The sequence below is a fragment of the Streptomyces sp. NPDC044003 genome, from assembly GCF_056435185.1.
The window spans coordinates 1-115343 of sequence record NZ_JBWKFA010000001.1; the positions used below are offsets into that span (position 1 = coordinate 1).

Annotated in this window: 100 protein-coding genes, 1 rRNA gene and 1 pseudogene (1 of these 102 running past the window's edge); 34 read left to right on the plus strand and 68 right to left on the minus strand. The window is 72.0% G+C overall.

Annotation, left to right across the window (positions count from 1 at the left end; all coding sequences use genetic code 11):
* The 3 genes from AC07AW_RS00005 to dapA form a co-directional block, all read right to left on the minus strand.
* Positions 1–87: ribosomal RNA gene (locus tag AC07AW_RS00005) — 16S ribosomal RNA — on the minus strand; the annotation flags it as partial.
* Between the two features lie 505 nt (positions 88–592).
* The gene (locus AC07AW_RS00010; RefSeq protein WP_392157043.1) at positions 593–2278 is read right to left on the minus strand and encodes a ribonuclease J; all 1686 of its coding nucleotides are present in this window, start codon (positions 2276–2278) and stop codon (positions 593–595) included.
* 100 nt (positions 2279–2378) lie between these two features.
* Positions 2379–3278 (minus strand): 4-hydroxy-tetrahydrodipicolinate synthase, encoded by a 900-nt coding sequence (gene dapA, locus AC07AW_RS00015; RefSeq protein WP_478813274.1) that lies wholly within the window; start codon positions 3276–3278, stop codon positions 2379–2381.
* Positions 3279–3615: 337 nt separating this feature from the next.
* Here dapA and AC07AW_RS00020 point away from each other — a divergent pair, with 337 nt between their 5' ends.
* Positions 3616–3855, plus strand: coding sequence for a hypothetical protein (locus AC07AW_RS00020; protein WP_478813275.1), 240 nt, complete (start codon positions 3616–3618; stop codon positions 3853–3855).
* A 54-nt stretch (positions 3856–3909) separates the two neighbouring features.
* Positions 3910–4470, plus strand: coding sequence for a hypothetical protein (locus AC07AW_RS00025; protein WP_478813276.1), 561 nt, complete (start codon positions 3910–3912; stop codon positions 4468–4470).
* On the opposite strand, the gene AC07AW_RS00030 is transcribed toward AC07AW_RS00025, so the two are convergent.
* From AC07AW_RS00030 to eccD, 6 genes are all read right to left on the minus strand, one after another.
* A complete protein-coding gene (locus AC07AW_RS00030; RefSeq protein WP_369146850.1) occupies positions 4460–4912 on the minus strand; it encodes a hypothetical protein in 453 nt (150 codons plus the stop codon). The two genes, AC07AW_RS00025 and AC07AW_RS00030, sit on opposite strands and share 11 nt — an antisense overlap.
* Before the next feature lie 5 nt (positions 4913–4917).
* A complete protein-coding gene (gene dapB, locus AC07AW_RS00035) occupies positions 4918–5670 on the minus strand; it encodes a 4-hydroxy-tetrahydrodipicolinate reductase (protein WP_478813277.1) in 753 nt (250 codons plus the stop codon).
* 25 nt (positions 5671–5695) lie between these two features.
* Positions 5696–7075 carry a M16 family metallopeptidase gene (locus AC07AW_RS00040; RefSeq protein ID WP_478813278.1) on the minus strand — a complete coding sequence of 460 codons (1380 nt, stop codon included), beginning with the start codon at positions 7073–7075 and terminating at the stop codon, positions 5696–5698.
* Complete coding sequence (locus tag AC07AW_RS00045; protein ID WP_478813279.1) at positions 7072–9288, minus strand: polyribonucleotide nucleotidyltransferase; 2217 nt, start codon at positions 9286–9288, stop codon at positions 7072–7074. The genes AC07AW_RS00040 and AC07AW_RS00045 overlap by 4 nt, the downstream gene beginning before the upstream one ends.
* 283 nt (positions 9289–9571) lie before the next feature.
* Positions 9572–9862 (minus strand): 30S ribosomal protein S15, encoded by a 291-nt coding sequence (gene rpsO, locus AC07AW_RS00050; protein ID WP_189806146.1) that lies wholly within the window; start codon positions 9860–9862, stop codon positions 9572–9574.
* A 203-nt stretch (positions 9863–10065) separates the two neighbouring features.
* A complete protein-coding gene (eccD, locus tag AC07AW_RS00055) occupies positions 10066–11538 on the minus strand; it encodes a type VII secretion integral membrane protein EccD (protein ID WP_478813280.1) in 1473 nt (490 codons plus the stop codon).
* Between the two features lie 227 nt (positions 11539–11765).
* Here eccD and eccCa point away from each other — a divergent pair, with 227 nt between their 5' ends.
* Together eccCa and AC07AW_RS00065 are read left to right on the plus strand one after the other, a co-directional pair.
* Positions 11766–15719 (plus strand): type VII secretion protein EccCa, encoded by a 3954-nt coding sequence (eccCa, locus tag AC07AW_RS00060; protein WP_478813281.1) that lies wholly within the window; start codon positions 11766–11768, stop codon positions 15717–15719.
* A gap of 120 nt (positions 15720–15839) precedes the next feature.
* Positions 15840–16124, plus strand: a complete 285-nt coding sequence (locus AC07AW_RS00065) for a DUF397 domain-containing protein (protein ID WP_478813282.1) — start codon at positions 15840–15842, stop codon at positions 16122–16124.
* Between the two features lie 63 nt (positions 16125–16187).
* Here AC07AW_RS00065 and AC07AW_RS00070 read toward each other — a convergent pair whose 3' ends face one another.
* The 4 genes from AC07AW_RS00070 to eccB all read right to left on the minus strand — a co-directional run bounded on the left by AC07AW_RS00070 (position 16188) and on the right by eccB (position 19892).
* Entirely contained in the window at positions 16188–16478 is a 291-nt protein-coding gene (locus AC07AW_RS00070; protein WP_017235850.1) for a WXG100 family type VII secretion target, read from the minus strand.
* 53 nt (positions 16479–16531) lie between these two features.
* Positions 16532–16882 carry a WXG100 family type VII secretion target gene (locus tag AC07AW_RS00075; protein ID WP_478813283.1) on the minus strand — a complete coding sequence of 117 codons (351 nt, stop codon included), beginning with the start codon at positions 16880–16882 and terminating at the stop codon, positions 16532–16534.
* Between the two features lie 190 nt (positions 16883–17072).
* A complete protein-coding gene (gene mycP / locus AC07AW_RS00080; protein WP_478813284.1) occupies positions 17073–18335 on the minus strand; it encodes a type VII secretion-associated serine protease mycosin in 1263 nt (420 codons plus the stop codon).
* Positions 18336–18347: 12 nt separating this feature from the next.
* Complete coding sequence (eccB, locus tag AC07AW_RS00085; RefSeq protein ID WP_478813285.1) at positions 18348–19892, minus strand: type VII secretion protein EccB; 1545 nt, start codon at positions 19890–19892, stop codon at positions 18348–18350.
* 190 nt (positions 19893–20082) lie between these two features.
* Here eccB and eccE point away from each other — a divergent pair, with 190 nt between their 5' ends.
* The 8 genes from eccE to AC07AW_RS00125 all read left to right on the plus strand — a co-directional run bounded on the left by eccE (position 20083) and on the right by AC07AW_RS00125 (position 31534).
* Positions 20083–21387: a type VII secretion protein EccE gene (gene eccE, locus AC07AW_RS00090; RefSeq protein WP_478813286.1), complete on the plus strand. Its 1305-nt coding sequence runs from the start codon at positions 20083–20085 to the stop codon at positions 21385–21387.
* Positions 21387–22160 (plus strand): hypothetical protein, encoded by a 774-nt coding sequence (locus AC07AW_RS00095; protein WP_478813287.1) that lies wholly within the window; start codon positions 21387–21389, stop codon positions 22158–22160. Before eccE ends, AC07AW_RS00095 begins: the two co-directional genes overlap by 1 nt.
* A gap of 218 nt (positions 22161–22378) precedes the next feature.
* Positions 22379–25630 (plus strand): SCO5717 family growth-regulating ATPase, encoded by a 3252-nt coding sequence (locus AC07AW_RS00100; RefSeq protein WP_478813288.1) that lies wholly within the window; start codon positions 22379–22381, stop codon positions 25628–25630.
* Between the two features lie 192 nt (positions 25631–25822).
* Positions 25823–27655 carry an ABC transporter substrate-binding protein gene (locus tag AC07AW_RS00105; protein ID WP_478814352.1) on the plus strand — a complete coding sequence of 611 codons (1833 nt, stop codon included), beginning with the start codon at positions 25823–25825 and terminating at the stop codon, positions 27653–27655.
* Positions 27656–27658: 3 nt separating this feature from the next.
* Positions 27659–28720, plus strand: coding sequence for an ABC transporter permease (locus AC07AW_RS00110; protein WP_478813289.1), 1062 nt, complete (start codon positions 27659–27661; stop codon positions 28718–28720).
* A complete protein-coding gene (locus tag AC07AW_RS00115; RefSeq protein ID WP_478813290.1) occupies positions 28717–29613 on the plus strand; it encodes an ABC transporter permease in 897 nt (298 codons plus the stop codon). Before AC07AW_RS00110 ends, AC07AW_RS00115 begins: the two co-directional genes overlap by 4 nt.
* Positions 29610–30575, plus strand: coding sequence for an ABC transporter ATP-binding protein (locus tag AC07AW_RS00120; RefSeq protein ID WP_478813291.1), 966 nt, complete (start codon positions 29610–29612; stop codon positions 30573–30575). Before AC07AW_RS00115 ends, AC07AW_RS00120 begins: the two co-directional genes overlap by 4 nt.
* Complete coding sequence (locus tag AC07AW_RS00125; RefSeq protein WP_478813292.1) at positions 30572–31534, plus strand: ABC transporter ATP-binding protein; 963 nt, start codon at positions 30572–30574, stop codon at positions 31532–31534. Before AC07AW_RS00120 ends, AC07AW_RS00125 begins: the two co-directional genes overlap by 4 nt.
* A gap of 385 nt (positions 31535–31919) precedes the next feature.
* On the opposite strand, the gene AC07AW_RS00130 is transcribed toward AC07AW_RS00125, so the two are convergent.
* From AC07AW_RS00130 to rimP, 9 genes are all read right to left on the minus strand, one after another.
* Positions 31920–32873 (minus strand): bifunctional riboflavin kinase/FAD synthetase, encoded by a 954-nt coding sequence (locus tag AC07AW_RS00130; RefSeq protein ID WP_478813293.1) that lies wholly within the window; start codon positions 32871–32873, stop codon positions 31920–31922.
* Between the two features lie 39 nt (positions 32874–32912).
* A complete protein-coding gene (locus AC07AW_RS00135; RefSeq protein WP_478813294.1) occupies positions 32913–36536 on the minus strand; it encodes a trypsin-like peptidase domain-containing protein in 3624 nt (1207 codons plus the stop codon).
* Between the two features lie 205 nt (positions 36537–36741).
* Entirely contained in the window at positions 36742–37641 is a 900-nt protein-coding gene (truB, locus tag AC07AW_RS00140) for a tRNA pseudouridine(55) synthase TruB (protein ID WP_478813295.1), read from the minus strand.
* The gene (gene rbfA, locus AC07AW_RS00145) at positions 37638–38078 is read right to left on the minus strand and encodes a 30S ribosome-binding factor RbfA (RefSeq protein WP_189806164.1); all 441 of its coding nucleotides are present in this window, start codon (positions 38076–38078) and stop codon (positions 37638–37640) included. The genes truB and rbfA overlap by 4 nt, the downstream gene beginning before the upstream one ends.
* Before the next feature lie 30 nt (positions 38079–38108).
* Positions 38109–38402 carry a DUF503 domain-containing protein gene (locus tag AC07AW_RS00150; protein WP_478813296.1) on the minus strand — a complete coding sequence of 98 codons (294 nt, stop codon included), beginning with the start codon at positions 38400–38402 and terminating at the stop codon, positions 38109–38111.
* 143 nt (positions 38403–38545) lie between these two features.
* Positions 38546–41638: a translation initiation factor IF-2 gene (infB, locus tag AC07AW_RS00155; protein WP_478813297.1), complete on the minus strand. Its 3093-nt coding sequence runs from the start codon at positions 41636–41638 to the stop codon at positions 38546–38548.
* A 149-nt stretch (positions 41639–41787) separates the two neighbouring features.
* A complete protein-coding gene (locus AC07AW_RS00160) occupies positions 41788–42069 on the minus strand; it encodes a YlxR family protein (RefSeq protein ID WP_359515628.1) in 282 nt (93 codons plus the stop codon).
* A gap of 74 nt (positions 42070–42143) precedes the next feature.
* Positions 42144–43139: a transcription termination factor NusA gene (gene nusA, locus AC07AW_RS00165; RefSeq protein WP_478813298.1), complete on the minus strand. Its 996-nt coding sequence runs from the start codon at positions 43137–43139 to the stop codon at positions 42144–42146.
* A gap of 2 nt (positions 43140–43141) precedes the next feature.
* Positions 43142–43639 carry a ribosome maturation factor RimP gene (gene rimP / locus AC07AW_RS00170; RefSeq protein ID WP_478813299.1) on the minus strand — a complete coding sequence of 166 codons (498 nt, stop codon included), beginning with the start codon at positions 43637–43639 and terminating at the stop codon, positions 43142–43144.
* Between the two features lie 168 nt (positions 43640–43807).
* Here rimP and AC07AW_RS00175 point away from each other — a divergent pair, with 168 nt between their 5' ends.
* From AC07AW_RS00175 to AC07AW_RS00190, 4 genes are read left to right on the plus strand one after another with little or no spacing between them, the layout of a single operon-like run.
* Positions 43808–44359 carry a hypothetical protein gene (locus AC07AW_RS00175; protein WP_478813300.1) on the plus strand — a complete coding sequence of 184 codons (552 nt, stop codon included), beginning with the start codon at positions 43808–43810 and terminating at the stop codon, positions 44357–44359.
* Positions 44356–44772: a ferritin-like domain-containing protein gene (locus tag AC07AW_RS00180; protein WP_478813301.1), complete on the plus strand. Its 417-nt coding sequence runs from the start codon at positions 44356–44358 to the stop codon at positions 44770–44772. The genes AC07AW_RS00175 and AC07AW_RS00180 overlap by 4 nt, the downstream gene beginning before the upstream one ends.
* Positions 44773–44818: 46 nt before the next feature.
* Positions 44819–45718 carry an aminoglycoside phosphotransferase family protein gene (locus tag AC07AW_RS00185; RefSeq protein WP_478813302.1) on the plus strand — a complete coding sequence of 300 codons (900 nt, stop codon included), beginning with the start codon at positions 44819–44821 and terminating at the stop codon, positions 45716–45718.
* A 45-nt stretch (positions 45719–45763) separates the two neighbouring features.
* Positions 45764–46675, plus strand: a complete 912-nt coding sequence (locus AC07AW_RS00190) for a slipin family protein (RefSeq protein ID WP_478813303.1) — start codon at positions 45764–45766, stop codon at positions 46673–46675.
* Positions 46676–46740: 65 nt separating this feature from the next.
* Here the strand turns inward: AC07AW_RS00190 and AC07AW_RS00195 are convergent, their stop codons facing one another.
* The 8 genes from AC07AW_RS00195 to AC07AW_RS00230 form a co-directional block, all read right to left on the minus strand.
* Positions 46741–48444: a proline--tRNA ligase gene (locus AC07AW_RS00195; protein ID WP_478813304.1), complete on the minus strand. Its 1704-nt coding sequence runs from the start codon at positions 48442–48444 to the stop codon at positions 46741–46743.
* 109 nt (positions 48445–48553) lie between these two features.
* Positions 48554–49099 carry a GNAT family N-acetyltransferase gene (locus tag AC07AW_RS00200; RefSeq protein WP_478813305.1) on the minus strand — a complete coding sequence of 182 codons (546 nt, stop codon included), beginning with the start codon at positions 49097–49099 and terminating at the stop codon, positions 48554–48556.
* Positions 49100–49141: 42 nt separating this feature from the next.
* Positions 49142–49987 carry a GNAT family N-acetyltransferase gene (locus AC07AW_RS00205; protein ID WP_478813306.1) on the minus strand — a complete coding sequence of 282 codons (846 nt, stop codon included), beginning with the start codon at positions 49985–49987 and terminating at the stop codon, positions 49142–49144.
* Positions 49988–50126: 139 nt separating this feature from the next.
* Positions 50127–51284 carry a flavodoxin-dependent (E)-4-hydroxy-3-methylbut-2-enyl-diphosphate synthase gene (gene ispG / locus AC07AW_RS00210; protein ID WP_041131513.1) on the minus strand — a complete coding sequence of 386 codons (1158 nt, stop codon included), beginning with the start codon at positions 51282–51284 and terminating at the stop codon, positions 50127–50129.
* Between the two features lie 103 nt (positions 51285–51387).
* Positions 51388–52698: a M50 family metallopeptidase gene (locus AC07AW_RS00215; RefSeq protein WP_478813307.1), complete on the minus strand. Its 1311-nt coding sequence runs from the start codon at positions 52696–52698 to the stop codon at positions 51388–51390.
* Positions 52695–53945, minus strand: a complete 1251-nt coding sequence (gene dxr, locus AC07AW_RS00220) for a 1-deoxy-D-xylulose-5-phosphate reductoisomerase (RefSeq protein ID WP_478813308.1) — start codon at positions 53943–53945, stop codon at positions 52695–52697. Before dxr ends, AC07AW_RS00215 begins: the two co-directional genes overlap by 4 nt.
* Positions 53946–53979: 34 nt before the next feature.
* Positions 53980–55215: a 3-phosphoshikimate 1-carboxyvinyltransferase gene (aroA, locus tag AC07AW_RS00225; RefSeq protein WP_478813309.1), complete on the minus strand. Its 1236-nt coding sequence runs from the start codon at positions 55213–55215 to the stop codon at positions 53980–53982.
* A gap of 74 nt (positions 55216–55289) precedes the next feature.
* A complete protein-coding gene (locus AC07AW_RS00230) occupies positions 55290–57212 on the minus strand; it encodes an acyl-CoA dehydrogenase family protein (protein WP_478813310.1) in 1923 nt (640 codons plus the stop codon).
* Between the two features lie 155 nt (positions 57213–57367).
* Here AC07AW_RS00230 and AC07AW_RS00235 point away from each other — a divergent pair, with 155 nt between their 5' ends.
* Entirely contained in the window at positions 57368–57670 is a 303-nt protein-coding gene (locus tag AC07AW_RS00235; RefSeq protein WP_478813311.1) for a putative quinol monooxygenase, read from the plus strand.
* Positions 57671–57731: 61 nt separating this feature from the next.
* Here the strand turns inward: AC07AW_RS00235 and AC07AW_RS00240 are convergent, their stop codons facing one another.
* Positions 57732–59177, minus strand: a complete 1446-nt coding sequence (locus tag AC07AW_RS00240; protein WP_478813312.1) for an aldehyde dehydrogenase family protein — start codon at positions 59175–59177, stop codon at positions 57732–57734.
* Between the two features lie 163 nt (positions 59178–59340).
* The gene (locus tag AC07AW_RS00245; protein WP_478813313.1) at positions 59341–60327 is read right to left on the minus strand and encodes an EamA family transporter; all 987 of its coding nucleotides are present in this window, start codon (positions 60325–60327) and stop codon (positions 59341–59343) included.
* Positions 60328–60479: 152 nt separating this feature from the next.
* Here AC07AW_RS00245 and AC07AW_RS00250 point away from each other — a divergent pair, with 152 nt between their 5' ends.
* Complete coding sequence (locus AC07AW_RS00250; protein ID WP_478813314.1) at positions 60480–60692, plus strand: hypothetical protein; 213 nt, start codon at positions 60480–60482, stop codon at positions 60690–60692.
* A gap of 114 nt (positions 60693–60806) precedes the next feature.
* On the opposite strand, the gene AC07AW_RS00255 is transcribed toward AC07AW_RS00250, so the two are convergent.
* Positions 60807–62363 (minus strand): PucR family transcriptional regulator, encoded by a 1557-nt coding sequence (locus tag AC07AW_RS00255; RefSeq protein ID WP_478813315.1) that lies wholly within the window; start codon positions 62361–62363, stop codon positions 60807–60809.
* Between the two features lie 193 nt (positions 62364–62556).
* On the minus strand, positions 62557–64854 hold the full coding sequence (locus tag AC07AW_RS00260; protein WP_478813316.1) for an ATP/GTP-binding protein: 2298 nt from the start codon (positions 64852–64854) through the stop codon (positions 62557–62559).
* 805 nt (positions 64855–65659) lie between these two features.
* Here AC07AW_RS00260 and gabT point away from each other — a divergent pair.
* Complete coding sequence (gene gabT / locus AC07AW_RS00265) at positions 65660–66994, plus strand: 4-aminobutyrate--2-oxoglutarate transaminase (protein ID WP_478813317.1); 1335 nt, start codon at positions 65660–65662, stop codon at positions 66992–66994.
* Between the two features lie 100 nt (positions 66995–67094).
* Positions 67095–67859 carry a phosphatase PAP2 family protein gene (locus AC07AW_RS00270; protein WP_478813318.1) on the plus strand — a complete coding sequence of 255 codons (765 nt, stop codon included), beginning with the start codon at positions 67095–67097 and terminating at the stop codon, positions 67857–67859.
* On the opposite strand, the gene AC07AW_RS00275 is transcribed toward AC07AW_RS00270, so the two are convergent.
* From AC07AW_RS00275 to AC07AW_RS00310, 8 genes are all read right to left on the minus strand, one after another.
* Positions 67795–69597, minus strand: a complete 1803-nt coding sequence (locus AC07AW_RS00275; RefSeq protein WP_478813319.1) for a chitinase — start codon at positions 69595–69597, stop codon at positions 67795–67797. The genes AC07AW_RS00270 and AC07AW_RS00275 overlap by 65 nt on opposite strands.
* A gap of 125 nt (positions 69598–69722) precedes the next feature.
* Positions 69723–70196, minus strand: a complete 474-nt coding sequence (locus AC07AW_RS00280; protein ID WP_478813320.1) for a hypothetical protein — start codon at positions 70194–70196, stop codon at positions 69723–69725.
* A gap of 114 nt (positions 70197–70310) precedes the next feature.
* Positions 70311–71729: an NAD(P)/FAD-dependent oxidoreductase gene (locus AC07AW_RS00285; protein ID WP_478813321.1), complete on the minus strand. Its 1419-nt coding sequence runs from the start codon at positions 71727–71729 to the stop codon at positions 70311–70313.
* A 37-nt stretch (positions 71730–71766) separates the two neighbouring features.
* The gene (locus tag AC07AW_RS00290) at positions 71767–72561 is read right to left on the minus strand and encodes an ABC transporter permease (RefSeq protein ID WP_478813322.1); all 795 of its coding nucleotides are present in this window, start codon (positions 72559–72561) and stop codon (positions 71767–71769) included.
* Positions 72561–73490: an ABC transporter permease gene (locus AC07AW_RS00295; protein ID WP_478813323.1), complete on the minus strand. Its 930-nt coding sequence runs from the start codon at positions 73488–73490 to the stop codon at positions 72561–72563. The genes AC07AW_RS00290 and AC07AW_RS00295 overlap by 1 nt, the downstream gene beginning before the upstream one ends.
* On the minus strand, positions 73487–74656 hold the full coding sequence (locus tag AC07AW_RS00300) for an ABC transporter ATP-binding protein (RefSeq protein WP_478813324.1): 1170 nt from the start codon (positions 74654–74656) through the stop codon (positions 73487–73489). Before AC07AW_RS00300 ends, AC07AW_RS00295 begins: the two co-directional genes overlap by 4 nt.
* 43 nt (positions 74657–74699) lie before the next feature.
* A complete protein-coding gene (locus tag AC07AW_RS00305; RefSeq protein ID WP_478813325.1) occupies positions 74700–75947 on the minus strand; it encodes an ABC transporter substrate-binding protein in 1248 nt (415 codons plus the stop codon).
* A gap of 49 nt (positions 75948–75996) precedes the next feature.
* Complete coding sequence (locus tag AC07AW_RS00310) at positions 75997–77511, minus strand: gamma-aminobutyraldehyde dehydrogenase (RefSeq protein WP_478813326.1); 1515 nt, start codon at positions 77509–77511, stop codon at positions 75997–75999.
* 175 nt (positions 77512–77686) lie between these two features.
* Here AC07AW_RS00310 and AC07AW_RS00315 point away from each other — a divergent pair, with 175 nt between their 5' ends.
* Positions 77687–78235, plus strand: a complete 549-nt coding sequence (locus tag AC07AW_RS00315) for an NADAR family protein (RefSeq protein ID WP_478813327.1) — start codon at positions 77687–77689, stop codon at positions 78233–78235.
* A 55-nt stretch (positions 78236–78290) separates the two neighbouring features.
* On the opposite strand, the gene AC07AW_RS00320 is transcribed toward AC07AW_RS00315, so the two are convergent.
* Complete coding sequence (locus AC07AW_RS00320) at positions 78291–78968, minus strand: DUF4190 domain-containing protein (protein ID WP_478813328.1); 678 nt, start codon at positions 78966–78968, stop codon at positions 78291–78293.
* Positions 78969–79043: 75 nt separating this feature from the next.
* On the opposite strand from AC07AW_RS00320, the gene AC07AW_RS00325 reads away from it, so the two are divergent.
* The 6 genes and pseudogenes from AC07AW_RS00325 (at position 79044) to AC07AW_RS00350 (ending at position 84659) form a co-directional block, all read left to right on the plus strand.
* Positions 79044–80075: an adenosine deaminase gene (locus AC07AW_RS00325; RefSeq protein WP_478813329.1), complete on the plus strand. Its 1032-nt coding sequence runs from the start codon at positions 79044–79046 to the stop codon at positions 80073–80075.
* A gap of 19 nt (positions 80076–80094) precedes the next feature.
* The gene (locus AC07AW_RS00330) at positions 80095–80784 is read left to right on the plus strand and encodes a glycerophosphodiester phosphodiesterase (RefSeq protein WP_478813330.1); all 690 of its coding nucleotides are present in this window, start codon (positions 80095–80097) and stop codon (positions 80782–80784) included.
* A complete protein-coding gene (locus AC07AW_RS00335) occupies positions 80781–81560 on the plus strand; it encodes an SAM-dependent methyltransferase (RefSeq protein WP_478813331.1) in 780 nt (259 codons plus the stop codon). Before AC07AW_RS00330 ends, AC07AW_RS00335 begins: the two co-directional genes overlap by 4 nt.
* 14 nt (positions 81561–81574) lie before the next feature.
* Positions 81575–82693, plus strand: coding sequence for a sensor histidine kinase (locus AC07AW_RS00340; protein WP_478813332.1), 1119 nt, complete (start codon positions 81575–81577; stop codon positions 82691–82693).
* A pseudogene (locus AC07AW_RS00345) lies at positions 82690–83387 on the plus strand (response regulator); the annotation flags it as partial. The gene AC07AW_RS00340 and the pseudogene AC07AW_RS00345, both read left to right, overlap by 4 nt.
* Positions 83388–83489: 102 nt before the next feature.
* Complete coding sequence (locus AC07AW_RS00350; RefSeq protein ID WP_478814353.1) at positions 83490–84659, plus strand: serine hydrolase domain-containing protein; 1170 nt, start codon at positions 83490–83492, stop codon at positions 84657–84659.
* Here the strand turns inward: AC07AW_RS00350 and AC07AW_RS00355 are convergent.
* The 4 genes from AC07AW_RS00355 to AC07AW_RS00370 form a co-directional block, all read right to left on the minus strand.
* On the minus strand, positions 84625–85161 hold the full coding sequence (locus AC07AW_RS00355) for a hypothetical protein (RefSeq protein WP_478813333.1): 537 nt from the start codon (positions 85159–85161) through the stop codon (positions 84625–84627). The two genes, AC07AW_RS00350 and AC07AW_RS00355, sit on opposite strands and share 35 nt — an antisense overlap.
* 63 nt (positions 85162–85224) lie before the next feature.
* Positions 85225–85755: an HXXEE domain-containing protein gene (locus AC07AW_RS00360; protein ID WP_478813334.1), complete on the minus strand. Its 531-nt coding sequence runs from the start codon at positions 85753–85755 to the stop codon at positions 85225–85227.
* Positions 85756–85766: 11 nt separating this feature from the next.
* Positions 85767–86930, minus strand: a complete 1164-nt coding sequence (locus AC07AW_RS00365) for an ABC transporter substrate-binding protein (protein ID WP_478813335.1) — start codon at positions 86928–86930, stop codon at positions 85767–85769.
* A gap of 143 nt (positions 86931–87073) precedes the next feature.
* A complete protein-coding gene (locus AC07AW_RS00370; protein ID WP_478813336.1) occupies positions 87074–88510 on the minus strand; it encodes a gamma-aminobutyraldehyde dehydrogenase in 1437 nt (478 codons plus the stop codon).
* 205 nt (positions 88511–88715) lie between these two features.
* Between AC07AW_RS00370 and AC07AW_RS00375 the strand changes: the two genes are divergently transcribed.
* The 6 genes from AC07AW_RS00375 (at position 88716) to AC07AW_RS00400 (ending at position 94915) form a co-directional block, all read left to right on the plus strand.
* A complete protein-coding gene (locus AC07AW_RS00375) occupies positions 88716–89207 on the plus strand; it encodes an Lrp/AsnC family transcriptional regulator (RefSeq protein ID WP_329850608.1) in 492 nt (163 codons plus the stop codon).
* Positions 89192–90571, plus strand: coding sequence for an aspartate aminotransferase family protein (locus AC07AW_RS00380; protein ID WP_478813337.1), 1380 nt, complete (start codon positions 89192–89194; stop codon positions 90569–90571). The genes AC07AW_RS00375 and AC07AW_RS00380 overlap by 16 nt, the downstream gene beginning before the upstream one ends.
* A gap of 206 nt (positions 90572–90777) precedes the next feature.
* The gene (locus AC07AW_RS00385) at positions 90778–91506 is read left to right on the plus strand and encodes an ABC transporter ATP-binding protein (protein ID WP_478813338.1); all 729 of its coding nucleotides are present in this window, start codon (positions 90778–90780) and stop codon (positions 91504–91506) included.
* Entirely contained in the window at positions 91488–92639 is a 1152-nt protein-coding gene (locus tag AC07AW_RS00390) for a hypothetical protein (protein WP_478813339.1), read from the plus strand. The genes AC07AW_RS00385 and AC07AW_RS00390 overlap by 19 nt, the downstream gene beginning before the upstream one ends.
* Before the next feature lie 49 nt (positions 92640–92688).
* Positions 92689–93825 (plus strand): LOG family protein, encoded by a 1137-nt coding sequence (locus tag AC07AW_RS00395; RefSeq protein ID WP_478813340.1) that lies wholly within the window; start codon positions 92689–92691, stop codon positions 93823–93825.
* Positions 93826–93904: 79 nt separating this feature from the next.
* On the plus strand, positions 93905–94915 hold the full coding sequence (locus tag AC07AW_RS00400) for a hypothetical protein (RefSeq protein ID WP_478813341.1): 1011 nt from the start codon (positions 93905–93907) through the stop codon (positions 94913–94915).
* Here AC07AW_RS00400 and AC07AW_RS00405 read toward each other — a convergent pair.
* The 11 genes from AC07AW_RS00405 to rpsB form a co-directional block, all read right to left on the minus strand.
* On the minus strand, positions 94887–95534 hold the full coding sequence (locus AC07AW_RS00405; protein ID WP_478813342.1) for a dihydrofolate reductase family protein: 648 nt from the start codon (positions 95532–95534) through the stop codon (positions 94887–94889). The two genes, AC07AW_RS00400 and AC07AW_RS00405, sit on opposite strands and share 29 nt — an antisense overlap.
* 102 nt (positions 95535–95636) lie before the next feature.
* Positions 95637–96659, minus strand: coding sequence for an ABC transporter ATP-binding protein (locus AC07AW_RS00410; protein WP_478813343.1), 1023 nt, complete (start codon positions 96657–96659; stop codon positions 95637–95639).
* Positions 96659–98275: an ABC transporter permease gene (locus AC07AW_RS00415; RefSeq protein WP_478814354.1), complete on the minus strand. Its 1617-nt coding sequence runs from the start codon at positions 98273–98275 to the stop codon at positions 96659–96661. The genes AC07AW_RS00410 and AC07AW_RS00415 overlap by 1 nt, the downstream gene beginning before the upstream one ends.
* Positions 98276–98313: 38 nt before the next feature.
* Entirely contained in the window at positions 98314–99408 is a 1095-nt protein-coding gene (locus AC07AW_RS00420; RefSeq protein WP_478813344.1) for a thiamine ABC transporter substrate-binding protein, read from the minus strand.
* Positions 99409–99627: 219 nt separating this feature from the next.
* Entirely contained in the window at positions 99628–100734 is a 1107-nt protein-coding gene (gene rlmN / locus AC07AW_RS00425; protein WP_478813345.1) for a dual-specificity RNA methyltransferase RlmN, read from the minus strand.
* A gap of 58 nt (positions 100735–100792) precedes the next feature.
* Positions 100793–102412, minus strand: a complete 1620-nt coding sequence (locus tag AC07AW_RS00430) for an MFS transporter (RefSeq protein WP_478813346.1) — start codon at positions 102410–102412, stop codon at positions 100793–100795.
* A 139-nt stretch (positions 102413–102551) separates the two neighbouring features.
* A complete protein-coding gene (locus tag AC07AW_RS00435; RefSeq protein WP_478813347.1) occupies positions 102552–103655 on the minus strand; it encodes a phosphatidate cytidylyltransferase in 1104 nt (367 codons plus the stop codon).
* On the minus strand, positions 103655–104212 hold the full coding sequence (gene frr, locus AC07AW_RS00440) for a ribosome recycling factor (RefSeq protein ID WP_026057589.1): 558 nt from the start codon (positions 104210–104212) through the stop codon (positions 103655–103657). The genes AC07AW_RS00435 and frr overlap by 1 nt, the downstream gene beginning before the upstream one ends.
* Positions 104213–104306: 94 nt before the next feature.
* Entirely contained in the window at positions 104307–105071 is a 765-nt protein-coding gene (pyrH, locus tag AC07AW_RS00445; RefSeq protein ID WP_478813348.1) for a UMP kinase, read from the minus strand.
* Positions 105072–105234: 163 nt separating this feature from the next.
* Positions 105235–106071 carry a translation elongation factor Ts gene (tsf, locus tag AC07AW_RS00450; RefSeq protein ID WP_017235922.1) on the minus strand — a complete coding sequence of 279 codons (837 nt, stop codon included), beginning with the start codon at positions 106069–106071 and terminating at the stop codon, positions 105235–105237.
* 111 nt (positions 106072–106182) lie between these two features.
* Positions 106183–107085: a 30S ribosomal protein S2 gene (gene rpsB, locus AC07AW_RS00455; RefSeq protein WP_478813349.1), complete on the minus strand. Its 903-nt coding sequence runs from the start codon at positions 107083–107085 to the stop codon at positions 106183–106185.
* A 253-nt stretch (positions 107086–107338) separates the two neighbouring features.
* On the opposite strand from rpsB, the gene AC07AW_RS00460 reads away from it, so the two are divergent.
* Positions 107339–107797 (plus strand): peptidoglycan DD-metalloendopeptidase family protein, encoded by a 459-nt coding sequence (locus AC07AW_RS00460; RefSeq protein ID WP_478813350.1) that lies wholly within the window; start codon positions 107339–107341, stop codon positions 107795–107797.
* Here the strand turns inward: AC07AW_RS00460 and AC07AW_RS00465 are convergent.
* The 10 genes from AC07AW_RS00465 to lepB (AC07AW_RS00510) all read right to left on the minus strand — a co-directional run.
* Positions 107794–108036 carry a DUF4253 domain-containing protein gene (locus AC07AW_RS00465; RefSeq protein ID WP_478813351.1) on the minus strand — a complete coding sequence of 81 codons (243 nt, stop codon included), beginning with the start codon at positions 108034–108036 and terminating at the stop codon, positions 107794–107796. The genes AC07AW_RS00460 and AC07AW_RS00465 overlap by 4 nt on opposite strands.
* A 182-nt stretch (positions 108037–108218) precedes the next feature.
* Positions 108219–108785, minus strand: a complete 567-nt coding sequence (locus AC07AW_RS00470; protein WP_478814355.1) for a TetR/AcrR family transcriptional regulator — start codon at positions 108783–108785, stop codon at positions 108219–108221.
* Between the two features lie 53 nt (positions 108786–108838).
* Positions 108839–109675 (minus strand): RNA polymerase sigma factor WhiG, encoded by an 837-nt coding sequence (gene whiG / locus AC07AW_RS00475; RefSeq protein ID WP_041131468.1) that lies wholly within the window; start codon positions 109673–109675, stop codon positions 108839–108841.
* A gap of 239 nt (positions 109676–109914) precedes the next feature.
* Positions 109915–111084: a DNA-processing protein DprA gene (dprA, locus tag AC07AW_RS00480; RefSeq protein ID WP_478813352.1), complete on the minus strand. Its 1170-nt coding sequence runs from the start codon at positions 111082–111084 to the stop codon at positions 109915–109917.
* Entirely contained in the window at positions 111081–112694 is a 1614-nt protein-coding gene (locus AC07AW_RS00485) for a YifB family Mg chelatase-like AAA ATPase (protein WP_478813353.1), read from the minus strand. The genes dprA and AC07AW_RS00485 overlap by 4 nt, the downstream gene beginning before the upstream one ends.
* Positions 112694–113059 (minus strand): YraN family protein, encoded by a 366-nt coding sequence (locus tag AC07AW_RS00490; protein ID WP_392156908.1) that lies wholly within the window; start codon positions 113057–113059, stop codon positions 112694–112696. The genes AC07AW_RS00485 and AC07AW_RS00490 overlap by 1 nt, the downstream gene beginning before the upstream one ends.
* Positions 113060–113190: 131 nt before the next feature.
* On the minus strand, positions 113191–113499 hold the full coding sequence (locus AC07AW_RS00495; RefSeq protein WP_005311352.1) for a DUF2469 domain-containing protein: 309 nt from the start codon (positions 113497–113499) through the stop codon (positions 113191–113193).
* A gap of 55 nt (positions 113500–113554) precedes the next feature.
* Entirely contained in the window at positions 113555–114103 is a 549-nt protein-coding gene (locus tag AC07AW_RS00500) for an NUDIX hydrolase (RefSeq protein WP_478813354.1), read from the minus strand.
* Positions 114100–114867, minus strand: coding sequence for a signal peptidase I (gene lepB / locus AC07AW_RS00505; protein ID WP_478813355.1), 768 nt, complete (start codon positions 114865–114867; stop codon positions 114100–114102). The genes AC07AW_RS00500 and lepB (AC07AW_RS00505) overlap by 4 nt, the downstream gene beginning before the upstream one ends.
* Positions 114868–114941: 74 nt before the next feature.
* On the minus strand, positions 114942–115343 hold the 3' end of the coding sequence (gene lepB / locus AC07AW_RS00510) for a signal peptidase I (protein WP_478814356.1). 537 nt of this gene lie beyond the right edge of the window; the window shows 402 of its 939 coding nt (coding positions 538–939); the start codon falls outside the window, past its right edge; its stop codon occupies positions 114942–114944.

A 115343-nucleotide genomic window follows, 5' to 3' on the forward strand; every position in this document is an offset into this window, starting at 1 on the left:
CCACCCCGAAGGGCTTCATCGTTCGACTTGCATGTGTTAAGCACGCCGCCAGCGTTCGTCCTGAGCCAGGATCAAACTCTCCGTGAATGTTTACCCGTAATCGGGTCAGACACTCGCGTTGAGCGGGACAGTCAGGCCGGAATATGGCCCGCTGTCCACAGCGTCCTCGCTGTAGTGTGCCACCCCGAGGGGTGGACTTTTTCAAAGGAACCTCGACCATCCGAAGATGGACGGGGTATCAACTAATCTGGCGTTGATTTTTGGCACGCTGTTGAGTTCTCAAGGTGCGGACGCTTCCTTCGTTCCTGTTTCCAGGCCCTCCGGGCGCTTCCTTCGTTTCCGACTCTATCAGATCTTTCCGATCCGATTTCCTCGGTGCTTTCCGGTCCCGAATTTGTTTTTCTTCGAGGCCTTCCGGCGTGTTCCGACTTTATCAGAAGTTCTGAGTCGGATTTCCCGCCTCCCGGTTCGTCCTCCGGGCGCACGTCGGCGCCGGGGACTTCCCGATCTGGCGGAGCCGTAAACGTACTGGAGCGGGGCGCCCCGATGCAAATCGAGGGGCCCCGCTCCGGTGTCGCGCTGGTCAGGCGGCTCAGACCTCCACGACGACCGGGAGGATCATCGGGCGCCGGCGGTAGGTGTCGGAGACCCACTTGCCGACGGTGCGGCGGATCAGCTGCTGGAGCTGGTGGGGTTCGACGACGCCGTCCTGGGCCGACTTGTTGAGGGCCTGGTCGATCTTCGGGATCACCGCGTCGAAGGCGGAGTCCTCGATGCCGGAGCCGCGGGCGTGGATGTTCGGGCCGCCCACGATCTTGCCGGTGGAGGAGTCGACCACCAGGAAGACCGAGATGATGCCTTCCTCGCCGAGGATGCGGCGGTCCTTGAGGGAGGTCTCGGTGACGTCGCCGACCGAGAGGCCGTCCACGTACACATAGCCCGCCTGGACCTTGCCGGTGATGCGGGCGCGGCCGTCGACCAGGTCGACGACGACGCCGTCCTCGGCGATGACGATGTGGTCCTTGGGGATCCCCGTCATCGCGCCGAGCTCGGCGTTGGCGCGCAGGTGGCGCCATTCGCCGTGGACCGGCATGAGGTTCTTCGGCTTGCAGATGTTGTAGAAGTACAGCAGCTCGCCGGCCGAGGCGTGGCCCGAGACGTGGACCTTGGCGTTGCCCTTGTGGACCACGTTCGCGCCCCAGCGGGTCAGGCCGTTGATCACGCGGTAGACCGCGTTCTCGTTGCCCGGGATGAGGGAGGACGCGAGGATCACCGTGTCGCCGGGGACGATACGGATCTGGTGGTCGCGGTTGGCCATGCGGGACAGGGCCGCCATGGGCTCGCCCTGGGAACCCGTGCAGACCAGCACGACCTCGTCGTCCGGCAGGTCGTCGAGGGTCTTCACGTCCACGACGAGGCCGGCCGGGACCCGGAGGTAGCCCAGGTCGCGGGCGATGCCCATGTTCCGGACCATCGAGCGGCCGACGAAGGCGACCCGGCGGCCGTACTCGTGGGCGGCGTCGATGATCTGCTGGATGCGGTGCACGTGGCTGGCGAAGCTGGCCACGATGATGCGCTTCGGGGCGTTCGCGAAGACGTTCCGCAGGACGTTCGAGATGTCCCGCTCCGGCGGGACGAAGCCCGGGACCTCGGCGTTCGTCGAGTCGGACAGGAGGAGGTCGATGCCCTCCTCGCTGAGCCGCGCGAACGCGTGGAGGTCGGTCAGGCGACCGTCCATCGGGAGCTGGTCCATCTTGAAGTCGCCGGTGGCGACGGCCATGCCCGCAGGGGTGCGGATGGCGACGGCCAGGGCGTCCGGGATGGAGTGGTTGACCGCGACGAACTCGCAGTCGAAGGGGCCCAGGTTCTCGCGGTCGCCTTCCTTCACCTCGAGGGTGTAGGGGCGGATGCGGTGCTCCTGGAGCTTCGCCTCGATCAGGGCGAGGGTCAGCTTGGAGCCGATGAGCGGGATGTCCGGCTTCAGCCGGAGCAGGTAGGGGACGGCACCGATGTGGTCCTCGTGGCCGTGCGTGAGCACGATGCCCTCGATGTCGTCGAGGCGGTCCCGGATGATGGTGAAGTCCGGCAGGATCAGGTCGATGCCGGGCTGCTCCTCCTCGGGGAAGAGGACGCCGCAGTCGACGATCAGCAGACGGCCGTCGAACTCGAAGACCGTCATGTTGCGGCCGATCTCACCGAGGCCACCGAGCGGGATGACGCGCAGGCCGCCCTTGGGCAGCTTCGGCGGGGCGCCGAGTTCAGGATGCGGATGACTCAAAAGACTCTCCTCACCATGCGCGCCACGTACCGGTCGGGCACGTGGCGCGCATGACAATCGTGCACTTGCTGTTGTCAGTGTTCAGTTGTGAAGTCTGTTGTCAGAGTTCTACCCCGCCGGCGGCCAGGTCGACCTTGAGCTGGTCCGTCTCCTCCGGGGAGAGCTCGACGAGCGGCGGGCGCAGCGGGCCGGCCGGGAGGCCCTGGAGGGCGAGGGCGGCCTTGGTGGTCATGACGCCCTGGGTGCGGAACATGCCGGTGTAGACCGGGAGCAGCTTCTGGTGGATCTCGGTGGCCTTCTGGACCTCGCCGCCGAGGTGGGCGTCGAGGAGGGCGCGGAGCTCCGGGGTGACGAGGTGGCCGACGACGGAGACGAAGCCGCAGGCGCCGACGGAGAGCAGCGGCAGGTTGAGCATGTCGTCGCCGGAGTACCAGGCGAGGCCGGAGCGGGCGATGGCCCAGCTGGCGCGGCCGAGGTCGCCCTTGGCGTCCTTGTTGGCGACGATGCGCGGGTGCTCGGCGAGGCGGACGATCGTCTCGGTGTCGATCGGGACGCCGCTGCGGCCGGGGATGTCGTACAGCATGACCGGGAGGCCGGTGGCGTCGGCGATGGCCGAGAAGTGGCGGTACAGGCCCTCCTGCGGGGGCTTGTTGTAGTACGGCGTCACGGCGAGCAGGCCGTGGGCGCCGTCGCGCTCGGCGGTGCGGGCCAGTTCGATGGAGTGGTGGGTGTCGTTGGTGCCGATGCCGGCCACGACGTGGGCGCGGTCGCCGACCGCCTCCAGTACCGCTCGTACGAGCTCCGATTTCTCCGCGTCGCTGGTGGTCGGGGACTCGCCGGTGGTCCCGTTGATGACGAGGCCGTCGTTGCCCGCGTCCACCAGGTGGGTGGCGAGTCGCTGGGCGCCGTCGAGGTCGAGTGCGCCGTCCGCCGTGAAGGGCGTGACCATGGCGGTGAGGACCCGCCCGAAGGGGGTCTGCGGAGTGGAGATCGGAGCCATGGGTAACACGCTACTCGCTGCTCAGCGCCTGGTGTCCCTTAGGGGGACAGGAGAAAGGGAGCCCGGCGCTGCCTGCTCGGGGGTTCAGGCAGCGCCGGGTCCGTTTGATCAGCCTAGATGAACTTCGTGAAACGTCGCAATACGGACACTTCGCATCGTGTGTTCGGACATGTGTGCCGTACCGGAGTGCACAGTCGTCCAAACGCCTGCGACCTCGCCCACGACCGCGTCCTCCTGGAGGATGAGATACGGCCGCTTTGATGAAAAAGGGCACCAAAACGTCGGTTCCGTCGTCTGTACCTGTGACGCATGACGACAAATGAGGAGAGTGGCTCTGATGTTCCGCCGGCGAGAGGCCGTACCGTTCGCGTTCGTCGCGGAGACCGACCACTTCCGCAGTAACGTCACTCCACCGCCCAGGGAGCGCCTCAGCGCCTCGCAGATCGTGGGTCGCAGCCTGCTCGGGCTGACCGTCGTGGCCGGGCTCGTCGGGTCCCTGATCTTCGGGATGCCCTCGCTCCAGTCGGGTGACTCGGCCACTCGTCAGCAGCAGTCCGAGGCGTCCGACAACCGCTGAGGTAGCCTCACCGGGCACTGCCCCTTCGAGCGTGCTTGTGAGTGAGGACCTGTCGTGCCCCTGCCCTTTCTGACGGCCGACCGTGCTTTTGACACGACCGACCAAGTCGCCCTGCCGTTCGACGACCACGATCAGTGGCGCCGTCCGTACCGGCCGGGCTCGTGGCGGGTGGGGGCGGCGGCGCTCGCGCTGCTGCTCGCCTCGTTCGTCCTGCTCGCCGCCGTGATCATCGCGTTCGCCGGTGCCTTCGACGGCGCGGGCGTCACGTTCGGCATCGCCGCGCTCGTCATCGTGGCCGCCCTGCGGATGCTCCGCATGGGCACCTGGGTGAGCCGCGCCGGCGTGCGGCGCGTGGGCTTCCTCTCGACCGTCACCGTGCCCTGGGCGAAGGTGACCTCCGTACGCACCACCCAGCAGCCGGTCCGCTGGCTGGGACTCCCCCGTACCGTCCAGGGCCAGGCCCTGGTGCTCGACCGGCAGGGTGGTGAGCAGCTGATGCTGCTCACCGACCACAACGCCGACTTCCTCTCCCGTGTCGAGGCCTTCGACCGGGCGGCCGACACGGTCGAGGCCTGGAACGCCGAGTACGGCACGGCCCCGGCCGCTACGCGCTGACCGGACGCCCCTCGTGGAGCGCGATGGCCCGCTGCATCGCCTTGCGGGCCCGGGGGGTGTCCCGGGCGTCGTGGTAGGCCACCGCGAGCCGGAACCAGCAGCGCCAGTCCTCGGGTGAGTCCTCCGTCTCGGCCTTGCGCCGGGCGAAGACCTCGTCGGCCGAGTCCCGGAGGATCCGGCCGCCCTCCGTGCGCTTCAGCTCGTCGACGGGCAGGCCGCCCTCGGCCTCCAGCTCCGCGGCCAGGCGGTTGGCCCGGCGCGCGAAGCTGGTGTTCTTCCAGAGGAACCAGCCGCCGACGGCGGGCAGCAGGAACGCCACGGCGCCCATGCCCATGGCGGCCGGCTCGCCCGTGAGGAGGAGCAGGACGCCCTCCATCGCCACCACGCCGAAGACGAGGACGAGCACGGTGGCCAGGAAGACGTACGTGATCTTTCCGCCCATGACCGTCAGCCCAGGTCCAGGAAGTGCTCCAGGCCGAAGGTGAGGCCCGGAGTGGTGGTCACGCGGCGGGCGCCCAGAAGGATGCCCGGCATGAAACTGGAGTGGTGCAGGGAGTCGTGCCGGACGGTGAGGGTCTCGCCCTCGCCGCCGAGCAGCACCTCCTGGTGGGCCAGCAGGCCCCGGAGGCGTACGGCGTGCACGGGGACGCCGTCGACGTTCGCCCCGCGCGCCCCGTCCAGGGCGGTGGTCGTGGCGTCGGGCTGCGGAGCGCAGCCTGCCTTCGACCGGGCCTCGGCGATCAGCTGGGCGGTGCGGGTGGCGGTGCCGGAGGGGGCGTCCACCTTGTTCGGGTGGTGCAGTTCGACGACCTCGACCGACTCGAAGTACGGGGCCGCGATCTGCGCGAACTTCATGGTGAGGACCGCGCCGATGGAGAAGTTCGGCGCGATGAGGACGCCGGTCGCCGGGGAGGCGGCGAGCCAGCCCTTCAGCTGCGCGAGGCGGTCCTCGGTCCAGCCGGTGGTGCCGACCACCGCGTGGATGCCGTGGCGCACGCAGAAGTCGAGGTTCTCCATCACGGAGTCCGGGGTGGTCAGCTCGACGACGACCTGGGCGCCCGCCTCGGTGAGCGCCTCCAGACCGTCGCCGCGGCCGAGGGCCGCGACCAGTTCCATGTCCTCGGCGGCCTCGACGGCCCTGACCGCCTCGGAGCCGATGCGGCCCTTGGCTCCGAGGACCGCCACGCGCAGCTTGCTCATTGCTCTTCCTTAGGGGACTTGTCGATCAGGAGACCGCTTGGTGGAGGCGGTCCGCCTGCTTGTCCTTCAGCGGGCCGATCACCGACAGCGAGGGCCGCTGCTCCAGTACATCGCGGGCGACCTCGCGGACCTCGTCCGGGGTGACCGCCGCGATCCGGGTCAGCATGTCGTCGACCGACATCTGGGTGCCCCAGCACAGCTCGCTCTTGCCGATGCGGTTCATCAGCGCGCCGGTGTCCTCGAGGCCGAGCACGGTCGAGCCGGAGAGCTGCCCGACGGCGCGGGTGATCTCCTCGTCCGTGAGGCCGTCGGAGGCGACCTTGTCGAGCTCGTCCCGGCAGATCTTCAGGACGTCGTGGACCTGGCTGGGCCGGCAGCCCGCGTACACCCCGAAGAGGCCGCAGTCGGCGAAGCCCGAGGTGTACGAGTACACGCTGTAGGCCAGGCCGCGCTTCTCGCGGACCTCCTGGAAGAGGCGCGAGGACATCCCGCCGCCGAGGGCGGTGTTCAGCACGCCGAGGGCCCAGCGGCGCTCGTCGTTGCGGGCCAGGCCCGGCATGCCGAGGACCACGTGGGCCTGCTCCGTCTTGCGGTTGAGGAGCTCGACACGGCCCGCCGTGCGGAGGGTGCGCGCGCCCTCGCGGGGGGCGACCGGCCGGGCGTCGGTACGGGTCAGGGCGCCGGCCTTCTCGAAGGCGCGGCGGACCTGGCGTACCACCGTGGCGTGGTCGACGTTGCCCGCGGCGGCGACGACCAGGTGGGTCGGGTCGTAGTGCTTCTTGTAGAAGCGGGCGATCTGGCCGCGGCTGAGCGCGTTGATCGTGTCGACGGTGCCGAGGACCGGGCGGCCCAGCGGGGTGTCGCCGAACATCGTCTGCGCGAACAGCTCGTGCACGACGTCACCGGGGTCGTCCTCGGTCATCGCGATCTCTTCGAGGATGACGCCGCGCTCGGCGTCCACGTCCGCGTCGAGGATGAGCGAGTCGGTCAGCATGTCGCAGACGACGTCGATCGCCAGCGGCAGGTCGGTGTCGAGGACCCGGGCGTAGTAGCAGGTGTACTCCTTCGCCGTGAAGGCGTTCATCTCGCCGCCGACCGCGTCGATCGCGGCGGAGATGTCGAGGGCGGACCGCTTGTGGGTGCCCTTGAAGAGGAGGTGCTCCAGGTAGTGGGTCGCGCCGTTGAGTGTCGGGGTCTCGTCGCGGGAGCCGACGTGCGCCCAGATGCCGAAGGTGGCGGAGCGCACGGAGGGGAGGGTCTCGGTGACGATCCGCAGGCCCCCGGGGAGGGTCGTACGGCGGACGGTGCCGATGCCGTCCTTGCCCGGGAGAAGCGTTTGGGTACGGGCGACGGCCCGCCCCTCCGAAGAGGGGCGGGCCGTCGCGCGGGAACTACGGGACGTCACTTGGCAGCGTCGTCCTTGTCACCCTCGGCGTCCTCGTCCGCGATCACGGGGATCAGGGAGAGCTTGCCGCGCTGGTCGATCTCGGCGATCTCGACCTGGACCTTGGAGCCGATCGCGAGCACGTCCTCGACGTTCTCCACGCGCTTGCCACCGGCGAGCTTGCGGATCTGCGAGATGTGCAGCAGGCCGTCCTTGCCCGGGAGCAGGGAGACGAAGGCACCGAAGGTGGTGGTCTTGACGACCGTACCCAGGTAGCGCTCGCCGACCTCCGGCATGGTCGGGTTGGCGATGCCGTTGATCGTGGCGCGGGCGGCCTCGGCGGCCGGGCCGTCGGCGGCACCGATGTAGATGGTGCCGTCGTCCTCGATCGTGATCTCGGCGCCGGTGTCCTCCTGGATCTGGTTGATCATCTTGCCCTTGGGGCCGATGACCTCACCGATCTTGTCCACGGGGATCTTGACGGTGATGATCCGCGGGGCGTTCGGGGACATCTCGTCCGGCGTGTCGATCGCTTCCATCATCACGTCGAGGATGTGGAGGCGGGCGTCGCGGGCCTGCTTGAGGGCCGCGGCCAGGACGGAGGCCGGGATGCCGTCCAGCTTGGTGTCGAGCTGGAGGGCGGTGACGAACTCCTTCGTACCGGCGACCTTGAAGTCCATGTCGCCGAAGGCGTCCTCCGCACCGAGGATGTCGGTGAGGGCGACGTAGTGCGTCTGGCCGTCGATCTCCTCGGAGATCAGACCCATGGCGATACCGGCGACGGGGGCCTTCAGCGGCACACCGGCGTTCAGCAGCGACATGGTGGAGGCGCAGACCGAGCCCATCGACGTCGAACCGTTGGAGCCGAGGGCCTCGGACACCTGACGGATCGCGTAGGGGAACTCCTCGCGGGTCGGGAGGACCGGCACGAGGGCGCGCTCGGCGAGGGCGCCGTGGCCGATCTCGCGGCGCTTGGGCGAGCCCACGCGGCCGGTCTCGCCGACGGAGTACGGCGGGAAGTTGTAGTTGTGCATGTAGCGCTTGCGGGTCACCGGGGAGAGGGTGTCCAGCTGCTGCTCCATACGGAGCATGTTGAGGGTGGTGACGCCCAGGATCTGGGTCTCGCCACGCTCGAACAGCGCCGAGCCGTGCACGCGCGGGATGGCCTCGACCTCGGCGGCGAGCGTACGGATGTCCGTGATGCCGCGGCCGTCGATGCGGACCTTGTCCTTGATGATGCGCTCGCGGACCAGCTTCTTGGTCAGCGCGCGGTACGCACCGGAGATCTCCTTCTCGCGGCCCTCGAAGGCCGGGAGGAGCTTCTCGGCGGCGAGCTCCTTGATGCGGTCGAGCTCGGCCTCGCGCTCCTGCTTGCCGGCGATGGTGAGCGCCTGGGCGAGCTCACCCTTGACGGCGGCGGAGAGCGCCTCCAGGACGTCGTCCTGGTAGTCGAGGTAGACCGGGAACTCGCCGGTGGGCTTGGCGGCCTTGGCGGCGAGGTCCGACTGGGCCTTGCAGAGGACCTTGATGAAGGGCTTCGCGGCCTCGAGACCGGCGGCGACGATCTCCTCGGTCGGCGCCTCGGCGCCGCCCTTGACGAGCTCGATCGTCTTGTCCGTGGCCTCGGCCTCGACCATCATGATCGCGACGTCGCCGTCCTCCAGGACGCGACCGGCGACGACCATGTCGAAGACGGCGTCCTCGAGCTCGGTGTGCGTCGGGAACGCGACCCACTGGCCCTTGATCAGGGCGACACGGGTGGCACCGATGGGGCCGGAGAAGGGCAGGCCCGCCAGGATCGTGGAAGCGGAGGCGGCGTTGATCGCGACCACGTCGTACAGGTGGTCGGGGTTGAGCGCCATGATCGTCTCGACGATCTGGATCTCGTTGCGCAGGCCCTTCTTGAAGGAGGGGCGCAGCGGCCGGTCGATCAGGCGACAGGTGAGGACGGCGTCCTCGGAGGGGCGGCCCTCCCGGCGGAAGAAGGAGCCGGGGATCTTGCCGGCCGCGTACTGCCGCTCCTCGACGTCCACCGTCAGGGGGAAGAAGTCGAGCTGGTCCTTGGGGCGCTTCGAGGCGGTGGTCGCGGAGAGGACCATCGTGTCGTCGTCCAGGTAGGCGACGGCGGAGCCGGCGGCCTGCTTGGCCAGACGGCCGGTCTCGAAGCGGATGGTGCGGGTACCGAAGGCGCCGTTGTCGATGACGGCCTCGGCGTAGTGGGTCTCGTTCTCCACTATGGGTTTCTCCTACGTGTTCGTCTTTGCGTCCTTCGGCCCGTGTGGCCGGGGACGGTGTGCGACGGGGGCGGAGAAGCTCGCCTAGGGTGCGGGCCGGTCTTCGATCGAAGCACCCGGGCATTCGTTTCCGGGGGCCACTACCGAGGACCGGCGGCTGGCCGGCGGCTTCACGCTCGTCGTATGGGGTTGTGCGACCAGACTAAGTGCCGATGCGCACTTTGTGCACGTACAGCAAAGGGAGCGGCCCCCTGAAAGTGGGAACCGCTCCCTCTACGGCGTCTTACTTGGCGCCGCCGGCCGCACCGCGGCGGATGCCGAGGCGGTCGACCAGCGTACGGAAGCGCTGGATGTCCTTCTTGGCCAGGTACTGCAGCAGGCGGCGGCGCTGGCCGACCAGGATCAGCAGACCACGACGGGAGTGGTGGTCGTGCTTGTGCTGCTTGAGGTGCTCGGTCAGGTCCGAGATGCGGCGGGACAGCATCGCGACCTGGACCTCGGGAGAGCCGGTGTCGCCCTCCTTGGTGCCGAACTCGGCAAAGATCTGCTTCTTGACAGCGGCGTCGAGAGCCACGCGGTTCTCCTCTAGGTGTTCGTGCGCCCGCGAGTGCCCCTGGTCTGGGTCTCAGGGGAAGCTTCCGTGACTTCACGGGCGAAGGTCCGATGGGCGCAGCTTCCAGAGGCTTCCGAGTGATCTCGGGGGCTTTCCGGGAGCGCGTACACAAACGGCCGTCACACAGCGTACCAGGGCGGCGGAGCGGTCCGTCGCCCGGTGCCTCACTTGCTGGTGAGGGAGCGGACCCGGGTGAAGACGTCGAGGACGGCGAGGGCGAGCGGGACGAGGGAGAGCAGGACGAAGCCCTCGGCCAGGTCGAGCAGCCGGCCCCAGAAGGGCGAGAGGCCCTTCCTCGGGATGATCAGGCCGATCGCGGTGATCAGCGCGGCGCCGGCGGCGACGGCGGCGGTCAGCCAGATCGTACGGATGTCGAGGCCGCCGCGGTCCCCGTACATGAGGAGGTCCTTGACCAGGTCGGCCGGCGGGTTGAGGGAGAGGCCGAGGACGAGCAGCGCGATGGCGGCGATGCCGGCGACGAGGACGCAGGCGACCTGCGAGGTGTACCGGAAGAGGCGGGCGCGCAGCAGCATCGCGAGGCCGGCGGCGAGGGCGAGGAGCTGGCCCCAGACGTTCCCGGCGAAGCCGAGGACGGCGGCGGTGCCGACGACGACGGCCGCGCAGCCGCCGACCAGGCCGAGGAGCATCTCGTGGCCGCGGCGGGCCTGGAGCGCGATGCGCTCGCCGTCGACGGGCTGCGCCTCCTCGCCGTGCTGCGGGTCGCCGAGGAACTCGTCGTCGGTGGCGCTGCGCGGGGCGGCGTAGCCGATGGGGAGGCGGGCGAAGCGGGCGGAGAGACCGGGCAGGAAGGCGACGAGGCCGATGGCGACGGGGGCGCAGGCGGCGGCCGCCTCGGTGGCGCTGGCCTCCGTGAGGATCATCAGGAAGGTGGCGAGGGTGCCGACGCCGGCGAGGAAGGTGGCGGCCACGAAGGGGGCGTCACCGCTGGGGGTGAGCGCGACGAGGGCCACGGAGGCGACGAGGACGGTGACGCAGCCGAGCAGGAACTGCAGGCGGCCGGGGCCGTGGCCGGCGTCGGCGGCGATGATGCCGGAGCCGGCGATGAGGAGCAGCGGCAGGGCGCCGAGGCCGAGGGCGACGGCGGTCGCCCGGTCCGCGTAGACGCGGGCGCGGACGCCGGCGAAGGCGGTGAGGAGGAGGCCGGCGGCGCCCGCGATGATCCCGGGGAGGCTGTGCATGTCGTGGCGGACCGGGTCGGCGAACCAGAGGACGAAGCCCATGAGGACGAGGAGCAGCACGCCGCCGAGGAGTCCGGCGCCGCGCAGCAGTTCGTCGCTCCACAGGTGCCGGTCGCGGGTGACGGCGGAGGCGACGGCGTCGGACACGTCGTCGTAGACGGCCGGCGGCAGCGACTGGGCGAAGGGGCGCAGGGAGAGCACCTCGCCGTCGAGGACCTGCTGGGCGGCGAGCGTACGGGCGCCGTCGAGGACCGAACCGTCGCGGCGGACCAGGTGGTAGCCGGTCGGGGTGCCGGCCGCCTGGGTCTGGCCGGTGAGGCGCAGGATCTCCGGGTAGACGTCGGCGACGGCGATGTCCTCGGGGAGCGCGACGTCGATGCGGCTGTCCGGCGCCACGACGGTGACGCGGCAGAAGCCGGTCGTTGCGGTCGTACTCACGTGTGTGGACCCCCTGGTTCGCGGTTGCGCCCGTCTGGATTCGCGGCCCCTCGCGATCTGATTCGCGGTTGCGCACGATGCGCGCGCCACCCTACCGGGGACGGCCGGTGGGGGCTGCAAGTAGGATCGCCGTCCCATGGGGGAAGTCCGCGCGCTCGGCTGCCGACAGGGGCGGCGTGCGGATGCTCCCGCCACGAGCCCGCCTCCAACGAGGGATTGATGCGCCGGTGAGCCAGATCGTCGTCAAACGCCCGCCGAGGTCTCTTCCTCCGGAAGTGCCCGGTGAGGAACTGGTCCTGGAGTCTCCGCCGGAACTTCCGCGGGGGCAGCAGGAGTCGGCGTTGATGCAGCTCCTGCCGATGCTCGGCATGGGTTCTTCGGTCGTCTTCTTCTTCATGACGCCGTCTCCGATCATGCGGATCATGGGCACGCTGATGCTGGCGTCGACGGTCGCGATGGCCGTCGCCCAGTTCGTGAGATTCCGTCGCGGTACGCAGGGGCAAATGGCCGATGTCCGCCGCGACTACCTCAAATACCTCGCGCAGACCCGGCGTACGGTCCGGCGCACGGCGCGCAGGCAGCGGGACGCGCAGCTGTATCTGCACCCCGCCCCGGAACAGCTGTGGTCGGTGGTGGCCGAGGGTTCCCGGGTGTGGGAACGGCGGGTCGGCGACCATGACTTCGGGCAGGCGCGGATCGGCCTCGGGGCCCAGCAGTTGGCGACGCCGCTCGTGGCGCCGGACACGGCTCCGGTGGACGAGCTGGAGCCGCTGTGTGCGGGTGCGATGCAGCAGTTCCTCGCGGTGCACGGCACGTTGGACGGGCTGCCGATGGCGGTCTCGATGCGGGCCTTCTACCACGTGACGGTGTCGGGCGAGCCGGAGTCGGCGCAGGCGGCGGCGCGGGCGCTCGTGGCGCAGCTGGTGACGCTGCACTCCCCCGACGACCTGATGCTCGCCGTGGTGGCGGCCCGGCCGGCGCAGGAGCGCTGGGACTGGACGAAGTGGCTGCCGCACACCCAGGTGCCGGGCCAGGTCGACGGGGCCGGCACGAAGCGTCTGTTCGGCGACGACCTCGGTGAGCTGGAGAACCTGGTCCGCTCGAAGCTGGACGGGCGGACCCGGTTCTCCCGGGAGAGCCAGCCGGTGCTCGACCAGCCGCACGTGGTGGTCGTGCTCGACGGCGGGATGGTGCCGCCGGACTCGATGCTCGCGGCCCCGGAGGGCCTGCAGGGCGTGACGATCGTCGAGGTCGTCTCCGGTGAGCTCGACGAGCCGCGCGGCGGCCTCTCGGTGGTGGTACGGCCGAGCCGGCTGCGCCTGGAGTCGGGCGGCGGTTTCGCGTACGAGGGGCTGCCGGACGGCATCTCGCTGCCGGCGGCCGAGGCGCTGGCCCGGCAGCTGGCGCCGCTCCGGATGGGCGGCGGGGACGACGACGAGCCGCTCCTCGCCAACCTGGACTTCACGGATCTGCTGAACCTGGGCGACGCGGCCTCGGTGGACGTGGCGCGGACCTGGCGGCCCCGATCGGTGGCCGAGCGGCTCCGGGTGCCGATCGGTGTCGGCGAGGACGGCCAGCCGGTCATGCTGGACCTGAAGGAGGCGGCGCAGGAGGGCATGGGCCCGCACGGTCTGTGCGTCGGCGCGACGGGTTCCGGAAAGTCGGAGCTGCTGCGCACGCTGGTGCTCGGTCTCGCGGTGACGCACTCCTCGGAGACGCTGAACTTCGTCCTCGCGGACTTCAAGGGCGGCGCGACCTTCGCGGGCATGTCGCAGATGCCGCACGTGGCGGCGGTCATCACCAACCTGGCCGACGACCTGACGCTCGTGGACCGCATGGGCGACGCGATCCGCGGCGAGCTCCAGCGGCGGCAGGAGCTGCTGCGCTCGGCGGGCAACTACGCCAACATCCACGACTACGAGAAGGCGCGGGCGGCGGGTGCTCCCCTGGAGCCGCTGGCCTCGCTGGTCCTGGTGATCGACGAGTTCTCCGAACTCCTCACCGCCAAGCCCGACTTCATCGACATGTTCATCCAGATCGGCCGCATCGGCCGTTCGCTCGGCGTGCATCTGCTGCTCGCCTCGCAGCGCCTGGAGGAGGGCAAGCTCCGCGGCCTGGACACGTACCTCTCGTACCGGATCGGTCTGCGGACCTTCTCGGCGGCGGAGTCGCGCACGGCGATCGGTGTGCCGGACGCCTACCACCTGCCGTCGGTGCCGGGTTCGGGCTATCTGAAGTTCGGCACGGACGAGATGACCCGCTTCAAGGCGGCGTACGTCTCGGGGACGTACCGGACGGGCGGGCCGCGTCTGGAGATCGGGCAGATGCCGGTGGAGCGGCGGCCCGCGGTGTTCACGGCGGCCCCGGTGCCGGTCGTGTACGCGGCGCCGGACCCGGCCTATCTGACGGCGCAGCGCAGCGAGGAGGACGACGCGCTCGCGGACACCGTCCTCGACGTGATCGTGCGGCGCCTGGAGGGCCAGGGGGTGCCGGCGCACCAGGTGTGGCTGCCGCCGCTCGACCAGGCGCCCTCGCTCGACCAGCTGCTTCCGGGGCTCGCGCAGACCGCGGACCGGGGGCTCACGGCGACGGAGTACACGCGTCAGGGCGCGCTCACCGTGCCGCTCGGGCTCATCGACAAGCCCTTCGAGCAGCGGCGCGAGGTGCTGTACCGGGACTTCTCCGGCGCGGCCGGTCACATGATGGTGGTCGGCGGTCCGCAGTCCGGCAAGTCGACGATCATGCGGACGCTCGTCTCCTCGTTCGCGCTCACCCACACGCCGGCCGAAGTGCAGTTCTACTGCCTGGACTTCGGTGGTGGCGGCATGGTGTCGCTGGCCGATCTGCCGCACGTCGGCGGGGTGGCGTCCCGGCTCGACCCCGAGCGGGTGCGCCGGACGGTCGCGGAGGTCATGGGCGTCCTGAACCGGCGGGAGGAGTTCTTCCGCGCCCACTCGATCGACTCGATCGCGACCTACCGGCGCAAGCGGGCGGCGGGCGAACTGCCCGGCGAGGCCTGGGGCGACGTCTTCCTGATCGTGGACGGCTGGGGCAGCTTCCGCAACGACTACGACATGCTGGAGCCGATCGTCTCCGACATCGCGGCGCGCGGTCTGGGCTACGGCATCCACGTGGTGATCACCGCCGCCCGGTACATGGAGGTGCGCGCGGCGCTCAAGGACCAGATGCTGGGCCGCCTCGAACTGCGGCTCGGTGACGTCATGGACTCCGAGTTCGACCGGAAGGTCGCGGCGAACGTGCCGACCGGTGTGCCGGGCCGTGGCCAGGTGCCGGAGAAGCTGCACTTCATGGGGGCGCTGCCGCGCATCGACGGGTCGGGCTCCTCGGCCGACCTGGCGGACGGCACGGCGGCGTTCGTCCAGGCCGTGAAGGCGAGCTGGACCGGGGCCCCGGCTCCGGCGGTGCGGCTGCTGCCGCGCAAGCTGCCGGCGGAGCAGCTGCCGAAGGGCTTCGAGTACCCGCAGCACGGCATCGCGATCGGCATCGACGAGACGAACCTGGAGCCGGTGTTCGTCGACTTCGAGTCGGATCCGTTCTTCCTGATCTTCGGCGAGAGCGAGTCCGGCAAGACGGCGCTGCTGCGGCTGATCGCCAAGCAGCTCTGCGAGCGGTACACGCCGGAGCAGGCGCGGATCGTGGTCGGCGACTACCGGCGGACGATGCTGGAGGCCGTGGCGCCCTCGCACCTCCTGGAGTACGCGCCGATGGCCTCGGCCATGCAGATGCACATGGACGCGGTCAACACGGTGATGACGAAGCGGGCGCCGAAGCCCGACATCACGCCGCAGCAGCTGCGCGACCGCAGCTGGTGGTCGGGTCCCCAACTGTTCGTCCTGGTCGACGACTTCGAGCTGGTGGCCACCAACTCGGGGAACCCGCTCGCGGTCCTGGTGGAGAACCTGCCGTTCGCGCGGGACGTCGGCATCCGGTTCATCGTGGCGCGCAGCCAGGCGGGCGCCTCACGCGCGATGTACGAGCCGTTCATGCAGCGGATGCGGGAGCTGGGCGCGCAGGGCGTGATCCTCTCCGGCGATCCGCAGGAGGGCGACATCCTCGGCAGCGTCCGGGCGCGGCCGATGCCTCCGGGCCGGGGCACGTTCGTGTCGCGCAAGCGGGGGACGCCGCTGGTGCAGCTGGGCTGGCTGCCCGAACAGCACTGAGCTCGCCGAACGGCGCGAAGCCGGCCGAACAGCGCGGAGCTCGCCGAACAGCCCGGAGCGGAGCGGTCCCTCCCACTAGTGTGGGAGGGACCGCTCGACCACCGCGAAGGGAAGGCGCCGATGACCGACGCCCACGAGACCACCACCGAGAGCGCGGACGCCGCTCTGGCCGCCGAGAAGGAGCGCCAGAAGGAGGAGCTGTACGCGCTCGACATCTCCGGCGTCGCGTGGGAGGGCGCCCCGGGGACGAGCCCGGACGAGGAGCGCGTGGAGATCGCCCGGCTGCCCGAGGGCGCGGTGGCGATGCGCTCGTCCCTCGACAAGGACACGGTGCTGCGCTACACGAAGGCCGAGTGGGACGCGTTCGTCCTGGGGGCCCGTGACGGCGAGTTCGATCTGCGCTAGCGGACATGCGTGAGGGGGTGGCCCGTCGGAACGGGCCACCCCCTCACGCGTGCTTGCAAGGACTCACATCATGCGGAAACGGGCCGCGTTGCCCTTGTCGGTGTCCTGGTAGCCGGCGACCGACTCGTCGAGGAGCTGGGCGATGCGCGCCAGGTCCTGGTTCATGCCGGCCATGTCGCGGGTCAGGCGGTCCTGGCTCTCGCGGTAGGCGATCTTCGCCTCGCCTTCCCAGTTGGAGGCGACGCGGTTGACCTCGGCCATGAGGTCGTCGAGCTTCTGCGTGAGCGTGCTGGAGGTGAGGCGGGTGTCGGCCGCCGCCTGCGTCACGGTGTCGTAATTGACCGCAGTGGTCATGGTGTTGACTCCTCGGGTGAGAGTGGCGCGGAGGACTGGTCGGGTCGGACGGCTCAGATGCCGAGGATGGCGCTCTGGCCACCCGAGGCGCCGGCACCGGAGCTGTTGTCCATCTGACGGAAGGACCGGAGACGGTCCTCCTCCTCCTGCGAGAACCCGTCGGCGCTCATGCGCATGATCTCCTCGAGCTTCGAGAGCTCGGCGCGCATGCTGCGCAGGCGCTGGTTCAGGTCGTTCTGGACCCGGTCGTACTCCTTGCTCGCAGCGCCCTGCCAGCCCGCCTGAACGCGGTCCACCACGCCGTTGAGGGAGGTGATGCGGGCCTGGAGCTCGTCGGAGAAGTCCTGGATCCGGCCGGCGAGCTTGACTTGTTCGGCACTGGTTACGTTCAGGTCTTTCGACATCTTGCCCCTTCTTCCTTCGGTGGCTGCGACGGACGGGCCGTCGGGCCTTCCGGTCTTGATGCGGACGGGAATCTTCTGATGCCGCCCCCGTGCTGGGTTCGCACTGCCGTGCCCCCAGCGGTCACTGTAGCCATTGACGGCGGCAGTTCCAACTGCAAAGGGAGCTCCCGATACTTGACCGATACGCGCGTCATCGGGCCTCCCTTCTGCGGCGGCTGTCGCGGATCACGGTGGCGGTCCCGGCGACCACGGCCACCAGGACACCTCCGATCCCCAACGCATAGGTGGCGAGCCGTTCGGAGCGCTCCTGGGGCGTCTCCGACAGCGCCAACCGGGCCGGCTCGGGAGCCGGCGGCTTGGGCGGGCCCGGGTCGGGCACGGGCGAGGAGGCGGGCGTCCCGGGCTGGTCGGCGAGTGCCCGTACCGGGTCGACCACTCCCCAACCGACGTGCTTGTCACGGCCGTTGACGGAGCGGACGGCGGTCTGCTCGATGCGGGTGACGATCTGGGCCGCGGTCCACTCCGGGTACTTGGCGCGGAGCAGGGTCGCGACGCCGGCGACGTACGGGGCGGAGAAGCTGGTGCCGTTGTCGACGCACTGTCCGCCGCCGGGGACGGTGGAGACGATGTCCACGCCGGGGGCGGCGACGCCCACGAAGTCGCCGGACTGGGAGAAGGCGGCGCGTTCGTTGTTGCGGTCGGAGGAGGCGACGGCGAGGACCCCGGGGAAGGCCGCGGGGTAGGTCTTCTTGGACTTTCCGTCCATGCCGTCGTTGCCCGCGGAGGCGACGACGACGACGTCCTTCGCGATCGCCTGGGCCACCGCCCTGCCCATGGGCGAGTCCGGGGTCAGCGGCTGGGTGGTGTCCTGCGAGATGTTGATGACCTTGGCGCCCTTGAGCACGGCGTAGTCGATCGCCTGGGCCATGGTGTCGGACTTGCCGCTGTTCTTCTCGTCGTTCTGCCGGATCGGGATGATCGTGGCCTCGGGGGCGAGGCCGACGAAGCCGGTGCCCTTGCCGGGGCGGGCGGCGATGATGCCCGCGACCTTGGTGCCGTGCCCGACCTCGTCGACGGTGCCGTCGGTCTTGCCGCGCTTCTCGTCGCCGTAGGAGGGGTTGTTCTTGTCGGGCTTGAGGTAGTCCTTGCCCGACTTGGCGTCGACGGCCTTGCGCAGCTGAGGGTTGACGTCGTCGACGCCGGTGTCGATGACGGCGACCCGGACGCCCTTGCCCTTGGTGTCCTGCCAGAGCTCGTCGAGGAGGACCCGCTGGAGCGGCCAGGGGGTGCCCTCGATCTGCTTCTTCATCGGGAAGGTGCACTCGCCGCTGCCGTCGAGTGCCGGGCCGTCCCGGCGCGGCCGGTCGGGTGCGGCGACCGCGGCGGGCGCGGCGAGGAGGGCCGTGAGGGTGCCCGCGGCGAGCAGGGCGACCGTGCGGTGCGTCGTCGTCACCGGTGCCACCCCCTAGGAACCCTGCGGCTGACGCGCGCTGTTGGTGTCCAGCCGTGGCCCCTTGGAGAGGAACTCCGACCATTCGATCGGGACGAGGACCGGCTGGACCTTCTCGTAGCCGAGACGCTTCTGGGCATCGCTGGGTTCCGGCCTGCCGTCGGTCGGCTTCTGTTCGCCCGCGCCGATCTCGGAGCGCGCGGAGTCGCTGTCGCCGTTGGCCTGGACGGCGTACCGCAGGCCGGTGTCGGTGACGAGGAAGAGGGAGCCGTCGGGCGTCTTCTGCTTGCCCTGGATCTGGGTGTAGAGGAGGCCGGTGCCGGGCGTGACGTACGTGCTGGTGCCGCCGGCCGTGATGTCGGCGGGGTACGCGGTGTCGGCCCAGGTGGTGAGCTTGGTGTCGCCCTTCTCGCTGACGTCGGTGAGGACGCTGCAGACGGTGTCGCGGGCGCCCTCGCCGGTGGAGGCGTTGACCGGCTTGGACCTCAGCGTGGGCCAGTGGACGCCGCCGTTGAAGAGGGTGGGGTCCGGGAGGAAGTTGGGGGCGTCGACCGTGGTGGCCTCGCCGTCCATGTCCAGGTCGCGGGTCTCCGGGGAGTTGATGAGCAGCCAGGCGGTGAAGGGCGTGACGGGCTGGATCCGGCCGGGGAGCACGACGTAGTACTGGGGGCCCGAGCCGGTCTGGGCGAGGAGGACCATGCCGATCCGGTTCTCGGTCCCGTCGAGGGTGCTGTCGGGGATGTCGGTGGGGGTGCCGACCTGACCGTCGATGTGCGGGAAGTCGATCTCGTCGCCGGTCTTCAGGGTGGCGAGCCAATCGTCCGTGACGGCCTGCGGTTCCTTGCCGAGACCGACGAGCGTGGTGAGGAGCCCGGGCCGGTCGGCCTTCACCGGGTACTTGGTGCCGGTGTGGTCGATGAGGAACTGGGCGCTCCCCTTCTGGCCCTTGACGTACAGGACCTCCCCGTTCTTCAGCTGGTTCGCGCCCTCGGTCCGCTTGGCGTCGCGCTCGGCGAAGAGGAAGGTCGCCTTCTGGACGCTGGCTCCCTTGCCGCCGCCGGGCTGCTCGCAGACGGCCCAGCGCTTCTTCGTGCCCGCGTCCTCCGCGACGGGCAGCCGGTCGGGGGCGTACGGGATGCCGAGGATCGGACCGCGCGGCGGCTTGCCCTCGTCGAGCTTCTTGTCGTCGACCTGGATGACCTGGAACTGGTCGGGATTGAGCAGCAGTCGGGCGGAGGCGAGGTTGAGGACGGGGTGGAGCAGGGTCTTCTTGTCCTTGCCCTTGCCGGTCTCCAGGACGACGTACCGGGTCGTCGACTGCTTGCCGACGATGACCCGGGTGCCGGGGGTGTCCCAGCCCTTGGGGGCGGTGGGGCTGAACATGCCCCAGGCGCCGAACCCGGCCACGACGAGCGCGGAGACGATCAGACCCGGGACGACCGCGCGCAGCGGCTTCGGCGCCCCCTCCTCCGTGCCGGACGGCGAGGGTTGGAGGAATGCCGCCACCGTGCGCTTCTTCGCAAAGGTGTACGCGTTGAGCTCGTCCCGCCGCGATGCCATGAGTCCCCATTCTCGTCAGGCGCGATCTTCGCGCGGGGCCCCGGGGTGGTGACACCCGGGCCCCGGCCTTCGGACCGGCCCCCTACTATGCCTGCTGTCCCGTGGGGTTCGTGGGGCGGGTAGGGTGATCCGGCCGCCAAAGCCCTGGCGGGCCAGGGTCATCGGGACGAATTGAGGGGGATTCTCCATCATGGCTTCCGCGAGGCGGAGGCGGCCCGCCGCGGCCGCTGCCTCCACACCCCCGTCCACGGGACCCGTCCCCTCGGTCTCACCGAGGCTCCAGGCACGTCCCGGACACTTCGGTTCGTTCCGATTGCAACAGCTCGTACTGGTCGAGGTGGCGGCGGCGCTGCTGCTCCTCGCCTGGGTCGTCGAGCCGATGCTGCTCGTGCCCGCGGGTGTGCTCGCCGTCGTACTGCTGCTGCTCGCCGTGGTGCGCCGCCACCGCCGCTCGCTGCCCGAGTGGCTGGGCACCTTCCTCGCGCTGCGCGCCCGCTCGCGCCGGGCCGCCTCGTTCACGGTGCCGGAGGGCACCGAGCCGGGGCTCGCGCCGCTCGTGGAGTGCGATCCGGCGCTGCGGACCTACGCGTACAGCGACCGCGACCGGCGTCCGGTCGGGATGGTCGGCGACGGCACCTTCCTGACGGCCGTCCTGCGGGTCGAGTCGGACGGCACGGCGCTGCGCCCGGACCGCGCGGCGAAGCCGCTGCCCGTCGGGCTCGTCCGGGACGTGCTGAGCGTGGACGGCATCCGCCTGGAGTCGGCGCAGATCGTGCAGCACACGCAGCCGGCGCCCGCGCCGCACCTGCCCGCGCAGTCGATGGCCGCCCGCAACTACGGGCCGCTGCAGGCGCAGACGGGTTCGCCCGCCGTGCGGATCACCTGGATCGCGCTCAAGCTCGACCCCGAGCTGTGCCCGGAGGCGGTCGCCGCGCGCGGTGGCGGCATGACCGGCGCCCAGAAGTGCGTGGTGCGGGCGGCGGACCAGCTGGCGAGCCGGCTCGCGGGCGCCGGGTTCCGGGCGAGCGTGCTGACGGAGCAGGAGCTGACCTCCGCGCTCGCCACGTCGAGTTGCGCCAGCCCGATGGCGATAGCGCAGGCGGGCCGGGGGCAGGCGCAGGGGCGCAGGACCCAGGAGACCGCGCGGACCTGGCGGGTGGACGACCGGCGGCACACGACGTACTGGGTGGGGCGCTGGCCCCAGTTGGGCGGCCGGAGCGGCGGCGCGGGCGCGTCGATGCCGCAGCTGGTGGCCCTGCTGACCTCGCTGCCCGCGCTCGCGACGACGTTCAGCCTGACGCTGAGCGGCGGAGACCGGCAGGAGGTGACGGTGACCGGACACGTGCGGATCACCGGACGCAGCGACGAGGAACTGGTGGCCGCGCGGCACGAGCTGGAGCGTGCGGCGCGCGGGGTGAGGACGGGTCTGGTGCGCCTCGACCGGGAACAGGTGCCCGGCATTCTGGCGACGCTGCCGCTGGGGGGTGCGCGCTGATGTCCACCGCCTCCTTCGGTACACAGCCTTCTTCTTCCGCCGGTCCGTCCCGGCGTACGGGGCGGGCCTCGCGGCCCCGGTTCGGTTTCGGTCTCGTCGGGCCGCGCCGCGACCGGCACTCCGTCCCCCTGGAACAGCTGGACGCGCTGGCCCTGCCGGTCGGCGACGACGGCATGGTGATCGGCGTGGACGCCGAGAGCCGCCCGGCCGTGCTCGGCATCAACCGGCCCGTCCCGTACGACGTCACCCTCATCGGCGGCCTGTGGACCGCACAGGTACTGGCCCTGCGGGCGGCCGCGACGGGCGCCCGGGTGGCGGTCGAGACCGGCCGCGCGCAGGCGTGGACGGCCCTCGCGCAGGCCGCGGGCGGCGGCCAGCCGTGCATCACGCTGCACGACGTGGGCCGGGTGCCGCCGCAGGGCGCCTCGGCGGGCAGTCCGGTGGTCGTGGTGCGCGACTGCGGCATGCGGCCGCCGCGCGGCCGGGTCGTGTCGGCGCCCTGGCAGTCGGTGGTGACGCTGCTGCCCTATCTGAGCCCGGTGGCGCCGCGACTCCTGGAGAAGTCTTCCCTGGTCGGGATCCAGCGGGTGTCCCCCGACGAGGCGGCCCAGATCGGCCGGATCATGAGCCTGCCGCAGCACGAGTACGAAGCGCTGTCCACGCTCGCCGACGGCGTGACCCTCTGGTGCACGCAGAACGACCGCCAGTTCGTGATGACGCAGGCGACGGACGCCGAGACCGGATTGTTGGGCGGCGCGCGCCGCATGGACTGACTTGGCGCGAAATCGCTTACGTACGTCCGTTTTTGCATCGTTTTGAACGGTGGGGGTTCTCACTCTGCGGCGCGACCGGGTCACTTGGGGCCCGGATCGGTTCGCGGAGGCGGGCGCGGAGGGGCCGTCGGCCCTGCCCGGGGGCGGCTCGCGGCGATTAGGGTGGAAGGGCCCCGCCCACAACGGCACAAGGGTGCTCGACCACACCAGGAGGCAAAGTGAACGGCGATCGCGACGAGATCCACGGGGGTTGGAATCCGCCCGCCGACGATCAGTCCGACGCGGATCCCGCCGAGATGACGGGTGAGTTCACCATCGACTACACCCCGCCCGCCTGGTACACGCAGAACGCGTCGGGCGGTACGGGGGCGGGCGGTGCCACTCCCCCGCCGCCGAGCGGAGCGCCGGTCGCCGTGCCGGGCCTCCCCGCCGGCAGCGGCTTCGAGCCCGGCTGGAACATCGCCCCGCCGGCCCCGCCGGTGGTGCCCGCCGCTCCTGCGCCCGCGCCTGTTCCGGTGGCCCCGCCGGTCGCGCCCGTGGCTCCCGCACCGGTGCCGCAGGCCGGGACGGTGCCTCCGGCGGGGGTTCCTCCCTTCGGTGCGCCGGGTGCGCCCGCGCCTGCCGCTCCTGGTCCCGTCACGCCTGCCGCGGGCGCTCCCGCGCCGGCGTTCCCGCCCGGTGCGCCGGTGCCCGGTGCGCCTGTGTCGGGTGTACCGGGTGGGTCCGTGCCGAGTGCGTCCGTGCCGGGTGTGCCGGCGGCCGATGCCTCGCTGCCGCACGTTTCCGCGCCGCCCGTCCCGGCGCCCGCTCCGGAGACGCCCGCGCCCGCGGCCTCCTTCGGGGGCGGGGACGTCGAGAGCGGCGCCACCATGCGCTTCTCCCCCGCCGCCCTCCAGCGCGAGATCGCCGAGCGCACGGCCGAGAAGGCGGAGGACGCGGAGGGCTCGGACGCCTCCGCCGGGTCCTCGACGCCCGACACCGCCGAAGCGGTGGAGACCGCACAGGACTCCCCTGCCGTTCCCGGCGAGTTCGCCGCCGACAGCGCGGACGGCATTCCCACGGACACCGACGACTCCGCGGCCGCCGAGGCGTCGAGCTCGTCGGACGGGTCGGACGCCTCGAACGGCTCGGACGGCTCGGACGGCTCGGACGGCGAGGGGACGGCCGAGGCCGCCGCCGACACCGCCGGCCCGGAGGACGAGCCGGCCGCGCCCGTCGCGGAGACGGAGACGGAGACGGGTGCCGAGACCGGCACCGAGGCGGAGGTCTCCGCCGCTCCCGCCACTCCCCTCCCCGCCGCGCAGCCGGTCGCCGACACGCCGCAGGGCTTCGGTCCCGGCACGGCTCCCGGTCCGTACGACACCGCCGCCGGCGCTCCGGGGGCCTTCCCCGGCGCCCCGGCCGCTCCCGGGCCGTACGCGGCCGCGGGCCCGCAGGCCGGGCTGCCCCCGCTGCCCCCCTCCTTCCAGCCGGCCGCCCCCGAGCCCGCGCAGCAGTGGCCCGCGCAGCCCACCCCGGGCGCCCAGCCGGTGCCGCCGGCCGCGCCGATGCCGCCCGCCGCCCCCTGGCCGGCCCCCGGGGCGGCCGTACCGCCGCAGGCCGAGCCCCAGGCGCCCGCCGGTTACGGATACCCGCAGCCCGCGCAGGAGCCCCAGGCCCCGCAGGCTCCCCAGCCCCCGGCCCCGCAGGGCGGTTACGGCTTCCCCCACCCCGGGACGCCTCCGCAGCAGGCCGGTTACGGCTACCCGCAGCAGCCCGGCGCGCCCGGCGGTGTCCCGCCGCAGGCGCAGGCGCCCGGCGGCTACGGCTACCCGCACCCCGGAGCCGTACCCCCGCAGGCCGCACAGGCCCCGCAGCCGCCGTACGACGGTCAGCCGCCGGTGGATCCGCGGACCGGTGCCGCCTGGCCGTCGCCGGTGACGCACGATCAGCGGGAGCGTTCCGTGCCGGGCGCCCCGCTCGGGTACAACGCGGCCGTCGAGCTCTCCTCCGACCGGCTCCTGCGCAACAACAAGCAGAAGCCCAAGTCCAGCCGGAACCCCGGGGCCGCCAACCGCTTCAAGCTCGGCGGCAAGAAGGAGGAGGCGGAGCGGCAGCGGAAGCTGGACCTGATCCGCACGCCGGTCCTCTCCTGCTACCGGATCGCGGTCATCTCGCTCAAGGGCGGTGTCGGCAAGACCACGACGACCACCGCGCTCGGCGCGACCCTCGCCACCGAGCGCCAGGACAAGATCCTGGCGATCGACGCCAACCCGGACGCCGGCACGCTCGGCCGCCGGGTGCGGCGCGAGACCGGGGCGACCATCCGCGACCTGGTGCAGGCGATCCCGTACCTGAACTCGTACATGGACATCCGCCGGTTCACCTCGCAGGCGCCGTCCGGCCTGGAGATCCTCGCCAACGACGTGGACCCGGCCGTCTCGACGACCTTCAACGACGAGGACTACCGGCGCGCGATCGACGTGCTCGGCAAGCAGTACCCGATCATCCTGACCGACTCGGGTACGGGTCTGCTGTACAGCGCGATGCGCGGGGTCCTCGACCTCGCCGATCAGCTGATCATCATCTCCACGCCCTCCGTGGACGGCGCCTCCAGCGCCTCGACGACGCTCGACTGGCTCTCGGCCCACGGCTACGCGGACCTGGTGCAGCGCTCCATCACGGTCATCTCCGGCGTCCGCGAGACCGGCAAGATGATCAAGGTCGAGGACATCGTGCAGCACTTCCAGACCCGCTGCCGCGGTGTCGTGGTCGTGCCCTTCGACGAGCACCTGTCCGCCGGCGCCGAGGTCGACCTCGACATGATGCGGCCGAAGACCCGGGAGGCGTACTTCCACCTGTCGGCGATGGTGGCCGAGGACTTCGTACGGGCGCAGCAGGCGCAGGGGCTGTGGACCGGTGACGGCCAGGGCGCGCTGCCGCCGCACATGGCCCCGCCGATGCCGGGTCAGCCGATGCCCGGCCAGCCCATGCCGGGACAGCCCATGCCGGGTCAGTTCGCTCCCGGACAGCCGGTCCCCGGACAGCCGATGCCCGGTCAGCCGATGCCCGGTCAGCCGATGCCGGGTCAGGTGCCCGGTCAGCCGCTGCCCGGCCAGTTCGCGCCGGGACAGCCGGTCCCCGGTCAGCCGTACGCTCCCCAGGCGCCGCAGCCCGGTCAGCCCTACCCGCCGCAGGCCTACCCGCAGCCGGGACAGCCCATGCCGGGGCAGCCGATGCCGGGGCAGGTGCCCGGTCAGGCCGGCCCGATGCCGGGTCAGTTCGCGCCCGGCCAGCCCGTCCCCGGACAGCCGTACGGCCCTCCGGCGGGTCAGCCGTACCCGCCGCAGCCGGGTCAGCCCGGACAGCCGGGCGTGCCGCAGGCCTGGCAGCAGCCGCAGGACGGAAGCGAGTCCCAGCCGGGGCAGCCGCTGCCCCCGCAGGCGGACCCGCAGGGCCCTCCGCAGGCGCCGCCAGCCCCTCAGCAGTAGGGCGTCACAGGATTAGACCAATGAGGCTCCGTATCGGCTCACCGATACGGAGCCTCTTGGCGTTCCCGCAGCCCACAAGGGGTTTGAGCGATCGTTGACGACGGCAGACCACCGCTGATACACCTTCGCTTCACCCATCGTCAGCCCAAGATCCACGACAGAAACTCCGACGCGAGGTCACGTCCCATGGTCATGGTCACGAAGGTTCCACCCCGCCGCACCCCTGCCCGAAGAGCCCTCCGACTGCTGCTCGCCACCGGTCTCGCCACCGGCTCCCTCGTCGTCGTCCCCGGCACCGCGCAGGCGGAGGACGAGAAGTCCGGCGGCACCACCCTCACGGTCGCCGTCTCGCAGAGCATCGACTCGCTGAGCCCGTTCCTCGCCCAGAAGCTCACCTCGACCAGCATCCACCGGCTGGCGTACGAGTACCTCACGAACTACGACCCGAAGGACGCCCACACCGTCCCGGGTCTGGCGACCGCGTGGACGTCCTCGCCCGACAAGCTGACGTGGACGTACACGATCCGCAAGGACTCGAACTGGTCCGACGGGCAGCAGGCCACCGCCGAGGACGCGGCCTGGACCTTCAACAAGATGATGACCGACCCGAACGCCGCCACCGCCAACGGCAGCTTCACGGCCAACTTCAAGAAGGTCACCGCACCCGACCCGCAGACCCTCGTCATCGAGCTCAAGAAGCCGCAGGCGACGATGACGGCCCTCGACGTGCCGATCGTGCCCAAGCACGTCTGGGAGAAGGTCACCGACTTCTCCAAGTTCAACAACGACAAGGCCTTCCCGATCGTCGGGAACGGCCCCTTCGTCATCACGGACTTCAAGGTCGACCAGTACATCAAGCTCAAGCCGAACAAGAAGTTCTGGCGGGGCGCACCCCAGTTCGACGAACTGGTCTTCAAGTACTACAAGGACGGGGACGCCGCCGTCGCCGCCCTGCAGAAGGGCGAGGTGTCCTTCGTACCGAACCTGACGCCCGCCCAGGCCGCCGCCCTGAAGACCCAGAAGAACATCAAGGTCAACGACGCCCCCGGCCGCCGCTTCTACGCCCTCGCCACCAACCCGGGCGCCAAGGCCCAGGACGGCAAGACCTTCGGCAACGGCAACAAGGCGCTGCTCGACCCGGAGGTCCGCAAGGCGCTCTTCCTCGCCGTCGACCGCACCACCCTCGTCGACAAGGTCTTCCAGGGCCACGCCGTCGAGGGCGAGGGGTACATCCCGCCGCGCTTCGGCTCGTACTTCTGGAAGCCGGAGACCGCGCAGAAGCGGGCCTACGACCCGGCCGCGGCGGAGAAGGTCCTCGACGCCGCCGGATACCGGAAGGACGCCGCCGGCAAGCGGCTCGGCAAGGACGGCAAGCCCCTGGACCTCCGGATCCTCTGTCACGCCACCGACCCGAACGACAAGGCCGTCGGCAAGTACCTCCAGGAGTGGTGGGGCAAGCTCGGCATCGGCCTGAAGGTCGAGTGTCTGGACAGCGTCTCCGACCCCTGGGTCAAGGGCGACTACGACCTCGCGTTCGACGGCTGGTCGGTCAACCCCGACCCGGACTACGTCCTCTCCATCCACACCTGCGGCACGCTCCCGGCGACCCCGAAGGACTCCGGCGCCACCGACAACTTCATCTGCGACCAGGAGTTCGACGGGCTCTACGCGCAGCAGGCGGTCGAGTACGACGCGGCCAAGCGGGCGGATCTGGTGAAGCGGATGCAGTCCCGGCTGTACGACACGGGGTACATGAACATCATGGCCTACCCGAACGCCCTGGAGGCGTACCGCACGGACCAGATCAAGTCCATCACCACCATGCCCGAGGCCGCCGGGAACCTGTGGGGCCAGGACGGCTACTGGAGCTGGTGGTCCGCCGTGCCCACGGCCGCGGCCGAGGACTCCGACAGCGGCTCGTCCACCGGAGTGATCATCGGCATCGCCGCGGCCGTGGTCGTCGTGGTCGGTCTCGGCGTCTTCCTCGGTCTGCGCCGCCGCTCCACCGCCGACGACCGCGAGTAGTACGTGACGACGGCAAGCACCCCCGCCGACGTGGCGCGGGCCGAGAAGGCCCGCGCCACGGACGGCGCACCCCGCACCGGTTCCTCCCTCGGCTATCTCCGCCACGCGGCGGGGAAGCTGGGCGGCGCGCTCGTCTCCCTCCTCGCCGTCCTGGTCACCAGCTTCTTCCTCTTCCGGATCATCCCCGGTGACCCGGTGAAGGCGATGACCCACGGCGTGCCCACCTCCGCCGAGCAACTCGCCACACTGCGCCGCCAGTTCGGTCTCGACCTGCCGCTGTGGCAGCAGTTCACCGACTACTGCGCCAAGGCGCTGAGCGGCGACCTCGGCACGTCGTTCCAGTTCCGCGCCCCCGTCGGGGACCTCATCGCGGAGAAGCTCCCGGCGACGCTGCTGCTCACCGGGGTCGCCGTGGTGATCTACTCGGCGCTCGGTCTGTGGCTGGGCACCCGCTCGGCCTGGCGGCACGGCGGCCTCGGCGACAAGCTGAACACCGGCATCGCGCTGACCCTGTGGTCGGTGCCCTCCTTCTGGCTCGGGCTGCTCCTCATCATCGTCTTCTCGGTGGGTATGGGGCCGATCCCGGGGCTCTTCCCGACCGGCGGCATGGAGTCGGGCACGGGCGAGACCGGTTTCGCGTACGTCCTGGACGTCGCCCATCACCTGGTCCTGCCCGTGGTCACGCTCGTCGCCGTCGGCTACGCGCAGACCCTGCTCGTGATGCGCTCCTCGCTCCTCGACGAGATGGGCGGCGACTATCTGACGACGGCGCGGGCGAAGGGGCTGCGGGACGACGCCGTGCGCCGCCGGCACGCCGTGCCGAACGCGCTGCTTCCGACCATCACCATGATCTTCATCAACCTGGGCCATGTCGCGGCCGGCTCGATCCTGGTGGAGACGGTGTTCTCCTGGCCGGGGCTCGGCGGGCTCTTCTACCAGGCGCTGAGCGTGCCCGATCTGCCGCTCGTGCAGGGCCTGTTCGTGGTCTTCGCCGGCGCGATGATCCTGATGAACCTGATCGCCGACCTGCTCTATCCGCTGCTCGACCCCCGGGTGGGCCGATGACCTCTCCGACACGTTCTCTCGCATGGGAGCGCCGCAAGGGTTCGGTCGCGCGCTTCTGGACGTCGTACCGGACCCGTCGCGCCGGGCTCTACGGCCTCGTCGGCCTCGCCCTGATCGCCCTCCTCGCGCTCACCGCCCCGTGGACCGTCGGCTCCGACGTACAGTCGGTGACCCAGGCGCCGGGCACGGCCCTGGAACCGCCGAGCGCCGAGTTCCCGCTCGGCACCGACCAGTTCGGGCGCTCGCTGCTCGGCCTGCTCATCTGGGGCGCCCGGATCTCGCTGCTCGTCGGCCTGCTCGCGGCGGCCCTCTCGGTCGCCATCGGGACCCTGGTGGGCATCATCGCCGGGCACTACGGCGGCTGGTTCTCGACCGTCGTCATGCGGATCACCGACTGGTTCCTGGTGATGCCGACGCTGGTGCTCGCGATCGTCCTCGCCACGGTCATGTCCCGGTCCATGTGGACGGTGGTCCTGGCGATCGGCGTGACCTCCTGGCCGACCACCGCCCGCCTGGTGCGGGCGCAGACCATCGCGGTGGAGTCCCGCCCGTACATCGAGCGGGCGACCGCCCTCGGCGGCGGCCACCGGCACGTCATGACCCGGCACGTGCTGCCGAACGTGATGCCGCTGGTCCTCGCGCAGACCACGCTCGGCATCTCGACCGCCATCCTCACCGAGGCGACCCTCGCCTTCCTCGGTCTGGGCGACCCGACGGTGGTCTCCTGGGGCGGGATGCTCCAGGACGCCCGGGAGGCGGGCGCCGTCTCCTCCGGGCACTGGTGGTACCTGGCGCCGCCCGGGATCGCGATCGCGCTGGTCGCGCTCGCGTTCACGCTCTGCGGCCGGGCCGTGGAGTCCGTGCTGAACCCGAAGCTGGGGGTGGGGCGATGAGCCTCCTGGAGGTACGGGACCTCAGAGTCACGTACGGGTCGGGCGCGGCCGCCGTGCCCGCCGTGCGCGGGGTCGACCTGACCCTGGAGTCGGGCACCAAGCTGGGCGTGGCCGGCGAGTCGGGCTGCGGCAAGTCCACGCTCGCGCTCGCGCTGCTCCGGCTCCTTCCGGCCTCGGCGCGGATCGAGGGCGAGATCCTGCTCGACGGCGACGACGTCCTCGCCATGTCGTGGGGACGTCTGCGGGCCGTGCGCTGGGCGGGCGCGTCGATCGTCTTCCAGGGCGCGATGCACTCGCTGAACGCGGTGCACCGGATCGGGGACCAGATCGCCGAGCCGCTGCTCGTGCACGGCCGGGCGACCCCGGCGGCGGCCCGCACCCGGGTCGGCGAGCTGCTCGAACACGTCGGGCTTCCGGCGGCCCGGGCCTCCGCCTATCCGCACGAGCTGTCCGGCGGGCAGCGGCAGCGCGTGATGATCGCGATGGCGCTCGCCTGCGACCCGCGCCTGATCGTCGCGGACGAACCGACGACCGCGCTCGACGTGATGATCCAGGCGCAGATCCTGCGGCTGATCGAGCGGCTCGTCGCCGAGCAGTCCATCAGCCTCCTGATGATCAGCCACGACCTGGCGGTCCTCGCCGACACCTGCGACCGGCTCGCCGTGATGTACGCGGGCCGGGTCGTGGAGGAGGGGCCGGCGCGGGCGGTGTACGAGGCGGCCGCGCACCCGTACGGGCGGGCGCTGTCCTCGGCGTTCCCCCGGATCGGCGACCTCGCGTCCCGGCGGGCGCCGCGCGGCCTGCCCGGCGACCCGCCGGACCCGGCGGACCTGCCCGCCGGCTGCACCTTCCATCCGCGCTGCCCGGTGGCGGTGGACGTCTGCGCGGAGCTCGATCAGGAACTGCGGGAGGCGGGCGCGGGGCGCCGGGCCGCCTGCGTACACGTGGGGAGCACGTCATGAGCCTGCTGTCGGCGCGCGGACTGCACGTGACCTTCCCCGGCCGGCGGGGCGCGTCGCCCGCGCGCGCGGTGGACGGCGTGGACCTGGACATCGGCGCCGGGGAGATCGTGGCCCTGGTCGGCGAGTCGGGCTGCGGCAAGACGACGCTGGCGCGCTCCCTGCTCGGCCTGGTCAGGCCCACGGCGGGGGCGGTCACCTTCGACGGGCAGCCGCTCGCGTACTCCTCGGGCGCTCTCAGGGCCTACCGGAAGCGGGCGCAGCTGGTCCTCCAGGACCCGAGCGGCTCGCTGAACCCCCGGCACACCGTGTACGACGCGGTGGCGGAGGGGCTGCGGATCCACGGCTACGAGGGGGACGAACGGACGGCCGTCGCCGAGGCCCTGTCCCGGGCCGGGCTCCGCCCCCCTGAGCGGTTCTTCCTCCGCTACCCGCACGAGCTGTCCGGCGGGCAGCGGCAGCGCGTGGTCATCGCGGGCGCGCTCGTCCTGGAGCCCGAACTGATCGTCGCCGACGAGCCGGTGGCCTCCCTCGACGCGTCCGTACGGGGCGAGATCCTGGCGCTGCTGCTGCGACTGCGCGACGAACTCGGCCTGTCCGCCCTGGTGGTGACCCACGACCTGGGGCTCGCGTGGAACATCGCGGACCGGGTGGCGGTGATGTACCTGGGCCGGGTCGTGGAGACGGGAACGGTGGAGTCGGTCCTGACGAACCCTCAGCACCCGTACACACGCGCCCTGTTGTCGGTGCTGCCGGAGTCGGAGGGCGCCCCGGTGGTGCTGACCGGCGAGCCGCCGGACCCGTCCCGCATCCCCTCCGGCTGCCGCTTCCACGCCCGCTGCCAGCTCCTCGCCTCGGGCGAGGCGACGGCGGTCGCGGACCGCTGCCGGGGCGAGGACCTGCCGGTCTTGGCGGGCGGGGGGGAGCGGGCGGTGGCGTGCCACTGGGTGACCGCGGGCTGAACGCCCCGCTCCGTCGTGGGCCACCGTTCCGCTGGGGCGGTGCCCACCCCGTTGTGGGCATACGTTCCGCTAGGGCGGAACGGGTGGGCACAACGGACCCGCGCCCTGCCGGCGCCCGAGGCTCCTGTGCCCTGACCCGCACCACGATGTGCGCCGCCGCTGGGGTGCGGGTCCAGGCTCGGAAGGCGGAGGCGCCCGCATGGGCGCCGTCCCGTGTGCCCACCCGTCCCGCCCCAGCGGGACGATTGCCCACACGGCGGTGGGGCGCCGCCCACGCGCGCGCGGGCTCACACGGGGGTGGGCCGGGGCGCCGCCCACGCGGGGCGCGGGGCCACACGGGGCGGGGGCGCCGCCCAGCCGGGCGCGGGCCCGTGCCGCGGCGCCGTCAGGCGCGGTCGTAGTCCTCCGTCAGCTCGCGGCAGCGCTTCACGTCGCCCGCCATCGCCTGCAGCAGATCGTCCAGCGTGTCGAACTTGAGCATGCCCCGCACGTACGCCAGGAAGTCCACGGCCACGTGCAGCCCGTACAGGTCGAGGCCCTCGCGGTCGATCGCGTACGCCTCGACCGTCCGCTCCGTGCCGTCGAACTGCGGGTTCGTGCCGACCGAGATCGCCGCCGGCATCCGCTCCCCCGCGGCCGTCAGCCAGCCCGCGTACACCCCGTCCGCCGGGATCGCGGTGTGCGGCAGGGTCTCGACGTTGGCCGTCGGGAAGCCGAGCTCGCGGCCGCGCTGCGCGCCGCGGACGACGATGCCCTCGACCCGGTGCGGGCGGCCGAGGATCTCGGCGGCGCCGGCCATGTCGCCCTCGGCGACGAGGCGGCGGGTGAGGGTGGAGGAGAAGGGCTCGCCGCCGCCGGCGGCCCCGCTGACGTACAGGTCGATGACCTCGACCTCGTAGTCGTAGGTGGCACCGAGCTCGGTGAGGAACGCGACGTTGCCCGCGGCCCGGTGCCCGAAGCGGAAGTTGGGGCCCTCGATGACGGCCTTCGCGTGCAGCTTGTCGACCAGCACCTTCACGATGAAGTCGGCCGCGGACAGCTGCGAGAACTCGGCGGTGAACGGCAGCACGAGCACCGCGTCCACGCCGAGCTCCGCGATCAGCTCGGCACGCCGGTGGTGCGGGGCGAGCAGCGGCGGGTGGCTGCCGGGGCGCACGACCTCGGAGGGGTGCGGGTCGAAGGTGACGACGACGGAGGGGACTCCCAGCTCTCGGGCGCGCTCGACGGCACGCCCGATGATCAGCTGGTGTCCGCGGTGCACCCCGTCGTAGGAGCCGATGGTGACGACGCTGCGTCCCCAGTCCTGGGGGATGTCCTCCAAGCCACGCCAGCGCTGCACTGTGACCGCTCCTCGTCCGCCTGTTCGCCCTGTTCGCCTTTACGCAGGTCTAAGACTGCCATGTCCACGGCCGTCGGTACGCATCGGCATGGCAGTGCCGGGACTCCGCAGCGCCTCAAGGGTCCCCGGACCGAACAGCGGGGCCCAGTCGCCGGGAGCGGCGACCGTCCAGGCGGCGAGGAGCAGGGCGAAGGCGGGCAGCTCACGGACGGCCGAGGCGAGGGCCCGGTCGAGCCGCCAGGCGCCCTCCGGGGTACGGACGCACAGCGCGCCGACCCGGAGGACGAGCTCCCTGGTGCGGGGAGCGCTGCGCTGCTCCGCGCCCTCCGCGGCGGCCCGCAGCAGGGCCTCCACGACGGTCAGCTCCCCGATCTCGGCCTCGTACCGCTCGTGCTCCAGGAGTACGTCGAGCAGCTCGGCCCGCAGATGGCGGGAGGCTCCGGTGCCGGGGGCGGCGAGGACGGGGGCGAGGGCGCGCCGGAGCGAGGCGGGGCGGCCCCGGATCAGGCCCGTGACCAGGGGGAAGAGGACCGCCCTTGCGGTCGGGCCGTCCTCGAAGCGGCGGTCGACGAAGGCGGCGACGAGTGGGGCGCCCTCGGGGTGGCGGGCGGCGTGGTCGCGGACGAGGGCGGCGATCCGGCGGGCCAGGGCGGGCGTGTCGACCTCGGCGAGGGCCCTCAGGGCTGCGGCCTGCGCCTCACCGGTGCCCTGCAGGCGGGTCCGGAAGGCGGCGAGGGCCTCCTCGGGGTGGGTCGCGAGGGCCTCGGCGAGCGCCGACGCGGGCACCCCTGGCTCGGCCAGGGCGCGCGGGAGGTGCCGGGCGCGGCTGTGCGGGTCGCGGACGAGGAGGCCGAGGGCGGCGCCGTGGAGGGTCTGGTCGCCGGGGCGGGCGAGCAGGGCGAGGGCGGCGTAGCGGAGGAGCTCGCGGTCGGCGGAGGTGGTGACGTGTCCGGCGACCAGCTGTCCGTACGCGGCGGCCGCGACGCGCCGCTCCGGGCGCCCGTCGTCGTGGGCCCAGCGGTCGACGGCCCGGCAGAGCGCGGAGGGCTCGTCCTGGGCGAGGGCGGCGAGGAGGCCGTCGGCGAGCGGATGGGCGGTGGCGACGAGCGCCTCGCAGAGGTCGTCGACGGCGAGCCCCCGGTGGGTGTGCAGGAGTGCCTGGGCGGCGGTGGCGACGCTGGGCCGGGGGTCGCCGAACCAGCGGCAGAGGAGCGGCTGGACACCCCGGGGGTCGGCGACGAGCATCGCGGCGACGGTGTCGAGAGCGCCGTCGCCGGCCGGGACGAGGCGCCGCAGCAGATCGATCCGCTCGTCCTCGCCGAGTGGCAGACCGGTCCAGAACGCGGTCCCGAAGGAGGCGAAGACCGGATGCGGCCCCGGGCGGGCGCCGATGAGGTCGGCGAGCAGCCGCAGGACGGGCAGATAGGGCCGCGGGTCCGGCATCCGCAGCACGCTCTCCCGCAGCAGCCGGGCGGCCCACCAGGCCCCGTCCCCGCCGTCCCCCTCCCCCGCGAACCGCCCGAGCGCCTCGGCGAGCCGGGCGAGCCGGGGCGCGAGCCCGGCGGGCCCCCGCTCCCGGTGCAGAAGCAACAGGGCCTGCAGCACGGGCCCGATCCGATGCCGGGGCACGGGCAGCGGCCCGCCCGGCGCCCGGGCCTCACCGGCCCGCTGCCGGGGAAGGCCGAGGGTGGGGTCCCCGCCGGTCGGAGCGCCCCCGGCACCCTCGCCGACGACGCCGGGGGCGGCCGGCGCTCGGCCGCCGACGACGCCGGGGGCGCCCGCCTCGGCGCCGCCGACGACGCCGGGTGTGCCCGTCTCGGGGCCGCCGACGATGCCGGGTGCGTCCGTCTCGGGGTCATCGGCGGCCTCCGGAGCCGTCACCAGCGCGGGTGGCGAGTCCCCGGGGCGCCCGTGCACCAGGCCGTCCAGTGCCGTGTCCAGGTCCAGGTGGGCCGCCTGGACCCAGTCGGCGAGTTCCTCGTGGGCGAAGCGGTAGCCGGAGCCCGCCGGGACGAGGAGGCCCTCGGTGAGGACGGCCGAGGCCCAGCCCTCGCGCCAGGGGAACAGTTCCTCGAAGGAGGCCCGGTCGAGGACGCCGTGCCCGGGGCCGAGGCACCGGCGGGCCGCCTCGTGCAGCCGGCCGGTCACCCGCGCGGCGAGCCGGCGGACGGCCGTCCCGCGGACGAGGGGCCCGTCGCCCGCGGCGATCCGGACGGCGGCCCGCAGGCACATCAGGTCGAGGTGGGCGGTGAAGATCTCCTCGCGCCCCGGTCGCCCCGGCACTTCTCCGGGCAGCGCCGCCCGCACCTCGGCGAGCAGCCGCAGGGCGAGCGGGTGCCGGGCGTCCGCCGGGGCGAGGTCGTTCTCCCTGATCCCGTACCCCTCGCGGACGGCACGGGCCTCCGTCGCGGAGTAGGGCCCGAGGGCGAGCGCGGCGGGCAGGCCGTCGTCGGCGCCCGTCGTCGGGCGGTGCAGGGCGCCCGGGGTGTAGAGCGTGCCGGCCTGTTCCCAGTGCTCGGGGCGGCAGGCGGTGACGAGGTGCACCTGGTGGGCGCGGAGCCAGCGCTCGGTGGCCGTCGTCCAGTCGGCGAGCCGGTGGGCGAGGAGCGGCGGCATCTCCTCGGGGCCGTCCAGGACGACGAGGAGCGGGCGGCCCGCGTCCCGGGCGAGGGCGGCGGCCCGCTCCGGGGTGGCGGTGGTGGTGTCGCCGAGGGCCCCGGAGGCGGCGACGATCCGGCCGGCCTGGTGCAGGGCGCGGCCGACGGCGTCGGCGAGCGAGTGGTCCTTGGCGCGCAGGTCCGCGCCGCGCAGCCGGACGGTGGGCGCGGGTGCGACGCCCCAGGCGCGGCGGGCGCAGAGCGCGGCGAGGGCGGTGGTGCGGCCGGTGCCGGGGGCGCCGACGAGGGCGAGGACGGGGGTGTGGCCGGCCGTGAAGCGGGCGAACTCGCGGACGCAGTCGGGCCGTTCGACGGGCTCGGGCCAGGGGTCGGGCTCGCGTACGGGCCCGGTGGAGGTGGCGGTGAGTTCGAGGATGGCGGCGAGGTTGAGGTCGGGGCCGTAGGCGGGGACGGTGGCCGCGTTGCGCCGCAGGAGGGCGGTGAGGGGTCCGGCGGACCGGAGCGGCACGGCGTATCCGGCGGCCTGGCGGTCGCCGTGCAGGGCGGTGCCGAGGACGGCGAGGACGGTGCCGGTGACGGTGTCGAGGACGGGGCCTCCGGCGGCCTGTCCGCCGCGGCGGAGCGCGTCGGCGCCTTCGGTGCCGATGGCGAGTTCGAGGGCGTCGGCGAGGGCGTGGAAGCGGTCGGCGGCGGTGTACGTGACGGAGGCGGGGCCGAGGACGCGGGCCTCGCGCCAGCCCTGGGCGGCGATCCGCACGTACGTGCCGGGTTCGATCTCGGGCCGGGTCGCGAGCGGCAGCGGCCGGCCGCCGAGTCCTTCGGTCCGTACGAGCGCGAGGCCGCTCTCGGGCAGCGGCGTGACAGCCTCGGCCTCGGCGAGCCAGGTCCGGTCGCCGGGGGCGTGCAGGACGACACGGCTGAGCCCGTCGACGGCTTCGTGGCTGGTGACGACCGTTCCGTGGTGGTCGGCGAGGAAACCGGTGCCGCGTGGCCGGCCCGCCGGATCGCAGATGCGCACCAGCGTCGCCAGGTCCCCGCTTCCCATGGTGTCGACGGTAGGCGGCCGGTGATCACCCCAAGGCGCCTGCGGGGAAACGCGCCCCCTGACACTCCCCCGTTCACTCCGAGCGCCTCCCCGATGGGGTGAATTTCGGCGGCTCCGCGGGACAGACACTTCCCGGGGGAAACGATGGGGGGAAAGGCGTGGGGCGGGCACGTGCGCGTGCCCGCCCCACGACAGAGGGATCGGCTCAGCCGAAGACGGCCAGGCTCTTCGCCTTGCCCCGCTGGTCCTCGACCAGCGCGAGCAGCTTCCCTTCCGGTCCGAAGACCGCGACGGGCCCCTTCGGGTACTCCGGCATCTCCAGGCGGACGCCGTTGAGCAGCAGCCTCGCCCGCTTCTCGTCGACGTCCCAGCGCGGGAACGCCGCCTCGGCCGCCTCGGCGACCGGCATGACCGTGAGGTCCTCCTGCAGCTGGTCCAGGGTCTTCGCCGAGTCCAGCTTGTAGGGGCCGACCCGGGTGCGGCGCAGCGCGGTCAGATGGCCGCCCACGCCGAGTCCGGCGCCGAGGTCCCGGGCGAGCGCCCGGATGTACGTACCGGAGGAACACACCACCGAGACGACGAGGTCGACGACGGGCGTGCCGTCCTCGGCGGTCGCCTCGCGGACGTCGTACACCCGGAAGGAGGAGACGGTGACCGGGCGGGCCGGGATCTCGAACTCCTCGCCGCCGCGCACGCGCGCGTAGGACCGCTTGCCGTCGATCTTGATCGCGGAGACCTTCGACGGCACCTGCATGATGGCGCCGGTCAGCTCGGCGACGCCCGCATCGATCTGCTCGCGGGTGACCTTCGAAGCGTCGACCGACGCCGTGATCTCGCCCTCGGCGTCGTCGGTGATCGTCGTCTGGCCCAGGCGGATGGTGCCCAGGTACTCCTTCTCGGTCAGCGCGAGGTGACCGAGGAGCTTGGTGGCCCGCTCCACGCCGAGGACGAGGACGCCCGTGGCCATGGGGTCGAGCGTGCCGGCGTGGCCGACGCGGCGGGTCCTGGCGATCCCGCGCATCTTGGCCACGACGTCGTGCGAAGTGAAGCCCGACGGCTTGTCGACGATGACAAGGCCGTCGGGCGTCTTGGTCGTGTTGCTCATTCGGCGGCTTCGTCCTCGCCCGGCTTCTTGTAGGGGTCGGCGTCACCCGCGAAGGTGGCGCCCGAGGAGGCCTGACGGACCTGCGCGTCGGAGGCGCGCGCCTTGTCGAGGAGGTCCTCGATGGTGCGGGCGTTCTCCGGGAGGGCGTCGGCCACGAAGGTCAGGGTCGGGGTGAACTTGGTCCCCGCCGCCCGGCCCACGGCCGAACGGAGGATGCCCTTGGCGCTCTCCAGGCCGGCCGCGGCGCTCGCGCGCTCCTCGTCGTCGCCGTAGACCGTGTAGAAGACCGTGGCCTCCCGCAGGTCACCGGTGACGCGGGTGTCCGTGATGGTCACGTGCGTACCCAGGCGGGGGTCCTTGATGCCGCGCTGCAGCTTCTCGGCGACCACCTCCCGGATGAGGTCTGCCAGCTTCTTCGCCCGCGCGTTGTCGGCCACTGGTCCTTCTCCTTCTTTGCCTTGCTCAAATCAGTCTTCATCAGTGTGGAGCCTGCGGCGTACCGACAGCAGCTCCACCTCCGGACGCGCGGCGACGAGCCGCTCACAGCGGTCGAGCACGTCCGATACGAACCCCGGGTCCCCGGACACCAGCGCGACGCCCAGCCGGGCCCTGCGGTGGAGGTCCTGTTCACCCACCTCGGCCGCGCTCACGGAGAACTTGCGCTGGAGCTCGGCGACGATGGGCCGGACGACGGAGCGTTTCTCCTTCAACGAATGGACGTCGCCGAGGAGCAGGTCGAAGGACAGAGTCCCCACGTACATGTGGTGCCGGATGTCCCGCCGGTTCGGGTTCGGTGGCCCGCCATGCCGTCGCTTGGCAGGAACACCAGAACCGTACACGCAACGGCCGGGGCCGATCGACGGAAATATCTTCCGCCGACCGGCCCCGGACGCAGCCTTACGCGTTACGCGCGCGGCTTCTCGCGCATCTCGTACGTCGCGATGACGTCGTCGATCTTGATGTCGTTGTAGTTTCCGAGGTTGATACCACCCTCGAAGCCTTCACGAATCTCGGTGACGTCGTCCTTGAAGCGGCGCAGACCGTGGATGGTGAGGTCCTCGGCGATGACCTTGCCGTCGCGGAGGAGTCGCGCCTTGGTGTTGCGCTTGACCTCGCCGGAGCGGATGAGAACACCGGCGATGTTGCCCAGCTTGGACGAGCGGAAGACCTCGCGGATCTCCGCCGTACCGAGCTCGACCTCTTCGTACTCCGGCTTGAGGAGGCCCTTGAGCGCCGCCTCGATCTCCTCGATCGCCTGGTAGATGACCGAGTAGTACCGGACGTCGACGCCCTCGCGCTCCGCCATCTGCGCGGCACGGCCGGCCGCACGGACGTTGTAGCCGATGACGATGGCGTCGGAGCCCATGGCCAGGTCGATGTCCGACTCGGTGACCGCACCCACACCGCGGTGCAGGACACGGATGTCGACCTCTTCGCCGACGTCGAGCTGGAGCAGCGAGGCTTCGAGGGCCTCGACCGCACCGGACGCGTCGCCCTTGATGATGAGGTTGAGTTCCTGGACGAGACCGGCCTTGAGCACCTTGTCGAGGTCCTCGAGGGACACCCGGCGGACGCGCTTGGCGAAGGCGGCGTTGCGCTCACGCGCAGCGCGCTTCTCGGCGATCTGGCGGGCCGTACGGTCCTCGTCGACGACCAGGAGGTTGTCGCCGGCACCCGGGACGTTGGTGAGACCCAGGACGAGGACGGGAGTCGACGGGGTCGCCTCCTCGACGTTGTTGCCCTTGTCGTCGAGCATCGCCCGGACGCGGCCGTACGCGTCGCCGACCACCACGGTGTCGCCGATGCGCAGCGTTCCGCGCTGGACCAGGACGGTCGAGACGGCACCACGACCACGGTCGAGGTGGGACTCGATCGCAATACCCTGCGCGTCCTGGTCCGGGTTGGCCCGGAGGTCGAGCGAGGCGTCGGCGGTGAGGACGACGGCCTCCAGCAGGGAGTCGATGTGCAGACCCTGCTTGGCGGAGATGTCGACGAACATCGTGTCGCCGCCGTACTCCTCGGCCACCAGACCGAACTCGGTCAGCTGACCGCGGACCTTGACCGGGTCCGCACCCTCGACGTCGATCTTGTTGACCGCGACGACGATCGGGACGCCGGCGGCCTTGGCGTGGTTGAGCGCCTCGATCGTCTGCGGCATGACGCCGTCGTTGGCCGCGACCACGAGGATCGCGATGTCGGTCGACTTCGCACCACGGGCACGCATGGCGGTGAACGCCTCGTGACCCGGGGTGTCGATGAAGGTGATGCGACGCTCTTCGCCGTTGACCTCGGTACCCACCTGGTAGGCACCGATGTGCTGGGTGATGCCACCGGCCTCGCCCGCGACGACGTTCGTCTTGCGGATCGCGTCGAGCAGTCGGGTCTTACCGTGGTCGACGTGACCCATGACGGTGACGACCGGCGGACGGGAGACCAGAGCCTCTTCGCCGCCCTCGTCCTCGCCGAACTCGATGTCGAAGGACTCGAGGAGCTCGCGGTCCTCTTCCTCCGGCGAGACGATCTGAACCGTGTAGTTCATCTCCTCGCCGAGCATCGTCAGCGTGTCGTCGGAGACGGACTGCGTGGCCGTGACCATCTCACCGAGGTTCATCATCACCGCGACGAGCGACGCCGGGTTGGCGCCGATCTTCTCGGCGAAGTCGGTGAGGGAGGCACCGCGCGACAGGCGAATGGTGTCGCCGTTGCCGCGAGGCAGCATCACGCCGCCCACGGACGGGGCCTGCATGGCCTCGTACTCCTGGCGCCTCTGACGCTTCGACTTGCGACCACGACGCGCGGGACCGCCGGGACGACCGAAGGCGCCCTGCGTGCCACCACGGCCACCCGGACCGCCGGGACGGCCACCGAAGCCACCGGGACGACCGCCGAAGCCGCCGCCACCGCCGCCGGGACCACCCGGACGACCGCCGCCGCCACCGGGACCACCGGGACGACCGGCGAAGCCGCCGCCGCCACCGCCGGGACCGGCCGGACGACCGGCGAAGCCGGGACGACCGCCGCCGCCACCGCCGGGACCACCCGGACGACCGCCGGGGCCACCGGGGCCACGACCGCCAGGACCGGGACGCGGGCCGGCAGCGGGACGCTGCGGCATCATGCCCGGGTTCGGACGGTTACCGCCGGGCGCGCCGCCCGGACGGGGAGCCTGCGGACGAGGCATGCCACCGGGGGTGGGACGGGCACCGCCCTGACCCTGCGGACGCGGGGCGCCACCGGGGCCACCCTGCGGACGCGGGGCGCCCGGAGCGGCACCGGGGCCGCCGGGACGGGGAGCGCCGCCACCCGGACGGGGCGCCTGCGGGCGCGCCATTCCGGTGGAGCCACCCGAGGTGAAGGGGTTGTTGCCCGGACGGGGACCGGCCGGACGGGCACCGCCCGGACGGGGGGCCTGCTGGCCGCCGGGGCGCGGAGCACCCTGGCCCTGCGGGCGGGGGGCACCCTGACCCGGGCGGGCGGGACGCTCGCCGGTGGGACGGGGGCCCGGGGTGGCGCCACCGGGACGCTGACCGGCGGCGGGAGCCGACGGGGGCGCGGTGAACTCCGGGGCGGCCGGAGCCGGCGTGACCGGCTTGGGCGCGGGCTTCGGGCCCGGGCGGGGGCCCGAGGCGGCCGGAGCCGGAGAGGGGGTGCTGCTCGCGGGCGCGGCCGGAGTGACCGGAGCCGGCGCCGCAGGCGCGGCGGGGGCCGGCTTGGGGGCCGGGGCGCCGGGCTTCGGAGCAGCGGGACGTGCCGCGGCGGCCGGAGACGGCGCCGCGGGGGAAGGCGCAGCCTTGCGGGGCGCGCCGGGCTTGGCAGCGGTCTTGCCGGCGTTGCCGCCGGAACCCTGCAAAGCGTCAGTCAACTTGCGCACGACCGGCGCCTCGATCGTCGAGGACGCCGAACGGACGAATTCACCGAGTTCTTGGAGCTTGGCCATGACGACCTTGCTCTCCACACCGAACTCCTTGGCGAGTTCGTATACCCGGACCTTAGCCACTTCGCTCCTTTATAGGTCCGGTTACCGCCGGACCGTCGCTACTTCATGGGCGTACTCATCGCGTACTCATCGAGTGCTCATCGCAATCTCGACCTACTTCCAACTCGCGAGGTACCTGACCGCACGGTGTTCCGTGCCGTACTTCTTGTTCACTGCGGTGCCGTCTGCTCGACGTGGTGGCGGAGTGCCTCCGTGTCGAGCGGTCCCTGGACCTTGAAGGCCCTCGGGAAGGCCCGGCGGCGGACCGCCAGGTCGAGACAGACCACGGCGGGGTGCAGGTACGCACCCCGGCCGGGCAGCGTACCGCGATGATCAGGGACGCACTCGTCCTTATTCACCACGATCCGCAGCAGATCGCTCTTGGCCGCTCGCTCCCGGCATCCCACACAGGTTCGCTCAGGGCACGCGCAGGCATGCGTCCGGCCAGACACTATTAAGTCTACCTCCCCGCACCGACCTCACCCGTTCGGGGCAAAAATCGAACAGCTGTTGGCCAAAAACGGTCTCAGTCCTGCGGACCGGCCGGCTCCGTGTCCGGACGGATGTCGATCCGCCAGCCGGTGAGACGCGCGGCGAGGCGGGCGTTCTGGCCCTCCTTGCCGATCGCGAGCGACAGCTGGTAGTCCGGCACCGTCACGCGCGCGGAGCGGGCGGCGAGGTCCACGATCTCGACCTTGGAGACCCGCGCCGGCGAGAGCGCGTTCGCCACCATCTCGGCCGGGTCGTCCGACCAGTCGACGATGTCGATCTTCTCGCCGAGCAGCTCCGCCATCACGTTGCGGACACGGCTGCCCATCGGGCCGATGCAGGCGCCCTTGGGGTTCAGGCCCGAACGGGTGGAACGCACGGCGATCTTGGTGCGGTGACCGGCCTCGCGGGCGATCGCCGCGATCTCGACGGAACCGTCGGCGATCTCCGGCACCTCCAGGGCGAAGAGCTTCTTCACCAGGTTCGGGTGGGTGCGCGAGAGGGTGACGGACGGACCGCGGACACCCTTCGCCACCCGGACGACGTACGTGCGCAGCCGCAGGCCGTGCGTGTAGTCCTCGCCCGGCACCTGCTCCTGCACCGGAAGGATGGCCTCCAGCTTGTCGTCCAGCTTGACGAGGACGTTCTTCGGGTCCTTGCCCTGCTGCACCACACCGGCGACGACATCGCCCTCGCGGCGGGCGTACTCGCCGAAGGTCACGTCGTTCTCGGCGTCACGCAGCCTCTGCTGGATGACCTGACGGGCGGTGCTCGCCGCGATCCGGCCGAAGTCCGACGGGGTGTCGTCGAAGTCCTTGGGCTCCTGGCCCTCCTCCAGGTCGGAGGGGTCCTCCTTCGCCCACACCGTCACGTGACCGGTGGCCCGGTTCAGCTCCACGCGCGCGTGGCGACGGGCGTCGGGGGTGCGGTGGTACGCGATGAGGAGGGCCGACTCGATCGCCTCGACCAGCATCTCGAAGGAGATTTCCTTCTCCTGTGCCAAGCCCTTCAGGAGCTTCACGTCGATGTCCACGGCTACGCCTCCTCTTCCTTCTTGTCCTTGCGGTTGAACTCGATCTCGACACGCGCCTTGGCGATCTCGGCGAACTCGACCCGTCGGGCGGTGGGCTTGCGCCCCTTCACGCCCGGCACCTCCATGTCGAGGCCGTCCTCGTCCACGGCGAGGATGCGCGCGACCAGGTCCCCGCCCTCGACCAGCTGGAGCTTGGCCAGGCGGCCGGTGGCGCGCACGTAGTGGCGGTGCTCGGAGAGAGGGCGCTCGGCGCCCGGGGAGCTGACTTCGAGGACGTACTCGCCCTCGCCCATCGCGTCCGTCTCGTCGAGCTTCTCGGAGATCTCGCGGCTCAGCTCGGCGCAGGCGTCCAGCTCCACGCCCTCGTCCGAGTCGACGACGATCCGCAGCAGTCCGCGGCGGCCGGCCCGGGACACCTCGATCTCTTCCAGATCCAGGTCCTTCGCGGCGACGAGCGGCTCCACGAGTCCGCGCAGCCTGTCGCTCTGGGTGGTGCTCATCCGGGTGACTCCTCGGCCGCGTGTGCTGTTGTGGGTTCGTCGCGTGTCAGCACAAAGGGTATCCGGTCCGGGAGGGTGTTGCCGTCCATCGCCCCGGGGCCCGCGGGTACGCTCGCCTGCGGTGATCTCGGCGATCTTCGACGGCGGACGGCAGACGGGGGAGAAGGCGTGACGACGACGGGCAGGCGCGCACTCCTGGTGGCGGGCGCGGCGGCGGGAGCGACGGCCCTCGCGGCCTGCACCTCCTCCTCGGACGGCGGGCCCCGGCGGCCGAGCGCCGCCGAACGGGAGGCCGAACGGGTGGCGCGCGCCGAGGCGGCCCTGCGGCTGCGGTCGGTGACCGCCGCGCGCGGCCTGCTGGAACGTTACGACGCGACGCTCGCCGCCCACCCCGTCCTGACGACCCGGCTGACCCCCCTGCGGAGCGCGGTGGCGGCGCACACGAAGGCGCTCGGGGAGGGCGGCACGACGGTGAAGCAGGCGACGGCCGGGGCCTCCGCCTCGCCCTCCCGGAAACCCACGGCCTCCCCCACGCCCGTACGGGTGGCGACCGACCCCCGGGCCGCTCTCCAGGAGCTCGCCGCCGCCGAGCGCACGGCCTCCGACGGCCACACCGCCGCGCTGCTCACCGCCCCGCCCGAGTACGCCCGGCTGCTCGCCTCCGTGGCGGCCTCCGGCGCCGCCCACGCCTATCTGCTGACCGAAGGAGCCCGGGCATGAGCGCCCTCGTCGCGACCCAGGCCGCGCTGGCCGCCGAGCACGCCGCGGTGTACGGGTACGGGGTCGTCGGCGGCCGGATCGGCACCGAGCGGCGGGCCGAGGCCACCTCCGCGTACGAGGCCCACCGGGCCCGGCGGGACGCCCTGCGCCGGACCGTGCGGGACCTCGGCGGGACGCCGGTGGCGGCGGAGGCCGCGTACGAGCTGCCGTTCCGGGTCGCGGACCCGGCCGGCGCGGTACGGCTCGCGGCGGTCCTGGAGGACCGGGTGGCCGGGGTCTACTCCGACCTCGTCCGCGCCACCGAGGGCCGCGCACGGGGCGAGGCGGCCGCCGCGCTCCGGGAGGCGGCTGTACGGGCCGTCCGCTGGCGCGGCAGCGACGTAACCTTTCCTGGGCTCGCCGAGCGGGTGTAGTCCCGCCCCGACCGAGTCCCGCACCGACCGAAGGAACAACGTACGCATGGGTTTCGAACCGCCGCAGCGACTGACCAGGACGCTCGGTGAGACGTACGGGGACGCCGCGGCGGCCGAGTGGCTCGGAAAGCTGCCCGACCTCGCCGAGCAGGCGCTCGCCCAGGCGTCCCTGGACACCGAACGGGTGATGGCCCCCGGCGGACGGAGCAGCCTGGTCGTGCTCGTCCGGCGCTCCGACGGCTCCCCCGCCGCGCTCAAGATCGCGCCGCCGTTCACCCGGCCGGACCTCGAACGGGACGCCCTGGCGCACTGGAACGGCTGGGGCGCGGTCCAGCTCCTCGACGCGGCCGGGGAGGGTGCGCTCGTCCTCGAAAGGCTGCACCCCGAGGTCTCGCTGCGCTCGCTGCCGGAGGCGAAGGCGCTCCTGGAGGCCGCGGGCACCGTACGGAAGCTCTGGGTCGAACCCCCGGCGGGGCACGGTTTCGAGACGGCTGCGGAGCGGACGGCCCGGCAGGCTCGGGCGATGGAGCCGTACCGCGCGGACCCGGCGACCGGGGAACTGACGGCGGCGGCGCTCGCGGCCCGCGAGGAGCTCGTGGCGGCCGAGACGGAGACGGTGCTGCTGCACGGGAACTTCCGGCAGGGCAAGGTGCTCGCCGGCGACCGGACGCCCTGGCTGGCGGTCGGGCCCGAGCCGCTGGTGGGCGAGCGGGCCTACGACCTCGCCCGGCTCGTACGGGACCGGGTCGAGGACCTGGTGGCCGCGTCCTCGGGCGCCTCGGCGGCCCGGCGGCGGGTCAACAAGCTGGCGGACTCCCTGGACCTGGAGCGGGAGCGGCTGCGCGGCTGGACCCTGTTCCGCGCGGTCGAGTCGGGGACGCGGGCGCTGACGGCGGGGCGGCGGCAGGACGCCGAGCTGCTTCTGGAGTTCGCGAGCTGGCTGTAGGGGAATACCCTTTTTGTACCGTTCGGCTCAATCCAGGGGGCCGTGATGATCCAAGAAGTGCTGATGGCGGCGGCCGGCGCGGCCGCGGTGATCGCCGTGTACGCGGGCGCGGCCGCGCGGGTGGTCAAGCAGTACGAGCGCGGCGTCGTCTTCCGCTTCGGTCGGCTGCGCAGCGACATCCGCTCCCCCGGCTTCACGATGATCGTTCCGATCGTCGACCGCCTGCACAAGGTGAACATGCAGATCGTCACGATGCCCGTGCCCGCGCAGGAGGGCATCACCCGTGACAACGTGACGGTACGCGTCGACGCGGTCGTCTACTTCAAGGTCATCGACGCCGCCGACGCGCTGGTCCGCGTCGAGGACTACAAGTTCGCGGTCTCCCAGATGGCGCAGACCTCGCTGCGGTCGATCATCGGCAAGAGCGACCTCGACGACCTGCTGTCCAACCGGGAGAAGCTCAACCAGGGTCTCGAGCTGATGCTCGACAGCCCGGCGATGGGCTGGGGCGTCGCGATCGACCGGGTCGAGATCAAGGACGTGTCTCTGCCGGAGACCATGAAGCGCTCGATGGCCCGGCAGGCGGAGGCGGACCGCGAGCGGCGCGCGCGGGTCATCAACGCGGACGCGGAACTCCAGGCCTCGAAGAAGCTCGCCGAGGCGGCGGGGGTGATGTCGGACCAGCCGGCCGCGCTTCAGCTCCGGCTGCTGCAGACCGTGATGGCGGTGTCCGCGGAGAAGAACTCGACGCTGGTCCTGCCGATCCCGGTGGAACTCCTGAGGTTCCTGGAACGCGCGACGCCGGCGGGTCCGGGGGAGGCGGAGGCGTCGACGACGACGGCGGCGCCGGCGCCGCTGAGCGAGGCGTATCTGAAGGGGCGGGCTGCGGCTGAGGAGGCGGTGGAGGACCTGACGGGCACGTCGGTGGAACCGACGCCCCACGAACCGAGCGCCTGACGCTCGCTGCGGGCCCGCACGGGCGTGGGACGGGGGCGCGTAGGTCCCGTCCCACGCCCGTTCCGTTACGCCGTCAGGCGGGTGAGGGCCTCTTCGACCGTGACTTCCTCGCGCTCGCCCGTCCGGCGGTCCTTCAGCTCCACCACACCCTCGCCCGAGCGACGCCCGGCGACGAGGATCTTCGGGACGCCCATGAGCTCCGCGTCGGTGAACTTGACGCCCGGGGAGACGCCCGCGCGGTCGTCGACCAGGACGCGGAGGCCGGCCGCGGAGAGCTTCTCCGAGACCTCCAGGGCCAGCTCGATCTGGAGCGCCTTGCCGGCGGCGACGACGTGGACGTCCGCGGGGGCGACCTCGGCCGGCCAGCACAGGCCCTTCTCGTCGGCGGTCTGCTCGGCGAGCGCCGCGACCGCGCGGGAGACGCCGATGCCGTACGAGCCCATGGTCACGCGGACCGGCTTGCCGTTCTGGCCGAGGACGTCGAGCTTGAGGGCGTCGGCGTACTTGCGGCCGAGCTGGAAGATGTGGCCGATCTCGATGGCGCGGTCCAGCTTGAGGCCGGTGCCGCACTTGGGGCACGGGTCGCCGTCCTGGACGACGACGACGTCGACGTACTCGGCGACCTCGAAGTCACGGCCCGCGACGACGTTCTTCGCGTGCATGCCCTCCTTGTTGGCACCCGTGATCCACGCGGTGCCGGGCGCCACGCGCGGGTCGGCGATGTAGGTGACCTTCTCCAGGCCCTGGGGGCCGACGTAGCCGCGGACGAGGTCGGCGCGCTGCACGAAGTCCTCCTCCGTCACCAGTTCGACGGTGGCGGTCGGGCCGAAGTGGTCCTCGACCTTGCCCATGTCGACCTCGCGGTCGCCGGGGACGCCGATCGCGACGATCTCGCCGTCGACCTTCACGAGGAGGTTCTTCAGGGTCGCGGAGGCCGGCACGCCGAGGGAGGCCGCGAGGGTCTCGATCGTCGGGGTGTCGGGGGTGGGGATCTCCTCGGCGGCGGCGACGGCCGAGCCGTCGACCGGCTTCACCGTCTGGTACACCGCTTCGGTGTTCGCGGCGAAGTCGCAGTTCGGGCAGTCGGCGAAGGTGTCCTCGCCGGCCTCGGCGGGGGCGAGGAACTCCTCGGACTTCGAGCCGCCCATGGCGCCGGCGGTGGCGGCGACGATGCGGTAGTCGAGGCCGAGGCGCTCGAAGACGCGCTGGTAGGCCTGGCGGTGCAGGGCGTAGGACTGGGCGAGGCCCTCGTCCTCCGTGTCGAAGGAGTACGAGTCCTTCATGAGGAACTCGCGGCCGCGCAGGATGCCGGCGCGGGGGCGGGCCTCGTCGCGGAACTTGTTCTGGATCTGGTAGAGGATCACGGGCAGGTCCTTGTAGGACGAGCACTGGTCCTTCACCAGGAGGGTGAAGATCTCCTCGTGGGTCGGGCCGAGGAGGTAGTCGCCGCCCTTGCGGTCCTGGAGGCGGAAGAGCTCGGCGCCGTACTCGTCCCAGCGGCCGGTCGCCTCGTAGGGCTCACGGGGCAGCAGCGCGGGCAGGGTGACCTCCTGCGCGCCGATGGCGTCCATCTCCTCGCGGACGATCCGCTCGATGTTGGAGAGGACCTTCTTGCCGAGGGGCAGCCAGCTCCAGATGCCGGCGGCGGTGCGGCGGACGTAGCCGGCGCGGACGAGGAGCTTGTGGCTGAGGACCTCGGCGTCCGCCGGGTCGTCGCGCAGCGTCTTCGCCATCAACTGGGACATGCGCTGGACCGGTGCGTTGGCCATGGTTCTCGTACTCCTGCCGGGACAAGGGGGTCCCCCCTGCTCGAGCGAAGCCGAGAGTTTGGGGGCGTGATGGGCCCGAGGTTAGCCGGGCCGCCCCTGGCAGGAGAAATCAGTTCCGGCGCTTGAGCGGCAGGAGGGCGCCCATCACCGCGTACGGGCGGGGGGCGCTGGGGAAGTGGACCTGCCGGGCGAGGTCGACGTAGCCGAGGGTGCGGTAGAGGCCGCGGGCGGGGCTGTCGGTGTCGATCGCGGAGAGGATCGAGCGCGGTTCGGCGGCGCTGTCGGTGATGGTGGTGATCAGCTCGCGGCCGACGCCCCGGCCCTGGAAGTCGGGGTGGACGTGGAGTTCGGTGATGACGAAGGAGTCGTCGAGCCAGTCGGCGGTGCCGGTGGCCCGCAGGTACGTCTCGACGACGGTGGACCACCAGTGGGTGCGGTCGTTGGGCATCCCGTACACGAAGCCGACGAGCCGTCCGTCGGGGGTGGTGGCCCCGTAGGCGCGGGCGCCGGGGCTGAGGAGGTGGCGCAGCACGATGTGGCGGCGTACGGCGACCTCGCCGGCGTCCAGGCCGAAGGCGACCGCCTGCACGGCGAGGGCCTCGTCCACCCGGGCGGCGAGATTGACCGGACCGATCATGACCTCTGCGTCATCCATGCGGCGCACCCTACAAGCGCCCGCCCGCCTCGAACAGCGGGTTCAGAACAGCACGCTCATGAAGGCGCCGGTCTCGCGGAAGCCCACGCGGCGGTACGCGGCCCTCGCCGGGGTGTTGAAGTCGTTGACGTACAGACTGACGACGGGGGCGACGTCGGCGAGGGCGTACTGGAGGACGGCGGCCATGCCCGTCTCGGAGAGGCCCTTGCCGCGGTGTTCGGGGGCGACCCAGACGCCCTGGATCTGGCAGGCCTGGCGGGTGGCGGCGCCGATCTCGGCCTTGAAGACGACCTTGCCGTCCTCGATGCGGGCGAAGGAGCGGCCGGCGCCGACGAGCTCGGCGACGCGGGCCTGGTAGAGCAGTCCGCCGTCGTTGGCGAGCGGGGAGACGCCGACCTCCTCGGTGAACATGGCCACGCAGGCGGGCATGATCACCTCCATCTCGTCCTTGCGGACGCGGCGCACCAGCGGATCGGGCGCGACGGTGACGGAGGGCTCCTCGGCGACCATCAGGGGCTGGCGGGCGCGGACGTCCCTCGCGGGGCCCCAGCTGGGCTCCAGGAGCCGCCACAGCTCGCCGGCGGTCTCGGCGGGGCCGACGATCGAGGAGCAGCGGCGGCCGATCCGGCGGGCCCGGTCGGCGAAGGCGCGGATCGCTTCGGGGGTGGCGCAGATGGGGACGAGGTTGGCGCCGGAGTAGCAGAGCGAGCGGAGCCTGCCCTCGGCGTACCAGCCCCACATCTCGCCGCCGAGGCGCCAGGGATCGAGCCCGGCGACCTGGACGCGGGCGGTCACGAAGGCGTTCTCGACGGGGGCGCTCTCCAGGACGGCGAGCGCGGCGCCGAGGTCGGCGGGTTCGAGGACCCGAGTGGTGGTCTCTGTCAGCACGAGGGGGCCTCACGGTACGGATCTGCTGGTCTCCGCACTGTACCCCCGTGCCCCGCGGCGGGGCCCGTCACGCACACGAAGCCCCTCCACCGGGTGGGGTGGAGGGGCTTCGCGCTTCAGGAATGTCGGGCCAGGAACGTCAGGCGCCGATGGCGACCGTCGGCTCGCCGCTGGCGACGCCGTCCTTCTCCATCTGCTCGGCGATCTTGAGCGCCTCTTCGATGAGGGTCTCGACGATCTTCGACTCGGGGACGGTCTTGATGACCTCGCCCTTGACGAAGATCTGGCCCTTGCCGTTGCCGGAGGCGACGCCGAGGTCGGCCTCGCGGGCCTCGCCGGGGCCGTTGACGACGCAGCCCATGACGGCGACGCGCAGCGGGACGGTCATGCCGTCGAGGCCGGCGGTGACCTCCTCGGCGAGCTTGTAGACGTCGACCTGGGCGCGGCCGCAGGACGGGCAGGAGACGATCTCCAGGCGGCGCTGGCGCAGGTTCAGCGACTCCAGGATCTGCATGCCGACCTTGATCTCCTCGGCCGGGGGCGCGGAGAGCGAGACGCGGATGGTGTCGCCGATGCCCTGGGAGAGCAGGGCGCCGAAGGCGACGGCCGACTTGATGGTGCCCTGGAAGGCCGGGCCCGCCTCGGTGACGCCGAGGTGCAGCGGGTAGTCGCACTGGGCGGCGAGCTGGCGGTAGGCCTCGACCATGACGACCGGGTCGTTGTGCTTGACCGAGATCTTGATGTCGCGGAAGCCGTGCTCCTCGAAGAGGGAGGCCTCCCAGAGGGCGGACTCGACGAGCGCCTCGGGGGTGGCCCGGCCGTACTTCTTCAGGAGGCGGGCGTCGAGCGAGCCGGCGTTGACGCCGATCCGGATCGGGGTGCCGGCGTCGGAGGCCGCCTTGGCGATCTCCTTGACCTTGTCGTCGAACTGCTTGATGTTGCCCGGGTTGACGCGGACGGCCGCGCAGCCGGCGTCGATCGCGGCGAAGACGTACTTCGGCTGGAAGTGGATGTCGGCGATGACCGGGATGGAGGACTTCCGGGCGATCGTGGCGAGCGCGTCGGCGTCGTCCTGGGTGGGGCAGGCCACGCGCACGATCTGGCAGCCGGAGGCGGTCAGCTCGGCGATCTGCTGGAGTGTGGCGCCGATGTCGGAGGTGCGGGTCGTCGTCATCGACTGGACGGAGACGGGCGCGTCACCGCCGACGGCCACGCTGCCGACCTGGATCTGGCGGCTCTTGCGCCGCTCGGCGAGCCGGGTCGGAACGGTCGGGATACCGAGAGAAATCGCGGTCATCTGAAGTGCAACCTCAAGGTTGTGCGTCGGCGGGCTCAGGGTTCCGAGGTTACCGCCCCGGGGGCGGGGGGCCGGACACCACCGGGTCCGGCCCCCCTGCGGGCTACGTCAGTTTCACCGGGTTGACGATGTCGGCGGCGAGGACGAGCAGCGTGAAGCAGACGAAGACACCGGCCACCACGTAGGCGGCGGGCATCAGCTTGGCCACGTCGAACGGGCCGGGGTCGGGGCGCTTGAAGATCCGGGCGGCGTGACGGCGCACGGACTCCCACAGGGCGCCCGCGATGTGTCCGCCGTCGAGCGGCAGCAGCGGGAGCATGTTGAACAGGAACAGCGAGACGTTGAACATCACCAGGATGTTCATGAAGTAGACGAGGATCCGCTCGGGCGGGGCCTCGACGGTCATGAGCTCGCCGGTGATCCGGGCGGCGCCGAGGACGCCGACCGGGGAGTCCTCCGCGCGCTGTCCGTCGCCGAAGGTGGCGTCCCACAGACCGGGGATCTTGCCCGGCAGGGCGATGACCGAGTGGAAGCCGGTCTCCAGGAGATCGGTCATGCGCTCGGTGGTCTCGCCGAAGGAGAGGGGCGCGACCTCCGCCCTGGGCTGGAAGCCGAGGTAGCCGGCGTCGATGTACTGGACCGGCCGCACGACGTTGCCGTGGGAGTCCTTCTTCTCGACCTTGTTGGTGACCAGGTTCGGGTGGAGGTCGATCCGCTGCCCGTTCCGCTCGACGGTGAGCGTGGCGGGACCGATGGCGGCGGAGCGGATGCGGTCGGAGAGGGCGTCCCAGTCGTTCACCGCCTGCCCGTTCAGGGCGAGGATCTTGTCCCCGTTCCTGAGACCGGCCGCGAAGGCCGGGGAGACCGGGTCTCCCGCCGTGCACTTCTCGCGCTTCTCGCTGAGCTTGATGACGCACTTCTGGACGCCCGCGACCTTGGTCGTCGGGCCCTCGATGCCGAGGGTCATCATCGAGCCGAAGAACAGCGCCGCCGCCAGGACCAGGTTCATGAACGGTCCGGCGAACATCACGATCACGCGCTTCCACGGCTTGCGCGTGTAGAACAGCCGCGTCTCGTCGCCGGGCTGGAGCTCCTCGTACGAGGCCTCGCGGGCGTCCTCGATCATGGAGCGCCAGGGTGAGGTGGAGCGGGCCTCGATCTTGCCGTCCTCGCCCGGCGGGAACATGCCGATCATGCGGATGTAGCCGCCGGCCGGGATGGCCTTGATGCCGTACTCGGTCTCGCCGCGCTTCCTCGACCAGATGGTCGGGCCGAAGCCGACCATGTACTGCGGCACGCGGATGCCGAAGAGCTTGGCCGTGGAGAGGTGGCCGAGCTCGTGCCACGCGATGGAGACGAGGAGGCCGAGGGCGAACAGCACGATGCCCAGGGCGTACAGGAGCATTTCGGTCATGCGCGGGCCTCCGCTGTTGCCTTCGCTGCGAGCTCTCGGGCCCGGGCGCGTGCCCAGGTCTCCGCTTCGAGGACGTCCGACACCGTGAGCGAGGTTCCCCTGCTGGGCTTTCCGTGCTCGGTGACGACCGCAGTGACCGTATCCATGATTCCGTTGAACGGCAGCCGTCCGGCGAGAAACGCCTCCACGCACTCCTCGTTCGCGGCGTTGAAGACGGCGGGGGCGGTGCCGCCCAGCTCGCCCACGTGCCGGGCCAGGCCGACGGACGGGAAGGCCTCGGTGTCGAGCGGGAAGAACTCCCAGGTGGAGGCCTTGGTCCAGTCGAAGGCGGGGGCCGCGTCCGGGACGCGCTCGGGCCAGCCGATGCCGATGGCGATCGGGCCGCGCATGTCCGGCGGGGTGGCCTGGGCGAGCGTGGAGCCGTCCGTGAACTCGACCATCGAGTGGACGTACGACTGGGGGTGGACGACGACCTCGATGCGGTCGAACGGGATGTCGTAGAGCAGGTGGGCCTCGATGACCTCCAGGCCCTTGTTCACCAGGGTCGCGCTGTTCACCGTGATCACCGGGCCCATGGCCCAGGTCGGGTGGGCGAGCGCGTCCTCGCGGGTGACATGGGCCAGCTGCTCGCGCGTACGGCCGCGGAAGGGGCCTCCGGAGGCCGTGACGACCAGCTTGCGGACGTCGGCGCGGGTGCCGGCGGCGAGCGCCTGGAAGAGGGCCGCGTGCTCGGAGTCGACCGGGATGATCTGGCCCGGCTTGGCGAGCGCCTTCACCAGGGGGCCGCCGACGATCAGCGACTCCTTGTTGGCGAGGGCGAGGGTGCGGCCCGCTTCGAGGGCGGCGAGGGTGGGCGTGAGGCCGATGGAGCCGGTGATGCCGTTGAGGACGGTGTGGCACGGGGAGGCGGCCAGCTGGGTCGCGGCGTCCGGCCCCGCCAGGAGCTCGGGCAGGGGCTCGGAGCCGTACAGCGCCTTCAGGGCCTCGCGCAGCTCGGGCAGCGCCTCCTCGCGGGCCACGGCGACTGCGGCGACCTGGAGCCGGTGCGCCTGCTCGGCGAGCAGTCCGACCCGGCCGCCGGAGGCGGCCAGGGCGGTGACCCGGAAGCGGTCGGGGTTGCGCAGCACCAGGTCGATGGCCTGGGTGCCGATGGACCCGGTCGAGCCGAGGACGACGATGTCCCGGCGTCCTTCGGAAACGTCGAAGGCGATGTGCGGGTCGGCGAGAGGAGAGGGGCGGTCGCTCATGCCCCCCATTCTTGCCGCAAAGACTGTGGAGTCTTCAGGGGGTGCCGACGAATGCCTCGAAGGCGCGATGGAAGTCGGGGAAGGTCTTCTTCACGCAGCCGGGGTCGTCGAAGGTGATCCCGGGGGTGCGGAGGGCCGTGACCGCGAAGGACATGACGATCCGGTGGTCGCCGTGGGTGGCGATCTCGACGGGCCCGGTCGGGGTGCCGGGGTGGATCTCGATCCAGTCGGGGCCGGTCTCGACGGTGATGCCGAGGCGCCGGAGGTTCTCGGCGCAGGCGTCGAGCCGGTCGCACTCCTTGACCCGGGTGTTGGCGACGTCCTCGATGCGGACCGGGCCGTCGGCGAACGGCGCGATCGCGGCGAGGGTCGGCATCGTGTCGGAGATGTCCCGCATGTTGACGGTGAGGCCACGGAGGGTGCCGGTGGAGCGGACGGTCGTCCCGGCGTCCGTGATCTCGACGTCGGCGCCCATCCGGCGCAGCACGTCGACGAAGCCCAGGTCGCCCTGGAGGGCGCCGGTCCCAAGGCCGGGGACGGTGACGGAGCGGCCCGGTTCGAGGGCCGCGGCGGCGAAGAAGTAGCTGGCGGTGGAGGCGTCGGGCTCGATGGCGTAGGTGGGCGCGCGGTAGCCGGTGGGGGCGACGCGGTACGTACGGTCCTCCCGGGTGACCTCGGCCCCGAAGGACCGCATCATCGCGAGCGTGATCTCGACGTACGGCTCCGACACCAGGTCCGTGACGGTGATGTCGAGGCCCTCGGCGGTGAGCGGGCCGAGCATGAGCAGCGCCGTCAGGTACTGGGAGGACTGCCCGGCGTCGAGGGTGAGCGCCCCGCCCTTCACGCCGGCGGCGTGCACGGAGAGCGGGTGGTGGCCGTCCTTCCCGCCGTGCCGGAGGTCGACCCCGAGCTCGCGCAGGGCGGTGCTGAGGGGGCCGAGGGGACGGCGGCGCATCTGCGGGGAGGCGTCGAAGTGGTACGTGCCGTGGCCGGCGGCGACGAGGGTGGGGAGGAAGCGGGCGGTGGTCGCTCCGTCGCGGCAGTAGACCTCGGCGGTGTCCGTTCCGGGCCCGGCGGGCCGGCCCTCGATGTGCCAGGCGCCGGGCTCGCGGCGGACGGCGTAGCCGAGGGCGGCGAGGCCCTCGGCGAAGCCCTCGGTGTCGTCGGAGACGAGCGGCCGCAGGAGGGTGGTGGTGCCCTCCGCGGCGGCCGCGAGGAAGAGCGCGCGGGCGGTGACGGACTTGGAGCCGGGGATGTCGATGACGGTCACGGGGGCATTGTGTCCGGCCTCGCCGTCCTTGTGGGCAGACGTTCCGCATGGCGGAACGCCTGCCCACGAGGGGGCTACGGGATCCGGCGGTGGACGTTCTCCTCCGTCGACGGGCCCGGTGTCGCGTCCGCGATCCAGGGGCCCTCGCCGCTCGGGTCCACGATGCCCGCCTCCAGCCAGGTGTAGCGGCCCGCGAGGACGCCGTCGGACACCCGGCGGTCGAGGTCGTCCGTGTTGGACCAGAGGCGGGTGAACAGTTCGTCGACGCGGAGACGGGCCTGGCGGCAGAAGGCGTCCGCAAGGCGGTGGGCCTCGGGGCCGTGGTCCGACGTCTTACGGAGGAGTTCGGCGCGGACGCAGGCGGCGCTCATCGCGAAGAGTTCCGCGCCGATGTCCACGATCCGGCCCAGGAACGCCTGCTTCAGTTCCATGCGGCCCTGCCAGCGGGACATCGCGTAGAAGGTGGACCGCGCGAGTTTGCGGGACGTCCGCTCCACGTACCGGAGGTGGCCCGCGAGGGCTCCGAACTCTCCGTACGCACCGGGGAGTTGTCCCGCGCCGGCGACGAGCCCGGGCAGCCAGCGGGCGTAGAAGCCACCCGCCCGCGCGCCCGCCTTCGCCTTGTCGGCGAGGGACTTCTCGGGGTCGATGAGGTCGCCGGCGACGGAGAGGTGGGCGTCGACGGCCTCGCGGGCGATCAGCAGGTGCATGATCTCGGTCGAGCCCTCGAAGATCCGGTTGATCCGCAGGTCGCGCAGGACCTGTTCGGCGGGGACGGCCCGCTCGCCGCGGGCGGCGAGCGAGCCGGCGGTCTCGTAGCCGCGGCCGCCCCGGATCTGGACGAGTTCGTCGGCGATCAGCCAGGCCTTCTCGGAGGCGTACAGCTTGGCGAGGGCGGCCTCGATGCGGATGTCGTTGCGGTCCTCGTCGGCCATCTGGGAGGCGAGGTCGACGACGGCCTCCAGGGCGAACGCGGTGGCCGCGATGAAGGAGATCTTGGTCGAGACGGCCTCGTGGCGGCCGATCGGCCTGCCCCACTGCTCGCGCTCCCCCGACCATTCGCGGGCGATCTTCAGACACCACTTGGCGGCGCCGGCGCAGGCGGCGGGCAGGGAGAGCCGGCCGGTGTTGAGCGTGGTGAGGGCGATCTTGAGGCCGGCGCCCTCGGGGCCGATGCGGTGGCCGGCGGGGACCCGTACGCCGTGGAAGCGGGTGACGCCGTTCTCCAGGCCGCGCAGGCCCATGAAGGCGTTGCGGTGTTCGACGGTGATGCCGGGCGCGTCGGCCTCGACGACGAAGGCGGTGATGCCGCCGTGGTGTCCCTCGGAGGCGGGGACGCGGGCCATGACGACGAGCAGGTCGGCGACGACGCCGTTGGTGGTCCACAGCTTCACGCCGTCGAGGACGTACGTGTCCCCGTCCGGTACGGCGGTGGTGGCGAGGCGCGCCGGGTCGGAGCCGACGTCGGGCTCGGTGAGGAGGAAGGCGGAGAGGTCGGTGCGGGCGAGCCGGGGCAGGAAGGCGTCCTTCTGCTCCTGGGTGCCGAAGAGTTTCAGCGGCTGCGGTACGCCGATCGACTGATGCGCGGAGAGGAGGGCGCCGACGGCGGGGCTGGCGGAGCCGACGAGGGCGAGGGCGCGGTTGTAGTACAGCTGGGTGAGGCCGAGCCCGCCGTACGCCGGGTCGATCTTCATCCCGAGGGCGCCGAGCTCCTTGAGTCCGGTGATCGTCTCGTCGGGGATGCGGGCCTCGCGTTCGATGCGGGCGCCGTCGATCCGGGTCTCGCAGAAGTCGCGGAGGACGGCGAGGAAGGCCTCGCCGCGGCGGACGTCCTCCGCGGCGGGCAGCGGGTGCGGGTGCACGAGGTCGAGGCGGAAGCGGCCGAGGAACAGCTCCTTGGCGAAGCTGGGTTTCCGCCAGTCCCGCTCGCGCGCGGCTTCGGCGACCTGCCGGGCCTCGCGCTCGGTGACCTTCGGCCGCCGGGTGGGTGCGGACATGGACACCTCCTTGGGCTTCCTGTCCGTCGTACCCGATTCCGGCGGGTCCGGAAAGAGGAAGGGAGGAGGAGGGGAAGAGGAGGGGGTCCCTCCGGGTTTGTCCTCCTGGTGAGACGCTCCGACCGTCCGCCGGGGCCGCGCGTAGGGTCCGCGGCATGTCTCAGCCGATCAAGCTCATCGTCCTCGTCGCCACGCTGCCCGGCCGCGGCGCGGAACAGCTCGCCGCCTTCGAGGCGCTCGCACCCCTGGTGCGCGCCGAGGAAGGCTGCCTGCAGTACGACCTCCACCGGGTGGCCGACGACCCCGACCGTTTCGCCCTGATCGAGCGCTGGGCCTCGGCCGAGGCCCTCGCCGCGCACGACGTCGCCCCGCACATGGTCGCGGCCGACGCCGCGAACAAGGCGTTCCGCGCGGGACCGGCCGAGGTCGTCCGCCTCGTGGACGCGCCCGTCGCATGAGGAAAGGCGGCCCGAGCCCCCGCACAGTGGGCTCGGACCGCCTGGTCTCGTGGCGTACGCCTTACATGGCGAGGCCCGTCAGGACGAGCACGCGCTCGTAGGTGTAGTCGTCCATCGCGAACTTGACGCCCTCGCGGCCGACGCCGGAGCGCTTGGCGCCGCCGTACGGCATCTGGTCGGCGCGGTAGGACGGGACGTCGCCGACGATCACGCCGCCGACCTCCAGCGCGCGGTGGGCGCGGAAGGCGGTCTGCAGGTCGTGGGTGAAGACACCGGCCTGGAGGCCGAAGTCCGAGTCGTTGACCGCGGCGAAGGCCTCGGCCTCGCCGTCGACCTTGGCGATGGTCAGGACCGGGCCGAAGACCTCGGCGCGGGCCAGGGTGACATCGGCCGGGAGGTCGGTGAGGACCGTCGGGGCGTAGGTGGCGCCCTCGCGCTTGCCGCCGGCGAGCAGCTTCGCGCCGGCCGCGACGGCCTCGTCGACCCAGGTCTCGACGCGCTTGGCGGCGTTCTCGTCGACGAGCGGGCCGACGTCGGTGGCGTCGGACGCCGGGTCGCCGGTGACCTGCGCCTCGACGGCGGCGACGATCTTCGGCACCAGGCGGTCGTAGACCGAGGCGTCGGCGATCACGCGCTGCACGGAGATGCAGGACTGGCCGCCCTGGTAGTTGGAGAAGGTCGCGATGCGGCTCGCGGCCCAGTCCAGGTCGGCCTCGGAGGACCAGTCGGGCAGGACGACGGCCGCGGCGTTGCCGCCGAGCTCCAGGGTGCAGTGCTTGTGCGGCACCGACTCCTGGATGGCGTAGCCGACCTTGTCGGAGCCCGTGAAGGAGATGACCGGGAGGCGCTCGTCCTGGACGAGGGCGGGCATGCGGTCGTTCGGCACGGTCAGGATCGACCAGGAGCCGGCCGGCAGGTCGGTCTCGGCCAGGATCTCGCCCAGGATCAGGGAGGAGATCGGGGTCGACGGGGCCGGCTTGAGGATGATCGGGGCGCCGACGGCGATGGCCGGGGCGACCTTGTGGGCGCTGAGGTTCAGCGGGAAGTTGAACGGCGCGATGCCGAGGACGACGCCCTTCGGGATGCGGCGGGTGAGGGCGAGGCGGCCCGCGCCGCCGGCCTCGGTGTCCAGGCGCTGGGCCTCGCCCGCGTTCCAGCGGCGGGCCTCCTCGGCGGCGAAACGGAAGACGGAGACGGCACGGCCGACCTCGCCGCGGGCCCACTTGATGGGCTTGCCGTTCTCGGCGGAGATCAGCTGGGCGATCTCCTCGGTGCGCTCGGCGAGCCGCTTCGACACGTGGTCGAGGGCGGCGGCGCGGACGTGCGCCGGGGTCGCGGCGAACTCGTCGACGACGGCGTGCGCGGCGGCGACGGCCTCCTCGACCTGGGCCTCGGTGGGCACGCTGACCTTGCCGACCAGACGTCCGTCGTACGAGTTCGTGACGTCGAAGGTGGCGTCGCCGGTGGCCTCACGGCCGGCGAGCCAGAAGGCGTGGGTGGTCGTCATTGCGTCCCGGCCCTTTCCGTTTCGGGGGTGCGAGCGATTGCTCTGGTGACACCGTAGGGCCGGGACGGCGGGCGCGGGCTTGTCCGGTATGGAGTAGTGGGGGTGGCGACTCTGTCCGCTTCGGCCGAAGCGGACGGCCGGCCCGCGTTCCCGCGCCGGACGGTCAGCCGCGCCGCTCGGTCGAGACGATGAGGCAGACGGCGCCGACGACGATCGCGCCGCCGAGGAGGATCGGCCAGGTCAGGGCCTCGTTCAGGACGAGGGCGCCGAGGAGGACGGCGACGACCGGGTTCACGTAGGCGTAGGTGGCGGCGAGGGAGACCGGGGCGGACTGGAGGAGCCAGGCGTACGCGGTGAAGGCGACGAGCGAGCCGAAGACGATCAGGTACGCGAGGGCGGCCCAGGAGCGGCCGGAGACGGCGCCCAGGTCGAGGCCGTGGTGTTCGCCGCGCACGAGGCCGAGGGTGAGCGCGGCGAGGCCGCCGGCCAGCATCTCGTACGCGCTCGCCGTGAACGGGTTGGCCGGCATGGGCAGCCGGGCGGAGGAGACGGAGCCGACGGACCACAGCAGGGCCGCGACGAGGACGAGCAGGACGCCGCCGATCTTCACCTCGCCGCTCAGGCCCGGGACGGTGAGGACGCCGAGGCCCGCGAAGCCGAGCAGGACGCCGCCGAAGGCGCCGAGGCCGGGGCGGTCGCCGAAGACCGCGCGGAGCAGGACGACCCAGACGGGGACGGCGGCGACGAGGAGTGCGGCGAGGCCGGAGGGTATGGAGGTCTCGGCGAGGACGACGAGGCCGTTGCCGCCGAGGATGAGGAGCAGGCCGACGAGGACGGCGGAGCCGAGCTCCCGGCGGGTGACCTTCAGGGCGGCGGGGCCCTGCCGCCAGGCGACGATCGCGGCGAGGAGCAGGCCGGCGGTGACGAAGCGGGCGCCGCCGGAGAGGAAGGGCGGGAGGGTCTCGACGACGATCCGGATGCCGAGGTACGTGGAGCCCCAGACGACGTACACGATGCCGAGCGCGGCCCAGACGGCGCCGGTGATCCGGCGGGCGGGGGCGGGGGTGCGGGCTTCGGTACGGGGTTCGGTACGGGCTTCGGGGGCGGCCGGGTGCGTCTCGGGGGCCGGGTCGACGGCGGGGCTTGTCATGAGCAGGAGGGTATGGAGTTCCGGCCTCGACGACCAAGAAAATTGCCCGGATTCGGGCAGGGGCAGCGGAAATCGGACGCCGGAGAGCCCCCTGGAGGTGCTGCGGAGGGGTGGGAGGATGACCGGGACCGCATGACCCCCGGGGGGAAAGCATGATCCTTTACGTACTGATCGGCGTCCTGGTCCTCGCCGTCGCCGGCTGCGGCTGCGTGGTGTGGGCAGCGCGCGGCGGCCCCCGCTGGGTGCGCGCGGTGGCCACCGTGACGCTGCTGGGCGGCGAGGTGGTCCGCTCGGAACAGCGCCGGAGCCTGCGCCGGAACGGCGGGGGCGACGACATGAGCGCAGGCGGCGGCTCGGACGCGTAGGCCGTCCTGGACGGGGAGCCGAACGGGGAGTCCTCCTGCTCCGCGTCCTGGACGGGGAGTCGAAAGGGGAGGCCTCCTGCTCCCCGTCCCGGACGGGGAGTCGAACGCGGAGTCCTACTGCTCCCCGTCCTCGCCCGTCGCCTTCAGGGCCAGCCACAGCTCCATCCGGACGTCCGGATCGTCCAGGGAACGGCCGAGGATCTCCTCCACCCGGCGCATCCGGTACCGCAGCGTGTGCCGGTGGACGCCCAGGTCCGCCGCCGCCGCGTCCCACTGGCCGTGCCGGGAGAGCCAGGCGCGCAGCGAGGCCACCAGGTCGCCGCGGCCGGTCGCGTCGTGCTCCCGCAGGGCGCGCAGCATCCCGTCGGCGAAGGCGCGGACGGCGTCGTCGGCGAGGAGCGGGAGGACCGAGCCCGCCGCCAGGTCCTCGTGCTCGACGAGCGCCCTGCCCCGCCGCCGGGCGACCGAGAGCGCCTGCTCGGCCTGCTTGTACGCGGCCGCCGCGCCGCTCGGGCCCGCCGGGGCCGAGAGGCCGACGACGACACCGGCCTCGTCCGCCTCGCGCTCCGCGTACCCCTCGCAGGCGGCGACCACCGCGCCGCCGTCCCCGGCGAGGACGGCGAGCCGCCGCCCGCTCTCGGCGACCGTCAGCACCGCCTCGCCCGCACGGGCGGCGGCGGCCTCCAGGGATTCGGCGAGCACCGGCAGCGGCGGCTCCGCGCCCTGCTCTCCGCCGGCGGGCTCGGCGAGGAGCAGCCGGTACGGGGCGTCGAGCAGCCCTCCGTACAGGTCCCCGGCCACCGCGCGGGCGGGCTCCGGCTGGCCGGCGAGCATCAGCCGCAGCACGGCCGCGCCGAGCCGCTGCTCCGCCGCCTGGAGCGAGCGGGAACGTTCCGTCGTGAGGGTGAGCAGGGCGATCGCCGAGTGCACCGCGTACCGCTCGGCCGTGCCGAGGGGCGCGCCCGTACCGACCGCGAGGGCGCCCCGCACCCGGCGCCCGGTGCCGAGCGACTGGAGCTCGACGCGGTCGTCCGTACCGCCGACGACCGCGCTGGCGGGCGCGGGCCGCTCACGCAGCCGCTCCACGTCGGGGGTGAGCCGGGCGGCCCGGCGCGCCGCCCATTCGGGCGAGACGGCGACGACGGTGCCGGAGGCGTCGTACAGCGCGGCCCAGCCGTCGACGTGCGCGGCGAGCCGGGCGACGACGGCCTCGGGCCCCTCGGCGAGCGCGGCGCGGGTCAGCTCGCGCTGCGCCTCGAAACCGGCCGTGACGGCCCGGTACTGGTCCGCGGAGATGGCCGCCGACACGGCCTTGCTGATGGCGAGGAACGGGGTCCGGCGCGGCACTTCGAGCAGGGGCAGATGCTCCTCGCGCGCGGCGTCGAGCAGAGCCGGCGGGATCTCCTCGTAGTTGACGCCCACGGCGAACCCGAGCCCGACGACACCGGCGCCGAGCAGCCGCCGCACATAGCGGCGCATCGCCTCCAGGTCCTCGGCGTCGAGCGTGAGCGCGGTGGTGAGGAGGAGTTCGCCGCCCTCCATGTACGGGACGGGGTCGGCGAGCTCGCTGACGTGCGCCCAGCGGACGGGGGTGTCCAGGCGGTCCTCACCGGCACGGACGATGAGCTTGAGGGCGGAGTGCTGCACGAGCGAGGCGAGGGTGGGCGGCATTGGGGACCGTCGGACCTTTGAGCGAGGACCGCGCGCGGGGGGAGCCGTGCACGGAAGCGGGGAGGCGCCGCTCAACTGAGCAGCGCCCCCGATTGTGCCAGGGCCACCCGGACCGCGCTCAGCCGCGCGAGGGGTGAGACGGGTCGGCCGTACGAGGGACCGAGGGGCGGCCCACCCCGCGCGGGACGACGGCTCAGCCGCGCAGGTCGACCAGGACCGGTGGCGTGTGCGCGCCCTGGGCCGTGGTCAGGGACACCACGGCGTGCCCCGGCGGCACCGCGTGGGCGAGCTCCGAGGCGGACCAGCGCTCGCGCTCGACCTTCCGGGTCGTGACCGCGTCCGTGGTGACGGCCACGCCCGTCACCTTCTTGCGCAGGAAGTGGATGAACCGGGTCATCGGCTGGTGGGCGAAGACCGTGTGCTGCGCCACCTCGGTGGTCTCCACCCACTCCTTGCCCCAGGTCTCGGCGAAGCCCCGGCCGTCCCAGGTGGTGATGCCGGAGAGCGCCACCCGGCAGCCGACGGCGCCGAGCAGCGGACCGTGCAGGGCCTCGGGCACCTCGCCGAGGGTACGGAGCCCCAGGACGACTCCGGCGTTGTGCGGGCGCAGCCGCTGGAGGGAGCGGACGGTGCCCGTGGTGAGCGCCCCGTGGGCGTCGTCGAGGACGAGGGACACGAAGTGCGGACGCTTGGTGCCCGTCCGGGCCGCCGCCAGGAACTGGGCGAGCAGCAGCCGGGCGAGAAGCCGCGAGGCCTCCTCGTGGCCGCGCTCGGGCAGCTTGATCCGGACCCGCAGCGGGTGGTGGACGACGGACTTCAGCGAGAAGGGCCGGACGTCGCTCCCGTCGGCGCCGAAGAACTCGGCGAAGGCCGGCCGGTCGAGGAGCGACAGGCGGTCCGCGAGGAGCGGCCCGGCGTCGGCGGCGGTGCCGGCCTGCCGGATCCGGGCCTCCAGCTCGCGGCGCATGGCCGCGGCGTCGGCCGGGAGCCGGCCGAGGAGCGCGGTCAGCGTCTCCGGGCCCGCTTCGAGGAGTTCGCGGAGCACCGGCACGGACGGGAAGCGGCCGTGCGCCGCCCGGTAGGGGCCGATGAGCTGGGCGAGGACGGTGGCGGCCCGCCGGACGTCGAGGCCGTCGACGTCGCCCGCCAGGCCCTCCGCGAGCAGCGCCGCCGCCTCGTCGGGGTCGGCGAGGCCGGCGTACAGGTCGAGGTCGTAGGGCGAGGCCGGGTCGCCGGGCCGGACCACGACGTCATAGGCGGCGTCCGGGCCGAGCGGCGCGTCCGCCGTGCCCACGGCGACGACCGCGCAGGCTCCGGTGAGGGCCTGCAGGGTGAGGGACTCGACGACGGGGCCGGTCAGGCGCGTGGTCTTCCCGGCGCCGGAGGGGCCGACGACCAGGAGGGAGGTGGCGAGGGCGGCCGGTTCGAGGGCGAGGCCGACGCCCCGGTAGGCGGCCGGGTTGCGTTCCTCGGCCGCGCAGCGGCCGATGCGGACCTGCCCGAGGAGGAGGTCGTGGGTGGCGGCGCGGCCCGGCAGGTCGCGGTCTCCCGAGGGGTGGACCCCGGCGGCGGCGCCCTGCCGGTACACGGTGTCGACGAAGGAGGCGAGGCCGGTCCGCGCATGGCCGCCCGGCTCCAGGCTCCGAAGGACCCGTGCGCAGTCCACGTCGTTCATGCGCCCCGCGAACAGTTCGGCGGCGAGCAGGTCCGCCGCCTGCTGGTGACCGGCCGCCCGCAGCTCGGGCCACTGCGAGAGCGGTACGGGCCCCGCGAGGTCGACGGGCGGCGGGGTGCCGTCCGTCGTGGCGGCGCGGGCCTTGAGCCACCCGCGGACCAGGCCGGGCCAGTCGCCGAGGCGGGCGAAGGGCCAGAGCACGGCGGCCGTGATCAGGCCGTACAGGGTGTAGACGAGGACGGGCGACGCCAGGACGTCGTACCCGCCGCCGAGGAGCACCACGAGGGAGAGCAGCGGCGCGACGACCGGCAGCGCGTCCCAGCCGACGCCGGGGAAGGCGTCCGGCCAGACGAACGTCAGGGCGATCAGCGCGGCGCCCGCCGTGAACGCGGCGCGCACGGGCGGGCGGCGGTCGGCGAGGAGGTGGCGGGCGAGTTCGGCCCAGGCGCCGAGGCGGGCCATCGCGTAGAGGAGGACGGCGAAGAAGACCCCGTCGTAGACGACGTGCGCCTCGGCGCCGTGCCAGTCGCGGGGGGAGGTGCCTCCGGCGTACCACCACTCGGAGGGCGTGAAGGTGGCGAGCGGGATCCACTCGTACGGGACGGCTCCGCGCCGCCAGGCCGACCAGAGCAGCAGCCCCAGGACGAGCGGGATCAGCAGCCCGGCCACGGTGACGGGCGCAAGCTTCCGCGCCTCCCGGGGCGGCGGCGGTGGCACATGCCGAAACCGCCAGATCCCGGGCGCGGCCTCGGGGCGCGGGGCGTCGATCCAGGCGACGACGGGCGGGGCGGCGGGGGTCCCGGGGGCACCGGACATCCCTGGAGCAACCGGCACCCCGGGAGCACCCGACGCCCCGGGAACACCTGGCGCCCCCGGAGCAACCAGCCCCCCGGGCGCACCCGACACCCCCGGAGCACCCGACGCCCCAGGAGCACCGAGCGCCCCGGACCCCTTCGGCTCCGCAGGAGCCGCAGGAGCCGCAGGAGCCCCGGGCGCCGTCACCGGCCGCGGCGGCGCGGGCGGCGGCGCGGGCACGGGCGCGCCTGCGGGCGGGCCGTCGGTCGGCGGGACCGGCGCGGGGACCGGCGCGCCCGCGGGCCGGCCGTCGGACGGCGGGACGGGCGCGTGCCCGGCCGCACCCGAGTGCGCGGGCCGGCCGTCGGTCGGCGGGACCGGCGCGGGGACCGCCGCACCCGAATGCGCCCCCGAGTGCGCCCCCGGTCTCGTCTCCGGGCGCGCCTGCGGCGGGGTCCCGGGGGCCCGGCCGTCGGTCGGCGGCGCCGTTGGGCGCGGGACCGCGCCTCCCCTGGTGTCGCGTGACTCGTACGTGCCGTCGGTCTCCATGAACCCCTGCCCCCTGACCAGCCAGGTCGCCGCGTCTGTGCCACCGTCAATCTAGTGGGCCCGGGGCCCCCGGGAGGGGATTCGACCACCCGTACGGCCGAGGGCCGCCCCGACGCGTCCGGACGTGGCCGGGGCGCGGAAGCGGAGCCGTCATGTCCATCCCGGACAACGACACACCCGCCACCACTCCCGATCGGCGCATGCCGCACCCCCTCCCCCGCGCCTAGCCTGCGGAGGAAACCCGCAAGTGCGTCCAGAACACCCCCAGGAGCCCCGCATGAACGCTGTCCCGCAGGAGCGGCGCGTCGTCACCGCCATCCCCGGTCCGAAGTCGCAGGAGCTTCAGGCCCGCCGTCTCGACACGGTCGCCGGTGGCGTCGGCTCCACGCTGCCCGTCTTCACCGCGCGGGCCGGCGGCGGCATCATCGAGGACGTCGACGGCAACCGCCTGATCGACTTCGGCTCCGGCATCGCCGTGACCTCGGTCGGCGCGTCCGCCGAGGCCGTCGTGCGCCGCGCCTCCGCGCAGCTCCAGGACTTCACCCACACCTGTTTCATGGTGACGCCGTACGAGGGTTACGTGGAGGTCTGCGAGGCGCTGGCCGAGCTGACCCCGGGCGACCACGCCAAGAAGTCCGCGCTGTTCAACTCGGGCGCCGAGGCCGTCGAGAACGCGGTGAAGATCGCCCGCTCGTACACCAAGCGCCAGGCCGTCGTCGTCTTCGACCACGGCTACCACGGCCGTACGAACCTCACCATGGGCATGACGGCGAAGAACATGCCGTACAAGCAGGGCTTCGGCCCGTTCGCGCCCGAGGTCTACCGCGTGCCGGTCGCCTACGGCTACCGCTGGCCCACGGGTGCCGAGAACTGCGGCCCCGAGGCCGCCGCCCAGGCGATCGACAACATCACCAAGCAGATCGGCGCCGACAACGTCGCCGCGATCGTCATCGAGCCGGTCCTCGGCGAGGGCGGCTTCATCGAGCCGGCCAAGGGCTTCCTGCCGGCGATCGTGAAGTTCGCCAACGACAACGGCATCGTCTTCGTCGCGGACGAGATCCAGGCCGGCTTCTGCCGTACCGGCCAGTGGTTCGCCTGCGAGGACGAGGGCATCGTCCCGGACCTCATCACCACCGCCAAGGGCATCGCGGGCGGTCTGCCGCTCGCCGCCGTCACCGGCCGCGCCGAGATCATGGACTCCGTCCACGGCGGCGGCCTGGGCGGCACCTACGGCGGCAACCCGGTGGCCTGCGCCGGTGCGCTCGGCTCCATCGAGACGATGAAGGAGCTCGACCTCAACGGCAAGGCCAAGCGCATCGAGGAGGTCATGAAGGGCCGCCTCACCGCCATGCAGGAGAAGTTCCCGGTCATCGGTGACATCCGCGGCCGCGGCGCCATGATCGCCATCGAGCTGGTGAAGGACCCGGTCACCAAGGAGCCGCACGCGGAGGCCGCCGCCGCGCTCGCCAAGTACTGCCACAACGAGGGCGTGCTCGTCCTGACCTGCGGCACCTACGGCAACGTGCTCCGCTTCCTGCCGCCGCTGGTCATCGGCGAGGACCTCCTCAACGAGGGCCTGGACGTCATCGAGGCCGCGCTCGCGACCGTCTGAGGACCGATCAGGCACACGGTGTGAAGACTCTGTGGGGGGCCGATGGCGGGACGCGTTTCCCGCTGTCGGCCCCCCGTTCCGTGACGTACGGTTTCTGCAGATGAGAGAAACACCCCGGGCGGAGCCTCCCCAGCCCCGTCCACACCGTGCCTTGGCGCACACCACCGGGGCCTCGTGCCCCGGAACTCCTCACCGATCGGATGGCCGCCCGCCCCACACCCCCCGGGGCGCGCGGCAGCCCGATCCCCTCGGCCGCCCTGGAACCACCCCCCCTGTTCCAGGGCGGCCGGCTCTCTTCTCGGCGCTCGTCGCCCTCGCCGTCGTGACCTGGCAGGTGCTCGTCCACGGCCCCTTGGCCAGGCTCGACGAGCGGGTGTCCCGGTCCTTGGTGGACACGGTCCCCCGGCCCCTGAGCGAACTCGCCTCCGACCTCGGCAACATGACGGTCGCTCTCCCGGTCCTCGCCTGCGCGATGGCGTACGCGGTGTGGCGGGGCCGCCGCGCGGCCGCCTTGTACGCGGGCCTCGCCATGGCCGCCGTACCCCTCCTGGTGATTCCGCTGAAGGAGTGGACGGCCCGCCCCGGCCCGCTGGAGCCCTGGGCCCACGGCTACTACCCCTCGGGCCACACGGCCACGGCCACGGTCGCCTACTTCGGCGCCGCCTTCCTCGTCTCGAACCGCCTGATCCCCGTCGCCGCCGTGCTGACGGCGGTGACGGGGACAGGGCTGATCCTGCGGGGCTTCCACTGGCCGCTGGACGTCTTCGCCAGTCTCTGCCTGTCGTTGCTCGTGCTGGGCGTCAGCTCCACGTATACGCGTCGAAGCTCTTCGAGAACTCCCACTGGTTGTACCGGTCCCAGTTGATCGACCAGGTCATCAGGCCGCGCAGGGCCGGCCAGGTGCCGTGGGTCTGGTAGGTGCCGCAGTTCGTCTTCTTCGTGAGGCAGTCGAGGGCCTTGTTCACCTCGGCCGGGGTCGTGTGGCCGTTGCCCGCCTGGGTGGAGGCGGGGAGGCCGATGGCGACCTGGTCGGGGCGGAGGGCCGGGAAGAAGCGGTCCGTGTTGCCGGCGACCGGGAAGCCGGTGAGGAGCATGTCGGTCATGGCGATGTGGAAGTCGGCGCCGCCCATCGAGTGGTACTGGTTGTCGAGGCCCATGATGGAGCCCGAGTTGTAGTCCTGGACGTGGAGCAGGGTCAGGTCGTCGCGCAGGGCGTGGATGACCGGCAGGTAGGCGCCGGCGCGCGGGTCCTGGCCGCCCCAGGGGCCGGAGCCGTAGTACTGGTAGCCGAGCTGGACGAAGAAGGTCTCGGGGGCCATCGTCAGGACGAACTTCGTGCCGTACCTGGCCTTGAGGGTCTTGACCGCCTGGATCAGGTTGACGACGACGGGGCTGGTCGGGTTGCGGAAGTCGGTGTCGCCGGTCTGGAGCGAGAGCGAGTGGCCCTCGAAGTCGATGTCGAGGCCGTCGAGGCCGTACTCGTCGATGATCTTCGAGACGGAGGAGACGAAGGTGTCGCGGGCCGCGGTGGTGGAGAGCTGGACCTGGCCGTTCTGGCCGCCGATGGAGATGAGGACCTTCTTGCCGGCGGCCTGCTTGGCCTTGATCGCCGCCTTGAAGTCGGCGAGGGACTCGACGTTCGGACACTCCGTGGCCGGGCAGAGGCTGAAGCGGATGTCGCCGGAGGTCACCGAGGTCGGTTCGCCGAAGGCGAGGTTGATGACGTCCCAGGAGTCGGGGACGTCGGCCATGCGGGTGTAGCCGGAGCCGTTGGCGAAGCTCGTGTGGAGGTAGCCGACGAGGGCGTGCGCGGGCAGGCCGCCGCCCCCGCCTCCGCCGCCGGAGGTCGTGGTCGCGGTCACGGCGGCCGACTTCGGGGACTCGCCGGCGCTGTTCACGGCGGTGACCTGGAAGGTGTACGGGGTGGAGGCCGTGAGTCCGGAGACGGTGGCCGAGGGGGCGGTGACCGTCTGGATCCTGGTCGTCCCCTGGTAGACGTTGTACGAGGTGGCGCCGGAGACCGCGGTCCAGCTCAGCGGTACGGAGGTGGAGGTCGGGGAGCCGGCGGTGAGGCCGGTGGGGGCTGTAGGGAGCTGGACGGGGCCGCCGCCGGGGCCGTACAGGGAGAGGTCGTCGGCCTGGTAGGCGGGGGTGCCGTACCAGCCGTGGGTGTAGATCGTGACCGAGGTGGTGGAGGCGCCCGTGGTGAACGAGGTGGTGAGCTTCTGCCAGTCGGGGGCGGAGGCCGTCCAGGTGGAGACGTCGGTGGTGCCGGTTCCGGAGGCGCCGAGGTAGACGTAGCTGCCGCGGACCCAGCCGCTCAGGGTGTAGGTGGAGTTGGGCTTCACCGTCACGGTCTGGGAGCACTTGGCGTTGTCGCTGCCGGCCGGGGTGGCCTGGAGCGCCTTCGTCCCGCCGTGCACGGGCGACGGGACGACGGCGCCGCTGCCCGCCGTGCAGCTCCAGCCGTCGAGGCCGGCTTCGAAGCCGCCGTTGCGGGCGAGTTCGGTGTCGGCGGCCTGGGCCGCGGGGGTGAGTGCGAGGAGCCCGCCGGCGGCGAGGGAGCCCGCCAACAGCAGGGTGAGGGGTCTGGTGCGGTCCACAACTGCCTCCGGGGGTGGGGGAATCGAGGTGGAGCGCGCCACAGCATGGTCCAGACCAATCAAGTGGTCAAGACCTCTGTGCGGGACGGGCGCCGCGGGTGCCGTGTGGGGCTGCCGCAACACCCCTAGTCGGATCCCCCCTCCCCTCGGGCCAGTTGACCCGCCGCCTCGTGCATCGCCAGCTCCAGGAGCGAGGCGTCGGTGAGGGTGCCCAGGCCGTCCGGCGCCACCAGCCAGCGCGCCGCACCGGTCACCCGCCCCGGGTACGGGACGACGATCCAGGTGCCGGAGCCCGCGCCGCGGACCCCGGTGCCGAGCCAGCGGGCGGCGGTTCCCGGTGGGACGAAGAAGCCCATCCGGGCCTCGCCGAAGTCGGCCAGGACCGGGCCGGGCCGGTCCACGAGCCGGGTCAGCACGTCGAGTGTGGGATAGCCGAGCTCCCCCGGCAGGATCAGCACGTCCCAGCGCCTGCCGGCGGGCAGCAGCGCGACCCCGTGGGGGTTCCGCTCCCACTCCCACCGGCAGGCCTCGGGATCCGGCGCGACCGAGGCGAGCCACTCCACCGCGGCCTTGGCGCCAGAAGCCCCCGTACCAGTCATCGCGACGTTCTCCTCTCCGTGTGGACTCGATGTCCACCCGGAGAGAGCGGGTACGGGGGCTTCTCTTACGCGGTTTCGACTACCGCCCAGATGTGACCTGCATCACAACAAGGCTCAGCTGTCGAAGCCGAGGCCGAGCCGGTCCATGGCCTTCAGCCACAGATTGCGCCGGCCGCCGTTCTCGTCGGCGCGGGCGAGCGACCACTTGGTGATGCCGATTCCGGCCCAGGCGACCGGCTCGGGCGGGAACGGCAGCGGCTTGGAGCGGACCATCTCCAGGTCGGTGCGCTCGGTGCGCTCCCCCGCGAGCAGGTCGAGCATCACGTCCCCGCCGAAGCGGGTGGCGCCGACGCCGAGCCCGGTGAACCCGGCCGCGTACGCCACCTTGCCCTGGTGGGCGGTGCCGAAGAAGGCCGAGAAGCGCGAGCAGGTGTCGATCGCGCCGCCCCAGGCGTGGCTGAAGCGGAGCCCCTCCAGCTGCGGGAAGCAGCGGAAGAAGTGCTCGGCGAGCTTGAGGTACGTCTCGGGGCGGTGGTCCATCTCGGCGCTGACCTTGCCGCCGTACGGGTACACCGCGTCGTAGCCGCCCCACAGGATGCGGTGGTCGGCGGTGATCCGGAAGTAGTGGAACTGGTTGGCGGAGTCGCCGAGTCCCTGCCGGTTCTTCCAGCCGACGGAGGCGAGCTGCTCAGGGCTGAGCGGCTCGGTCATCAGGGCGTAGTCGTAGACCGGGACGGTGTACGCCCGGACGCGCCTGACCAGCGACGGGAAGACGTTGGTGCCGAGCGCGACCCGGCGGGCGACGACCTTGCCGTACGGGGTGCGGACGCCCATCCCGGCGCCCACCGAGACCAGCTGGAGCCCGGGGGTGTTCTCGTAGATCCGGACGCCCAGGTCGAGGCAGGCCCGCTTGAGGCCCCAGGCCAGCTTGGCGGGGTGGAGCATGGCGACGCCGCGCTTGTCCCACATGCCGCCGAGGAAGGTCGGCGAGTCGACCTCGGCCCGTACGGCGTCCCGGTCCAGGAACTCCATGCCCTCGGCGAGACCGAGCCGGCCGGCCTCCTCGTACCACTCGTGGAGCTCTTCCACCTGGTACGGCTCGGTGGCGACGTCGATCTCACCGGTGCGCTCGAACTCGCAGTCCAGGGAGTAGCGGGCGACGGTCTCCTCGATGGCGTCGAGGTTGCGCTCGCCCATCCGCTCCAGCTTCGGCAGCTCGCCCGGCCAGCGGGCGAGCCCGTTGCCGAAGCCGTGGGTGAGGGAGGCCGCGCAGAAGCCTCCGTTGCGGCCCGAGGCGGCCCAGCCCACCTCGCGGCCTTCGATCAGTACGACATCCCGGGAGGGGTCGCGCTCCTTGGCGAGGAGCGCGGTCCACAGTCCGCTGTATCCGCCGCCGACCACGAGGAGATCGGTCTTCTCGGTGCCGGTGAGGGCGGGCAGGGCTCCGGGCTTGCCGGGGTCTTCCAGCCAGAAGGGGACGGGCTGGGCGTCGGAGAGAGATTGTGCAGCGAGACGCATGGCGACTGGGGCCATGGTTTCCAACTCCTTCGGTGCCTGAGACGTCTTTCGCTCAGGCCGTTGCTGTCTTCTTGCGCCGGTTCGTGATGATCTGCCCGGCCGCGACCATCAGTACCGCGAGGATGAACATCGCGGTGCCGATGACGTTGATCTGAACGGGGGTTCCGCGCTGCGCCGAGCCCCAGACGAACATGGGGAAGGTGACGGTGGAGCCCGCGTTGAAGTTGGTGATGATGAAGTCGTCGAACGAGAGCGCGAAGGCGAGCAGCGCACCGGCGGCGATGCCGGGCGCGGCGATCGGCAGGGTGACCCGCAGGAAGGTCTGCGTGGGCCCGGCGTAGAGGTCGCGCGCGGCCTCCTCCAGGCGCGGGTCCATGGACATGACCCGGGCCTTGACCGCCGTCACGACGAACGACAGACAGAACATGATGTGGGCGATCAGGACCGTCCAGAAGCCCAGCTCGATGCCCATGTTGAGGAAGAGCGTGAGCAGCGAGGCGGCCATGACGACCTCGGGCATCGCCATCGGCAGGAAGATCAGCGAGTTGATCGCGCCACGCGCCCGGAAGCGGTAGCGGACCAGCGCGAAGGCGATCATCGTGCCGAGGACGACCGCGCCGAGCGTCGCCCAGGCGGCGAGCTGGAGCGAGAGCGAGAGCGACTCGCACATGTCGGCGACGCCGCAGGGGTCCTTCCAGGCGTCGAGCGAGAACTCCTGCCAGGAGTAGTTGAAGCGTCCCTTCGGCTTGTTGAAGGAGAACGCCATCACCACGAGGTTCGGCAGGATCATGTACGCGAGCGTGAGCAGGCCCGCGATGACGACCAGGTTCTTGCGGATCCAGCGCATCAGACCAGGTCCTCCGTTCCCGCACGGCGGATGTAGACGGTGACCATGCCGAGCACGATCGCCATGAGGATGAAGGAGAGCGCGGCCGCCGTCGGGTAGTCGAGGACACGAAGGAACTGCGACTGGATCACGTTGCCGACCATCTTGGTGTCGGTCGAGCCGAGCAGTTCGGCGTTGACGTAGTCACCGCTCGCCGGGATGAAGGTGAGCAGGGTGCCGGAGACGACGCCGGGCATCGACAGCGGGAAGGTCACCTTGCGGAAGGTGGTCGCCGGGGAGGCGTACAGGTCCTGCGCGGCCTCGTGCAGCCGGCCGTCGATCCGCTCCAGGGAGGTGTAGAGGGGCAGGATCATGAAGGGCAGGAAGTTGTACGTGAGACCGCAGACCACCGCCATCGGGGTGGCGAGGACGCGGTCGCCCTCGGTCCAGCCGAGCCAGCTGGTGACGTCCAGGAAGTGCAGGGCCTTGAGCGCCTCCACCACCACGCTTTCGTCGGCCAGGATCGTCTTCCACGCGAGCGTGCGGATGAGGAAGCTGGTGAAGAACGGCGCGATGACGAGGACGAGGAGCAGGTTGCGCCAGCGGCCGGCCTTGAAGGCGATCAGATACGCCAGCGGGTAGCCGAGCAGCAGGCAGAGCAGGGTCGCGGTCCCGGCGTACAGCAGGGAGCGGACGAACTGCGGCACGTACTCCTGGAAGGCGTCCCAGTAGGTCTGGAAGTGCCAGGTGACCTCGAAGCCCTTCTCCAGGGAGCCGGTCTGCACCGAGGTGGAGGCCTGGTAGATCATCGGCAGCGCGAAGAAGACGAGCAGCCAGATGATGCCGGGCAGCAGCAGCCAGTACGGGACGAGCCGCTTGCGGGTGGAGGGCTTGCGCAGAACCGGTTCTTCGACCGGCCCCGGAGCCTCCTTCGTCAGGGTTGCGGTCACGACGCGTCCTCCACCGTCTCCACGCCCGCGTCGATGTCCTGCGCCGCGTCGAGCCCGAAGGTGTGGGCCGGGTTCCAGTGCAGGACGACCTCGGCACCGGGGCGGAGCCGCGCGTCCCTCTCGATGTTCTGCTCGTAGACCTGGAGCTCCGCGCCCGCCGGCGAGTTCACCACGTACTGGGTGGAGACGCCGATGAAGGAGGAGTCGACGATCCGGCCGGTCACCCGGTTGCGGCCGTCGGCGATCGAGCCCGCGTCGTCGGCGTGCGCGAGCGAGATCTTCTCCGGGCGGACGCCCACGAGGACCTTGCCGCCCTGGCGGACGGCCGAGGTACAGCGGTCGCCGGGGACCCTGAGCTTGCCGCCGCCGGCCGTGACGAGCACGTCGGAGCCCGTCTCCAGGACCTCGGCCTCGATCAGGTTCGAGGTGCCGAGGAAGTTGGCGACGAAGGTGGTCTGCGGGTTCTCGTACAGGTCGGCGGGGGCGCCGAGCTGCTCGACCCGGCCGCCGTTCATCACCGCGACCTGGTCGGCCATCGTCATGGCCTCCTCCTGGTCGTGGGTGACGTGCACGAAGGTGATGCCGACCTCGGTCTGGATCCGCTTGAGCTCCAGCTGCATCTGGCGGCGCAGCTTGAGGTCGAGGGCGCCGAGCGGCTCGTCGAGGAGCAGCACCTGCGGGTGGTTGATGAGCGCGCGGGCCACGGCGACGCGCTGCTGCTGGCCGCCGGAGAGCTGGTGCGGCTTCTTGTGGGCGTGCTCGCCGAGCTGGACGAGGTCGATCATCTCGTCGACCTGCTTCTTCACCGACTTGATGCCGCGGCGGCGCAGGCCGAAGGCGATGTTCTCGGAGATGTCCATGTGCGGGAAGAGCGCGTAGGACTGGAAGACGGTGTTGACCGGCCGCTTGTAGGGCGGGAGGTCGGTGACGTCCTGGTCGCCGAGGAAGACGGTGCCCGTCGTCGGGTCCTCCAGGCCGGCGATCATGCGCAGCGTGGTGGTCTTGCCGCAGCCGGAGGCGCCGAGCAGGGCGAAGAAGGAGCCCTGCGGGACGGTCAGGTCGAGCGGGTGGACGGCGTTGAACGAGCCGTACGACTTGCTGATCCCGGAGAGGCGGACGTCGCCGCCGCCCGTGTTCTTTCCAGTGTGAGCAGTCTTGTCAGTCATGGGTTGCGGTCCCAGGGAGTGAGAGAGGTGGACGAGGCCGGACTCAGGCGCCGATGAGCTTGGCGAACTTCTCCTCGTACGCCGTCTCCTCCGCGCTGCTGAGCGAGCGGAAGGCGTGGGACTTCTTGGCCATGGCCTTGTCCGGGAGGATCAGCGTGTTGTTCGCGAGCTCGGGGTCGATCTTGGCGAGCTCGTCCTTCACCCCGTCGACGGGGCAGACGTAGTTGATGTACGCGGCGAGCTGGGCGGCGACGGGAAGCTCGTAGTAGTAGTCGATGAGCTTCTCGGCGTTCGTCTTGTGCCGGGCCTGCGCGGGGACGAGCAGGTTGTCGCTGGAGGTGATGTAACCGGCGGACGGGATGGAGAACTTGATGTCCGGGTTGTCCGCCTGGAGCTGGATGATGTCGCCGGCCCAGGCGAGACAGGCCGCGATGTCGCCCTTGTCCAGGTCCGAGGTGTAGTCGTTGCCGGTGAAGCGACGGATCTGCTTCTTGTCGACGCCCTTCTGGAGGCGGCCGATCGCCGCGTCGTAGTCGGCGTCCGTGAAGTTCCCCGGGTCCTTGCCCATGTCGAGCAGGGTCATGCCGACGGAGTCGCGCATCTCGGTGAGGAAGCCGACCCGGCCCTTGAGCGAGGGGTCGTCGAGGAGCTGGGTGACCGAGTCGACCTTCTTGCCGCCGGTCGCCTTGGAGTTGTACGCGATGACGGTCGAGATGCCCGTCCACGGGTACGAGTAGGACCGGCCCGGGTCCCAGTCGGGGCGGCGGAACTGCGAGGACAGGTTCGCGTACGCGTTGGGCAGGTTGGCCGGGTCGAGCTTCTGGGCCCAGCCGAGCCGGATGATGCGGGCGGCGAGCCAGTCGGTGACGCAGATCAGGTCGCGGCCGGTGTCCTGGCCGGCCGCGAGCTGCGGCTTGATCTTGCCGAAGAACTCGACGTTGTCGTTGATGTCCTCGGTGTACTTGACCTTGATCCCGGTGCGTTTGGCGAACGCCTCCAGGGTCGGGCGGGACTTCTCGTCCTCGCTGACGTCCATGTACTCGGTCCAGTTGGAGAAGGCGACGCTCTTCTCCTTGGCCGAGGCGTCGGTGGAGGCGGGGCCGTTGCCCTCCCGCTTGGCCGGCGGGATGCCACAGGCGCTCAGGCCGGCGAGACCGCCGACCGTGAGGGCGCCGACGCCGCCCGCGCGCAGCATCGAACGGCGGCTGAGGGCGCCCCGGCCGCTCGTCATGCTCCGCCGTATCGCCGCCAGCTGCGCGGCGGACAGGCTGTCGGGCTCGTACTGCTCCATGCGCTGTGCCCTTTCGGGATGAGTGGGCCGCTGGTCGGGCGGCAGATTGCTATCGGTCCCCGAAGATCGTGCGGTGCCAGTCCTTCGCCGCCACCGCGGTGTTGTCGAACATCACGTGCTTGACCTGCGTGTACTCCTCGAAGGAGTAGGCCGACATGTCCTTTCCGTATCCGGAGGCCTTGGTGCCGCCGTGGGGCATCTCGCTGATGATCGGGATGTGGTCGTTGACCCACACACATCCCGCCTTGATCTCCCGCGTGGCACGGTTGGCCCGGTAGACGTCCCGGCTCCACGCGGAGGCCGCGAGGCCGTAGGGGGTGTCGTTGGCGAGCCGGATGCCCTCGTCGTCGCCGTCGAAGGGCAGGGCCACCAGGACCGGACCGAAGATCTCCGACTGCACGACCTCGCTGTCCTGCGCGGCGCCGATGATCAGGGTGGGACGGTAGTATGCGCCGTTCTTGAGCTCTCCACCAGGGGCTTCTCCGCCGGTGACGACCGTGGCATAGCCGCGGGCGCGCTCGACGAAGCCGGCGACGCTGTCGCGGTGACGGTGGCTGACGAGCGGTCCGAGGTCGGTGCCGGGCTCGAACGGGTCGCCGACGCGGACGGTCTCCATGAGCTCGGCGACCCGGGCGACGAAGGCGTCGAAGAGCGGGCGCTGGACGTACGCGCGCGTGGCGGCGGTGCAGTCCTGGCCGCTGTTGATGAGGGAGGCGGCGACCGCGCCCTGGGCGGCGGCCTCCAGGTCGGCGTCGTCGAAGACGAGGAACGGGGCCTTGCCGCCGAGTTCGAGGTGGAGCCGCTTCACGGTGGCGGTGGCGACCTCGGCGACCCGCTTGCCGACGGGGGTGGAGCCGGTGAAGGAGGTCATGACGACGTCGGGGTGGCCGACGAGGTGCTCGCCGACGACCCGCCCGGCGCCGCTGACGACGTTGATGACACCGTCGGGGATACCGGCCTCCTTCGCCGCCATCGCGAACATCAGCGAGGTCAGCGGGGTGAGCTCGGCGGGCTTCAGGACGATCGTGTTGCCGGCGGCGATCGCCGGGAGGATCTTCCAGGCGGCCATCTGGAGCGGGTAGTTCCAGGGGGCGATGGAGCCGACGACGCCGATCGCTTCGCGCCGGATGTACGAGGTGTGGTCGCCGGTGTACTCGGCGGCCGACTGGCCCTGGAGGTGGCGGGCGGCCCCCGCGAAGAAGGCCGTGTTGTCGATCGTGCCGGGCACGTCGAACTCGGTGGTGAGCTTGAGCGGCTTGCCGCACTGGAGGGACTCCACCTTGGCGATGTCCTCGGCCCAGTCGGCGAGGACCCCCGCGAGGCGGTGCAGCGCGTCGGAGCGCTCGCCCGGGGTGGCTCCCGCCCAGCCGGGGAAGGCGGCCTTGGCGGCAGCGACGGCCTCGTCCACGTCGGCCGTGGAGGCGAGGGCAAAGGTGTAGACGCTCTCTCCCGTCGCCGGGTCGATCACGCTGTGTTCCTGACCTGAGGTTCCGGCGCGGAGCCTTCCGCCGATGTACTGCGCGCCGTCCGCGAAGCGGTCCGTCACCTGGAAGCGGTTGGTCATGACGCTCTCCGTTGTCCCAGCTCGAATTGAGTGCCGATCCTGACAGAATGAGACCCATGCAACAAGGGATTCCGTTGTTGCCTTTTGGTTACGCGACGGAATCGGTCGACCATGTGTCGAGGGGGTCGGAAAATCTCCGTACGGAGTGTCCGTGGCGGATGCCAGACTCGCATGTATGAGCAAGATCGAAGAGCTGACGCAGCAGGTCAACAGGGGTGACCGAGTGAAGTGGCTGCACTTCTGGGGGCACCGTCCGCACCCGGACGGGCGGCTCTCGGCGAGCTGTCTGAGCCAGTGGTGGCCCGCGCCCTTCACGGTCGACGGCGTGGCCTACGCGACCGCCGAGCACTGGATGATGGCCGCCAAGGCCCGCCTCTTCCGGGACGCCGACGCCGAGCAGGCCGCGCTGACCGCCCGTACCCCCGCGGAGGCCAAGAAGGCCGGACGCCTCGTGCGGGGCTTCGACGACGCGGTCTGGGAGCGCGAGCGGTTCGGGATCGTCGTCGAGGGCAGCGTCCACAAGTTCTCCTCGGACGAGGCCCTGCGCACCTTCCTCGTGGGCACGGGCGAGCGCGTCCTCGTGGAGGCCAGCCCGCTGGACCGCGTCTGGGGCATCGGACTCGCCGCCGACGACCCCCGCGCCCACGACCCGGCCCGCTGGCGCGGACTCAATCTGCTGGGCTTCGCGCTGATGGAGGCGCGGGAGCGGCTGCGGGCCGCCTGACACGCGCAAGGGCCCCGCACCGGTGGGTGCGGGGCCCTTCACACGCGTACCGGCGTCAGTGGCCGCGCTCGATCTGCAGACTCGACGCGAACGGGTCCTCGTCGTTGGAGTCGAAGGACGTGGAGTCCTGGCTGATCGCCCAGATGATGAAGCCCAGGAAGACGGCGCTGACCAGCGTGCCGATCGAACCGAGGATGACACCGGCCAGCGCCATGCCCCGGTTCGTCGCCTCGCCCCGGCCGACCTTCTTCAGGCCGATGATGCCGAAGATCAGCGCCAGGATGCCGAGGATCACCCCCAGGCCGTACATACAGAATCCGGCCACCGCGATGATGCCGAGCACCATCGCGGTCGTCCCCATGCCGTTGGACGGGGACTGCTGCCAGCCGGGCTGGCCGGTCTGCCCGTATCCGGGGTATCCGTACCCCGAGGCGGCCGGGGGCGGCGTCGCCGCCGGGTAGCCGTACCCGCCCGCCGCCGGCGTGGCCGCCGGGTAGCCGTATCCGGGCGTGGCCGCCGGGCCGCCGGGTGCGACCGGCGGCGGCGGGACGTCCCCGCCCGGCGTGCCGGGACCTCCCGGCGCGGCCGGGAAGGACGTCATGGTCGGCTGGTCGTGCACCGGCGAGGGCGACGGCGTCGCCGGCTTGCTCAGTTCCACCCCGTCGCGGTTCGGCGGAGCCCACGGGTCCGTCGGGTCGTACCCGCCCCGCGACTGGTCTCGGTTGTCAGACATGGGCCTCCCCCATTGTGGTCACGTCATGTTACGACCTCACCCCTGCGAGGGAACCGCCCGGCCTACGATGATCGGATGACCGATCTCCACGCTTTCATCGCGGGACTTCCCAAAGCCGAACTGCACGTCCACCACGTCGGCTCCGCCTCGCCCCGGATCGTCTCCGAGCTCGCGGCCCGGCACCCGGACTCCAAGGTCCCCACGGACCCGGAGGCCCTCGCCGACTACTTCACGTTCACGGACTTCGCCCACTTCGTCGACGTCTACCTGTCGGTCGTCGACCTGGTCCGCACCCCCGAGGACGTCCGGCTGCTGACCTTCGAGATCGCCCGGGACATGTCCCGGCAGAACGTCCGCTACGCCGAGCTGACCATCACCCCGTACTCCTCCACCCGCCGCGGCATCGACGAGCGCGCCTTCATGGCGGCGATCGAGGACGCCCGCAAGGCCGCCGAGGCCGAGTTCGGCACGGTCCTGCGCTGGTGCTTCGACATCCCCGGCGAGGCCGGCCTGGTCTCCGCCGAGGAGACCGCGCGGCTCGCCACCACCGACGGGCTGCGCCCGGAGGGCCTGGTCTCCTTCGGCCTCGGCGGCCCGGAGATCGGTGTGCCGCGCCCGCAGTTCAAGCCGTACTTCGACCGGGCCCGCGCGGCCGGCCTGCACTCCGTCCCGCACGCGGGCGAGACGACCGGACCCCAGACCGTCTGGGACGCGATCCACGAGCTGGGCGCCGAGCGCATCGGTCACGGCACCAGCTCCGCCCAGGACCCGGAGCTCCTCGCGTACCTCGCCGAGCACCGGATCGCCCTGGAGGTCTGCCCGACCTCGAACATCGCGACCCGGGCCGTCGCCACCCTGGACGAGCACCCGATCCGGCAGTTCGTCGACGCCGGGGTCCTCGTCACGATCAACAGCGACGACCCGCCGATGTTCGGCACGGACCTCAACAACGAGTACGCCGTCGCCGCCCGTCTCCTCGGCCTCGACGAGCGCGGTGTCGCCGCCCTCGCCAAGAACGCGGTCGAGGCCTCCTTCCTCGACGCGGCCGGCAAGGCCGGGATCGCCGCCGAGATCGACACGTACACGAACGACTGGCTGGCGCGCTGACGGCGACGAGAATGGGGCCATGCGCCCTGTGACTGTCGTAGCCCATCGCGGCGACCCGTACCGCGTCCGCGAGAACACGCTCCCCTCGATCGCCTCGGCGATCGAGCGGGGGGCGGACGCGGTCGAGATCGACGTCCGGCTGACGAAGGACGGGGTGCCCGTCCTCCTCCACGACGACACCCTGAAGCGGCTGTGGGGCCACGACCGGCCGCTCTCCGACCTCTCGCACGAGCTGCTGCGCGAGCTCACCTTCGGCGAGGTGCCGACCCTGCGCGAGGCGCTGATCGCCGCCGGGGACCGCCGGCTGATGCTGGACCTGCCGGGCGGGAACGAGGAGTCGGTCCGCACGATCGTCCGGACGGTCCGCGAGTGCGGGGCCGGGGAGCGCGTCTACTACTGCGCGGGCGCGGTGGCCATGCTCCAGGTGCGGGCCGCCGACCCGGCCGCCGAGATCGCCCTGACGTGGACCTCGCTCGCCCCGCCCCGCCGCATACTGCTCGACGCCGTGCGGCCGAAGTGGCTCAACTACCGTTTCGGCCTGGTGAGTCGGGAGCTGACCGAGCGGGTCCACCGGCACGGCCTGCTGGTCTCGGCCTGGACGGCGGACACCAAGCACACCATGCGTAAGCTGATCAAGAACGGGGTCGACTCGGTCACCACGAACCGGGTCGACGCACTCGCCGCCGTGCTGCGAAAGGCTCGCGAATGAACGACCGGATCCGGACCGACATCGCCCACAACGCCCGGGTGTGGAACTACTGGCTGGGCGGCAAGGACAACTATCCGGTGGACCGCGCGGTCGGCGACCAGGTCACCGGCTTCTACCCGAGCATCGGCGAAGTGGCCCGCGCGGACCGGGCGTTCCTCGGCCGTGCGGTGACCCATCTGGCCGCCGAGGCGGGCGTCCGCCAGTTCCTGGACATCGGCACGGGCCTGCCGACCGCCGACAACACCCACGAGGTGGCGCAGCGGGTCGCCCCCGACGCCCGGATCGTCTACGTCGACAACGACCCGATCGTCCTCACGCACGCCCGCGCGCTCCTGACGAGCGCCCCGGAGGGGGTCACGGAGTACGTCGACGCCGACGCCCACGACCCGGAGCGGATCGTGGCGGCGGCCCTCGGCACGCTCGACCTGTCCCGCCCGGTCGCGGTGATGATGCTCGGCATCCTCAACTTCGTCCTGGACACCGACAAGGCCCGGTCGGTCGTGCGGACCCTGATGGCCGCCGTCCCCTCCGGCAGCCATCTGGTGCTGACCCATCCGACGCTGGAGCCGGAGCTCGGCGGCGAGGGCAACAAGGCGGCGATGGACTTCTGGAACAAGAACGCGACGCCGCCGATCACCGCCCGCACCCGCGAGGAGTTCACCTCCTTCTTCGAGGGCCTCGACCTCCTTGAGCCGGGCATCGTGTCCTGCTCCCGGTGGCGCTCCGACGAGGGTGCCGTGGTGGCGCAGTTCGGCGCGGTGGGCCGCAAGCCCTAATGGACATACGGGGGATGCGGGAGCTGCGCACCTGGGGGGCCGCCCATCCCCGGGCGGTGGACATCGGCCTGGCGCTCGTCGTGCAGGCGGCGATGACGATGCCGTTCGTGGTGCCGCGCGGGCCCGAGCTCGAACCGGCGACCTGGCCGGCGTACGGCCTGACGACACTCACCGTGGTGCCGCTGGTGTGGCGGCGCCGTGCGCCGATGGCGGTGCTGCTCGCGATCCTGGCGACGAGCGCGCTGTACAAGCTGGCCGTCGAGGGGCCGGGGCAGCCGCTGCCGTACACGGGTCTGGTGAGCGTCTACACGATCGCGGTGCTCGCGCCGCCGTGGCAGCGGCTGGTGACGGCGGCGCTCATGGTGGTCGCGGTGCCGGCCTCGGTGTGGCTCAACACCCAGTCGGTGCGCGAACTGACCTTCTCCCTCTTCGTGTTCGGCGCGGCCTATGTCTTCGGGCGGCTCACGGACGCCCGGCACCGGGCGCAGCGGGTGGAGGCCGAGCAGGCGGCCGCGCGTGAACGGGCCAGGATCGCCCGGGAGATGCACGACATCCTGTCGCACGCGGTGAGTCTGATGGTGGTGCAGGCGGAGGCGGGCCCGGTCGCGGTGCGGGCGGCGCCGGAGCGCGCCGAGGCGGCCTTCGAGGCGATCTCGGCGACGGGCCGGGAGGCGATGGTCCAGCTGCGGCAGATGCTGGGACTCCTTCGCGAGGGCGGTGAGACGGCGGCCCCGCGGGAGCCGCAGCCGGACCTCGCGGACCTCCCCGCGCTCCTGGAGCGGGTGCGGGCCGGCGGTCTGGCCGTCGGGTACGCGACGGAGGGCGGGGTACGGGCGCTGCCCGCGGCGACCGGCGCGAGCGTCTACCGGATCGTGCAGGAGGCGCTGACGAACGTGGTGAAGCATGCCCGGGCCCGTGCGGTCGACGTCCGGCTGGCCCACGCCGGCGGCGTCCTGCGGGTCACGGTGACCGACGACGGGCGCGGCCCGCAGGGCGGTCCGGGCGGGCACGGTCTGGTGGGCATCCGGGAGCGGGCCGCCGCACACGGCGGGACGGCGGAGACGGGCCCCGGCCCGGACGGCCGGGGGTTCGAGGTGCGGGTCCTGCTGCCCGTGGGGGAGGAGAGGGAATGACGATCCGGGTGGTGGTCGCGGACGACCAGGAACTGGTCCGCAGCGGCTTCGCGATGATCCTGGACGCGCAGCCGGACATCGAGGTGGTGGCGGAGGCCGGGGACGGGACGGAGGCCGTCGAGGCGGTGCGTCGGCTCGCGCCGGACGTGGCGCTGCTCGACATCCGGATGCCCCGGACGGACGGCATCGAGGCCTGCCGGGCGATCAGCGCGGAGTCCGGCTGCCGGACGGTGATGCTGACGACCTTCGACACCGACGCGTATGTGTACGAGGCGCTGCACGCGGGCGCGAGCGGTTTCCTCCTCAAGGACGTGCGGCGGGACGACCTGGTGCACGCGGTACGGGTGGTGGCGGCAGGCGACTCGCTGCTCGCGCCGTCCGTGGCGCGGCGGCTCGTGGAGCAGTACACGGCGGGCGGCCCGCGACGGACCGATCCGCGGCTCGACGTCCTCACCGGCCGGGAGCGCGAGACGCTGCTGCTGCTCGCGCGGGGCCTGTCGAACGCGGAGATCGCGGCGGAGCTGGTGGTCAGCGACCACACGGTGAAGACGCACGTGGGGAACGTGCTCGCCAAGCTGGGGCTGCGGGACCGCATCCAGGCGGTGATCTGCGCGTACGAGACGGGTCTGGTCGCGGCGGGCTCTCCCCCGCCCGGGGGATGAGCCGGCCCGGTTCCTCCCCCGCGCCGGGGAGGAACCGGCCCGCCGAAGACCGCCGGTGCGGGCGATCCGCCGATCGCCGCAGGTCAGCAGGATGGAGCCATCGAGAACAACGGCTCACACCACCGGAGTTGACCATGAGGAAGTCCACCCGCACCCTGCTCGCCGCCGCCCTGGTCCTGGGCGTGGCCGCCGGCCCCGCGCTCACCCCGGCCTTCGCGGACTCGCAGCCGGCGGTGTCCGCCGCGCAGGCCGCACCCGCCGATCTGTCGGCGGTCATCGCGGGACTCCCCCGGGCCGACGCCACGGCCGCGCTGGTCCGGGTCGGCGGCACCGAGGGCTCCTGGCAGGGCAGCGCGGGCGTCCACGACCTGGAGTCGAACGCCCCGGCGGACCCGGCCGCCCGCTTCCGGGCCGGTTCGGTGACGAAGGTGTTCACCGCCGCGACCGTCCTCCAGCTGGCCGCCGAGGGCCGGATCGATCTGGACCGGCCGGCCCGCGCGTACCTCCCGGACCTGATCCCCGGCCGCTACGCCACGGTGACCGTGCGCCAGCTCCTGAACCACACGCACGGCATCCCGGCCGCCGACATGCCCGGGGAGACCGTCGAGGAGTGGTACGCGAACCGCTTCGTCGTCCACACCCCGGAGGAGATGGTCCGCTCGGCGACGGCGCAGCCGCGCGAGTTCCGGCCGGGCACGAAGCAGCACTACCTGAACATCGGGTACACGATCGCCGGACTGATCGTGGAGCGGGTCACGGGCGACTCGTACGAGCACCAGGTGGAGCGACGGGTCCTGAAGCCGCTCGGGCTGCGGGACACGTACTTCCCGGGTGAGTCGCCCGAGATCACCGGCCCGTACAACCACGGCTACCAGACGATGAGGCTCGACGACGGCACGACGGGCCTGCGCGACGTCTCGGTGTGGGGGGTGACGGACGGCTGGGCCGCCGGGGATCTCATCTCGACCACGGCCGACCTGGAGCGCTTCACGAAGGCCCTGTTCGCGGGCGGTGTGGTGCGCGGCCCGATCCTGGAGGAGATGTTCACGCTTCCGAAGGTCCCGGACTTCACGTCCGGCGACCCGGCCGCGTACTCCGCGGGTCTGTCGATGAAGAAGCTCGGCGGCCGCGAGGTCTGGGGGAAGACCGGCGGCCGCTGGGGCTACAACTCGGCCATCGCGTCCACCCGCGACGGCTCCCGCACCCTCGTCTACAGCGTCAACGCGACCGACGCCAAGGGCCAGGACATGAACAAGACGGCGCTCCGCCTCATGCTGGCGACGTTCGGAATGCCGTCGGAGTGAGCGCCTCCAGGCGCTTGATCAGCCTGCGTACGTGGATGAGCGGCAGGATCCCGATCACGCCGAAGGACATGTCGATGACCGACCACCAGAAGGGGATGCCCCGGACGGGGCCGCAGATCAGGGCGAGGGGGATGATGCCGACGCAGGCGATCATGCCGAACTCGATCACCCAGATGTTGCGCACGGGGTCGCGGTAGGGGCCGTAGAAGGCGACCGCGATGACGAGGTGGGCGAAGGCGAGCCAGTCGGTGCCGTAGAGCAGGTACGGGGCTTCGGCGTCGGCCGCCTGGAGCCCGCCCCGCACCCGGTGGATCCACTCGGCGAGCCCGGGCAGGAGATCGGCGACGGGGGCGGCCCAGCCGGTCAACGCGGAGTCGAGGAGCCGGAGTTCGGTCACGAGCGGGAAGGCGGTGGCCCCGCTCAGGACCAGGCAGACGACGAAGAGGATCAGCCAGGCGCGGATGCGCGTGAGAAGGGCTCTCGGCCCGTTCGTGTCGCTCATGGGAACAACGTACACCCCTCTTGAACGTGTTCAGAAAAGAGGGGTGGTTGTTTTTGAGCGCGTTCAGAAGCGGGCGGCGATCCTGCGCCCCACGCCGTGCGAGACCACCGTCGCCCCCGCCGCCACCGCGAGCCCCGCCACCACTCCCCCGAGCGTGGTCGGGCGCAGCACCCCGGCCCGCCGCAGCCGGCCGCGGGCCCACAGGGCGAAGGGGATGACGACGAGCGGCGAGGTGGGCGCGCCGGGGGTCGCGTCCCGTACGACGGCGGCCTGCGCGAGGTGGACGAGCCCGTGCAGTCCGAAGCCCGTCACCGCGCCCTGGTAGAAGGCCGACCGGCCGCCGGAGCGGGCACCCGCCGCGGCGGCCGCGCCGACGATCACCGCCATCACCCCGACGGCGGCGGCGAATTCACGCTCGTCGACGGACTCGACGGCCTTCCACACCGGCTCCGGCACTCCGGGCCAGCGCTCGCGCAGCGCCGGCAGGTTCTCCCGGACCCAGCGCGGCCCGCGCGCGAGCTCCTCGGCGTCGTGCACGGCCCAGGCGAGGAACAGGCCATAGGTGACAAGGGGGTTGATGCGTTCGTCCGTCATGATCGTGCAACTCACAGCCCGACGATCGAGTTCCACCTCTTCGCGAACTCCTGGCGCTCCTCGGCGGTGATGTCGCGGGCGATGGCGAGCCGGCCGCGCATGTCGGCGTCCGGGAAGATCAGCGGGTCCTCGGCGAGGGCGACGAGCTCCTCGTCGCCGGAGTCCGCGAGGACGTTCTGGGCGGCCGGGACCGGGCAGACGTAGTTGACCCAGGCGGCGAGTTCGGCGGCGACCTCGGGCTCGTAGTAGTAGTCGACGAGCTTCTCGGCGTTGGACTTGTGCTGGGCGAGGTTGGGCACCATGAGGGACTCGGCCCACAGCTCGGCGCCCTCCTCGGGGACGACGAACTCGATGTCCGGGTTGTCGGCCTGGAGTTGGATGACGTCGCCGGAGTACGCCTGGCAGGCGAGGACGTCGCCGGTGGACAGGTCCTTGATGTAGTCGTTGCCGGTGAAGCGCCGGATGTGCCTGGCCCGGACGAGCCCCTCGATCTGCTCGCACAGGGCGTGGAAGTCGTCGCCGGTCCACCGGGACACGTCGACGCCGTTGCCCATCAGGAGCAGCGCCATGGACTCGTCGAGGCCGGAGAGCAGCGTGACCTTGCCGCGCAGGTCGTCGGCCCACAGCTCCTTGGTGGAGCGCAGTTCCCGGCCGAGCTTCTTCCGGTTGTACGCGATGCCGGTGATCCCGGACTGCCAGGGCACGCTGTGCCGCCGGCCGGGGTCGAAGGCGGGCTCGGACAGCTGGGGGTTGAGGTGCTGCGCGACGTTCGGCTGGGCGGCGCGGTCCATCTCCTGGACCCAGCCGAGGCGGACGAAGCGGGCGGCCATCCAGTCGCTGACGACGATCAGATCGCGCCCGGTCTCCTGGTGGTTCATCAGGGACGGGCTGATCTTGCCGAAGAACTCGTCGTTGTCGTTGATCTCCTCGGTGTACCGGACGGAGATGCCGGTCCGCTTCCGGAAGGCGTCCAGGGTGGGGCGCTTCGAGGTGTCGTCGTCATCGGTGTCGATGTACAGCGGCCAGTTGGCGAACTCGAGCGTCCGGTCGCGCGCCGAGAGGTCCCGGCCGCCCCGGGCGCCCTCCTCGACGTAGGCGGCGGGGACCCCGCATCCGGCGAGCAGGGTCGCGGCGCCGGCACCGCCGATGCCGCGAAGGAGGGACCGGCGGGACATGTCTTTCCTGGCTGTCGCTCTCACAGAGGCAGCATCCCGGCCCGCCGCGAGCTGCGGCAATGGACGGTCCGTCGAGCGACGGCACGCGGCCCCGACACCCTGTCGATCATGGGTGCCGGGGCCGCGTCGGGGTCCTGGGGGGATCAGCCCAGGGAGGTCATGACGTGCTTGATGCGCGTGTAGTCCTCGAAGCCGTAGGCGGAGAGGTCCTTGCCGTAGCCGGACTTCTTGTAGCCGCCGTGGGGCATCTCGGCGACGAGCGGGATGTGGGTGTTGATCCACACACAGCCGAAGTCGAGGGCCTTGGACATGCGCATCGCGCGCGCGTGGTCCTTGGTCCAGACGGAGGAGGCGAGGGCGTACTCGACGCCGTTCGCGAACTCCAGGGCCTGGGCCTCGTCCGTGAAGGACTGGACGGTGATGACCGGGCCGAAGACCTCGTTCTGGACGATCTCGTCGTCCTGCTTGAGGCCGGAGACGACGGTCGGGGCGTAGAAGTAGCCCTTGTCGCCGACGCGGTGACCGCCGGCCTCGACCTTGGCGTGGGCCGGGAGGCGCTCGATGAAGCCGGTGACCTGCTTCAGCTGGTTGGCGTTGTTGAGCGGGCCGTACAGCACGTCCTCGTCGTCCGGCTGGCCGGTCTTCGTCTCGGCGGCGGCCTTGGCGAGGGCGGCGACGAACTCGTCGTGGATGGACTCGTGCACGAGGACACGGGTCGCGGCCGTGCAGTCCTGGCCGGCGTTGAAGAAGCCCGCGACCGAGATGTCGCCGACGGCGGCCTCGATGTCGGTGTCCTCGAAGACGACGACCGGGGCCTTGCCGCCCAGCTCCAGGTGGACGCGCTTGACGTCCTTGGCCGCCGACTCGGCGACCTGCATGCCGGCGCGGACCGAACCGGTGATGGAGGCCATCGCCGGGGTCGGGTGCTCGACCATGGCCTTGCCGGTCTCACGGTCGCCGCAGACGACGTTGAAGACGCCCTTGGGGACGATCTGCCCGATGATCTCGGCCATCAGGACGGTCGACGCGGGGGTCGTGTCCGAGGGCTTGAGGACGACGGTGTTGCCCGCGGCGAGGGCCGGGGCGAACTTCCACACGGCCATCATCATCGGGTAGTTCCACGGCGCGACCTGCGCGCAGACGCCGACCGGCTCGCGGCGGACGATGGAGGTCATGCCCTCCATGTACTCGCCGGCCGAGCGGCCCTCGAGCAGCCGGGCGGCACCCGCGAAGAAGCGGATCTGGTCCACCATCGGCGGGATCTCCTCGCTCGCGGTGAGAGCGACCGGCTTGCCGGTGTTCTCGACCTCGGCGGCGATGAGCTCCTCGGCCCGCTCCTCGAAGGCGTCGGCGATCTTGAGGAGCACCTTCTGGCGCTCGGACGGCGTGCTGTCACGCCAGGCGGGGAAGGCGGCCGCGGCAGCCTCCATGGCGGCGTCGACGTCGGCCTGCCCGGAGAGCGGAGAGGTGGCGTACACCTCGCCGGTGGCCGGGTTGGTCACCTCGATGGTGCGGCCGTCGGCCGCGTCGCGGAACTCCCCGTTGATGTAGTTACGCAGCCGGCGCAGCTCGGTGGTCACTTGCCACCCCTCCTGTCACGTTCTGTCTTCGCACGTCCTTGTGCGGGGTCCCGGTGGGCGGGACACCTCAGCCTAATCGCTCGACAGACGCTTTCAACAGCCCCGACCCCCCGCAACTTCGGATTCGGTGAGATCAATAGCCGTTCGCAACGAATTTCATCGCTCCGGGCTTGCATGACTGCCCATCTCGGTGCACAGTGAAGTCGTGGCCAGTCGAAGCACAGACCCAAGAACCGGAACCGGTTCGTCCCCGACGATCGATGCCGTCTCCCTGGCAATCATCGAGCAGCTCCAGCAGGACGGGCGCCGCCCCTACGCGGCGATCGGAAAGGCCGTGGGCCTCTCCGAAGCAGCCGTGAGGCAGCGCGTCCAGAAGCTCCTCGACCAGGGCGTCATGCAGATCGTCGCCGTCACCGACCCGCTCACCGTGGGATTCCGGCGCCAGGCGATGGTCGGCATCAACGTCGAGGGTGACCTGGATCCGGTCGCGGAAGCCCTGACGGCCATGGCCGAGTGCGAGTACGTGGTGATGACCGCGGGCTCCTTCGACCTGATGGTGGAGATCGTCTGCGAGGACGACGACCACCTGCTGGATGTGATCAACAAGCGCATCCGCACACTCCCCGGAGTGCGTTCCACCGAGAGCTTCGTCTACCTCAAGCTCAAGAAGCAGACCTATATGTGGGGAACTCGATAACCGTGACCCAGGACCTGTCCAAGACCGCGTACGACCACCTGTGGATGCACTTCACCCGCATGTCGTCCTACGAGCACAACCCCGTCCCCACCATCGTGCGTGGTGAGGGCACCTACATCTTCGACGACAAGGGCAAGCGCTACCTCGACGGTCTCGCAGGTCTCTTCGTGGTGAACGCCGGACACGGCCGCCAGGAGCTGGCCGAGGTCGCGTACAAGCAGGCCCAGGAGCTCGCGTTCTTCCCCGTGTGGTCGTACGCGCACCCCAAGGCCGTGGAGCTCGCCGAGCGCCTCGCCGACTACGCCCCGGGCGACCTCAACAAGGTCTTCTTCACCACCGGTGGCGGCGAGGCCGTCGAGACCGCCTGGAAGCTCGCCAAGCAGTACTTCAAGCTGCAGGGCAAGCACACCAAGTACAAGGTCATCTCGCGTGCGGTCGCCTACCACGGCACCCCGCAGGGCGCCCTGTCCATCACCGGCCTGCCGGCCCTGAAGGCCCCCTTCGAGCCGCTGGTCCCCGGCGCGCACAAGGTGCCGAACACCAACATCTACCGCGCCCCGATCCACGGCGACGACCCCGAGGCCTTCGGCCGCTGGGCCGCCGACCAGATCGAGCAGCAGATCCTCTTCGAGGGCCCCGAGACCGTCGCGGCCGTCTTCCTGGAGCCGGTGCAGAACGCCGGTGGCTGCTTCCCGCCGCCGCCCGGCTACTTCCAGCGCGTCCGCGAGATCTGCGACCAGTACGACGTGCTGCTCGTCTCCGACGAGACGATCTGCGCCTTCGGCCGCCTCGGTACGATGTTCGCCTGTGACAAGTTCGGCTACGTGCCGGACATGATCACCTGCGCCAAGGGCATGACCTCGGGCTACTCCCCGATCGGCGCCTGCATCGTCTCGGACCGCATCGCCGAGCCGTTCTACAAGGGTGACAACACCTTCCTGCACGGCTACACCTTCGGTGGCCACCCGGTGTCCTCGGCGGTCGCGATCGCCAACCTCGACATCTTCGACAAGGAAGGCCTCAACCAGCACGTGCTGGACAACGAGGGCGCCTTCTACTCGACGCTGTCGAAGCTGCACGACCTCCCGATCGTCGGCGACGTCCGCGGCAACGGCTTCTTCTACGGCATCGAGCTCGTCAAGGACAAGGTCACCAAGGAGTCCTTCAACGACGAGGAGGTGGAGCGCGTCCTGTACGGCTACCTCTCCAAGGCGCTGTACGACAACGGCCTGTACTGCCGCGCCGACGACCGTGGCGACCCGGTCATCCAGCTGGCCCCGCCGCTGATCGCCGACCAGGGCACCTTCGACGAGATCGAGGGCATCCTGCGCAACGTGCTCACCGAGGCGTGGACCAAGCTCTAGAGGTCCCCCAGCATCACGCCGCCCTCACGGCGTGACCCCCGCGGCCCGGGTATGCGGCCATCCGAGTGGATGGCAGCTGCCCGGGCCGTGTGCTGTCCGTACAACCGGATCTGAATCCTTACGGTGCCGAGTGACCGAAAGGCCCGTCCCTTCGTTCCCCCGGACGGGGGAAGGCGAGTATCGGATCCGACATCGAGGTGTACGCGATGGCCCCACCGGACAACGACGTGCTCTGGGCGCGTTCCCTGCACTGCACCCTGGGCGGTTCGGACGCCCTCAGCGGCGTCTCCCTCGGCGTCCGCGAAGGCGAGATCCTCGCCGTCGTCGGCCCGCGCGGCAGCGGCAAGACCACCCTCCTGCGCTGCCTCTCCGGCCAGCTCGTCGCCCAGCAGGGCGAGGTCTGGTTCAACAGCGGCCCCGTCCACACCCTGGGCCCCGCCCAGCGCGAACGGCTCCGACGCGACCGCTTCGGCTGGATCGACCCCGAGCCCGGCCTCGTCCCCGAGCTCACCGGCTGGGAGAACACCGCCCTGCCCCTGCTGCTCCGCGGGACCTCCCACCGGGCCGCGAAGACCGCCGCCACCGAGTGGCTGGAGCGGCTCGACATCGGCGGCTGCGCCCGCAAACGGCCGCACGCCCTCACCCACTCCCAGCGCCAGCGCATCGCGATCGCCCGCGCCCTGGTCACCACCCCGTCGGTCCTCTTCGCCGACGAACCCACCGCCACCCTGCACCGGGCCGACGGCGCGCAGGTCCTGCGCACCCTCACGGCCGCGGCCCGCTCGCACAGCATCACCGTGCTCCTCGCCACCCACGACGGCGAGGTCGCCGCACTCGCCGACCGCACCCTCACCCTGCTCGACGGACGCCGGGTCGGCGCCGTACCCCCGGCGTCAGGGGCGGAGGGCGTCGCCGCGTGCTCGCTCTCCGTCTAGCCCGCGGGACCCACCCCCTCGTCCTGACGCGCCGGCTGCTCGTCGCCGCCGCCGCCGCGGGGGTGGGCTTCCTCCTGCTCTGCACCCTCGGATACGCCGTCGGTCACCCGGACCGGTCCTCGACCTCGGTGCTGCGGCTCCTCTGGTGCGCCCTGCCGCTCGCCGCCACCGTCCAGTTCGCCGTCGCGGTGGCCCGCACCGACCCCAGCACCCGGCCGCGCCCCGGGCTCTCCGCCGTCGGCCTCGGCCCCGCCCGGCTCACCGCGATCGCCGCCGCCTCGACCGCCGTCGCCTGCACGCTCGGCTCCGTGGTCGCGCTCCTGTTCTATCTGCACCTGCGCGGCGACATCACCGGCCTGCCCTTCGACGGGGCCGCCGCCCAGCTCCTCGCCGCCGACCAGCCGATCCCGCTCGCCGCCGCCCTCACCCTGCTCGCCGTCCTGCCCGTCGTCGCCGCCACGGCGGCAGGCCTCGCCCTGCGGCCCCGCACCGCGCCCGCGGCCCCCGAGGGAGCCGAGAGGACGATGCCGTCCGGGCTGCCCTGGGGAATCGCCCTGGTGGCGGTCGGCCTCGCGATCGAGACGTACGCGGCCCAGGGCGACTCCGGCAGCGGCCTCCCGCTGCCGGGCCGCTTCGACGGCAACCCGGCGGGCGTCCTCGCCGGCTGGGTCCTCACCGCCGTGGGCCTGGCCGTGGCGGGCCCCGGCCTCACGTTCGGCTGCGGCCGGCTCCTCCAGGCCGTCCGGCCGGGCGCCACCCGGCTGCTCGCGGGCCGCGTCCTGATGGACGAGTCCCGCCGTATCGGCCGCCCCCTCGGCGTGGTCAGCGCGGTGATCTCCGGCACCCTCGCAGCGGCCACGCTGTACGACGCGGACACGGGCCCCGACACCTTCGGCCCGCTCACCGGCCTCGGCGCGGCCCTGATCCTGGCCTGCACCACCGCCAGCCTCCTGACCGCCGCGCTGGAATCCCGGCAGGGCCGCGCCCACACCACCGAGGCCCTCCTCCGCATCGGCGCCCCGCCCACGGTCCTGCGCACGGCGGCCCTGCTGCGCGCCGGCGCCCTGTTCGCCGTCTTCGCACCGCTGACCTGGGCGGTGGCGGAACTGGCGGCCGTGCCCCTGACGGGCTGAGCCGCCGCCACGAGGGGCCGCCCAGGACGGCGGCCCCTATCGTGGGCCCATGGCGACGCTCCCCCCGGCACACCGCCCGCCCGGACCGCGCGGGCACGCACGCGAGATCCACACCCTCGCCGAGTTCGACGCGGCGCTCGCCCGCCCCGGCTCCCTCGCCGGACACCGGATCCAGTCGATCGACCTCACCGACCGGACCTTCGCCCTCCTCACCGCCGTCACCGCCGAGGCCGTCTTCCTCGGCTGCCCCATGGAGCCGGAAGCCGCCGCCAAGGTCCGCGCCGACGGCGCCCTCGTCTTCCCGCCCGTCCCCGAGCTGCCCTTCGACCCGTACCGGGCCAGGCTCTACACCCCTGAGGAACTCTTCACGGGGATCGCCGAGACCGGGTACGAGGCGACACCCGACTTCCTCGCGTACGCCTGGTTCGGCCGGACCAGGGCCGACGGCGACATCCTCTCCTCGATGCTCCGCTCCCTCCACGACGACGCCGTCTCCGACGCCCTCGACGAACACCTCGACGGGGCACGGGTCGTCGGCGTCATGGGCGGGCACGCGATGGGCCGGGGCACGGAGGCGTACGCGGGCGCGGCCCGGCTCGGCAGGACGCTGGCCCGCGCCGGGCTGACCGTGGCGACCGGCGGCGGGCCGGGCGCGATGGAGGCCGCGAACCTCGGCGCGTACCTCGCCCCGTATGAGGACGAGGCCCTCGCCTCCGCGCTCGACCTGCTCTCCCGGGCCCCGTCGTTCACGCCCTCGGTGACGGACTGGGCGCGCGCCGCCTTCGCGGTCCGTGCCCTGTGGCCGGACGGCGGGGACTCGGTCGGGATCCCCACCTGGTTCTACGGCCACGAGCCGCCGAACCCCTTCGCCGCGCACATCGCCAAGTACTTCGCGAACGCCACCCGGGAGGACGGCCTGCTCGCCCGCTCGACGGCGGGCATCGTCTTCCTGCCGGGCGCGGCGGGCACGGTCCAGGAGATCTTCGACAACGCAACCCCGAACTACTACGGCTCCCGGGGCACCCCGACCCCGATGGTCCTGGTGAACCGCGCTCACTGGACCACCCACCTCCCGGCCTGGCCCCTCCTGGAAACCCTCGCCACCGGCCGCCCGATGGCCACGCGCATCGCCCTGGTGGACTCGATCGACGAGGCCCCGGCAGCCCTGGAGCGACTCGGGAGGTAGCCGGCCTCCGCCGCGCGGCGGACGCGGTCGCGCCGACAGGCCGACGCCCGCGAGAGCCCTCCGGCGGGAGGCTCGGCCCATGACACCGAAGACACTCCTGGCGTCCTGGCCGTCCTGGGCCGGTCGCGCCGCCCTCGTCTGGTCGCTGCTGTACGCGACGGGCGCGGCCCTCGCCGCCCTCACCGGCCCCGCCTTCGGCTACACGCTCCTGGCCAAGGGCGACGGCACGGCAGCGGAGGCGGGCGCGGCGGTGCTGTACGGGGCCGCCGCCGTCCTCGCGTACGCCCTGCTCCGCCGCCCCGGCGTCCGGTGGTTGTCGTCGGCGGCCTGGGCGGTGGTCGCGCTCTGCCTGACCTCGGGCTTCCCGGCCCTCCTCAGCCCCACCCACCTGCTGTTCTTCCTGTCCCGCAACCAAGATCCGGTCGACTGGGCGGCCCTGGCCAACCAGTTCCTCGCCGTCCTCGGCGCGGTGCTGTGGGCCCGCGCGGCCCTCGCCCACCGCCGCCGGGCGCTGGGCACGTGCCTGTACTGCGGCGGGCGCGGCCATGGCGCCGGGGGCCCGGAGACCCGGCCCGCCACCCGCGCCGGACTCGCCGCCGTCGCCGCCCTCGTGCCGTACACCGCCATGAAGACGCTCTGGGCGCTGGGCATCACCCCCGGCTACACGGGCACCGGCCGTCCGGGCGCCGACCCGGAGTACACCAGCGACCTGGGCCTCTGGCTCTACGACCACGGGGTCGACGTCACCGCGGTCCTGGCCCTGATCGGCATGGCCCTCGCGCTCGCGCTGACCCGTCCTTGGGGCCGGCGGCTGCCCCGGCTGCCGCTGCTCGCGCTCGGCTGGACCGGGGCGGGCGCGCTCGCCCCGTTCGGGGCCTTCCTGGCCGCGCTCGGCGTGCTGGCCTGGACGGGCACGCTCACCCTCGGCACGGCGGACGACGCCCCCTGGGTGGTCGTCGTCGCCTATGGCGGCTTCTGCTGCTACGGTCTCGCCCTCGCCCGGGCCACCCGCGCCTATCAGCGGGCGACCCGGAGGGTGTGCGTGCGCTGCCGGCAGGTCGTCACTTCCGCCAGAACAGGTGGTGCGTGACCTTGCCGCTCGGGCTGGGCACGACATCGCGGTGGTAGCGGTCGAGCAGTTCGTCGGGCGAGTCCCAGAGCTTCACCCCCGCCCCGAGCTTCACCGGCGAGACCGCGACGTGCAGGGTGTCGACGAGATCGGCGTCGAGGAACTCCCGGATGGTGGTGGCCCCGCCGCCCAGGCGGACGTCCTTCCCCCGGGCCGCCTCCTTCGCCATCCCGAGCGCCGTCGCCGGATCCGCGTCGACGAAGTGGAACGTGGTGTCGGAGAGCGTGAACGACGGGCGCGGGTGGTGGGTCAGGACGAACACCGGCGTGTGGAACGGCGGCTCGTCACCCCACCAGCCCTTCCACTCCTCGTTCTCCCAGGGCCCGCGCTGGGGCCCGAACTTGTTGCGGCCCATGATCTCGGCGCCGATGTTGTGGTGGAAGTCCCGCGTCAGGTAGTCGTCGAGGCCCCGGCTGCCCCCGGGGTCGGTGCGGTTCGGCCAGCTCGCCGTGGCCCCCGCCCACGAGAACAGTTCGCCGGGATCCGCGTGCCCGAAGGGCCGTTCCAGGCTCTGGCCCTCACCGGTACCGAATCCGTCGGACGAGACCATGAAGTTCTGGACTCTGAGCAACTGGCCCATGGCTGTTCCTCCTGTGTGGTCGACAACGAATACATCGAAGACGACGAAGACAACGAACACCTAGGAGACTCCCCCGGCGGCGGAAACTCATCGCCGCCCTCGCTACGGCGTGTCGTCCCCCAGCACCACCACGTCCTCCGCCCGGAACTCCACGCCCACCCCGGCGCCCTCCTCCGGCGCCTCCCGGAGCGGCAGCTCGGCCTCCAGGGCGGGCCCCTCGGCCGGGCGGAGCCGTACGAGGACCTGGCTGCCGCGGAAGGTCCGTGACTCCACCGTCCAGACCGGACGCTGCTCCACGAGCCGTACCCCGCCCGGGCGGACGAGGAGCCGCCGCTCCCCCTCCGGCGAGCCGTCCGGCACCGGGATCTTCCCCCACACGGTCTCCGCGGCCCCGCCCGTCACCCGCGCCGCCACCACGTTGTCGAAGCCCAGGAACCGTGCCACGAACTCCGACGCCGGCCGCCGCCACACGTCGGCCGGCGTCCCCGACTGGGCGATCCGCCCGTCCCGCATGACCACGACCCGGTCGGCGAGCGCGAAGGCCTCGCCCTGGTCGTGGGTGACGGCGAGGACCGTCGTCCCGAGCCGCCCGAAGAGCTGTCGCAGCTCCACGACGAGCCGCTCCCGCAGCCCCCGGTCGAGCTGGCCGAGCGGTTCGTCGAGCATGAGGAGCCGGGGCCGGGGCGCCAGGGCACGGGCGAGCGCCACCCGCTGCTGCTCGCCGCCGGAGAGCGCGGCGACGGACCGCCGCTCGGCCCCCGGCAGGCCGACGAGGTCGAGCAGCTCCCGCACCCGCTCCGCCTGCTCGGCCTTCCGGGCCCCCCGCATCCGCAGCCCGAAGGCGACGTTGCCGCCGACGTCCCGCTGCGGGAACAGCTGGTGGTCCTGGAACATCAGGCCGACGCCCCTCCGGTGCACCGGCACCCCGGCCTGGTCGGCGCCGCCGAGCAGCACCCGGCCCCCGTCGAGCGCCTGGAGCCCGGCGACGGACCGCAGCATCGTGGACTTGCCGCTGCCGCTGGGGCCGAGCACACACACGATCTCGTGCTCGGCGACCTCCAGGTCCACGGCGTCGAGCACGGCCCGCTCCCCGAACCGTACGGTCGCGGCCTCGATCGAAAGCATCAGAACTCCCCGGAGGTCCGGTCGGTGCGGAGCCGCTCCAACAACAGCAGGGACACCGCGCACACCACCATCAGAATCGTCGAGAGGGCCATCGCCTGGCCGTAATTGAGCGCGCCGGGCCGGCCGAGCAGCCGGGCCACCGCCACCGGCAGCGTCGGGCTCTCGGGCCGGGCGATGAAGACGGTCGCGCCGAACTCGCCGAGCGACACCGCGAAGGCGAACCCGGCCGCGATGAGCAGCGCCCGCCGCACCAGCGGCAGGTCCACCTCCCGCCAGGCCCGCCAGGGCGAGGCACCGAGCACGGCCGCGGCCTCCCGCAGCCGCTCGTCGACCGCGCGCAGCACCGGCAGCATCGTCCGTACGACGAAGGGGACGCCGACCAGGGCCTGCGCGAGCGGTACGAGGATCCAGCTGGCCCGCAGGTCGAACGGCGGCTCGTCGAGCGTGATGAGGAAACCGAAGCCGACGGTGACGGCGGAGACCCCGAGCGGCAGCATGAGCAGCGCGTCGAAGCCCCGCACGAGCCGCCCGGCCCGCCGCCGGGTGAGCGCCGCCGCGGCGAGCCCGCCGATCACCACGGCGATGGCGGTGGCCGCCACCGCGTACCGCAGCGAGTTCCCGATCGCCTCCAGCGGCGGGACGAGGAAGGTCCCGGACTCGTCGAGCGAGCCGAGCGCGCGGTAGTAGCCGAGCCCGTACCCCTCGGGCCCGGCGAAGGACCGCTCCACGAGGACACCCAGCGGCAGCAGGATCAGCAGCGCCACCGAGAGGAGGACGCCCGCGAGCAGCGCCCACTGCCCGACTCCGCGCGGCCGGCGCGCGGCCGACTCGGGCGGTACGAGCCGGAGCGCGGTCTCACGCCGCCGTACCGTCCAGCCGTGCACGCCGAGGATCGCGCCCACCGCCACGAACTGCACGAGTGTGAGCACGGCGGCCGTCGGCAGGTCGAGCAGCCGGGCGGTCTGCCGGTAGATCTCGGCCTCAAGGGTGGAGTACTGGTCCCCGCCGAGGATCTGCACGACGCCGAAGGAGGTGAAGGTGAAGAGGAAGACCATCAGGGCGGCCGCCGACACCGCCGGCACGAGGGCGGGCAGCGTCACCGTCCGCCAGGCCGTCCAGCGCGAGGCGCCGAGGACCCGTGCGGCTTCCTCCTGCCGCGGGTCGAGCTGCGACCAGAGACCGCCGACGGTGCGGACGACGACCGCGTAGTTGAAGAAGACGTGCGCGAGGAGGATCGCCCACACGCTGGTGTCGAGCCGCAGTCCCCACAGCTCGTCGGTGAGCCCGTTCCGGCCGACGAGCGCCAGGAACGCCGTGCCGACGAGGACGGTCGGCAGCACGAACGGCACCGTGACGACCGCCCGCAGCGCGCTCTTGCCGGGGAAGTCGAAGCGGGCGAAGACGTACGCGCCGGGCAGCGCGACCAGGAGGGTGAGCCCGGTGGAGGCGAGCGCCTGCCACACGGTGAAGCCGAGCACGTCGAGGATGTCCGGCCGGCTCAGCGTCTCGCCGATCCGGCCGAACCGCCAGGCGCCGTCGGGCCGGAGCCCGCGGTCCACGATGGACACGACGGGCCAGGCGAAGAAGACCCCGAAGAACGCGACGGGCAGGGCCATGAGGCCCAGCCGTGTCGCGTTCCCCTTGAGGTCGCGGGTCACTTCAGGACGAGCGACGACCACTGCTGGATCCACGGGTCACGCTTCTCGGCGATCTTCTCGGGCGCCATGGTCTCCGGCTTGTCGATCACGACGCCGTGCTTGGTGAAGAGCTCCGGCAGGGCCGCGTCCTTCGCCACCGGGTTGACGAACATCTGGAGCGGCATGTCCTCCTGGAACTTCTTGGAGATCAGGAAGTCGATCAGGGCCTTGCCGCCCTCGGGGTTCTTCGCCCCGTTCAGCAGGCCCGCGAACTCGATCTGCCGGAAGCAGGTGCCGGTGGAGACCCCGGTGGGCGCGACCTTCGGCTGCGGCTCGCCGTACAGCACCTCGACCGGCGGGCTGGAGGCGTACGACACGACCAGCGGCCGGTCGGCCTTGGCCTGCTTGCCGCCGGCCGAGCCGGAGAACTCCTGGTTGTAGGCGAGCTCCCAGCTGTCGACGGTCTTCACACCGTTGGCCTTGAGCTTCTTCCAGTAGTCCTGCCAGCCCTCGTCGCCGTACTTGGCGGCCGTGCCGAGGAGGAAGCCGAGGCCCGGGGAGGACAGCTCGGGGTTCTCGACGACGAGCAGGTCCTTGTACGCCGGCTTCACGAGGTCGTCGAAGGTCTGCGGCGGCGCCAGCTTCCTGTCGGCGAAGTACTTCTTGTCGTAGTTGACGCAGATGTCGCCGGAGTCGATCGGGGTGACCCGGTGCTCCTTGTCGAGCTGGAACGCGGCCGGGACCCGGTCCAGGCCCTTCGCCTCGTACGGCACGAAGATCCCGTTGTCGAGGGCGCGGGAGAGCAGCGTGTTGTCGACGCCGAAGAAGACGTCACCCTGCGGGGAGCCCTTGGTCAGGATCTCCTTGTTGACGGCCTCGCCGGCGTCGCCGCTCTTCAGCACCTTGACCGTGAGACCGGTCTGCCGGGTGAAGTCGGCGAGCACCTCCTTGGAGGCGTTGAACGAGTCGTGGCTCACCAGCGTCACGGTCTTCGGCGCGGGCCGGTCGGTCTTGCCGGCCGAGCCGCGGATCTCTTCGGTGCCGCACGCGGCGAGGCTGGTGACGCCGAGCGCCGCGACGAGCGCGACGGCGGCGGCCTTCTTGATGCTCACTGGATTCCTCCTGGGTATGACCAGGAAGAGACGCGGCCCTGCCCACGTCCGGCGGACCGGGCGCGGGCAGGGCGCAACAGCTTGAGTTACGACCGAACTTCCTACCCAGAATGACCTGGGCGAGGTTCAGAGGGTCTGCGGTCTACGGTTACCGCACTCTCAGCGCTGTGGCGCTCCCCTGTCGGAATATGGAGATGTGTTCGAGCTCAGACTACAAGGTCAGCGCTCGGCGGCCGCGAGCTGTCCACAGGCACCGTCGATCTCCTGACCGCGGGTGTCCCGCACGGTCACCGGCACGCCGTGGCGGGCGATCGCCTCGACGAAGGCCTTCTCGTCTTCCGGGCGGGAGGCCGTCCACTTCGAGCCGGGCGTCGGGTTCAGCGGGATCAGGTTGACGTGCACCCGCTTGCCCTTGAGCAGCTTGCCGAGGAGGTCGCCGCGCCAGGCCTGGTCGTTGATGTCCCGGATGAGGGCGTACTCGATGGAGATCCGGCGCCCGGACCTCTCCGCGTACTCCCAGGCCGCGTCGAGGACCTCGCGGACCTTCCAGCGGGTGTTGACGGGCACGAGGGTGTCGCGGAGCTCGTCGTCGGGCGCGTGCAGCGAGACGGCCAGCCGGCACTTGAAGCCCTCGTCGGCGAAGCGGAGCATCGCGGGCACGAGGCCGACCGTGGAGACGGTGATGCCGCGCTGCGAGAGACCGAGGCCGTCGGGCTCCGGGTCGGTGAGCCGACGGATCGCACCGACGACCCGCTTGTAGTTGGCGAGCGGCTCGCCCATGCCCATGAACACGATGTTGGAAAGCCGCGCCGGTCCCCCGGGCACCTCTCCGTCGCGCAGGGACCGCATGCCGTCCACGATCTGGTGCACGATCTCGGCGGTCGACAGGTTCCGGTCGAGCCCGGCCTGCCCGGTCGCGCAGAACGGGCAGTTCATGCCGCAGCCGGCCTGCGAGGAGATGCACATGGTCACCCGGTCCGGGTAGCGCATGAGCACGGACTCCACGAGCGTGCCGTCGTGCAGCCGCCACAGGGTCTTACGAGTGGTGTCGTCGTCGCACGAGATGTGCCGCACCACGGACATCAGGTCGGGCAGCAGCTCCCCGGCGAGCTTCTCCCGCGAGGCGGCCGGGATGTCGGTCCACTCGGCGGGGTCGTGCGCGTACCGCGCGAAGTAGTGCGTGGACAGCTGCTTGGCGCGGAACGGCTTCTCGCCGATCGCGGCGACGGCCTCCTTCCGCTCCGCGGGCGAGAGGTCGGCGAGGTGCCGCGGCGGCTTCTTGGCTCCGCGGGGGGCGACGAAAGTGAGTTCTCCGGGCTTCGGCATGGTGGTACCAGTGTCGCAGACACGCGCCGGTGTCCCGGCGCGTGAAGGGCGTGGACCCTCACGGCCCGGGGCGGCCCGGCTGGATGCTCGGGATGCGTGAGGTGAAGAAGAGCGACACGACGGAGGCGGCGGCGAGGATCGCGAGGGCCGCGCGCAGGCCGTCGAGGCGGGCGGCGGCGTTCGCGTCGAGCGCGGCCGCGGACACCTCCGGGCTGACGCCGGCCTCGTTCAGGGCGGTGGTGAGCTGCTCGTCCGAGAGGAAGGGGACGCCGCTCGAGAGTTCCACGACGGCCGTCTCCTTCACCTCGGCGGGAACCGCCGGGTTCTGTTCGACGGAGGCCAGGAACGAGGACGTGAGCACGCCGATCATGAGCGATCCGGCGAGGGCGGTGCCGATCGAGGCGCCGAGGTTGGTGACGGAGTTCTGGATGCCGCCGACCTCCGCGCTCTCCCGGTCCGGGACGGCGGACACGGTGACCGCGCCGAGCTGGGAGGCCAGCGCGCCCATCCCGAAGCCGACGAGCAGCAGCGGCACGGTGACGATCTCGGCGCCGGCGTCCGCGTCGAGCGCGGCCATGAGCACGATCGCGCCCGCGAGCAGCGCGTACACCCCGATCCGTACCACCCGGCGCGGGGACGCGTCGGGGAAGAGCCGGGGAATCAGGAGGGCGGCGGCCAGCAGGGTCACCGACAGGGGCAGGATCCGGGCGCCGGTGCTGAGCGCGGACAGTCCGAGCGCGACCGACAGATACAGCGGGACGACGAAGAAGACGCCCATCTGGACGAGGTACTGGAAGAAGAACATGGTCAGGCCGCCGGTCAGCTGCCGGTTGCGCAGCATCTCCGGGTTGATGAGGGGCTCCCGGCGGCGTGCGACGAGCCGGGCCTCCCAGCGCAGGAAGAGCCAGATCAGCAGGAGACCCGCCAGCATCAGCCACACGACCAGCGACACCCCGAGCCAGGCGGGCGCGTCCGTCTTCGGCCGGACCCAGCCCCACTCGTCGGAGCGGAGCACGCCGTACACGAAGACCCCGAGTCCGGCAGCGCAGAGCACGGCGCCCAGGTAGTCGACCCGCGGGCGTTCCTCGCTGACGGCGTCGGCGATACGGCGGGCGAACACGAGGATCACCAGCACCACCAGCACCTCGCCGGCGAAGACCCAGCGCCAGGAGAAGTACGTCGTGGCGACGCCGCCGATGAGGGGCCCGAGCGCGATCGCGACGGCTCCGGCCGCCGCGACGACGCCGTACGCCATCGGGCGCCGCTCCGTGGGGAAGTTGCCGGCCACCAGGGCCACGATCGCGGGCATGATGAGCGCGGCCCCGACGCCTTCGAGGAACGACCAGCCGAACACCAGCACCGGCAGGTTCGGCGCGAGGGCGGTGGTCAGGGAGCCGGCGCCGTAGATGCAGCAGCCGATCATGAAGGCCCGCTTGCGGCCGATCAGCGTCCCGACCTTGCCCCCGGGGATCATGAGCATCGCCATCACCAGCGTGTACGCGGTGATGGCGCCCTGGATCCCGGTGATCGAGGTGCCGACGTCCTCGGCCACCGTCGCGATCGACACGTTCATGACGGAGCTGTCGAGCGCCATGAGGAACTGCCCCGCCGCGAGGGTCAGCAGGACCGAGAGGGCCCCGGAAGGCGGCTCGGCCGGGCGCGCCGTGGGAGATGTCATGCTCGACAGCCTTCCCTCGCCGGGGCACGGACCGCCGGGCCGCCTCCCGCTTCCCCCCACATGGCGGACACCGGAAACGTGGACGGGCCCGCTGCCACGAAGGCAGCGGGCCCGTCCACGGAAAACGGAGTCGAACGGCTCAGCCGGTCCCGACGAACAGCGCCAACAGCAGCCACACCACCGGCGCCGTCGGCAGCAGCGAGTCGAGGCGGTCCATGATGCCGCCGTGGCCCGGCAGCAGCGTGCCCATGTCCTTGATGCCCAGGTCACGCTTGATCATGGACTCGCCGAGGTCACCGAGCGTCGCGCTCGCCGCCACCGCGAGACCGAGGATCAGGCCCTGCCACCAGGCACCCTCGTCGATCATGAACTCCATGCACAGCGCGCCCGCCGCCATGGCGAACGCCACCGCGCCGACCAGACCCTCCCGGGTCTTGCCGGGGCTGATCCGCGGGGCCAGCTTGTGCTTGCCGAAGCGCCAGCCGACCGCATACGCCCCGGTGTCGCTGACCACGGTCAGGATCAGGAAGGTCAGCACCCGCTGCGGCCCGTCGTCCGCGGTGAGCAGCATCGCCACGAACGTCGCCAGGAACGGCACGTAGAACGCGGCGAAGACCCCCGCCGTGACGTCCTTCAGGTAGCCCTCGGGAGGCTCCGTCATCCGCCAGACGAGCACCGCGAGCGCCGTCAGGGCCATCGCCACCCAGGCGCCCTCGGCGCCTCGGACGTAGCCGGCGACGACCATCGCCGCGCCGCCGACCGCGAGCGGCACCAGCGGAGCCTTGATCGCCTTGCGCTCCTGGAGGCGGGAGGTGAGCTCCCACAGGCCGACGACCACGGCGACCGCTATCACTCCGACGAACGCCGGCTTCCAGATGAACAGCGACGCGATGATGACGGCACCGAGACCGACCCCGACCCCTATGGCCGCGCCCAGGTCGCGCCCCGCGCTCTTCTTCTGCCGTGGCGCCGTCGGCGCGGGCGGCGGAGGCGGGGTGGGGCTGGACATGGGCTCCTGCGGGTGCTCGTGCGGCGTCTCGTCACGGAACAGGGGACCGCTCGGGTGAGCGGCCCCCCGGCCGTGACCGTCCTGGAATCCGCCGGCGGGAACGTCGGGCACGATGGGCATGGGCCGAGTCTGCGCCGCCTGATGCCGATCGTATGCGGGACCCGCCGGGGCAGGCCCCTGGTCGGGTCCCCCACGGCCGGAACCGGCCGGGGCCCCCCAGGAAGAGTCGTTCATCAGACCTCGAGCAGCTCGGCTTCCTTGTGCTTGAGCAGCTCGTCCACCTGCGCGACGTACTTCGCGGTGGTGTCGTCGAGCTCCTTCTCGGCGCGGCGGCCCTCGTCCTCGCCGACCTCGCCGTCCTTGACGAGCTTGTCGATGGTCTCCTTGGCCTTGCGGCGCACCGAGCGGATCGAGATCTTCGAGTCCTCGGCCTTGCCCTTGGCGACCTTGATGTACTCCCGGCGGCGCTCCTCGGTCAGCTCGGGGAACACCACGCGGATGATGTTGCCGTCGTTGCTCGGGTTGACGCCGAGGTCCGAGTCCCGGATCGCCTGCTCGATGTTGCGCAGGGCGCTCTTGTCGAACGGCGTCACCACGGCCATGCGCGGCTCCGGAACGGAGAAGGACGCCAGCTGGTTGATGGGGGTGATGGCACCGTAGTAGTCGGCCACGATCTTGTTGAACATCGCCGGGTGCGCACGGCCGGTGCGGATCGCGGCGAAGTCCTCCTTGGCGACCACGACGGCCTTCTCCATCTTCTCCTCGGCCTCGAGGAGGGTCTCTTCGATCACCACTTGCTCCTGCGTGTCGTCGCGTTGTGTCCTGCACGGTGTACGACCGGCAGGGCTCTGTCCATCCCCTTGCGGGGCGGTTCCCCGGTTCGGGTCAGGCCCGGGTGCCCTGGTCGCTCACGAGCGTGCCGATCTTCTCACCCTTCACCGCGCGAGCGATATTGCCCTCGGCGAGCAGTTCGAAGACGAGGATCGGGAGGTTGTTGTCCCGGCACAGGGTGATGGCGGTGGCGTCGGCGACCTTGAGGTCGCGGGACAGCACCTCGCCGTACTCGAGGGCGTCGAACTTGACCGCGTCGGGGTTGGCCTTCGGGTCGGAGTCGTAGACGCCGTCCACGCCGTTCTTGCCCATGAGCAGGGCCTCGGCGTCGATCTCCAGGGCGCGCTGGGCGGCGGTGGTGTCCGTGGAGAAGTACGGCATGCCCATGCCCGCACCGAAGATGACCACGCGGCCCTTCTCCAGGTGGCGCACGGCGCGCAGCGGGATGTACGGCTCGGCGACCTGGCCCATGGTGATGGCGGTCTGGACGCGCGAGTCGATGCCCTCCTTCTCCAGGAAGTCCTGGAGGGCGAGGCAGTTCATCACGGTACCGAGCATGCCCATGTAGTCGGAGCGGGCCCGGTCCATGCCGCGCTGCTGGAGCTCGGCGCCGCGGAAGAAGTTGCCGCCGCCGATCACCACCGCGATCTCCGCGCCGTCGCGGACGACGGCCGCGATCTCACGCGCGATGGCGTGCACGATGTCGGGGTCGACGCCCAGGCCCTTACCGCCGGAGAAGGCTTCTCCGGACAGCTTCAGCATGTAGCGGCCGGCCTTCTTGCCGTTGTTGTCGTCGCCCTGTACGGCGGCCTGGTTCATGGAGCTCTCCTCGTGCACATACGAAGGAGGCCATTGCCTTGGGTCCTCGCGGTATCCCGTACGGCAATGGCCTCCTCGTCAGATCTGCGGTCGTCCTGCGCGTGCGCGGACGACTGCCTCAGACCCTACCGGGGTCCGGTGTCCGTCGCGTCTGCGTACGGACTCAGATGCCGACCTTGATGCGGGTGAAGCGCTTCAGGGTGACACCGGCCTCGTCCAGGACCTTCTGGACGGACTTCTTGTTGTCCAGGGCGTACGGCTGGCCGAGCAGCGTGGCGTCCTTGAAGAAGCCGTTGACGCGACCCTCGACGATCTTGGCGATCGCGGCCTCGGGCTTGCCCTCGGCGCGGGTGGTCTCCTCGGCGATGCGACGCTCGGACTCGACGACCTCGGCCGGAATGTCTTCCTTGGTGAGGTACTTCGGCGCGAAGGCGGCGATGTGCTGGGCGACACCCTTGGCGACGTCGGCGTCGGCCTTGTCGAACTCGACGAGGACACCGATCTGCGGCGGGAGGTCCGGCATCGTGCGGTGCATGTACGCGAAGACGAAGCCGTCGGCGTACTGCGCGAAGCGGTCGAGGACGATCTTCTCGCCGAGGTTGGCGTTGGCCTCGTCGACGAACGCCTGCACGGTCTTGCCGGCCTCGATCTCGGAGGCGAGCAGCGCCTCCAGGTCGGCCGGGGCGGTGGCGGCGACGTGCTCGGCCAGCTGGGCGGCGACGGCCTGGAACTTGTCACCCTTGGCGACGAAGTCCGTCTCGCACTTCAGCTCGACGAGGACGCCGGAGGTGTTGTCGTCGGCGATGAGGGAGACCACGGCGCCGTTCTCGGCAGAGCGGCCCTCGCGCTTGGCGACGCCCTTCTGGCCCTTGATACGGAGCGCCTCGACGGCCTTGTCGACGTTGCCGTCGGCCTCGTCCAGGGCCTTCTTGCAGTCCATCATGCCGGCGCCGGTGAGCTCGCGGAGCTTCTTGACGTCAGCGGCGGTGTAGTTCGCCATGAGTCTGTTTCTCTCTCGAAGTCTGAAAGATCGGGCGGGTCCACGGGTGGACGGCGGGGGCTTCGTGGGCCCCCGCCGTCGTCACCCGAAGGTCCTCAGGGTCCTGAAGGGTCAGGCCTGCTCGGCGTCCGCGGCCGGAGCCTCGGCGGCAGCCTCGGCCGGAGCAGCCTCGGCCGGAGCGGCCTCGGCGGCCGGAGCCTCGGCGGCGGGGGCCTCGGCGGCCTCGTCGGCCTTCTTCTCACCCTCGAGCAGGTCGCGCTCCCACTCGGCGAGCGGCTCGCCGGCGGCCTTCTCGCCCGGCTTCGAGTCGCCGGTCGCGGCGCCGGAGCGGGCGATGAGGCCCTCGGCGACGGCGTCGGCGATCACGCGGGTGAGCAGGGTGACGGAGCGGATCGCGTCGTCGTTGCCCGGGATCTTGTAGTCGACCTCGTCGGGGTCACAGTTGGTGTCGAGGATCGCGACGACCGGGATGTGGAGCTTGCGCGCCTCACCGACGGCGATGTGCTCCTTCTTGGTGTCGACGATCCAGACGGCGCTGGGCACCTTCTGCATCTCGCGGATACCACCGAGGGTCTTCTCCAGCTTGGCCTTCTCGCGGGAGAGGACCAGGAGCTCCTTCTTGGTGAGACCCGAGGCGGCGACGTCCTCGAAGTCGATCTGCTCGAGCTCCTTGAGGCGCTGCAGACGCTTGTAGACGGTGGAGAAGTTGGTGAGCATGCCACCGAGCCAACGCTGGTTGACGTACGGCATGCCGACACGCGTCGCCTGCTCGGCGATGGCCTCCTGGGCCTGCTTCTTCGTACCGACGAACATGATGGAGCCGCCGTGCGCGACGGTCTCCTTGACGAACTCGTAGGCGCGGTCGATGTACGACAGCGACTGGAGCAGGTCGATGATGTAGATGCCGTTGCGCTCGGTGAAGATGAAGCGCTTCATCTTCGGGTTCCAGCGACGGGTCTGGTGACCGAAGTGGACGCCGCTCTCCAGCAGCTCCCGCATCGTGACGACGGCCATGGCCATCTCCTTGTTTTTCTCGGTTGTGTTCCTGACGCCCCGGCGCGCCGTGCCACGAAGGACCGAAAGGCGCTGCCACCCGTCTCGGGGACTGGTGGCGGGGCGTGCGAAGTCGACCCGGTGACCCGAGTCGCCATAGGAAGTGTACGGGACCCCGGGAGCGCCGGGTGACGGCACTGTCCACAGTCGGCGAGTAATCCCCAGATACCGCCCGCTCCTCCCATGAACCGGACGCCCGCGGAACGCTTCCCCCATGCACCTGCTCACCCTGCTCGCGACCCTGACCCTCCTGTGGCCGGTGGGCCCGCCCCCGCCGGAGATCCTCCGCGGCTGGCAGCCCCCGCCGGGCCCGTACGCCGCGGGTCACCGCGGCGTGGACCTCGCCGCGCCCCCGGGCACCCGGGTCCTCGCCCCGGCGGCGGGCACGGTCACCTTCGCGGGCCCGGTGGGCGGCCGGGGCGCGGTCACCCTCACCCTCCCGGGCACGGGCACTCCCCCACTCCGCACGACCTTCACCCCGGTGACCCCCCTGGTCCCCCAGGGCACCCGGGTCGCACCGGGCACCCCGATCGCCGAAGTCACGGAGAACCCCCACTGCCCGAGGACCTGCCTCCACTGGGGCCTCCTGAGAGGCGCCACCTACCTGAACCCCCTGGCCCTGACGAATCACCCGGCATCAAGACTCCTCCCGGTCCCCCCGGGCACCCCCTAGTCCCACCAGAACGACCAGTGGACCCGCCCGACGAGATCCGCCGCGTACTCGGGAAACGGGGTGGGCGGGTCGTCGACGATGTTGTCCGCGGTCGACAGCACGTGCTCCAGGGCGAGCAGCTCCGCCTCCTCCGCCCGCAGGGGCGGCCGTGCGACCGATACGTGCAGCTCGCTGTGGAACACCGCCACGACCCGGGCGCCGAAGCGGCCCTCCCAGCTCCTCAGGAGGGCGCACAGCAACGGAAGCGGCGCACTCCCTCAGCAGCCGGGGCCACCGTCCTTGGACGTCCCGAGGGCGGTCGTCGGAGGCCCATACGCGCACGGGGCCGTGGGACAGGAACCGGCCGGAGGGCAGGCCGTCGGGCAGGGCGAAGGACATGGGCGCACCGTAGGGTGCGCCACTGACATCGTGGCCGGGCCGGTCAGGGCGTGGGGCCGGAGACTCCGTGGAGGGCCATCGTGACCGCGGCCTCGGCGATGTCCGTGGGGTCTTCCGCCGCGCCGAGCTCGATGCGGCGGACGGCGGCGTCGACGACGCCCTGGAGGAGCATCGCGCCCAGGCGGGGTTGGGGCTGGCCCAGGGCGGCGAGGGCCTCGACAATCATGGCGACGAGGCCGCCGTGGGCCGCGCGGATCTTCTCGCGGGCGCCGTCGTCCAGCTCGCTCGCCGAGATGGCGACGACGGCCCGGTGGCGCCGGTCCCCGACGAGGTCCAGCTGCGTGCGGACGTACGCCTCGACCTTGCCGCGCGGCGTCTCGGCGCCGGCCATGGCGGCCTCGACCTCGGCCGCCCAGACGGGGAAGTCGACGGCGCACAGCTCTTCGACCACGGCGGCGCGCGACCGGAAGTACTCGTAGACCGACGAGCGGGCCAGGCCCGTGCGCTCGGCGAGGGCGGGGAAGGTCAGCGCCTCCGTACCCCCCTCGGACAGCAGGGAACGCGCGGCGTCCAGGAGGGCGCCACGCTGCATCGTCCGGTGCTCGGCCACCGAGGCCGCTCGAATCCTGGGCACGGCTCCACTCTACGACCGGCCCGCAAGCCTCAGCGTCCGACGTCGGCCAGCTTGGCGCGGAGCTGGAGGACGGACTTGGTGTGGATCTGACTGACGCGGCTCTCGGTGACGCCGAGGACGTGGCCGATCTCGGCGAGGGTCAGGCCCTCGTAGTAGTAGAGCGTGACGACGGTCTTCTCCCGCTCGGGGAGCGTGTTGATGGCGCGGGCGAGCAGCCGGCGCAGCTCGCGGTCCTCGGCCACCTCGACCGGGTTGTCGGCGGCGGTGTCCTCCAGGGTGTCCATGAGGGAGAGCCGGTCGCCGCCCTCGCCGCCGACGTGCAGCAGCTCCTCCAGGGCGACCACGTTCGCCAGGGACAACTGGCTGAAAACCGCATGCAGCTCCTCCAGCGTGATCTCCATCTCCGCGGCGACCTCGCTCTCGGAGGGGGTCCGGCGGAGCTGCGCTTCGAGGGTGGCGTAGGCGCGCTCGACGTTGCGGGCCTTCTGGCGGACGGAGCGCGGGATCCAGTCCAGGGCGCGGAGTTCGTCGATCATGGCGCCGCGGATGCGGGTGATGGCGTACGTCTCGAACTTGATCGCCCGCTCGACGTCGAACTTCTCGATGGCGTCGATGAGCCCGAAGACCCCGGAGGAGACGAAGTCGGCCTGTTCCACGTTGGACGGCAGCCCCACGCTGACCCGTCCCGCGACGTATTTGACGAGCGGCGAGTAGTGCAGGATCAGCTGCTCCCGCAGCCGCTCGTCGCCGGTGTCCTTGTACGAGCGCCACAGCTCGTCGAGTGAGGTCGGTGCGGGCGGTCGCACGGTGCCCCGGGCTGCTGGGGGCACCGCAGCGCGGTCAGACCCGGAGGTGTGCTGGGGCATGCGTCGCCTTGTGCCGTTCTGCCGTCGGGTGTGTCGGTGTGGGTGTCCTGGAGGGAATCCTGGTGAGCGTAGCGTGAGTGGACTGTCGCGGTGAGCGAACATCGGCGGATCGCGCCGCTCCGGGTGGACGCCGTCGGCCACATCTTCGAACCCGGGCCGTGGCGCGTGTCGGCCCCTCGGGTGCGGCCGAGAGAACTCGATTGTTCATCGCCTTCACCTTTTCACCCGAATGCGCCAGGTCAAGTACCGCCTCGCCGCGCGTTCGACGCTTCTGTCGCGGTGTTCGTCAACTGCCAGCCCTCCCCGCGCCGTTCGAGGAAGCCGAGTGAGTGGAGTTCGTACAGCTTGGCGAGGGTGTCGTCGGGGGTGGTTCCGGCGCGACGGGCGATGACGGTGGTGGGTGTGGGACCTCGGGCGGGGACCGCTTCGAGGACGTGTGCGGTGGCGGGGGCGAGGAGGTCGCGGGGCAGGACGGGTCCCCGGCGCGCCGGGGCGAGCTGTCCGATGTCCCCGACGAGTTCGATGATCTCGTCGGCGTCGGTGACGAGGATGGCGTCGCCGCGCAGGAGTTCGTGGACACCCGCGGAGAGTGCGCTGGTGACGGGTCCGGGGACGCCCATGGTGTGGCGGCCGAGGCGGGCGGCGGCGCGGGCGGTGACGAGGGAGCCGCTGCGGTGCTGGGCCTCGACGACGACGGTTCCCCGGGTGAGGGCGGCGATGACGCGGTTGCGGAGGATGAAGCGGCTGGGGGTGGGATGGCTGTCGGGTGGCAACTCTCCGACGACGAGGCCTTGTTCCGCGACGCGCCGGATGAGCCGGTCGTGGCCCCGGGGGTACGGGGTGTCAACGCCGCAGGCGAGGACGGCGACGGTGGCGCCGCCGGCGGCGAGGGCGCCCCGGTGCGCCGCGCCGTCGATGCCGTAGGCGGCTCCGGAGACGACGACCCAGCCCTGTCGGCTGAGGCCGGCGGCGAGGTCGGCGGCGGTGTGCGCGCCGTACGGGGTGCAGGCGCGGGCGCCGACGAGGGCGACGGAGCGCAGGGCCCAGGTGCGCAGGTCGGCGGGGCCCCGGACCCAGAGGCCGATGGGGCGGGCGTCTCCGAGGTCGTCGAGTTGACGTGGCCATTCGGTGTCGCCGGGGACGAGGAACCGGCCGCCGAGGCCGTGGACGCTGTCGAGGTCGTGGCCGGGGCGTGCGGCGGTGGCGCGTTGCCGCCAGGAGGTGAGGCGTTTGGCTCCGGTGCCGGGGAAGGGGGCGGGGTCGTCCCCGGTGTGGAGGAGGCGGTCGAGGAAGCCGGTGGCGCCGTACTGGCGGAGCCATCGGCCGGCGTGTTCGTCGCCGGGTTCGACGGCGCGGCTGAGGGTCGCGCGGGCCAGGCGCTCGTCGGAAGGGGCGGGTGCGGTGGTCATGCGGGCTCCCCCGCTCCGACGGGCACGCCGCGGGCGACGCCGGTGCGCAGTTCGAGGGCGAGGGCGATGTCCTGGCTGTCGGGCCGTTCGTGGCCGTTCAGGTCGGCGACGGTCCAGGCGACGCGGAGGACGCGGTCGAGGCCGCGGGCGGTGAGCATTCCGCGTTCGACGTCGCGTTCGGCGGTGGCGAGGGCTCCGGGAGCGGCGAGGTAGCGGGTGCGGAGCTCGTGTCCGGGGATCTCGCTGTTCACCCGCCAGGGGGTGTCGGCGAGGCGCGCCGCGGCCCTGGCCCGGGCTTCGTGGACACGGGCGGCGACGGTGGCGGTGGTCTCGCCCCGGCCGCCCCGGCCGAGGAGGTCGTCGCGGGTGACGGGTTCGACCTCCACGCGGAGGTCGACGCGGTCGAGCAGGGGTCCGGAGAGTCGTGCCTGGTAGCGGCGGATGACGGAGGCGGGGCATTCGCAGCCGGCGCCGTAGAGGGTGTGCCGGCCGCAGGGGCAGGGGTTGGCGGCGAGGGCGAGGAGGAAGCGGGCGGGGAGGCGGACGACTCCCGCGGCGCGCGCGATGACGACGTGCCCGGATTCGAGGGGCTGCCGGAGGGCGTCGAGCGCCTTGCCGGAGAACTCGGGAGCTTCGTCGAGGAAGAGTACGCCCCGATGAGCCAGGGAGACGGCGCCGGGCTTGGGGAGGCCGTTCCCGCCGCCGACGAGGGACTGCATGGTGGCGGAGTGGTGGGGTGCGCAGTAGGGCGCGCGGCGGACGAGGGGTTCGCCGGGCGGGAGGATGCCGGCGACGGAGTGGACGGCGGTGACTTCCAGGGATTCCTGCCGGGTGAGGGGCGGGAGGATGCCGGGGAGGCGCTCGGCCAGCATGGTCTTCCCCGCTCCGGGCGGTCCGGAGAGCAGCAGGTGGTGGCTGCCGGCGGCGGCGATCTCCAGGGCGAGACGGGCCCGGCGCTGCCCGGCGACGTCGGCGAGGTCGGGTCCTTCGGCGGCCTCGGCGGCGAGTCCGGTGCCGAGGCCGGCGCCGGGGACGAGCAGTCCGGCGAGCATGGCGTCGGGCCGGCCCTCGGCGTCGGCTTCCTCGTCGGGGACGGGTTCGTCGGTGAGGACGGCGATCAGCTGGCGGAGGCTGCGGACGCCGAGGACGGAGACCCCGGGGACGAGGGAGGCCTCGCCCGCGGTCTGTTCGGGGACGACGACCTGGCTGTATCCGGCGTCGGCGGCGGCGAGGACGGCGGGCAGGACGCCGCGGACGGGCCGCACGCGCCCGTCGAGGCCGAGTTCGCCGATGAGGACGAGGTCGGCGATGGCCCGCGGATCGATCCGCTCGGCGGCGCCGAGGACGGCCGCGGCAACGGCCAGATCGAATCCCGAGCCGCCCTTCGGGACGGATGCCGGGCTGAGGCCGACGGTCAGCTTCTTCTGGGGCCATTCGGCACCGGAGTTGACGACGGCGGCGCGGACCCGGTCGCGGCTCTCGCTGAGGCTCTTGTCGGGGAGGCCGACGAGGGTGAAGGCGGCGACGCCGGGTTCGAGGTCGGCCTGGACCTCGACGACGACGCCTTCGACGCCGACGAGGGCGACGGAGCAGGTGCGGGCGAATCCCATCAGGCCACCCCCTGGGCGTGGGTGAGGACGGGGGCGCCCCTGCGCGGCAGGACGATGCCGACGAGGTCGATGCGGACGCCGCCGGCGGGGGCCGGGGTGTCGTTGCGGTCGAGCCAGCAGGCGGCGAGGCGGCGGAGCCGCTCGGCCTTGCGGGGTGTGACGGCGGCCATCGGGTGTTCGTAGGCGCCGTCGCGCCGGGTCTTGACCTCGCAGATGACGAGGGTGTCGCCGTCGCGGGCGACGATGTCGATCTCGCCGGTCCGGCCGCAGCGCCAGTTGCGGGCGAGGATGTGCATGCCGGTCGCGGTGAGCCGGCGGGTCGCCAGCTCCTCCCCGTACCGTCCGAGGGCTTGGGTCCTGTTCATGCGGTACCACCTCCGTCACCGACTGTGACGGAGTGCGGTGGACCGCGTGCGGCGCTGTGGACGGCCGGGAGGCTGTGGAGAACCTCGTCACCCCTGAGGGTGATTCCGCCGCGGGAGGCGCGAGAGCCGCCTCAGCTGCCGGGAAGTTCGAGGTCGCTCTTGTTGAGCTCCTCGATGTTCACGTCCTTGAAGGTCAGCACGCGGACCTGCTTCACGAACCTGGCGGGCCGGTACATGTCCCAGACCCAGGCGTCGGCCATGCTGACCTCGAAGAAGACCTCGCCCTGCACCGAGTGCACCTGCATCTCGTAGTCGTTGGTGAGGTAGAAGCGCCGCTCGGTCTCGATCACGTATTTGAACAACCCGACGACGTCGCGGTACTCCCGGTAGAGCTTCAGCTCCATCTCGGTCTCGTACTTCTCGAGGTCCTCGGCGCTCATGGCATGTTCCCCTTCAGCCGTGCGTCCCCCTATTGTGCGCCAGTCGTACGCGTCCCTAAACGATTTCCGGGGCGAGAACCACCGGTGCACTCGGAGGTCCCTCGTCGAGCAGCGTGCGCAGCAGCTCGGCGAGTCTGGTCGGGTACACCGTCTCACGGGCCGCCGACAGTTCGGCGGAGGTCCACCATCTCAGGCCCGCGAGACTACGGGTCTCCAGTTCCGTGAGGGCCTGCGGCCGGGGTGCGGCCACGGCCTCGCGGGTGCGGGCGAGGTAGTACCACTCGTCCTGGTCCCAGCGGCGCCCGTCGAAGGGGAAGGAGCAGTACCGCTTCCAGAGCACCGGGCCGAGGTCGACCTCGGTGATGCCGGTCTCCTCCGCGAGTTCGCGCAGGGCCGCCTCCTCCCGGGACTCGTCGCCCTCCACGCCGCCGCCCGGGGTGAACCACCAGCTGTCGTCCGGGGCGTCGGGCTCGTACCCGTGCAGGAGCAGGATGCGGTCGTCGGGGTCGAGCAGGACGACCCGCGCGACCCGCCTCACCACGGACACCGGCTCGGGTCCCGCGGCCGGTGCCGGGGCGGCCCCGGCACTCCCCGTATCCGTCATGCCCCCACCCTCTCCCTTGTACCCGGCTTCGGCGTCTCGGACCGGCCCCGGCCCAGGCGGCCGGCCACCGGACCGTACGCGGCTCCCACGAGGATCAGCACGGTGCCGGCCGTGATCGCCGTGAGGAGCGCCTTGAACGGGCCCGGCCGCGAGATGCCGCCCGGGAGACCCGCGAAGCCCTCGGCGGGCTCCAGTAGGCCCTTGGCGGGCCAGACGACGGCGTCCACCCTGCCGACGACCGTGGAGCGGGGCACGGAGCCCTGTCCGGCCTCCTCCATGTGCGTACGGGAGTCGAGCGAGGTGTGCCGGTCGTCGCCGAGCAGGAAGAGGTTGTCCCGGGGGACGGTCACCGAGAACTCCTGGCCCGAGGCGATCGTCCGGCCGCCGGGGCCCGGACGCAGGTACGGCTCGTCGACGGGCTTGCCGTTCACGGTGAGCCGCCCGTCCCGGTCGCAGCAGGCGACGGTGTCGCCGCCGACGGCGGCGACCCGCTTGACCATGGGCGAGGAGCCCCAGAGGGGGTCGGCGAAGACGACGACGTCACCGCGCCGCACCTCGTCGCCGTCGATCCGCTGGGCGAGGATCTTGGATCCGACGTCGAGGGTGGGGGTCATGGAGTCGGTGGGGACGGTGTACGGCTGGTAGAGCACGGCTCCCCAGACGAATCCGCCGAGGAAGAGCACACAGCCGACGGCCACGGCCAGCCCCGACAGCACGCTGCCGAGGCGGCCGCGGCCGCCCTTGGTCCGTATGGTTCCGCTCATGTGCGCACCCCGTAGGTCTGTCGGCGGACCGTAGCCCTGTCGACGGTCCGGGACGGCACCCTACCCGCGGGTCGCTACTCGGCGGTATGCCGTGCGGCCTGCTTCTTCCGGCGCCACAGCACGAGCGGGAGCGCTCCGGCGAGACCGGCCGCCCCGAGGGGGGCGGCGCCGAGGGCCTTGTTGAGGGCCGGCTGGTCGAAGACGTCGGGCACGGGGAGCGTGGCCCAGCGGGTGACCGGCCAGGCGATCACGACGGCGCGGCCCACGACCTCGTCGTTGGAGACGGTGCCGCCGCCCGGGAGCTGCTGGTGGAAGCGGGAGTCCAGGGAGTTCTGACGGTTGTCGCCCATGACCCAGATCCGGCCGTCCGGGACCTTGATCGGGCCGAAGGAGTCCTGGCAGGGCACCGCGCCGGGGGCGAGGTACGCGCTCTCGTCGAGCGCCACGCCGTTGAGGACGACCTTGCCGCCCTCCTT

Bases quoted from the DNA above. Each gene is read 5' to 3' on its own strand.
- dapA (WP_478813274.1), bottom strand. From the start codon at position 3,278: ATGGCTCCGATCTCCACTCCGCAGACCCCCTTCGGGCGGGTCCTCACC.
- AC07AW_RS00020 (WP_478813275.1), top strand. From the start codon at position 3,616: ATGTTCCGCCGGCGAGAGGCCGTACCGTTCGCGTTCGTCGCGGAGACC.
- AC07AW_RS00030 (WP_369146850.1), bottom strand. From the start codon at position 4,912: ATGGGCGGAAAGATCACGTACGTCTTCCTGGCCACCGTGCTCGTCCTC.
- dapB (WP_478813277.1), bottom strand. From the start codon at position 5,670: ATGAGCAAGCTGCGCGTGGCGGTCCTCGGAGCCAAGGGCCGCATCGGC.
- AC07AW_RS00065 (WP_478813282.1), top strand. From the start codon at position 15,840: ATGACCGACGCCCACGAGACCACCACCGAGAGCGCGGACGCCGCTCTG.
- AC07AW_RS00070 (WP_017235850.1), bottom strand. From the start codon at position 16,478: ATGACCACTGCGGTCAATTACGACACCGTGACGCAGGCGGCGGCCGAC.
- AC07AW_RS00075 (WP_478813283.1), bottom strand. From the start codon at position 16,882: ATGTCGAAAGACCTGAACGTAACCAGTGCCGAACAAGTCAAGCTCGCC.
- eccB (WP_478813285.1), bottom strand. From the start codon at position 19,892: ATGGCATCGCGGCGGGACGAGCTCAACGCGTACACCTTTGCGAAGAAG.
- eccE (WP_478813286.1), top strand. From the start codon at position 20,083: ATGGCTTCCGCGAGGCGGAGGCGGCCCGCCGCGGCCGCTGCCTCCACA.
- AC07AW_RS00095 (WP_478813287.1), top strand. From the start codon at position 21,387: ATGTCCACCGCCTCCTTCGGTACACAGCCTTCTTCTTCCGCCGGTCCG.
- AC07AW_RS00105 (WP_478814352.1), top strand. From the start codon at position 25,823: ATGGTCACGAAGGTTCCACCCCGCCGCACCCCTGCCCGAAGAGCCCTC.
- AC07AW_RS00115 (WP_478813290.1), top strand. From the start codon at position 28,717: ATGACCTCTCCGACACGTTCTCTCGCATGGGAGCGCCGCAAGGGTTCG.
- AC07AW_RS00120 (WP_478813291.1), top strand. From the start codon at position 29,610: ATGAGCCTCCTGGAGGTACGGGACCTCAGAGTCACGTACGGGTCGGGC.
- AC07AW_RS00125 (WP_478813292.1), top strand. From the start codon at position 30,572: ATGAGCCTGCTGTCGGCGCGCGGACTGCACGTGACCTTCCCCGGCCGG.
- AC07AW_RS00135 (WP_478813294.1), bottom strand. From the start codon at position 36,536: ATGGGAAGCGGGGACCTGGCGACGCTGGTGCGCATCTGCGATCCGGCG.
- truB (WP_478813295.1), bottom strand. From the start codon at position 37,641: ATGAGCAACACGACCAAGACGCCCGACGGCCTTGTCATCGTCGACAAG.
- AC07AW_RS00150 (WP_478813296.1), bottom strand. From the start codon at position 38,402: ATGTACGTGGGGACTCTGTCCTTCGACCTGCTCCTCGGCGACGTCCAT.
- rimP (WP_478813299.1), bottom strand. From the start codon at position 43,639: ATGAGCACCACCCAGAGCGACAGGCTGCGCGGACTCGTGGAGCCGCTC.
- AC07AW_RS00180 (WP_478813301.1), top strand. From the start codon at position 44,356: ATGAGCGCCCTCGTCGCGACCCAGGCCGCGCTGGCCGCCGAGCACGCC.
- AC07AW_RS00185 (WP_478813302.1), top strand. From the start codon at position 44,819: ATGGGTTTCGAACCGCCGCAGCGACTGACCAGGACGCTCGGTGAGACG.
- AC07AW_RS00190 (WP_478813303.1), top strand. From the start codon at position 45,764: ATGATCCAAGAAGTGCTGATGGCGGCGGCCGGCGCGGCCGCGGTGATC.
- AC07AW_RS00195 (WP_478813304.1), bottom strand. From the start codon at position 48,444: ATGGCCAACGCACCGGTCCAGCGCATGTCCCAGTTGATGGCGAAGACG.
- AC07AW_RS00200 (WP_478813305.1), bottom strand. From the start codon at position 49,099: ATGGATGACGCAGAGGTCATGATCGGTCCGGTCAATCTCGCCGCCCGG.
- ispG (WP_041131513.1), bottom strand. From the start codon at position 51,284: ATGACCGCGATTTCTCTCGGTATCCCGACCGTTCCGACCCGGCTCGCC.
- AC07AW_RS00215 (WP_478813307.1), bottom strand. From the start codon at position 52,698: ATGACCGAAATGCTCCTGTACGCCCTGGGCATCGTGCTGTTCGCCCTC.
- dxr (WP_478813308.1), bottom strand. From the start codon at position 53,945: ATGAGCGACCGCCCCTCTCCTCTCGCCGACCCGCACATCGCCTTCGAC.
- AC07AW_RS00230 (WP_478813310.1), bottom strand. From the start codon at position 57,212: ATGTCCGCACCCACCCGGCGGCCGAAGGTCACCGAGCGCGAGGCCCGG.
- AC07AW_RS00235 (WP_478813311.1), top strand. From the start codon at position 57,368: ATGTCTCAGCCGATCAAGCTCATCGTCCTCGTCGCCACGCTGCCCGGC.
- AC07AW_RS00240 (WP_478813312.1), bottom strand. From the start codon at position 59,177: ATGACGACCACCCACGCCTTCTGGCTCGCCGGCCGTGAGGCCACCGGC.
- AC07AW_RS00245 (WP_478813313.1), bottom strand. From the start codon at position 60,327: ATGACAAGCCCCGCCGTCGACCCGGCCCCCGAGACGCACCCGGCCGCC.
- AC07AW_RS00250 (WP_478813314.1), top strand. From the start codon at position 60,480: ATGATCCTTTACGTACTGATCGGCGTCCTGGTCCTCGCCGTCGCCGGC.
- AC07AW_RS00255 (WP_478813315.1), bottom strand. From the start codon at position 62,363: ATGCCGCCCACCCTCGCCTCGCTCGTGCAGCACTCCGCCCTCAAGCTC.
- AC07AW_RS00260 (WP_478813316.1), bottom strand. From the start codon at position 64,854: ATGTCCGGTGCCCCCGGGACCCCCGCCGCCCCGCCCGTCGTCGCCTGG.
- gabT (WP_478813317.1), top strand. From the start codon at position 65,660: ATGAACGCTGTCCCGCAGGAGCGGCGCGTCGTCACCGCCATCCCCGGT.
- AC07AW_RS00270 (WP_478813318.1), top strand. From the start codon at position 67,095: ATGAGAGAAACACCCCGGGCGGAGCCTCCCCAGCCCCGTCCACACCGT.
- AC07AW_RS00280 (WP_478813320.1), bottom strand. From the start codon at position 70,196: ATGACTGGTACGGGGGCTTCTGGCGCCAAGGCCGCGGTGGAGTGGCTC.
- AC07AW_RS00285 (WP_478813321.1), bottom strand. From the start codon at position 71,729: ATGGCCCCAGTCGCCATGCGTCTCGCTGCACAATCTCTCTCCGACGCC.
- AC07AW_RS00290 (WP_478813322.1), bottom strand. From the start codon at position 72,561: ATGCGCTGGATCCGCAAGAACCTGGTCGTCATCGCGGGCCTGCTCACG.
- AC07AW_RS00300 (WP_478813324.1), bottom strand. From the start codon at position 74,656: ATGACTGACAAGACTGCTCACACTGGAAAGAACACGGGCGGCGGCGAC.
- AC07AW_RS00305 (WP_478813325.1), bottom strand. From the start codon at position 75,947: ATGGAGCAGTACGAGCCCGACAGCCTGTCCGCCGCGCAGCTGGCGGCG.
- AC07AW_RS00310 (WP_478813326.1), bottom strand. From the start codon at position 77,511: ATGACCAACCGCTTCCAGGTGACGGACCGCTTCGCGGACGGCGCGCAG.
- AC07AW_RS00315 (WP_478813327.1), top strand. From the start codon at position 77,687: ATGAGCAAGATCGAAGAGCTGACGCAGCAGGTCAACAGGGGTGACCGA.
- AC07AW_RS00320 (WP_478813328.1), bottom strand. From the start codon at position 78,968: ATGTCTGACAACCGAGACCAGTCGCGGGGCGGGTACGACCCGACGGAC.
- AC07AW_RS00325 (WP_478813329.1), top strand. From the start codon at position 79,044: ATGACCGATCTCCACGCTTTCATCGCGGGACTTCCCAAAGCCGAACTG.
- AC07AW_RS00330 (WP_478813330.1), top strand. From the start codon at position 80,095: ATGCGCCCTGTGACTGTCGTAGCCCATCGCGGCGACCCGTACCGCGTC.
- AC07AW_RS00335 (WP_478813331.1), top strand. From the start codon at position 80,781: ATGAACGACCGGATCCGGACCGACATCGCCCACAACGCCCGGGTGTGG.
- AC07AW_RS00340 (WP_478813332.1), top strand. From the start codon at position 81,575: ATGCGGGAGCTGCGCACCTGGGGGGCCGCCCATCCCCGGGCGGTGGAC.
- AC07AW_RS00350 (WP_478814353.1), top strand. From the start codon at position 83,490: ATGAGGAAGTCCACCCGCACCCTGCTCGCCGCCGCCCTGGTCCTGGGC.
- AC07AW_RS00355 (WP_478813333.1), bottom strand. From the start codon at position 85,161: ATGAGCGACACGAACGGGCCGAGAGCCCTTCTCACGCGCATCCGCGCC.
- AC07AW_RS00360 (WP_478813334.1), bottom strand. From the start codon at position 85,755: ATGACGGACGAACGCATCAACCCCCTTGTCACCTATGGCCTGTTCCTC.
- AC07AW_RS00365 (WP_478813335.1), bottom strand. From the start codon at position 86,930: ATGTCCCGCCGGTCCCTCCTTCGCGGCATCGGCGGTGCCGGCGCCGCG.
- AC07AW_RS00385 (WP_478813338.1), top strand. From the start codon at position 90,778: ATGGCCCCACCGGACAACGACGTGCTCTGGGCGCGTTCCCTGCACTGC.
- AC07AW_RS00395 (WP_478813340.1), top strand. From the start codon at position 92,689: ATGGCGACGCTCCCCCCGGCACACCGCCCGCCCGGACCGCGCGGGCAC.
- AC07AW_RS00400 (WP_478813341.1), top strand. From the start codon at position 93,905: ATGACACCGAAGACACTCCTGGCGTCCTGGCCGTCCTGGGCCGGTCGC.
- AC07AW_RS00405 (WP_478813342.1), bottom strand. From the start codon at position 95,534: ATGGGCCAGTTGCTCAGAGTCCAGAACTTCATGGTCTCGTCCGACGGA.
- AC07AW_RS00410 (WP_478813343.1), bottom strand. From the start codon at position 96,659: ATGCTTTCGATCGAGGCCGCGACCGTACGGTTCGGGGAGCGGGCCGTG.
- AC07AW_RS00415 (WP_478814354.1), bottom strand. From the start codon at position 98,275: ATGGCCCTGCCCGTCGCGTTCTTCGGGGTCTTCTTCGCCTGGCCCGTC.
- rlmN (WP_478813345.1), bottom strand. From the start codon at position 100,734: ATGCCGAAGCCCGGAGAACTCACTTTCGTCGCCCCCCGCGGAGCCAAG.
- AC07AW_RS00430 (WP_478813346.1), bottom strand. From the start codon at position 102,412: ATGACATCTCCCACGGCGCGCCCGGCCGAGCCGCCTTCCGGGGCCCTC.
- AC07AW_RS00435 (WP_478813347.1), bottom strand. From the start codon at position 103,655: ATGAACGACTCTTCCTGGGGGGCCCCGGCCGGTTCCGGCCGTGGGGGA.
- pyrH (WP_478813348.1), bottom strand. From the start codon at position 105,071: ATGAACCAGGCCGCCGTACAGGGCGACGACAACAACGGCAAGAAGGCC.
- tsf (WP_017235922.1), bottom strand. From the start codon at position 106,071: ATGGCGAACTACACCGCCGCTGACGTCAAGAAGCTCCGCGAGCTCACC.
- rpsB (WP_478813349.1), bottom strand. From the start codon at position 107,085: ATGGCCGTCGTCACGATGCGGGAGCTGCTGGAGAGCGGCGTCCACTTC.
- AC07AW_RS00460 (WP_478813350.1), top strand. From the start codon at position 107,339: ATGCACCTGCTCACCCTGCTCGCGACCCTGACCCTCCTGTGGCCGGTG.
- whiG (WP_041131468.1), bottom strand. From the start codon at position 109,675: ATGCCCCAGCACACCTCCGGGTCTGACCGCGCTGCGGTGCCCCCAGCA.
- dprA (WP_478813352.1), bottom strand. From the start codon at position 111,084: ATGACCACCGCACCCGCCCCTTCCGACGAGCGCCTGGCCCGCGCGACC.
- AC07AW_RS00485 (WP_478813353.1), bottom strand. From the start codon at position 112,694: ATGGGATTCGCCCGCACCTGCTCCGTCGCCCTCGTCGGCGTCGAAGGC.
- AC07AW_RS00490 (WP_392156908.1), bottom strand. From the start codon at position 113,059: ATGAACAGGACCCAAGCCCTCGGACGGTACGGGGAGGAGCTGGCGACC.
- AC07AW_RS00495 (WP_005311352.1), bottom strand. From the start codon at position 113,499: ATGAGCGCCGAGGACCTCGAGAAGTACGAGACCGAGATGGAGCTGAAG.
- AC07AW_RS00500 (WP_478813354.1), bottom strand. From the start codon at position 114,103: ATGACGGATACGGGGAGTGCCGGGGCCGCCCCGGCACCGGCCGCGGGA.
- lepB (WP_478813355.1), bottom strand. From the start codon at position 114,867: ATGAGCGGAACCATACGGACCAAGGGCGGCCGCGGCCGCCTCGGCAGC.